The organism is Loktanella sp. SALINAS62 (assembly GCF_018263905.1).
Taxonomy (GTDB): Bacteria; Pseudomonadota; Alphaproteobacteria; order Rhodobacterales; family Rhodobacteraceae; genus Loktanella.
On sequence record NZ_JAAFZU010000001.1, the window covers coordinates 282,519 to 395,455 of the forward strand.

Below are 112,937 nucleotides of genomic sequence, written 5' to 3' on the forward strand. Positions count from 1 at the left end.
TTTGACGGGGTTAGCCCCGACAAGATTATGGCGGGACGGCGCAAAAAGTATCTTGATCTGGGCAAAAAGGGTCTTGCGGCCTGATCACGTGGCCCGTTGCAGCGTGACGTAGCGCGCCCCATCCGGCGCGTCGCGCAGGCAATCCCACAATGCCCGGTGGTCGTCATCGACCTCACACGTGGCGCTGGTCCAGCCGCTGGCGGCCGCACGCCGCAAAACTGCGCCAAGGATCGCCGGAACCTGCTGCGACCGGTAATCGGTGCTGTCCAGCCAGCCAAGTTCCTGCCCGGTTCGCAAACTGCCGAAACCAGCCAGCGCACCCTTGGCGTCAGTCACGAACAGCGACTCTTGCAAATCGTCGCCACCAAAGACCAGCGCGCGGCCCTGTGGGCCGGGATCGCGGGGCGGATTGCTGCGGTGCATGCGGGCATAGTGATCCCAATGCGCGGCATACCACCCCGGCCAATCGGCCCCATCGACCGGGCGCCGCCAGTGCGCGGACCATCCCGCCGGCAAGTCCGGCAGTGTTGCGGCAAAGCCAACGGGATCAAGCGCTACCAGCCGGGTCTGCCGCACTGGGCGGAAACCACAGGCGCTGAACGGGGATATGTCCATTCCCGCAGGCAGCACCACCCGCAGATGGTGGATGAACCCCGGCAAACGCAGTCCGGCCACGGCCAGCGTCAACGCCGCAGGATCGGACGCCGCCGCAATGCAATCGTCGTCCAGTGTCAGGGCGTGGGGGTGCAGCGCAGATTTCAGCCAGCGGATCGCCGTTACCACATCCGGTCCCGGGCCTGTGCGGGATAGGTCACATCATAGGTGTCGGCGTCGAAATCAGCCTCGACCTCTTGCAGCAGTTCACCGGCCGTGGGCAGATCCGCGCTATCGTCCCGGCCCGACCAAAGGTGCGACCGCATGATCGCTTTGGCGCACTGAAAATAGACCTCTGTCGCGGTGGTCACGATCACGCTGCGGGGCTGCTTGCCGGCCTGCGCGAACGCCGCACAGATGGCCGTATCGGCGGTCACAATGGCCCGCCCGTTGATCCGTACGACGTTATCGCTGCCGGGCACCATGAACAGCAGGCTGACGCGCGGGTCGCGGATGATGTTGTGCAGCGTATCCAGCCGGTTATTACCCATCCAGTCGGGCAACATCACGGTCCGGTCGTCCGCGATCCGCACCACCGGCCCTGCGTCGCCACGCGGCGAACTGTCCGTGCCTTCTGGCCCGACGGTCGAGACGATGACAAAGCGTGACGCATCGATCCAGCGACGATAGGCCGGGGTCAGATGCGGTTGCACCTTGGTCAGCGACCGGGGTGACGGCGCTGCGTAAAGCGCCTGCAACGCGGCAGGATCGGTGATCGGTTTCATACCGGCGGACCTTCGGATTTTGGCAGGGGGTTCGGGCGTTCGGGAATCATCAGCCCCGCTTCGCGCGCAAGCAGGTTGGAATGCAGTTCGATGTCGTATTCAATTTGCTGCATGAATTGCCGCAGCAGCAGGCCGGGCGGCAGGGCAGGCAGGAATTCAAAGACCGCCGTGCCGGGCTTGCGGTATATCCCGCGCTTGGGCCAGAACACACCGACATTTGTCGCCACAGGAACACACGGCTGGTTCAACTGGACATAAAGCGCTGCTGTGCCTTTTTTATAGGGCGCGACCGCATCCGGTGCGACACGCGTGCCTTGGGGATAAATGCACAGTTGGCCCGGTTCCTGATCGCCCGACTGGACACGCGCCAGCATATCCTTGATCGCCTGGCCCTTCTTGCCACGATCCACCGGGATGCAACCCGCGCGATAGGCAAACAGGCCCAGCACGGGCGCCCACAGCAACAGGCGTTTCATGATGAACCGCGGACGCGGCATGACCTGATAGATCGCCATCACATCCATAAAGCTTTGGTGTTTGGCCGCCACCATACAGCCAAAGGTCGGCGGCGTGCCGCGAAATTCGAACCGCAACCCGATCATCCATCCCGCCAGCCACATGACCGATCGCGCATACATCCGGCAGGTGTGACGCGCACCGTTCGGGTGAATCAATGCGTAGGGTAGAAACACAATCCCAAAGACCAGCATCATGACATACATGGTCATGCTGAACAGCAGGGACCGTATCCATTGGATCGTATACGTCATGCCTGTGACCTCAATGTACGCAGTGCTGCGGCCCGTGTGGCGAAAAAGGCGACCGCCGCAGCCAGTGGCGGGATCAACAGGGGCAGCAGCCAGCCTGTGCCGCTAAAACCAAGCCCGGTCAGAAAACCGCCCGTATCGCCATCGGGCATCAGTGCCACGGCCAGCAGACCCAGCGCCGTGCCGATCAGCGCGCCCGCGCCCGCACGCAGTGTAAACCGCCGCACAAAGGCACGCGCGATATAGGCATCCCGCGCACCGACCAGCCGCATCACGCGGATGACCTGCGCGTTGGCAGACAGGGCCGATTGCGCGGCCAGCGTGATCATTGCGGCAACCGCACCGCCGATCAGCAGCAGCGCGATCCATCCCAATGTGCGCAGCCGGGTCGCGGCATCGATCAGCGGCGCGCGCCAGCGTGTATGGTCATCCAGCACCGCCCCCGGCACTTCGGCTTGCAACCGCGCGCGCAGGCCGGACGCGTCATAGCCGTCACCTGTTTCCACGATCTCTATCAGTTGTGGCAGGCGCAGACTGTCAACCGGCAGATCGGGGCCGAACCACGGTTCCAGTAGCGCGCGCTCCTCTTCTTCGGTCAGTGACCGGGCAGACCCCACGCCCGGCGTCGTTTCCAGCACCCGCAGGGCAGCCGTGACCTGCGCGTCCACCTCTCCCACCGGGGCCGAAATGCGCAAGGTCGAAGTCTGCGCCAGTTCCGCCGCCCACCGATCAGCCAGTCGCCCCGTCGCCACCGACAAGGCCAGCGCAAACACCGCCAGAAACGCCATCGCGCCTGCGGTGAACACTGTCAGCCGCGCCGTGAAACCGGTCGGCGGCACGGCCCGGTCGGCGTGACGATCACCCTGCAACAGCGCCCAAAGCTGCACAAAACGGTCCTTCACAGCGTGACCCCCGTTTCCATACGGCCGCCCTTGATCCGCAGGACATTGGCAACGACCTGCGATTTGGCAAATCGGATCAGGTTCAGGTCATGGGTCGCAATCAGCACCGTCTTGCCCATGCGGTTCAGTTCGATCAACAAGGTCAGCAGGCGCTGCGACATTTCCCAATCCACGTTGCCGGTGGGTTCATCCGCGATGATGACATCCGGTGACGTGATCACAGCGCGCGCCAGCGCCGCCCGCTGGCGTTCGCCGCCTGACAGTTGCGGCGGCGTCTGGTCAGCCTGCCGCGACAGCCCGACCCAGGCCAGCAGATCCGTCAGGTTGCCTTCTGCCTCGTGGGTGCGACCGGACACCTGAAGCGGCAGTGCGACGTTTTCGGTCAACGGCAGGTGATCCAGAAACTGACAATCCTGATGCACGACACCGATCCGGCGACGGGTCATCGCGACATCGTCGCGCGTCAGGGTGGCCGCGTCCTTGCCGAACAGTGTGACGCTGCCGGATGTGGCCAGCAAATCGCCATAGCACAATTTCAGCAGCGTGGTTTTGCCAGCCCCGGACGGTCCGGTCAGGAACTGGAATGACCCCGGTTGCAACTGCAGCGACAGGTCCGCGAACAGGGAATCCCCGCCGTAGCTGTATGCAACGTTGTCCAGCTCGATCATGCGGACCTCCTGCCCCTGTTCGGTAGATTCGTTTTGCCCAAATTTGCAACAGGTTACAATGCAAAGGGGCATGACGGCCCGGTCCTCTTGGCTTTATCGCAGGTGACGTTAATTATTGCTTCAGAATATTGTGGCGCAAAGACGGCAATCCCGCGAAGGACACGTTATGGCAACGATCAGACTGATCTGCCCGAATTGCGGCGCCACCTACGAGGTGGATGCCGATGTGATCCCTCAGGACGGGCGCGACGTGCAGTGTTCCAATTGCGCTCACACGTGGTTTGAATCCCGCGAAACGCCATCTGCCACCGCCGAAGACCCGCACAGCACGTCCGACGTACCACCGCCGGTGGAACGTGAACCTGATGCGGCACCGATGGACGATCCATTTGCCACACAGGACGCGCAGGACGCAGGTGATGCGCAGGACGCAGATGACGACCCGGAATCCGACAACAGGCTGACAGAAGACGCGCCAGGCCCGCCGCCACCGGGACAGCGCCGCCCGCTGGAAGCGTCCATCGCTGAAATCCTGCGCGAAGAAGCCGCGCGCGAAGAAGCCGCGCGCAAGGCCGAGGCCGCCGACGATCCGTTTGTCGAACAGGGCGATCTGGGGCTGGACGATGTCCCCCGCGCAGATGCCGTGCCCCCGGCCCCGCGCCCCACGACCGACGAAGGCCAGAACAGGCTGGCCCGGCTCAAGGGGGCGGCACGGGCGCAGATCCCACCCGCGCAACGCAGCGACCTTTTCCCCGATATCGAGGAAATCAATTCAACGCTGCGGTCCGATGCGGACCGTGACCCGCTGGACCCATTGCCGACCGAACAGGCCGCAAAGGACCGCAAAAGCGGCCGTACCGGGTTCGTCGGCATGATGGGTCTGATTTTGGTCGCGGTGCTGGTCTATGTGTTTGCCGATCCCATCGTTGCCGCCGTACCCGCGCTGGACGGGGTCATGGTCGAATATGTGGATACCGTGAACGACGGGCGGATCTGGCTGGACGCACAGGCGCAGGCCTTGGCCCGCGCCCTGAACAGTTCGTCCTAAAACCTGTCCAGAAGACGGTTCAGGTAATCGCGTTCGACCAGGGGCCGGTCCTGTTCCCCCGACCGGCGGCGTAGTTCCTGCAGCAATTCTTCGGCACGCCGGTTGGTATCTTCGCCCTGCAACATGTTTTCGTCCGTGCCGTATTGCCCCGAATTTCCCAACTGGCGGCCCAGCGGATCACGGCGAGACGGCTGCACGCGATCGGTATTTTCACCTTGCGCCTGCCCCTGTCCGGGTTCGTTCTGTTCGTTCTGGGCCAGCGCTTCACCCAAGGCCTGCATCCCGCCACGCAGGGCGTCCAGCGCCTCTGCCTGCTGGTCGATGGCCTGTCCCAGATCACCCTCGCGCAGCGCCTGTTCGGCCCCGTCCATCGCACCTTCGGCACGGTCAAGCTGGCGCGCCGCCTGTTCGCCTGCCTCGCCCGGCAGACCCGGCAGTTGGCCCCGCTGACGGTTCAATTCGTCCCGCAAGCCTTGTTGACGCTGGGCAAGGCTTTCGCCGCCCTGACCGCCTTCACCCTGCGGGTTCTGGCCTTGCGGGTTCTGGCCCTGCTGGTTTTGGGCCTGCCCCTGTCCTTCGCCGGGCTGCTGGCCCTCGCCGGGTTGCTGTCCGGATTGCTGACCTTGCCCCTGTTGACCTTGTTGTCCCTGCTGGCCCGGCTGGTTCTGATCCTGCATGTCGCGGAATGCGTCGTCCGATAATTCCTGCTGTTCGCGCAGCGTATCGGCCAGATCCTGCATGGATTGTTGGCCCGGCGTGCGCGGCCCGTCCCCCTGCCCGTCACCTTGGGTGATCCGCATGTTTTCCAGCATCTGGTTCAGCTGTTCCATCAGCGCCTGCGCTTCGGCCATCCGGCCTTCCTGCATCAGCTCTTCGATGCGGTCCATCATCGCCTGCAGCTGATCCTGCGACATCTCTTGGGTATTTTCGGCCATATCGGGCTGGTCGGTGCCATCGTCGCCCGGCTCCATCTGATCGGCCAGCATCTGCATGTAGTCGCGGGTCGCTTCGCGTAGCTCGTTCATCAGTTCCGCGATTTCTTCATCGCTGGCCCCATTGCGCATCGCCTCTTCCAGCCGTTCCTGCGCGCGACGCAGCCGTTCGCGGGCATCGGCCAGCGTGCCATCCTCCAGTTGGACGGCCAGTTCCCACAACGCGGTCGCCAGTTCGGCCTCGTTCTCTTCGGTCAGGCCAAAGGTATTAAAGGTTTCCAACCGCCGGATGATCTGCCGCAGCCGCAAATAGGTTGTCTGGTTGGTAAACAGATCTTCGGGGGTATAGCTGATCGACCGCAGCACACGGGCCACGCGTGGACCATTGGCGTTGGCCCACATCAGATCCCGGCGCTGTTCGATGACGGCCCGTGCGACCGGCTGAAAGAACCGCCGCCCGGGCAAAGTCAGGGATTCAGCGTCACTGGTGCCATCCTGTCCTGCGGCATCGGTCACGGTCAGCGTCACCGTCACGGGCAGGTTCGCCAGCGGATGTTCGGACAGATTTTCGATCAGCAACTCTTCGAAATCGGCACGGTCACCGCCAAACGGCATCGGCAGGTCGATCACCAGCGGATCGACAGGATCGGGCGCAGTCGCCAGACCATAGCGGCGGTCGACCGCATCGATGTCCAGCGCAATGGTCGCAAAGCCGGTTTCCACACCGTAATCGTCAGCCGCCGCAAAGGGCTGCTGCAATTCGCCCATCGCGTCGGAATCGATTTCGCCGTCAAACCGAACCGACGGCGGATCATCGGCCTGCGCCGTGATCGCCCATTCCGCGCCACGCTCGCCGCTGATCGCCAGCCGCCCTGATTGCGCGACGTCGAAACTTTGTTCGGTATCGGACGCCGGTGCGATATCCTGCGTGCGGGCGGACACGGTTTCATCGACGGTCAAGGCGCCGACTTCACCGTACAGCCGCAGCGCTATTTCGGACCCGACTGGCACTGTCAGCGGCCCCGGCGGGATATCATTAAGATACAGCGTCGGTTTCCCGGTATAGGCGGGGGGGGTGACCCAGCCTTCCCAGACGGGACCGGTGGCCAGCGTCTGATTACCGCCTTGGGCGATGTCCGTCACAGACCCGACCCGCAGGACCGACCCGAACAACAGCGCGCAGACAAAAAACAGCAGCGCAATGAACCGCAGACCGTACGGATCGCGGTCGCTGACCCGCAGGTCGGGCTGTACCGCGCGGGCATTTTCGGACGCGCGTCGCATCCGCGCCACATGGGCCGTCCAGACCGCTTCGGACGCGGGATCGCCGGTGCCGATGGCCTGCTTATCCTGCACTGCGGCGATTGGTCGCCCCGGCAGACTGGCATCCAGACGGTCAACGGCCTCTGATCGGGTGGGCCAGCGGAACAGCCGAAGCCCCCAGACCAGCGCCACAGCCAACGCCAGCAGCGCCAGTGCCGACAGCCCCCAAAACGCTTCCAGTGTCAGGCTGTCGTGCCAGCCAAACATCAACGGCGCAAGAATGACGAAAGCCACGCTCCACAAGGGCCAGAAGGCGCGTGTCGCGCGTTCGGCCAGAAGCCCCGCGCGCGTCAGCGCAACAGGTCGGTTCAGATGCGGCAGGTCGTCATGTGAACGGCTCAGCAGCCTTCTCCTTCGGACGTGTCAGGTCGCGCACGTCACAACCATGCTGGGACTGTATCGCGCGCAATCATTTCATCAAAGGTAGGACGCGGCCGAATAACCGCAAATTGATCGCGCTGCACCAGCACCTCTGGAATCATCGGGCGAGAGTTATATTCGCTGCTCATCACCGCGCCATAGGCACCAGCAGACCGGAATGCGACCAGATCGCCGGGACCGACCTGTGCCATCTGCCGCCCCTTGGCAAAGGTGTCGCCGCTTTCGCAGATCGGACCGACCACGTCGTATGTCGCGCGGTCCGCGCCCGTGGGCTGTTCGATCACCGGCACGATATCGTGGTGGGCGTCATACATGGCCGGGCGGATCAGATCATTCATCCCCGCATCAATGATCAGGAACTGCCGGTCGGCCCCTTGTTTGACATAGATCACTTCACTGACCAGCAGGCCCGCGTTGCCGGAAATCAGCCGACCCGGTTCGATCTCGATCTCGCACCCCAGATGGCCGACCGTGTCACGGATCAACTGGCCGTAGTCGCTGGGCAAAGGCGGATTTGCATTGCCAAGGCTATAGGGAATGCCCAGTCCGCCGCCCAGATCCAGCCGCCGGATATCGTGACCGTCCGCGCGCAGTTGCACGGTCAGGTCCGCCACCTTGGCGTAGGCGGCACGGAACGGTTCCAGATCCGTAAGCTGGCTACCGATGTGCACGTCGATCCCGATCACATCCACCCCGGATAACGTCGCCGCATGGGCATAGACCGCACGCGCCCGGTCAATGGGAATGCCGAACTTGTTTTCAGATTTGCCGGTGGCGATCTTGGCATGGGTCTTTGCGTCGACGTCGGGGTTCACGCGAATCGTGATCGGCGCGCGCAGGCCAAGCCCCGCCGCAACCTCTGACAGGGCATCCATTTCGGGTTCGGATTCGACGTTGAACTGCCGGATGCCGCCTTCTAGCGCGACCCGCATTTCGTGCCGGGTCTTGCCGACACCGGAAAACACGATGCGGTCGCCCGGCACCCCTGCCGCACGGGCACGGCGGTATTCGCCTTCGGACACCACATCCATACCTGCGCCCGCATCGCCCAGCAGCTGGATCACCGCCTGATTGGACAGCGATTTCATCGCGAAACAGACCAGATGATCCATCCCCGACAATGCATCGTTGAACAGGTTGAAATGCCGCAACAGGGTGGCGCTGGAATAGACATAGAACGGCGTGCCCACGCAGTCCGCGATGGCCTGTATTGTCACGTCTTCGGCGTGCAACACGCCATCTTTATATGTGAAATGGTCCAAATCAGCCCCCGACCAGCAATGCGCCGTCCTCATACCATGGCAGGCGCGTGGTGCAATGGGACGGCGGGCGGGGCGCCTTGGTCCGGCACGGACCAAGGCGCCGCACGACGTCAGCGGATCGGTTTCGCGCGCAAAAACAGATAAAGCGGCAGACCGCAGCTCACCCCGATGCAGAATGTCGCAGGGATTGCCAGCAGCGCGACCCAGTTCCGGCGCACTGCGACCTCTGCCACGATCCAGACGGTCAGGGTGATCGCGGCAATGGTCAGATCCCATGTCAGTCCCGTGGTTGCCGCGTTGACATACCACGCGTCGATCATCCGGCCCAGCGACCAGCCTTCGGTCCGGAACCATGTCACGAACCAATACATCGGATGGATCGCACCCCAGAGAGCCAAGGCCGCCCAGACCCAACGTAACGGAGTCATATCCTTCATGCCGCTCACCCCTTTATTGTCCCAACGTCCCGGGAATACCCGCAGCCCCCAGACGCAGCCCGCCCGGACCCAGCGTGACACTGCCCGCACCCCCCGGTAGCACGACAGGCGGCGCGTCCACAGGTGCCACGGGGTCGCGCGCGGCCACGTCGCCCACGTTTGCCACAGGGTCGCCCTGCACCCCACACCCTGCCAGCACCGCCAACGCGGCGATTATCCCAAGTGTTCTTGCCACAGCGCAATCGCCTCTCTGACGCGGACGGGGGCCGTGCCGCCGAAACTGGTCCGCGACGCGACCGAATTGTCGACACCCAGCACATCGAAAACATCGGCCCGGATACCGTCATGGACCGACTGCATCTGTGCAAGGCTCAGGTCGGGCAGGTCGCAGCCCTGTTTCTCTGCCATGGCGACCAATGATCCCGTGATGTGGTGTGCATCGCGGAACGGCAGGCCCAGTTCGCGCACCAGCCAGTCCGCCAGATCGGTTGCGGTGGAAAATCCCGTCGCCGCGGCGGCACGCAGCGCGTCGCGGTTGGCCGACATATCCGCCACCATGCCAGCCATCGCGGCCAGCGCCAGCATCAGGTTGTCGGCGGCGTCGAACACCTGTTCCTTATCCTCTTGCATGTCCTTGGAATAGGTCAGCGGCAGTCCCTTCATCACCGTCATCAACGCGACATTCGCGCCAAAGATGCGGCCGATCTTGGCGCGGATCAGCTCTGCTGCGTCGGGGTTCCGCTTCTGCGGCATGATGCTGCTGCCGGTGGACCACTTGTCCGACATCCGCACGAACCGGAACTGTGCGGATGACCAGATCACCAGCTCTTCGGCCAGACGCGACAGGTGCAGCGCGCAGATGCTGGCGGCGGCCAGATATTCCAGTGCGAAATCACGGTCGGACACGGCATCAAGGCTGTTGGTCATCGGCCCGTCGAAACCCAGCGCCTGCGCCGTCATGTGCCGGTCAATGGGGAACGATGTGCCCGCCAACGCAGCCGCACCCAAGGGCGAGACATTCATCCGGCGGCGCGCATCGGCAAAACGGGACCGGTCGCGGCCCAGCATTTCCACATAGGCCAGCATGTGATGCCCCCATGTCACGGGTTGCGCCACCTGAAGATGCGTAAACCCCGGCATGACCCAGTCGGCCCCCGCCTCTGCCTGTCCCAGCAGTGACTTTTGCACGGCGGCCAGCGCCGAATCGGCAGCATCGCATTGGTCACGCACCCACAGCCGGAAATCGACGGCGACCTGATCGTTGCGCGACCGTGCCGTGTGCAGACGACCGGCGGCAGGGCCAACGACCTCTTTCAGCCGTGCCTCGACGTTCATGTGAATGTCTTCCAGCGCTGCCGAAAACGGAAAATCGCCACCTTCGATTTCTGACAAGACCGTCAGCAGCCCTTCACGGATTGCGTCGGCATCGCTATTTGTGATGATGCCGGTTGCGGCCAGCATCGCTGCGTGGGCGCGGCTGCCCGCAATGTCCTGTTGCGCCAAACGGCGGTCAAAGCCTATCGAGGCGTTGATTGCCTCCATGATCGCATCTGGTCCGGCAGCAAAACGGCCGCCCCACATGGTGTTCGCGTGATCGGTCATAACGAAAAGGACCCGCCCCTTGGCTTTCAAAACTACAACGGTGATCTATACGGGGGCTGCCTGCCTTGCAATCGCAGTGCTGGCATTGGTGGGTGGCGCCCTGCCAACCGCGTCCGAACCCAACCCGGTCGATACCAGCGCGCTTCAAGAGCTGGTCGCAGGCGACATGCGCAAACTGACGTGGTCAGGCCCCCACCCGACACCCGATGCGACATTCCAGTCAGCGGATGGCACGACCGTCAGCCTAGCCGATTATGCGGGCAAGCCCGTGGTCATCAATTTCTGGGCGACATGGTGCGCACCCTGCCGGGTGGAAATGCCACATCTGTCCAGCCTGCAAACAGCGCTTGGCGATGATGCGACCGTGCTGACCATCGCCACGGGACGCAACGATCCCGCCGCCATAGACCGCTTTTTTGACGAAATCGGCGTTGATAACCTGCCAAAGGCCACGGATGCCAATCAGTTCATGGCGCGCGCATTTGGCGTTCTGGGTCTGCCCGCCACCATTATCGTGGATGCACAGGGGCAGGAAATCGCCCGCTTGCTGGGCGAAGCCGACTGGTCGTCAGACAGCGCCCAGGCCATTGTCCGGGCGCTGGCGGCACCCTGACCGTCAGGCGTGCCCGCCCGCTGCCGACAACAGCAGCGGGTCGATTCCGATGGCACGCAATGCCCCGGTCCATTTCAGCTCGTTCGCGCGGCTGAACAACAGGTGGGGGGTGGCATCCCCGACTAACCAACCATTCTGCGCGATCTCGTTTTCCAGCTGGCCGGGCGACCAGCCTGCATAGCCCAGCGCCATCAGGCACGATTCCGGGCCGCGACCTTTTGCCAGTGCTTCCAGCACGTCGCGCGTGGCCGTCATGTGAAGCCCGTCCGCCACCGCGACGGTGTTGCCATCGGATTGATAATCTTCACCGTGCAACACGAAACCACGTTGTTTTTCGACAGGCCCACCGTAGTGAACCCGCATATCGCGGGTCGCGTCGCCCGTTTCGATCTTCATCTGAACCAGCAGGGCCGACAGCCGTAAATCGGGGATCGGCTTGTTCACGATCAGCCCCATGGCGCCGTCTTCGGAATGGTCGCACAAATAGATGATAGCCCCCGCAAAACGGGGGTCGCCCATGTCGGGCATGGCAATCAACAATTTGCCGCACAGGTTATCGAATACATCCATGACGCGATGATGCGCCTGCACATCGCCGGGTGCAAGTCGGTCACGGTTGAGAGAGAAGCGATTTCACGCCTTTCCCGCGCGGTCATATCCGGGGCATTCAGGACGCATGAGAATTTTATCCGCGCTTGTCTTTTCACTGGCCCTGCTTGGCCCAGCCGCCACCGCTCAGGCGATTGACGTGCAGGTGTCCGTCCTGCCGGGTCATGCAACACCGCAGGGCACGCGCATGGCGGCACTGCGGCTGACCTTGCCCGCCGGGTGGAAAACGTATTGGCGCGCGCCGGGTGATGCGGGCATTCCACCGCTTATCGTTCTGAACGATGCCCCGGGCGCGCAACTGCATTGGCCGACGCCCGACGTGTTTGACCAGAATGGCATGCGGTCGGTTGGCTATCACGACAGCGTGGTCCTGCCGATCGAGGTGCCGGGCGATCTGGAACGGCTGGCAGGATCGTTGGACATCGGCGTCTGTCTGGATATCTGCGTCCCGGTCAGTCTGACATTCGATACAGCACTGCCGCCCGCACAAACGGCACAGGAACCGGCCGTTTTGGCGGCCCTGCTTGATCAGCCGCAACCCGGCGGCCATGCGGTCTGCCATTTGCAAGCGGCTGATGACGGTCTGATCCTGCACGCGACACTGACCCTGCCGCCCACCGGCACGACAGAAGAACTGGTGATCGAAACGGCCGATCCTGCGATCTGGGTGTCGGAACCTGTCATCGAACGGCGCGGTGATACGCTGCTTGCAACCGCACGGCTGGTGCGCGGCGGTCAGGCCTTCGGGCTGGATCGCGGCGGTCTACGGTTCACCGTGCTGGGATCGGACCGCGCCATCGACCTGCATGGCTGCAGCGCACCCTAGGTCGCGCGCCGCCGCAGACCGAACGTCGCAAGTCCGATCACGTAGATCAGCAGACAGACCAACGCCAACGCCACCAGATACGCGCCCAGCGCAGCACCGATGCTGTCGCCCAGGATTGGCATAACGTCCATCACGGCAGCCCAGCCGGTCCCGAACAGCAGGACCGGCAGGACCAGCCCCGAAAACAGCGCCACGGCGGCAACCGCGCCCAGCCCCGCCGGAAGCCACATCGCACGCCTGCGCCCGCGCAGTGCCCGGCGCGCTGCCGTCACCTGACGCGCAAAATCGGCCTGCATCGCGATCAGCGACGGCACCACCAGCAGGACAAGCACCATCCCAAAGCCCAGACCGTAGACCAGCGTCACCACGGTCGGTTTCAGAAACTCTGCCTGAATGGACCCTTCGTACAAGAGCGGCGACAGGCCCAGCACGGTGGTCAGCGTCGTCAGCAGCACCGGTCGCAGGCGGTTCGTCGCGCCGTCGATGATCGCCGGGACCAGTCCCCGGTCCTGTGCGTATTCGTCGATGGTCGTCACTAGCACGATGGAATCGTTGATGATGATCCCCACCATGCCGATCATGCCGACCACCGTGAACAGGCTCATCGGGATGCCCCATGCGTTGTGGCCATAGATCGTGCCGACCAGACCAAAGGGGATGATCGCCATGACAACCATAGGACGGGTCCAGCTGCCGAAAATCCAGGCAAGGCTTAGGTAAATGCCCGCCAGCACAAGGATCAGCGCGGTGCGGGCATCGTTCAGGAAATCCGCCTCTTGTTGCGACAGACCAGACAGTTGCGTCTGAATGCCAAAACGTTCCTGAATGTCAGGCAGGATCGTGTCGTTGATGATCTGGTTGATCTGTGCGGCGCGGTCAGGGTCGTCGTCGGCCAGATCACCGATCACCGACAACAGCGGAATTCCGTTTTCACGCTGCACCGTCGAAAATCCGGTGCGACTGGTCACGCTGACCACATCGGCCAACGGGACATAGACGCCTGTATCGGTGCGCACCTGCATGCGTTCCAGAAAATCGGCCTCCAACTCTCCATCCGGCAGTTCGACACGGACGGTCGCGGACCGTACGCCATCCGGAAAACTGGCCGCTTCGATCCCGCCCAGACGGTCCCGCAGGGTCCGGCCAAGGGTGTCGATATTCAGCCCCAGCGCCTGCCCCTGCGGCGTCAGTTCCAGCGACAGTTCTTCCTTGTCATAGGGCAGCGTGTCTTCCAGTCCGCTGATTTCGGGGAATTGCGCCAGTTCGGATTTCAATGCCTCTGCCGCGTTTTTCAGGGTGATGGCGTCGGCCCCGAACATCTGCACGTCCAGACTGTCGCCGCCCGGCCCGCCGCCCCAGCGCCGGAAACTGACAGTTTCGGCGCGTGGATGCTGCACCACCGTTTCCTGCAACCGTTCGACAAAATCGGACGAGCTGAAGGGCCGGCTGTCGGCATCGGTCAGGCTGATGCTGACCGCGCCCAACTGATCGGGCTCTTTCTGATCCGCGCCGGAAATGCCGCGCCCCGCGTTGCCGCCGATTTCCGACACCACATAGGTCACCGGATCGGCCCCGGTTTCGTCTTCAAACGATTGGGCGGTCGCCGCGACGGCGCGCTGCATTTCGCGCATCATTTCCACGGTATCGGCACGGGACGCACCGGGCAGCATGGCAAAGTTACCCGTCACCTCGCCCTGTTCGGGGGACGAAAAGAACTGCCAGCGCACGTCGCCCCGAATGAACAGCGTCACTTGGGTCGCAAGGATCAGCACAACGGCGGCAATCACCGGATAGCGCGCGCGGATCACCAGCGCCATAAACGGGCGAAAGACGCGCAGGCTGAACCACGCAAAGCCACGGTTCACGAACCGGGACGGCGCATCGTACCATGCCTGCCCCTGATCTGCGCCGATTGAATGGCTCAGGTGATGCGGCAGGATCAGAAAACATTCCATCAGTGACGCCAGCAGCACGACGATCACGGTGAATGGAATATCCGCGATCAGGTCGCCAAACCGCCCCCCCACGGCGACCAGCCCGAAAAAGGCGATGACGGTCGTCAATGTCGCGGAAAACACCGGGCTGAACATGCGCTTGGCGGCATTTTCCGCTGCAACCTTGGGCGGTTCACCCAACACGCGGGCGCGATAGTCGGCATGTTCGCCAACGACGATGGCATCGTCCACCACGATCCCCAAGGTCAGGATCAACGCGAACAGGCTGATCATGTTGATCGTCACACCTGTCACATACATCAGCGCAATCGCGGCAAACATCGCTGCCGGAATCCCCATGGCCACCCAAAAGGCTGTCCGCGCGTTCAGGAACAAGAACAGCAGGATCACAACCAGACCCAACCCCATCAGCCCGTTTTCAAACAGCAGGTCCAGCCGTCCGGTGATTTGTTCGGCACGCGCATTCACAAGGTCGATGGTCGTTCCCGCAGGCAGGGTTGCGGCCAGTTCGGCCGCGACCAGTTCCACGCTTTCCTGCAAACCGATGGCGTCGCCCGTGGCGGACCGCACGACGCTGATCTGCACCGCCGGATTGTCGCCCACGAAATAGGCGCGACCGCGATCAGCGCCTTCAACACGCACGTTCGCCACGTCACCTATGGTCAGTGTGGACCCGTCCGGATTCGACCGCAGGGTGATCGCGGCAATTTCTTCGGCGGACCGTTTGGCGATCCCGGTCCGCACCCGCGCCGCGCCGGAAACGTCACCTGCGGGGCTGCCTGTCGCTTCTTCGCGGATGCGGGCGGCAATGTCTGACAGGCCAATATCATGTTCGATCAGGCTGATCTGCGGCACTTCGATGATGGTCGATGGCGCAGCGATGCCGCGCACGGTGGCCTGTGTCACGCCTTCTTCGAACAGGCGGATCACCATTTCGTCCGCAAACCGGCCAAGCTGGTCGACGCTGACCGGGCCGGTGATGACCACATCCGTCACACGGTCCGACCAGCCACCGCGTCGTAATTCAGGTTCATCTGCGTTGTCGGGCAAGTTCGACGCGGCATCGACCGCCGCCTGCACATTTTCCGCCGCACGGTCGATGTCCGTGCCGGGGGCGAATTCCAGTTCTATTCGGGCGCGGCCTTCGGTGGAACGCGATTCGGACCCGGTCACGCCTTCGACGGCCAACAGCGTCGGTTCCAGCACCTGCACGATGCCTTGGTCCACCGCTTCGGCCCCGGCACCGTCCCAGACGACGGTCACATCGATGCCGTCGACCACGACGTCAGGGAAATACTGGGCGCGCATGTTGGGCCATGCGAACAGACCGGCCCCGATCATCAGGAACAACAACAGGTTGGCGATGGTCCGGTGCCGGACGAAATACGACAGGATGCCGCCCGCGCCCGCCATCAGCCTGTCGCCCCCGCTGGCCATCAGCTTCCCATCCGGCGTTCCAGATTTGCGACCGTTTCGGCAGGCACCTCTGGCTGGTCCAACTGGGCAAGGATGCGGGTCTTGACCGCATCGGACATCTGGCTGGTTTGCACAAAATCGCGCAGCCGGGCACGGCGGTCATCGTCCAGCGCCAACGACGGGTTCGGATCACCCACAGCACCATCGGGCGACAACGGTCGCACACCGATCCCTGCCCCTAGCAATGGCGAGCGTTCGGTCACGATGCGCGCACCGTCCAGCATCTCCGCCGCAATGATCACATCGTCGCCCTGACGGCGCAGAATCTCTGTCTGGACGCTTTCCAGGCGATCGTCTGCCGTGACACGCAACACGGTGCCGTCGGCGGCAACGGCGGTGGCGGGCACCTGTGCCACATCATCCATCGGCGGTTCTTCGACGGCCACGGTCACGAAATCGCCGGGACGGAAAGCACGCCCGGCATCCAGTGTCGCAAACAACAGACGTCCGGTCTGGCCTTCACCCACAGCGCCGCCAACCCGGTCGATCCGGCCCGTCGCCGTCGCGGCGGCCCCATCACCGGCATCCAGCGTGACCCGCACCGGCAGTCCCGTCACCTGACCGTTTTCACCCAGCAGGCGCGCGAATTGGTTGGTGGAGACGCGAAACGACACGTCCAGCAGATCAGGGTCCAGCAGTGTGGCAACCTGTTCGTTGGCGGTCACACGCGCCCCCGGCGTCACCGTGACATCCGCCAGCACCCCGGCAAAAGGTGCGGTGACGGTCGTGTCTTCCAGCGTGCGGTCGGCTTCTGCCAAATCGATACGGACACGGTCCAGCGCGGTTCCGGCGGCGTCGATCCGTGCCTCTGCACTGGCCAGCGCCTGCCTGCGGGTCAGGACCGCGCCTTCTGCGCTGGACAGTGACAATTCGGCTTCTTCCAATGCCTGTTGCGTGCCGATCCCGCGGTCGGCCAGATCACGGGCCCGGTCCAGCGCGGTCTGACGCAATGCGACCTGCCGTTCGGCGGCCACCAGTTCGTCCTGTGCCAGCGTCAGGCCACGGTCGGCATCACGAACCTCTGCCTGTGCATCGCGTAATTGTGCGGCGACACGGTTGCGTGCGGCTTCTGCCGTAACCGGGTCGATCCGCAGCAACACGTCGCCCTGCGCCACCCGTCCGCCATCGATCAATGCGTCGGACACGTCCAGCACGATCCCCCCGGCAGCGGGCCGCACCTGCAATGTCCGGCGGCTGCGCAATTCACCAAACGTCCGCAGGACAGGCGTAACGGTTCCCGCATCGACCGGGGTGACATTCACCGCAAAAATGCGTTCACGCTGTGGAAAGCTGCGCGGTTCTTCGTTCATGCGGGCCACGACGGCACCGCGCACGGAATTGACCGCGACCGCCAGCAAGGCAAATGTCACGGCCAGCAGGAACAGGCCCGTCAGGCTCCGCCGAAGAAAACGCATAGAATGGTCCTTGTCAGCCTGCACCCGAACCTAAAGCGGATCAGGGTTTTTACCAGCGGCACGAGGTCACAGCAGCGTGCACGTCATTTGCGACGTTGATGTTCGTCCAAGCGCGGCATGATTTCCACAAAATTGCAGGGCCGGTGCCGATAATCGAGCTGTTTGCCCAATATTTCATCCCAAGCGTCGCGGCACGCCCCCGGAGACCCCGGCAGCGCGAACAAATAAGTGCCATTCGCCACACCGCCCGTCGCGCGCGACTGCACGGCACTGGTGCCAATCTTGGCCATGCTGACATGGGTAAACACGGTGCCAAAGGCGTCGATTTCCTTTTCATAGACATCGCGGTGCGCCTCGACGGTGACATCGCGTCCGGTCAATCCGGTCCCGCCCGTCGAAATGATCACGTCGATATCCGGATCGGCGCACCAATCGCGCAGTTGCGTGGCGATCACGTCGCGGTCGTCACGCAGGATCGTGCGCGCTGCAAGGCTGTGTCCCGCGTCGGTCAGTCGTGCAACCAGTGTGTCGCCCGACCGGTCGTCGTCCGTGCCGCGTGTGTCGCTGACGGTCAGGACGGCGATGCGGACGGGAATGAAATCGCGGGTGTCGTCGATACGGCTCATGCAGTGTCCTTCAGCTTGGATTTCAGCGCCAGCAGGTCTGCCCATGCTTCGCGCTTTGCAGCGGTATTGCGTAACAGATAGGCAGGATGGAACATCGGCAAAGCCGGACGGCCCAGCACCTGCGCCCATTGCCCCCGCAGGCGGGTGATCCCCTGACGGTCCAGCAGCGCACCGCAGGGTGTATTGCCCATCAGAACCAGAATATCGGGGTTCGCCAGCGCGATATGGCGGTTCAGAAACGGCACCATCATCGCCACGTCCGCAGGCGCAGGCGTTCCATTGCCGGGCGGCCGCCACGGCATGACATTGGTGATATAGACAGCCTGCGCCGCGTCGGCAGCATGGCGGTCCAGCCCGATCGCGGCCAGCATCCGGTCCAGCAGACGCCCCGCTTCACCGACGAACGGCCTGCCTTCCAGATCCTCTGTCCGCCCGGGTGCTTCGCCCACGATCATGACCCGCGCGCCCGGCATGCCATCGGCAAAGACAAAATTGCGCGCGCCTTTCTTCAGCTCGCACAGATCGAACGCGGATTGCGCGGCGGCGAGCGCATCCAGATCGGCGGCCCCTTCGGCCGCGTGCCAGGCCGTTGCTACGGCATCGATGTCGTCCGGCGTGACCGGGGGCGGCGGTGCCTTTGGCTGTGCGGCAGGCGCTGGCGTGGGCTTCACCGGATCCAGCGCATAACGGTCGACCGGCATGTCGCCCACCGCATCGACAGCGCCCAAGGAAACCTGCCAGTCAAGCAGCGCCAGATCGGACCAATAGGTGTCAGACGATTCCATGCCCCACAGATACCCCCCCGCGTGGCAAAAGGGCAGTCCCCCACCGCAGGCTTGTGAAAAAACCCGCAGCACGGGCCGGGGGCTGGCCCCCCTGCACCGCCGACCCTATAATCAACGCAGGCAACAGGAGCCCGCCCATGACCTTTCGCGCCCGCCATCTGCTTGGCATCGAACACCTGCACCCGACCGAAATCACGACCCTGCTGGATCTGGCCGACACCTACGCCGAGGCGAACCGCACCGGCACAGCGCCGCGCGACCGGCTGGCGGGCATGACGCAGATCAACATGTTCTTTGAAAACTCCACCCGCACGCAGGCCAGTTTCGAGCTGGCAGGCAAAAAGCTGGGTGCCGACGTGATGAACATGGCGATGCAGACCTCCAGCGTGAAAAAGGGCGAAACGCTGATCGATACGGCGCTGACGCTGAATGCGATGCACCCCGACCTGCTGGTCGTGCGGCACCCGTCATCGGGGGCAGTCGATCTGCTGGCGCAAAAGGTCAACTGCGCAGTGCTTAACGCCGGCGACGGCCGGCACGAACATCCGACGCAGGCGCTGCTTGATGCGCTGACGATCCGCCGGGCCAAGGGGCGGTTGCACCGGCTGTCCATCGCGATCTGCGGCGATATCGCCCATAGCCGCGTCGCCCGGTCCAACATCCTGCTGCTAGGCAAGATGGAAAACCGCGTCCGCCTGATCGCGCCGCCAACCCTGATGCCCACGGGAATCGCTGATTTCGGGGCAGAGGTGTTCCACGACATGCGTGAAGGTCTGGCAGGCGTCGATGTCGTCATGATGCTACGCCTGCAAAAAGAACGGATGGACGGCGGTTTCATCCCGTCAGAGCGGGAATATTTTCACCGCTACGGGCTGGATGCGGAAAAGCTGGCCTGCGCCAAGCCGGACGCCATCGTTATGCACCCCGGCCCGATGAACCGTGGTGTGGAAATCGACGGCACCATCGCCGACGATATCAATCGGTCCGTAATCCAGACACAGGTGGAAATGGGTGTCGCTGTCCGCATGGCCGCGATGGACCTGCTGGCCCAGAACCTGCGCGCCGCGCGCGCCGCCGCTGCGGCGTGACCGCCCGACACGGAACCAGACAATCGCAATAGCGTTTGTTAACAGAAGATTAGAAAAAGGCTGCCATGACCCTGACAATCCCCGCCGACGACTACGGCCAGATCCGCATCTTTTCCGTGCCACCCCCCGCAAGCGAGGCGCTGTTGAATTCCGATCCTGACGCCGTCGCGCAGGCATTGGGGACGGACGCGCTGAACCTTGATTTTGTCGATGTGGTCGATACCGAAAATCTGGCCGGTCTGTCGTTGCTGGATTATCTGCATCAGGGATACGACGTGCCAGCCGATCTGGCCGATGATGCAGCACTGCGCGATTTGCGCGGCCCGGTCATTCTGGTGATGTCGCGCGCCACATCGGGTGCCGCCGTCACGCTGCACCCCGCAGCAGGCGTGCGCCATGTCACCACAATCGGCCAGCCGGCACGGTTGCAGGCGCCGCTGTCGCCATTGCCCGGCGCGGGCGCTGCGGGCATCGTGACGGGCAAGGCGCCGCCGTCAAACGCCGCCATGTCCGGTCGTGTCGCCACGATTGCCCTGTTGGTGTTGTTCGTGCTGGTCGCCCTGATGATCTGGGTCGCCAGCTGATCCGTCATTCGTATTGCCACACCGGCAGGTTCGCGATGTCTGACGTGTCGGCCATCACCATCACGCTTTCATCGAACGTCAACGCCGTCAGGGGCACGACCCGTTCCGTATCGCCATCCGCGACCATGTCTTGCGCAAAGTCGATGGCAAAGGCTTCTGGCGATGCGGCGTCCGGTCCGATGACCTGACGCACCGTTCCCACCTGATTGCCGCTATCATCGACCACGTCCAAACCCTCTGCCAGTTCCGCATCAAAGGGGAAGCCCGGCAAAATCATATCGTTCTGCACGTTCACAAACAGATCCTGTGCAAGCACCGGGGCTGCTGCAAGGCAAAGCATGATTGCAGTCGTTCGTAGCATAAATCACCTGTGTCGTTTCGGGTCAGAATTGGTCTTGGCTGCGAAGCAAACGCAGGATCGCAAGCCGATGTTCCCGCCTGGATTGCGCAGCACACCGACCGCGCATGATTGACCCTGTCCGTGGACCTGCCTAAACCTCGGGCACCTTTGACGGACGCCCCAGATGACATTGATCCATTTCACCAACGCCCGCCTGATCGACCCCGTGGCACTGACCGACGCGCAGGGGACGCTGACTGTGCGCGATGGGGTGATCGTGGCGGTCGATGGACCGACCCCGCCTGACGCACAGGTGATCGATTGCGGCGGTCACTGTCTTGCGCCCGGAATCATCGACATCGGGGTCAAGGTGTCCGAACCCGGCGAACGGCATAAGGAATCGTTCCGATCCGCCGGACGCGCCGCTGCGGCAGGCGGTGTCACCACGATCGTCACCCGTCCCGATACGCTGCCCGCCATCGACACCCCCGAAACGCTGGAATTTGTCGCCCGCCGCGCGGCTGCGGATGCCGCTGTCCACGTCCTGCCCATGGCCGCCCTGACCAAGGGCCGCAACGGACATGAAATGACGGAAATCGGCCTGTTGCAGGATGGCGGGGCGGTTGCCTTTTCCGACTGCGACCGCGTGGTCACCAACACAAAAGTTTATGCCCGCGCACTGACCTACGCCCATAGCCTAGATGCGCTTGTCATCGGCCATGTGCAGGACCCGATCCTGTCGGACGGGGCCGCCGTGACATCTGGTAAATTCGCGTCCCTGCGCGGCCTGCCCGGCGTGTCCCCAATGGCCGAACGCATGGCGCTGGACCGCGATATATCCCTATTGGAAATGACCGGCGCGAAATATCACGCAGACCAGATCACCACCGCCCGCGCCCTGCCCACACTTGAACGCGCGAAACGCAACGGGCTGGACATCACCGCAGGCGTCAGCATCCACCACCTGACCCTGAACGAGCTGGACGTCGCGGATTACCGCACCTTTTTCAAGCTGAAGCCGCCGTTGCGATCAGAGGATGATCGCCGCGCCGTCATCGCGGCCTTGGCCGAAGGGCTGATCGACATCATCAGTTCCATGCATACCCCACAGGACGAGGAATCGAAGCGCCTGCCATTCGAAGACGCGGCATCAGGCGCCGTCGGTCTGGAAACCCTGCTGCCCGCCGCCCTGCGCCTGGTCTACGAAGACCATCTGTCGTTACCGCGCCTGTTCCGCGCCCTGGCGCTGAACCCCGCCCGTCGTCTGGGGTTGCAGGCCGGTCGCCTGCGCGATGGCGCGCCCGCCGACCTGATCCTGTTCGACCCTGATGCGCCGTTCGTGCTGAACCGCGAAACCCTGCGGTCAAAATCAAAGAATACGCCGTTTGACGGTGCCCGCCTGCAAGGCCGCGTGCTGGGCACATGGGTCGATGGTCGGCGCATATTTGGAGACACCGATGCCTGAATTCACCAGTCCTGCGGGCGTTCTGCTGTTGTGGGCCATCTTGGGCTATCTGTTGGGATCGATCCCCACCGGCGTCGTGACCGCCCGCGCCATGGGTCTGGGCAACCTGCGCGAAATCGGGTCTGGCAATACAGGCGCCACTAACGTGCTGCGGACCGGCAACAAGACGGCGGCGCTGATCACCCTTTTGGGCGACGCGATCAAAGGGATCGCCGCCGTGATGCTGGCCCAGCGGTTCGCGGGCCCGGATGCGGCACAAGTCGCCGCCTTTGCCGCATTCATCGGACATTGCTACCCGGTCTGGCTGCGTTTTATCGGCGGTAAGGGGGTTGCGACATTTTTGGGTCTGGCGCTGGTTCTGGCGCCGCTGTCGGGGCTGATCGCCTGTGTGATCTGGGCAGGCACCGCGAAGCTGTCGAAAATTTCGTCACTGTCGGCGCTTGTGGCCGCGGCCCTGACGCCCTTTACGATGCTGCTGACCGGATCATACGACACTGTGGCCTTGGCGATTGTGTTGGCCATTCTAATTTTCTGGCGGCACCGCGCCAACATCATACGACTGTGGGCAGGCACCGAACCGAAACTGGGGCGCAGCCCCTAACGCACGAAAACAAAGCGCAGCAACCAAACCGGCCAGCCCAGTACCGCCCGCAACGGCAGCACACCCAATACAATCGCCACTGGCATAACTAGCGCTACGCCAACCAGCGCGCCTGCGGCGACAGCCACGCCGCTGCCCATGGGCAAGCCCAGAAACATCGGTCCGGCAAAAAGTAGCGGCAACAGCCCGCGTCTGATCAAGAGTCCCATCCGAACAGGAATCCCGAACATTGCGGCAAAGATGTGGCAGCCCCCCGGCGCCACAAATCAATATTGGAATTCGTTGTAGACCGGGTCCAGCGTTTCGCCCCACGCCCCATGATACCGCGCCAGCAACTCGTCCGCGGGCACCTGCCCGGTTTCGATGCTGTCCTTGAGCGCGTTCAGGAAATGCGTCTCGTCCGGGATCAACCCCCCGGTGCCGGGGCGCGCGCGCGCCTTCAGACCGGCTTCTGCGATGGCGACGCAGTCGCGCGCAAGCGCATGCATGTCGATGCCGTCCACCTTGGCCTGCAGCCCATCGACCGATGCCGCCACGCGCAGCGCCTCGCGCTGTTCGGCGGTCCAGTCCTTGCACAGGTCCCATGCCGCATCCAGCGCGGTCTGGTCATACATCATGCCGACCCAGAACGCGGGCAGCGCGCACAGCCGCCGCCACGGGCCGCCATCGGCGCCGCGCATTTCCATGAACTGTTTGATCCGTGCTTCCGGAAATACGGTCGTCAGGTGGTCAGCCCAGTCCGACAACAGCGGCTTTTCCCCCGGCAGGGCGGGCAATTCGCCTTTCAGGAAATCGCGGAACGACTGGCCCAGCGCGTCGATGTACTTGCCATCGCGATAGACGAAATACATCGGCACATCCAAAACCCACTGGACCCATGCCTCGAACCCAAAGCCGTCTTCGAATACGAACGGCAGCGTGCCGGTGCGGCTGTCGTCCAGCCCGCGCCAAACCCGGCTGCGCCAGCTTTTGTGACCGTTGGGCGCGCCTTCGAAGAACGGAGAGTTTGCAAACAGCGCAGTCGCCACCGGCTGCAATGCAATCGCCGTGCGCAGCTTTTGCACCATGTCGGCCTCTGACCCGAAATCAAGGTTGACCTGTACCGTACAGGTCCGTCGCATCATCTGTTTGCCATGGGTGCCCACGGTATCCATATAGGCATCCATCAGCTTGTATCGCCCCTTGGGCATCAGCGGCATCTGGTCGTGCGTCCATTCGGGCGCAGCCCCCAGCCCGATAAAACCCGCACCGATCTCGTCCGCGATTTCCTTGACCTGTGCAAGATGTTCGTTCACCTCGTCGCAGGTCTGGTGGATCGTTTCCAGCGGGGCGCCGGACAATTCCAGCTGCCCACCGGGTTCCAGCGACACGTTGGCACCGTCCTTGGTCAGGCCGATGATATGGCCACCTTCCTCGACCCGGTCCCAGCCGAACCGGCCCTCCAGCCCTTCCAGCATCGCCTTGATCCCGCAATCGCCCTCATAGGGCAGCGGCAGGTGGGTCTTGACGTCATAGCCGAATTTCTCGTGTTCGGTGCCGATGCGCCATTGATCCTTGGGCTTGCAGCCCTGTTCCAGCAGTTCGGCCAACTGGTCGTGATGTTCGATGGGCCCGCCACCGGATTGAGGAATAGACATGTCGGGCGCCTTCGCTTGAGATGTTTGACTGATCAGTAACTGGCGTGACCGGAGGTCCGCGTCAATGCAAGAGAGGCTTGGTCTTTTGCCACACCGTCACCCGCGCACCCGGTGTGCGTTCCAGCACATCCAGCACGGCGCGGGTGCGGATACCCGGCAGGCTTGCGAAAACATCGAACAACTGGTCAGCGCCTTCTGCATTGACCGGAATTTCCAGCTGCTGACCGCCCGCCCCCGACAGCACCCAATGCGGCGCTGGCAGCGCCATCGGTTCCAGTTCCAGCGCGATCAAATCATCGACATCCATCGCCCCGCCCGTCAGCGGTCCCATGTAAACCAGACGCCGTTCATCCAGTGCCACGATTCCCGGACCCTGCCCGTCCTGCCGGAACCGGGCCCGCTGGACCCCCGCCACAGCCAGCCCCGCGCCGATCACCATGAACGTCCAGCCCAGCCAGCGCACCACGCCAAAACTTTGCGCCAACCACAGGCCCAGCAGCACAAGACCGCCCGCCAGCAGGACTTCGCGCCAGCGCCACAGCGCGGCCCGCGCCTGCGGTCGTATCAATCGCGGCATCTGCCCCTCCCGGTGGCGGGCAACCCGCCGCATAACATTGTCACCCACGGTCGGACCGCGACGCGTCGGGTCGCCCGAAAGACGCACACGGCAGCGCGGCTGGTCACGGCCAGCGTCGCCACGGCCTGCGCCAGATGCAGCACCGCGCCGCGCGGCGCGTCCGGCGATAGGGCCAGCGGACCACAATCGTGCGGCATCACAGTCAGACAAACCCGCATCAACGGGGCGTGGCCCGCAGCACCATTCACACCGCCACTGTTCGTAATCTTCGCAAATGTCGCCCGATGCACGCAATCATGCAAACGCACCGGCGGATCCTGCATTTTCATCAACCGCATCGCGATGGTCCCCTGCTTCTTCTTGCCAAAAATATCCCGGGGAGGTGCGCAGCACCGGGGGCAGCGCCCCAAACCGATTTTTCGCAGAGAAATCGTGGCATCCTCATCGCCAGTCGCCCAGCGACGCTTGCCACAACGTCAGGGCCGCAACAGCGGCGGTATCGGCGCGCAGAATGCGTGGTCCCAGACTGATCGCGTGGGCCTGCGGCATTGCGTGCAGCCGCGCCCGCTCGGCAGGGGAAAAACCACCTTCGGGTCCGATCAACACGGCCCATGGCCCGACCGGCAATGCCGACAGGTCCAGCGGTGCGCCGGTCAGACCCTCATCGCAAAACAGGATATGACGATCCGCGGGCCAGTGGTCCAACAGGACATCCAGCTTTTGCAGATCATCCACGGGCGGCACATACAGCCCGCCGCATTGCTCTGCCGCCTCGATCGCGTGGGCCTGCAGCTTGTCCTTGCGCATCCGTTCGTTGGTAAACGCGGTCTGCACCGGCACCAGCCGCGCCGCGCCCAGTTCCACCGCCTTTTCCACGATGAAATCGGTGCGCGCCTTTTTGATCGGGGCAAACACCAGCCACAGATCCGGCGGATGTCGCATCGCTGCGGTCTGCGACAGGCAACGCATCAATCCACCGCGCTTGTTGCCAGCTTCGACACAGGCATCCCATTCACCGTCACGTCCATTGATCAGACATACCACGTCCCCCGGTTCCAGCCGCATCACCGCAAAGAGGTAATTCGCCTGCGCCCGGTCAAGCGGGAGTGTTTGCCCTTCGGACAGCGGGTGATCTACATAGAGCCGAACCTTGGATACCATGAAGCGATACATATGACCCCTTCCCCCCGGACACCAGACGCCGCCGTCGCGGATTCCGCAGGCAACTGGGTCGACACCCGCGCGCCCGAATTCCTGCGCCCCTATCTGCGGCTGTCGCGGTTTGATCGTCCGATCGGCACGTGGCTGTTGCTGTTGCCCTGCTGGTGGGCGATCCTGTTGGCCAGTCTTTATACCGGCAGCTTCACCGCCTTTGACGTCTGGCTGTTTGTCGGGTCCGGCGTCGGGGCGGCATTGATGCGCGGTGCGGGCTGCACATGGAACGACATCACGGACCGCCATATCGACGGCAGCGTGGCGCGGACCCGTTCGCGCCCGATCCCGTCGGGGCAGGTCAGAATCCGTCAGGCCTTGGCCTGGATGATCGCGCAAGCGCTGGTGTCGTTCCTGATCCTGCTGACCTTTCCGCCTGTGGCCATCATTGTCGGGATTGCGGCGCTTTTTCCGGTGGCGATCTATCCTTTTGCAAAACGCTTTACGTGGTGGCCGCAAGTGTTTCTGGGGCTCGCGTTCAACTGGGGCGCGCTTTTGCTGTGGACCGCGCATACCGGCGCGCTGCACTGGCCCGCCTTTGTGCTCTACGGCGCGGGTATCGCATGGACGTTGTTTTACGACACGATCTATGCCCATCAGGATGCAGAGGATGACGCCCTGATCGGCGTCAAATCCACCGCCCGCCTGTTCGGTGACCGCACGCCAAAATGGCTGCTGGGGTTTCTGGTCGCTACGGTCGTGGGCGTTTTGTTCGCAACCTTGGGTGCTGTGGCGGACCGCTCTTTCCTGTCACTGGTCATCGCAATCGGCGGGCCGTGGGCGCTGGGATGGCATTTATCGTGGCAATTGGCCCAGTTCGATTCAAAGGATGACGCAGGTTTGCTGCGGCTGTTCCGGTCCAATCGCAACGCAGGGTTGCTGGCTTTGCCGTTTTTCGCCGTTGCACTGCTGCTATGATTGCACCCTGCGACAGGTCGGCCTACACCCTGCGGCACGATAACTGACAGGATTCCGGCCCATGCGCCTATCCCACCTTTTCCTGCGCGCCGGCGCGTTTGTCCTTGCCGCCGGGGTCAGCGTGCTTGCCGCACGCACCACCGTCGCCATGGTCGAAGACATTTCTGTCATGTCGGTGCAGGAAAATCTGGTCGATGCCGACATGCCGTGGACATCGGTGATCGGCGACGGGCTTCAGGTCATCCTCGAAGGGTCCGCCCCGTCAGAAGCTGCGCGCTTTCGCGCCATGTCGTCCGCCGGACGGGTGGTGGATGCCAGCCGGGTCATCGACAACATGACCGTGGTGGATACCGACGGGATCGCAGCGCCGGAATTCGCGGTCGAAATCTTGCGCAACGACAGCGGCGTGTCGCTGATCGGATTGATCCCCGCCGACACCAACCGCGAGGCGCTGAACGCCCGCATCGCCCGTATCGCCGGCGGGGCAGAGGTCACGGATTTTCTCGAAGCTGCCGATTACCCGGTGCCGCCAAATTGGCGCGCCGCGATGGATTACGCTTTGCGTGCGCTCGACCTTTTGCCGCGCTCAAAGATTTCGGTCAGCGCCGAACGGGTCGAAATCACGGCCATCGCGGACAGTGCGCTGGAAAAGTCGCAGCTTGAGACCTCGTTGGCCCGCACGGCACCCACGGGTGTGCAGCGCGCCATCACGATCACAGCGCCGCGCCCGGTGATTTCGCCCTATACCGTCCGCTTTACAGTCGATCCCGACGGCGCGCGATTTGCCGCGTGCGCCGCCAACAGCCCCGAATCTGAACGGACAATCATTTCGGCCGCCAGCGCGCTGGGGTTCAGCGGAAAATCGTCCTGCGTGCAGGCACTGGGCGCGCCGACGTCCGAATGGGGCGACGCCGTGGCCACAGCCATCCGCGCGCTGTCCGATCTGGACGGCGGCACGGTCACCGTTGCCGATACGACCGTCACGTTGCAGGGGCTGGAAACCACCGATCAGGCCGCGTTTGAACAGGCGGCAGGCACGCTGGGCAATACGTTGCCGGACCTGTTCGAACTGGTGACGGAACTGCCACGCCCGGCGGACCCCACCGCCGAAGGTCCGCCGACATTTACCGCCACGCGCAGCCCCGAAGGTCAGGTTCAACTGCGCGGCCGGATCGAAACCGATCTGTCCAATCTGACGGCGGAAAATTATGCGGCGGCAAAATTCGGCGCGGTGAACGTCACGATGGGCACCAACGTGGCCGAAGGCCTGCCCGCCGACTGGTCGGTCCGTGTGTTGGCCGCGCTCGAAGCACTGGCCCAACTAAGCAGCGGCAACGTTTCCGTCACACCCGAAACCGTGTCTGTTGCAGGTCAAACCGGCAACGCGAATGCGGATGCGCAGATCACCGCCCTGTTGATCGACAAGCTGGGTGCCACAGCGAATGCCGAACTGGACATCACCTATGTAGAAGCACTGGACCCCGTCGCCGGATTGCCGACGCCGGATGAATGCATTGCACAGATCGGCGTGGTCACATCGGAACGCAAGATCCTGTTCGATCCCGGCTCTGCCTCTTTGACCAGCGCATCGCAGGACATCATGGATGACATCGCGGACATCCTGCGCCGATGCCCCGACATTGCACTGCAGATTGCCGGATATACCGACAGTCAGGGCGGCGAAGACATGAACCAGCAACTGTCCCAGCAGCGCGCAGAGGCCGTGCTGGACGCCTTGCGCGTGCGCCGTATCCCCATTTCAACATTCGCGGCTGACGGACTTGGCGAAGTTGACCCGATCGCGGATAACGACACCGCAGAAGGCCGCGAAGCAAACCGCCGGATCGAATTTTCACTGATCCAGGCTGAAACGGCTGACGACGACGCAACAACGACCGACGCGGATAACGACACCGCCGAGGACCAATAATGCAGGACCGCAGCACTTGAACCGCACTGAATTTATCGTCGCCACCGCCATCATCCTTTTTATTGCCTTTTCGCTGGGATGGTTCGCCAACTGGCTGGTCACCCGCGCCACGCGCGTCACCAAGGCAGAGATCGGGGAATTGGACCGCATGGCGCAAGCGCTGCACGAAGCCGAAGAAACCCGCGATCAGGCCATCACCTACCTGCAGCAGCGCGAGGCGGAAATCACCAACCAGCTGTCCCAGACAGAAGCCGAATTGCGCGCCGCCATGGAAGGCCTGCGCGACGCCCGGCGCGAGGCCGAAGAATTGCGCAGTCAGTTGCGCGACTGACGTACCGGGGTGGCGTTGACGCCACGTGATATGGCGCCTCAGGGAACTTCATCCCGTCCGACGCATTGAATGTATGACCGCCGCAGATTTTGTCTGCGGCGTTGTGCATTTCGATAAAAGGATACAGCGATGAAAATTTTGATGGTTCTGACCTCGCACGATCAATTGGGCGACACCGGCAAGAAAACCGGTTTCTGGCTCGAAGAATTCGCAGCGCCCTATTATGTGTTCAAGGACGCGGGTGCCGAAATCACACTGGCCTCACCCAAAGGCGGGCAGCCCCCGCTTGATCCGTCTTCCGACACCGACGACGCGCAGACCCCCGCGACCGGCCGGTTCAAGAAAGACGACGATGCGCAAAAGGCGCTGGCCAATACCGACGTATTGTCCACTGTGGATGCCAGCGGTTTTGACGCGGTCTTTTATCCCGGCGGACACGGCCCGCTGTGGGATCTGAGCCAGGACGCCGATAGCATCAAGCTGATCGAAACCGTCGTTGCATCCGACCGCCCGCTGGGTGCCGTCTGCCACGCACCCGCCATTTTCCAGAACACAAAGGGCACGGACGGCAAATCACTGGTCGCTGGCCGTAAGGTCACGGGATTTACCAACACCGAAGAAGAAGCCGTCGGCCTCACGGACGTTGTGCCGTTCCTTGTCGAAGACATGCTGAAAGCCAACGGTGGCATATACCACAAAGGCGACGACTGGGCGTCATACGTTGTGATGGACGGCAAACTGGTCACCGGCCAGAACCCCGCTTCATCTGAAGAAGCCGCTGAAAAACTGCTTACATTGATCTGACAAACTCAGGCGGGGGGGCCGAACATGGCCCCCCACCACACGATTGCAAAAGCAAATAACCCGCCGAGACTAAGGCAGCGCCGTTCGATCAGCGCGGCGCGGCCGCCCTGCGCAGCCGGTCGTTGATCGCGCGGCCCAGCCCGCGATCAGGAACGGGTGCCACCGCAATGGCGGGTGCGTCCATCGCATCCAGCCGGTGCAGGCAATCGAACAGCCGCGCCGCCGCTTCTTGCAGATCGCCTGCAGCAGACAGGGTCAGCGTACCACTGACCGGACCGAACCCCAGCAGCACCTCATCGTTTTGCGCGGTTGTGGCATTCAGTCGCACACGCCCGCGCGGGGCATAATGACTGGCAAGCTGGCCGGGTGAGATCGGCGCGGATGGATCGTCGCCCGGATGCCGCAGGGCGACGCCCAACGCCTGTTCCAATGCCTCTGCAGGAACACCACCGGCGCGCAACAGCGCCGGTGCACCGACAACACTGATGATGGTGGATTCCAGCCCGACGCCGCAGGCACCACCATCCAGCACTGCGTCAATTCGGCCATCCAATCCGGCCAGCACATGCGCCGCCGTCGTCGGTGAAACCCGCCCCGATGGATTGGCCGACGGGGCCGCAACTGGCCTGCCGAATGCCGCCAAAAGCCGTTGCGCCAATGGATGATCAGGCACCCGCACCGCCAGCGTATCAAGCCCCGCCGTCACCAATGACGCGATCCCAGCGCCGGGTTTCAATCGACCGACCAGCGTCAGCGCACCGGGCCAGAACGCCTGCGCCAGCAGATCACCACGGTTGTCCAGATCGATCAACGCGCGCGCCGCTTCGACGGTGGCAACATGCACGATCAGCGGGTTGAAACTGGGCCGCCCCTTGGCCGCAAAGATGCCCGCCACGGCATCGGCATTGCAGGCATCCGCACCCAAGCCGTAGACCGTTTCAGTCGGGAACGCGACCAGCCCGCCACTGGTCAGCAGTGCCGCGGCCCGCGCCACACCTGCGGCATCGGGGCCCAGCCGTTCTGACGTGGCGTTTGCGTTGCGCGATTGCATGACACGGCTACCCTTGGCACAGTTGGGGCCGACATAGCGATCACGCGTGCCGGTGCCAAGCGCCCCGGACCCATAACTTAAAGGCTGAGCACATGCCATATCACGCACCCGCCACCGATATCCGGTTCATACTTGATCACGTCGCCGGGTTTGCCGATGTCACCGCAACGGATCGTTTCGCCGAAGCGACGCCCGATGTCACCGGCGCGATCCTGACCGAAGCGGCCAAGATGTGCGACGAGGTGCTGGCCCCACTGCAACGCAATGGTGACACCCACCCCGCGCGACTGGAAAACGGCGTGGTGCGGACCTCTCCGGGGTTTGGCGACGGCTATCGCGCCATTGCGGACGGCGGATGGATCGGCATGTGTGCCAGTGAAAACTACGGCGGCATGGGCCTGCCATTCAGCCTGTCGGTCGCGGTCAACGACATGATGTCGGGCGCCTGCCTTGCGCTGCAACTGAAACCGTTGATGGCACAGGGCCAGATCGAAGCGCTGGAACACCACGCCTCCGACGCGATCAAGGATCTGTATATGCCGAAACTGGTGTCCGGCGAATGGTCCGGCACCATGAACCTGACCGAACCGCAAGCCGGGTCCGACGTCGGCGCGCTGGCGTCAAAGGCGGAACCGAACGGCGACGGCACCTACAGCATTTCGGGCCAGAAAATCTATATCAGTTGGGCCGACAACGATTTCACCGAAAACGTCTGCCATCTCGTGCTGGCGCGCTTGCCCGACGGTGTGCCGGGGACAAAGGGGATCAGCCTGTTTCTGGTGCCGAAATACATCCCCGACGCGGATGGCAACCCCGGCAAGCAGAACGACCTGCGCGTCGTGTCGCTGGAACACAAGATGGGCCTGCACGGATCACCCACCGCAGTGATGCAGTACGACGGTGCGACCGGTTGGATGGTCGGACCGGAACACGGCGGCATGGCTGCAATGTTCACCATGATGAACAACGCCCGCGTCGGTGTCAGCACCCAAGGCATCGGCGCCGCCGAAGGCGCCTATCAACACGCGCTGGCCTATGCGCTGGACCGCAAGCAAGGCCGCGCAGGCGGCAGCGGCTCTATCGTGGAACACGCCGACGTGCGCCGGATGCTGGCTGAAATGAAGGCCGAAATCTTTGCCGCACGCGCGATTTCCACCATGTGCGCCGTGTCGCTGGATATGACGACAGCAACCGGTGACGCGACACACCGCGCCCGCGCCGCCCTGCTGACGCCGATCGCCAAATCCTTTGGCTCTGACACAGGGATCAAGGTCGCGTCGCTGGGAATTCAGGTTCACGGCGGCATGGGCGTGATCGAAGAAACCGGCGCCGCGCAATACGTCCGCGACGTGCGCGTGACCGCCATCTACGAAGGCACCAATGGCATTCAGGCTATGGACCTGGTCGGTCGCAAGATGATGGACGGCGGCGAAGCGGCACAGGCGCTGCTGGACGAAGTCCAGTCCGGTGCCGACGCAGCCAAAGGTCAGTTTCCCGAACTGGCAGAAGCGGTCTGGAACGCCTCTGTCGAACTGTCCGAAGCGACCGACTGGCTTGTCGCGCGCACCGATATGCAGGACCGGTTCGCGGGTGCCGTGCCCTATCAATCCGCCTTTGCCCGCGTGCTGGGCGGCCATGCCCACCTAAAGGCCGCGTTGCACGGCGATGAAACCCGCCAGCGGCTGGCGCGGTTTTACATCACGCGCCTGTTGCCAGAGGTGTCGGGCCTGCTGGCCCAAGTGCGCGCCGGTGGCGTGGACCTGCTGGCGATCTCGCCGGACGATCTGGCGGTCGCATGATCACTGCCACGATGGCACGACAGGCGGGGCGCAGTTGCGTCCTGCCTGCATCTGCGTCACCAGACGCGCTATGAAAATCAACACACCCTTCCCCGATCCGCCCGCGCCGGGCACGGCGATCACCGTTGCCGACGGCATCCTGTGGATCCGCCTGCCGCTGCCCATGGCGCTGGACCATGTCAACGTCTATGCGCTGGACGACGGCGATGGGTGGACCATCGTGGACACCGGGTTCGACACCCGCAAGACCCGCGCGATTTGGCAAGACCTGATCGACGGCCCGCTGGCGGGCAAGCCGATCAAGCGCGTGCTGGTCACCCACCACCACCCCGACCACGTCGGCCTTGCAGGCTGGTTCATGGCGCAGGGGGCGACGCTGCTGACCACGCGGACAGCTTATTTGCAGGCCCGCATGCTGGTGCTGGATGAACAGACAACCGCGCAATCCGAACAGATCGCGTTCTGGACCCGTGCCGGCATGGATGCCGACATCCTGACCCAGCGCCGTAATGAACGGCCTTTCAACTTTGCCGATTGCGTGCATCCGCTGCCGCTGGGCTTTACCCGGTTGATCGACGGCGGCACCCTGACCGCCGGGGGCCGCACGTGGGATATCCGCATGGGTGACGGTCACGCGCCCGAACATGCGACCCTGTGGTCACGCGACGATGCTGTCGTGCTGGGCGGCGACCAGTTGCTGTTGTCGATCAGCCCCAATCTGGGCGTCTATCCCACCGAACCGGACGCCGACCCCGTGGCCGACTGGATCGCATCTTGCGAAAGATTTCAGCCCCACGCGCGCGCCGAACAATTGATTCTTGGCGGGCACAAGCTGCCTTATACCGGACTGCCCCTGCGCCTGCGCCAGATGATAGAGAATCACCATCACGCGCTGGACCGTCTGCTGGCACATCTGGGGGAGCCGCGCAGCGCCGCGCAATGCTTTGCCCCGCTGTTCAAACGACAGATCGACGCGGGCACCTATGGCTTGGCGCTGGCGGAATCGGTCGCACACCTGAATCACCTGCACCAGACAGGGCGGGTTGCCCGGCATATGGGGCAGGACGGCGCGTGGTATTTCACGGCCAATGACAATCTTGAAATCAGCCCGCAGGATGCCGCCAGCGGGGCGTGACAGCCACCTGCGAATGGTCTATTTCACCCCAAACGCTTACCAAAGGACAGTCTCATGTCAGATCACAAACACGGCGAAATGGACATCAAAACACAGGAAAAGACGTTCGACGGTTTCATGTGGTTCGTGTCACGCGGGACCATTCTGATCATCGCGTTCCTGATCTTCCTCGCGCTCGTCAACGGCTGATGCTGACCCGCCGTGCTGCCCTGCTGGGCGGGGCCGCGGCATTGGCCAGCTGTGCCGCACCGCAGACGTCTTCGACCCCTGAACTGATTGCGCAGCGTCAATTCGCGGGTCCCGGCCCGCGCGTTCTGACGCTGTATACCATGCGCGGCATCCGCACCGGCAATGGTGCGCATACTGCCGTGTTGATCGACGCCCCCAGCCAGCGGATCATGTTCGATCCCGCCGGATCGTTCCGCCACAGTTTCATTGCGGAACGCAATGATGTGCTGTTCGGCATGACCCCACAGGTCGAAGCCTATTACGTCTCTTATCATGCCCGCGAAACATACTATGTGCTGGCCCAAACGGTTCGGGTCACTGATAGCGTGGCCGAACAGGCGGCGCGGTTGTCCCTGACCAACGGTGCGGTATCGCAGGCATTTTGCGCACAAGCGACATCTGGCCTGCTGCGTCAATTGCCCGGTTTCGATGGATTGCCGCGCACGTTTTCACCAAACCGGCTGGCCAATGCTTTTGGCAAGCTGCCCGGCGTCACGCAACGCGAATGGCGTGAAAACGACCCCGACAACAAATCACTGGCGCTGGCCGAAATCGAAATGCAGATGCGCTAGAACGCGCCCGTCAGCCACAGCCCCAGATACAGAGTGGCAAAACCGGTGATCACCGCCGGAAGCACACTGCGCGTCCATAATCCCACCGCCATCGCAACCGCTGCCGCGCACAGCCGCGCGGGGTCGGGCGTCCCCCCTGTGGCCGCGGGCCACAGCACCAGTGGCGCCACAAGACCCGGCAGAACCGCGACCGGCGTGTAGCGCAGCAGACGCAGCAACAGCGGCGGCATCGGACGCGTGCCGATCAGCCCCAGAAACGAAAACCGGATCACGAATGTGCCGATCCCCAACAAAAGGATCACTGTCCAGATGGTGGTGTCGCTCATGCCGTGCGCTCCTCGACGATAACGCCTGCAGCCATGGCACAGGCTGCCGCAATCAGCAGGCCGGTGCCCGACGGCAACCCGATCAGCGCCAACGCGACGACCACCGACACCAGTGCCGCCACGACATGCGCCAGCGTTCGCAGCATCGGGGCAACCATGGCGATGAATGTGATGGGCAACGCGAAATCCAGTGCCGCCGCCTCTGGTATCCGCGCGCCCAGCAGCGCCCCCAGCAGCGTCGCCACCACCCAGACCGGTGCGATCGGCGTGGCCACCCCAACGAAAAACGCCATCCGGTCGCGCACCGTCATCTGCGGTGCCGCCTCGAACCGGGCCACCCCCGCGACATAGGTCTGGTCGAACAGCAGATAGGACACGCAGGCGCGTTTCCACAGCGGCGCATCACCCAAATAGGGCACCAGCGATGCGCTATACATCGCCATCCGCAAATTCACCGCCAGTGCGGCCAGCAGAGTCAGTGCGACGCCCGCATGATCAACGATCATCTGCAGCGCCGCGAATTGCGACGCCCCCGCGATGACCAGAACGCTGAATCCCATCGCCTGCCCGATGGTCAGTCCCGCCTCGATCGCCGACACACCGAACAAGGCCGCAAACGGTATCGCCACCAGCAGAAATGGCATGCCGTCCCGCACGCCTTGCAAATAAACCGATTTCGCTGTGGCAGAGGCCATGGTTTCCCCCTAGGTTTCACAACGACCCGGTTACGCCTGACAAACAGGAACTTCAATTGGCCACCGCCCAGAACGCAAGCTACCTGATCGGCCCCGCACCGGACGATCCGCGCCTGACCCGCATCGTCACCGGCACCGACCAGTCAGGTGCTGCGGTCAGCCTGAACGTGGTCGAAGAACGCCCCCTGACGATCTACCTGAACGCACGCGAAATCGTCACGGCCATGACCATCGGTGACCATCCCACGTATCTCGCTTTGGGCTTCCTGCTCAATCAGGGCATGCTCAAACGCAGCGATCAGGTCACCGGCGTCGACTATGACGCAGAAATCGAAACCGTCGTCGTGCGCACCCGCGTCCAGACCGACCACGAAGACAAGCTGGCGCGCAAGACCCGGACATCGGGCTGCGCCGTCGGCACGGTCTTTGGCGACATGATGGCCGGACTCGATGGCGTGACCCTTCCCGATACCTCTGTCCGGACCTCCGATCTTTATAACCTCAGCCACACCATCAACCGCACGCCCAGCCTTTATCTGGCCGCCGGCGCGATCCACGGCACAGTGCTGTGCAAGGCCGACCAGCCACTGATCTACATGGAAGACGTCGGGCGCCACAACGCGGTGGACAAGGTCGCGGGCTGGATGTTTTCCGAACAGCAAGACGCCGGCGACAAGGTGCTTTACACCACGGGCCGCCTGACGTCTGAAATGGTGATCAAAACCGCGCTGATGGGAATTCCGACACTGGTGTCGCGCTCTGGCTTCACGGCTTGGGGCGTCGAAATCGCCCAACAGGTCGGCCTGACCCTGATCGGACGGATGAAAGGGCAGCGATTCGTCTGCCTGTCGGGCGAACACCGTCTGATCCGTGACGCCGACCCCGCAGCACAACCGCCAGAGCCACAAAAAGCCGGGCGCAAGGCCGCCACATGACCTTCTTCTTGCCAAAAATATCCCGGGGTCCGGGGCAGCGCCCCGGCTGTGCGCCATCCCCGACGGGCTACCGCATATGAACGCCCCGCTGGGTGTCATTCTTGCGGGCGGGCAGGCCACGCGGATGGGCGGCGGCGACAAGGGGCTGTTGCTGCTGGGCCAGACCCGCATCATCGACCACGTCATCGCGCGTCTCGCGCCGCAGTGTGACGGTCTGGTGCTGAACGCCAACGGCGATCCCGCACGCTTTGCCGCCCTTGGTCTGCCCGTGGCGCCCGACGGCATGGCGGATTTCCCGGGCCCGCTTGCCGGTGTGCTGGCGGGGCTCGATCACGCGGCGACCACGGGCCACAGTCATATCGTCACTGCCGCCGCCGATACGCCGTTCCTGCCCTGCGATCTGGTGCCGCAACTGCAACTGGCCGGTGGCGACGCAGGTCTGGCGCTGGCCGCCAGCCCCGGCGGGCGGCAACCGACCTTTGGCCTTTGGCCGGTGGCCCTGCGCGGCCCGCTGCGACAGGCGCTGACCGACGGCATCCGCAAGGTCGTGCAGTTCACCCGCGCCCATGACGCGGGCACCGCCACATTCCCTGACGATGCCGCGTTCTTTAACGTCAATACGCCGGATGATCTGGCCACAGCGCGGGCCATGACATGAACCTTTATGGCGTTACCGGATGGAAAAACGCAGGTAAAACCGGCCTGATGGAACGTCTGGTGATGGAATTGGTGCGCCGCGGCCTGACCGTGTCCACCATCAAACACGCCCATCACAGCGTTGACGTGGACCAGCCGGGCAAGGATTCGCATCGACACCGACAGGCGGGTGCGGATCAGGTGTTGCTTGCCTCGGCCAACCGCTGGGCGTTGATGACCGAACTGCGCGGTGCGCCCGAACCGCCCCTGTCAGACCTGCTGGCGCGACTGGACCCCGTCGATCTGGTGCTGGTCGAAGGTTACAAGCGCGACACCCACCCCAAGGTCGAAGCCTTTCGCGCCGCCACCGGCAACCCGCTGATCGCCGCGGACGACCCGACCATCCGCCTGATCGCATCCGACACACCGCTCCAAACCGACCGCCCTGTCGTCGATCTGGACGACACGACAGCCATCGTCGATTTCATCCTGACCGATCTGGGGATGGCATGACCCACGATGCCGCATTTGACACGGTTCTTGCCGTCGACTGGTCCAGCGGCCACGATCGGGGTGCGGCCCCCAAACAAGATGCGATCTGGACCTGTCTTGCCCGCAGCGGTCAGCCCACTGACCCGGTCTATCATCGCAATCGGCAGGTCGCAGAAGCCAGCATCGCTGATACCATCGCACAGGAACACGCAGCGGGCCGCCGTGTCCTGGTCATTTTCGATTTGTGCTTTGCCTATCCTGCGGGGTTTGCGCAGGCCCTGACCGGCACATCCGATCCGCTTGCCGTCTGGGACTGGTTCGAAGAACGGGTCAAGGACAGCAAGCACGCCAACAACCGCTTTGATCTTGCGGGACAGATCAACGCGATGTTCCCCGGCATCGGCCCCTTCTGGGGCAACGGCAGACCGCACCACGATGTCGATCATCTGCCTCGGACACAGAAAACATCCGGCTACGGCGGCCACGGCCTGCCCGAATTCCGCGACACCGACACGGCAGCAAAAGGGGCGCAATCGCCGTTCAAACTGTCGGGGGTCGGCGTTGTCGGCAGTCAGGTCATCATGGGATTGCCGATGCTGTCACGATTGCGCCGCGGCTTTGGCGCGGACCTGTCTGTCTGGCCCTTCCAGCCCGCCACAACCCCGATCGTGCTGGCCGAAAGCTATTTTTCGCTCTTGCCCGACGGGCTGGACAGGGACCTGCACCCGATCAAGGATGCCGCCCAAACCACCCTTTACGCCACGGCCTTCTCTGCGCTGTCGCAAACGGATATGGCCCAGTGTCTTGATGTGCCAGCATCACAAGAAGGCTGGGTTCTGGGCCTTGGTAGCCAGCACCTGCTGCGTGCGGCGATGCCAGATCCCGTCGCACCGACAAGCGACAGTGCAAGCGGCACCAAACTGACCCCGCCACCCCTGCGCAACGATTGTTTCGCCATGCCGCAGGGCGCACACTGGACGCCGGTCGATGCCGCCCTCGATCATCTGCAAAAGCACTTGTCGCCGGTGACGGGTCAGGACATCATCCACGTGACGGGTGCCGCCGGGCGAATCCTTGCCCGCCCGGTCATCGCCGCGCGCAGCCACCCGCCGCACCCCAATGCGGCCGTCGACGGTTACGCCTTTGCCGGACCACTGCCACCGGGCACACATGACCTGCCGCTGCACCCCGGCCGGTCTGCCGCCGGTGCGCCATTTGCCGGGACCGTGCCGCAGGGACACGCGCTGCGAATCCTGACCGGTGCGAATATCCCCTCCGGCACCGATACCGTCGTCCTGCAAGAGGACGTGACCGCCAGCGACACCCGCATCGCCCTGCACGGCCCCCTGAAACAAGGCGCCAATGCCCGCCGCGCCGGAGAGGACATGACCAAAGGCGACATCGTCCTGCCCGCGGGCCGGCGCCTGACGCCCGCCGACCTTGCGACCCTTGCCGCCTGCGGCACCGGTGACATCACCGTGCGGCAGCGGCTGCGCGTCGGCGTGCTGTCCACCGGTGACGAATTGCGCGACCCCGGCAGCGTCGTCGACGATGGCCAGATTTTCGACGCCAACCGCGCCATGCTGCTGGCCGACGTGGCAGGCTGGGGCCATGCGCCCGTCGATCTGGGCCGCGCGCCCGATGACCGCGACCGCCTGCGCCACATCCTGACGCAGGCCGCCACCCGTTGCGACGCGATCCTGACCTCTGGCGGCGCATCTGCCGGGGACGAAGACCACGTCTCCGCCCTGCTGGCGACCACCGGCAGCTTTGCCCTGTGGCGTATCGCGGTAAAGCCGGGCCGCCCACTGGCACTGGGGCTGTGGGATGGCGTGCCGGTCTTCGGCCTGCCGGGCAATCCGGTCGCCGCACAGGTCTGCGCGCTGATCTTTGCCTATCCTGCGCTGGCGGTGCTGGCGGGGGCTGACTGGCAGCCGCCGCAATCGTTCACCGTGCCCGCCGGGTTCAGCAAATCCAAAAAACCCGGCCGCCGCGAATACCTGCGCGCACGCATCAACGACGGCGCCGCGCAGGTATTCCCCTCCGAAGGGTCGGGCCGCGTTTCTGGGCTAAGCTGGGCAACCGGGCTGGTTGCATTGCCCGACGACGGCATCGACGTTCGCCCCGGCACCCCGGTCACATTCCTGCCGTTCACCGGATTTTCATGATCATCAGCCGTGGCGTGCCCACAGCCGACAGATCAGCGGCAGCCCGACTTTACTGGCAGGCCTTCGGCGGCAAGCTGGGCCGTGTCATGGGCCCAGACGCCCGCGCCCTAGCCTATATCGGGCGGGCCATGCGCAGCGATCACGCGTTGACAGCCCATGATGCAACCGGACGCCTGATCGGCATCGTTGGTTTCAAAACCCCCGACGGCGCCTTTGTCGAAGGCGGTCTTGCAGACATGCGCGCGGCCTATGGCACCATCGGCGCGCTCTGGCGGGCCGTGCCACTGGCCCTGCTGGACCGCGATATCGACAATGCACGCTTTTTGATGGACGGTATCTGCGTTCACCCCGATGCACGCGGCCAAGGCGTCGGCACCGCCCTGCTGGACGCGATCTGCGGCGAAGCACGCCAGCGCGGTTATTCCCATGTGCGCCTTGACGTCATAGATCGCAACACCCGCGCCCGCGCGCTTTACCAACGCCTTGGCTTCGTGCCCGTCGCGACCCAGACGATGGGCCCGCTGCGCCATATCTTCGGCTTTGCCAGCAGCACCACGATGGTCAAAACGCTCTGACCGCGATGATCCGCTGTTTTCAAAATATCCCGGGGGGGTGCGCAGCACCGGGGGCAGCGCCCCCTGCCACACCATCCACCCTTTCCCTTTGCCGCTAATCAGCGTAACAGCCCTTCGTCATTCAAGGAGCAGACCATGGGTTACAGAATCGCCGTCGTCGGGGCCACGGGCAACGTGGGCCACGAAATGCTGAACATCCTCGCGGAACGGATGTTCCCCGTGGACGAGATCGTCGCGCTCGCCAGCCGCAAATCGCTGGGCACCGAAGTCAGCTTTGGCGACAAGACCTTGAAGACCAAGGATCTTGATACCTTTGATTTTACCGGCTGGGACATGGCGCTGTTCGCCGTGGGGTCAGAGGCCACGAAAAAATATGCCCCCATCGCCGCCAAGGCAGGCTGCGTCGTGATCGATAACTCGTCGCTTTACCGCTACGACAGCCAAATCCCGTTGATCGTGCCAGAGGTAAACCCCGAAGCGATCCACGATTACAAGAACAAGATGATCATCGCCAATCCGAACTGTTCGACGGCCCAGATGGTCGTGGCGCTGAAACCCCTGCATGATCGCGCCCGGATCAAACGCGTGGTGGTCAGCACCTATCAATCCGTGTCCGGTGCGGGCAAGGAAGGCATTGACGCGCTGTGGGATCAGACAAAGTCGATCTACAATCCCACCGACAATCCACCGATGGACCAGTTCACCAAACAGATTGCGTTCAACGTGATTCCACACATCGACGTCTTCATGGAAGACGGATCGACCAAGGAAGAATGGAAGATGATGGTCGAGACGAAAAAGATCATCGACCCGTCCATCAAGGTCACGGCGACCTGCGTGCGCGTGCCCGTATTCGTCGGCCATTCCGAAGCGATCAACATCGAATTCGAGGACCATCTCGACGAAGACGAAGCGCGCGACATCCTGCGCGAAGCGCCGGGCGTCATGGTGATCGACAAGCGTGAAGACGGCGGCTACGTGACCCCGATCGAATGTGTGGGCGACTTTGCCACCTTTATCAGCCGTATCCGGCAGGACAGCACGCTGGATAACGGCCTGAACCTTTGGTGCGTGTCCGACAACCTGCGCAAGGGTGCCGCGCTGAACGCGGTGCAAATCGCCGAACTGCTGGGCCGTGAGTGCCTAAAAAAAGGCTGACCGCCGCAACAGGCGCGGTTGTCTGATATCTTTGGGCGGGCCTTCGGGTCCGCCCTTTGCACGTTCCGGACCGTGTTTGCGTCAGGCTGTATACAGCAGCGATACCGCGCGGGGGCTGTCACCCGCCATGCGCCAGCAGTCGCGGCCTGCGCGTTTCGCATCATAAAGCGCGCTATCGGCACGGGTCATCAATCCGGCACGGTCAAACGGCGCACCTGCCGGTGTCACGGTCAATCCCAGACTGATGGTGACCACCCCGACCCCATCCATCCGACCGGGGTGCGGGTCGGCCCGCGCACGGATATCACCGACGATCCGCGTCGCCAGCGCCTTGGCACGCGCAACCGACATCGACCTTGCGACAATGGCGAATTCTTCACCGCCGATGCGGGCGACGCGCACGCCGGCGCCATCAGCGGCAGCCAACAGGACGGACGCGACCCGTTGCAGGCAGGCATCCCCCGCAGGATGTCCCAGGGAATCGTTGTAAAGCTTGAAATGATCGATATCGATCATCATCAGCGCGACAGATGTATCGTCAGCGACCCAGGACTGCATCATCCGGTCAAAACTGCGGCGGTTGGCGATCCCGGTCAGCGGATCGGTCAACGACAGGGCGGTCATGCGCGCATTTGACGATTCCGCGGAATCGGCACGATGCGATGCGCGGTGCGCCAGCATGAAATCACGGCATCGCTGCACTTCACGGTGATGGTTTGCGAACAGGCAGAACACGCAAGCCGTCAATATCTGGATCGTGAACGCGAATTGCTGATGCACGGTCAGATCGGCCTTTGTCATCAGGGCGATCAGCGTGCTGCACAAGACGAACGCGGTATATAAAATGGCGTGTCGGAACCGCAGCGCCACCAGCACCGTGGCAAAGACAATCACCAGCGTCAGTTCGTTGAAAGACAGCAATGCCGACGGCACGCGGGACCACCAGAACAACCCCAGCGGCGGAAGATAGGCGTTCATCAGCCCCAGCAACAGCAGACGTTCCCGCCAGACAGGGCCCACGCGACAGATGATCACGATCAACACCAGCGAACACGGCGTCACGATCCCGACCCGCAAAATGACAGATACGACGAAAATGTCCGTCAGCAACACTTGGGCGGTCAGGTTATAGACATTGTACAACACCAGTCCGAACAGGATCATGCGCGCGATATGCTGTCTGCGGTCTTGGCCCTGTTCGGTTTCATATTTGGCATCGACGGCGGGCGCAAAACGCAACAGCCGATCATACCCGGTGCCTGCCGGAAAGGTTTCAACACGGGATAGCGGCCATGACATCATGCCATGCAGTGTGCGGATAAAACCTTAATCAAACATTTCCACCGCCGTGCACCGTACCCAACGTCGTGGGCAAGGGATAATTCCTGCGGCGGGCGTGAAACCCTTTTGCGCTAACCTGCGTAACTGCTGCTGCGTGGGGGCGCAAAACAGGACCAACCGCCGTGACAATTGCAATCGAATTTCTGCGTCGTGCGATCAAACCAACGCAGCGCCACCAAACGCAACAACCGTCCCGCGATGTCGTGACGCAAGAAGAAATGCTGGACCTGTTCGGTGATCTGTTGCGTCGCTAAGATGCCGTTCAGATCGGATGAAACGCCTGACTGGCTGGATCATAGGCTTCCAGCGATCCATCCCCGATATGATTCCAAAGGCCATGCAGCGTCAAGTCACCCGATTCGACCACCGCGGCCACAAAGGGAAAGGTCATCAGATTTTCCAGGCTGATCAGCACCGCCTCTTTTTCCAATGCCCGTTTGCGGGTTGCATCGTCACCTGCGGGCAGGCGGTCGTAGCCGGGGCGCAGAATATCCATCCACCGCCCCACGAAACTGGTCTTTTCATCCAGCGCGGGGGCATGACCTTCGCACATGTCATAACAGCCTTCGACGCCGCCACATCCAGAATGGCCCATGACCACCAGATGCGCCACCTTCAGGGATGAAACGGCATATTCAACCGCGGCAGAGGTGCCATGGTGTTCGCCATCCGCGTTAAAGGTCGGCACAAGGTTCGCAATGTTGCGGTGAATGAAAAATTCGCCCTGATCCGCCCCAAACAGCGACGTGACATGCACCCGGCTGTCACAGCATGAAATGATCATCGCGCGGGGCCGCTGACCTTCGTCCGCAAGCCTTTTGTACCAGGTTTTGTTTTCGGAATAGGTCGTCGCTTTCCAACCATGAAAGCGTTTGATCAGATATTCCGGAAGGGGTCTGGCTAGATCCACGGTTGTGATCTCCCTGTAATTTAGACAGCGTTTATCGCCATTTTGATTGGAATTCGAGAGACTAAAGCCGATTTGCGCAACGAATTGGGAACCTTGTGGCCCGCATATGTTGGCAGCCCCACAGTAAAGAAGTCCACCATGACCTGCGTTACCGTTCTTCAATGCCATCATCGGTCCGATATCGATCCCGGCCCACTGTCCGATTTGTATGACACGCTTGGCGCTGCAGGCGCCGATCAGGCGATTTGCACCATGCTGGAAGATCTTGCGCAACGCTTGAATATTATCCACGTCACGCGGATCAGCAGCGGTTTTGACGACCTGACCGACCGCGCCGAACGGATGGCCGTCATCGCCGCCGACATCGGCCTGACAGAGGTGGCGACCGCAGCACACCATCTTTCAGACAGTGCCCGGCAACGCGACGGCATCGCCGTCGAAGCAACGCTGGCCCGTCTGGAACGCGGGTTCGATATGGCGATCGGCCAGATCTGGTCAATGCGCAAAGGGTGATGCCTTGTCGTCGGCGACCAGTGGGATAGGCTGGTGTGAACCCCAAGACGCAAGGCACCTTATGTCCGCGACATTCGCACCGCACGATACATCATCCATCCCGCTTTACGTGATTGAGTCCGACGACACCGACGCCATCCCCGAACAGGCCCGCGCATGGGCGGCGGCGGTCGGGTTCACCGGCACGGCAGGCGCCGTTCTTTGTGTGCCCGGCCCTGATGGCAATGTGGCGTTGGCGTTGGTCGGCGCCGGATCGCCCGCATCACGCAAACGCAGCCGGTTCGATGTCGGCAGCGCGGCGCGTAAACTGCCAGAAGGCACCTATGTAATCGTATCGGACCTGCCCCCAAGCGCGCTGGAAGAAGCCGCGTTGGGCTGGTTGCTGGAATCCTATGATTTTGACCGCTACCGCAAACCCAACCGTACCCCCGCACGCCTGATCGCGCCCAAAGGCATCGATGCAGACCGGATCGCCGCCATCGCCACCGGCGAATACCTGACCCGCGACCTGATCAACACGCCCGCGTCCGACATGGGCCCGGCAGAACTGGAGGCCGCAGCGCGCACCCTTGCAGATCAGCACGGTGCGCAGATCGATGTGACCACTGGCGACGATCTGCTGGACGCGAATTTTCCGATGATCCACGCCGTCGGCCGCGCCAGCGACCGCGCGCCGCGCCTGATTGATCTGCGTTGGGGCGACAGCGGCCCGACCCTGACGCTGGTGGGCAAAGGCGTCTGTTTCGACACCGGCGGGCTGAACATCAAACCCGGCAGTTCCATGGGCCTGATGAAAAAGGACATGGGCGGGGCCGCCACGGCGCTGGGTCTTGCGCATATGATCATGGCGCTGGGGCTGGATCTGCGCCTACGTCTGTTGGTGCCCGCCGTCGAAAACAGCATCGCGGGCAACGCGTTCCGCCCGCAGGACATTCTGACCAGCCGCAAGGGGCTGACGGTCGAAATCAACAACACCGACGCCGAAGGCCGGCTTGTGCTGGCCGATGCGCTGGCACTCGCATCCGAAGAAAACCCCGATCTGATCGTGTCGCTGGCGACCCTGACCGGGGCTGCGCGTGTCGCCGTGGGGCCTGACCTGTCGCCGTTCTTTACCGATGACGACGCACATGCCGATGCCCTGACCGTTTCAGGGCGTGCCGTGGCCGATCCGGTCTGGCGACTGCCGTTTCACGATCCTTACGAATCCATGATCGAACCCGGCGTCGCGGATCTGGATAATGCGCCAGCGGGCGGCATGGCGGGGGCCACGACCGCCGCCTTGTTCCTGCGCCGCTTCGTCGATGCGCCCTACATCCATTTCGATATCTATGGCTGGAACCCCAGCGCCAAGCCGGGCCGCCCCAAGGGCGGTGTCGGCATGGGCGCGCGGGCACTGCTTGATGCCTTGCCGCATCTGTTGCCCCGATGACCGACCACAGGCTTTGGCCCGCCAATGACCGGGTTGCCCTGCAGTCATTGGGCCTGCCCGACCGCATTGCGGTTGATGGCACCCCCGCACGACTGACCCGCCCGGTGACGGACTTGTGCCGCGCGCCGGACGGTCCACGCGAACGCCAGCTGTTGCTGGGCGACACTGTGACCGTGCTGGAAACCCGTGACGGCTGGGCATTCGTGCAGACCGATAACGGCTATTGCGGCTATGTGCCCGCCGACCGGCTGGACAACACCGTTTGGCCCACACACCGGGTCGGCACATTTGCAACCCACGCCTATGCCGAAGAATCGATGAAATCACAGGCCGTCATGGCGCTGCCCTTTGGCGCGCGACTACGTGTTCTGGACGAACGGGCGAAATTTTTTGAAACACCGCAGGGGTTCGTGCCGAAAAAACATTTGCGCCCGCTGGACCGTCCCTTTGCCGATCCCGTCACCGTGGCGCAACTGCATTTCAACGTGCCCTACCTGTGGGGTGGCAATTCCACGCGCGGGCTGGATTGTTCCGGCCTGATCCACGCCGCATTGACGGCCTGCGACATCCCCTGCCCCGGCGATGCTGACCTGCAGGAAAACGCCGTTGGTGAACCACTGTCTGCGGACGCGCCCTTGCAACGTGGTGACCTGTTGTTCTGGGTTGGTCATGTCGGCCTGATGGTCGATGCGCAGGTGATGATCCACGCCAACGGTCACGCGATGGCCTGCACCTACGAACCCGTCAATGCAGCGATCCTGCGCATCCAAGCCCAAGACGGAGGAGAGGTGACGCAGCGCCGCAGACTGACCGCGCTATCCGGTTAAGTAATTGTTAAATATAACATAATATGTTTCGCATGCGAAACATGTCGAAACGTTGATATAGTTTTCAATCGACAGTGCGGATCAGCTTGCGTTCCAGAACCCGCAATACCTGTTGCAGGTCGTTGCCGCGCTTCAGGATCTGGCCATCCATGCCGACGACGGCGTATTGCCCTTGCTTCATGCGCAACTTTGGTCGCTTTTCAATCCGGTAGATCGGGTTTTCCGCCGTGCGCCGAAACACCGAAAACACCGCCACATCACGCAACGCGCTGATCCCATAGTCGCGCCATTCGCCCGCCGCCACGAACCGTCCGTAAACCGCCAGAATGGGCGACATCTCTGTCCGGTGGAACGACACGCGGTCATCGCGGAACGCCGCGAACGGAATGGGGGTCTGATCAGTCATCCATTCAAGATCAACGCAAGCGGACGATAAATCAACCCTGCCGCGCGCTGTCGTGTAATGGTCCGACCTAGGCCATGATCATGCCATGGTTCAAAGCCATGTTCATCGACAGAAGAGCTGCCCCGGCACCGTATTATTAAGCCCCCACCCAGTATGCGGTGCCGGTGGTGGTCTTCGCACCGATGGTTCAGCCGCAGGTGATCTGCGTGATTGTCCCGGCCTGCCCCACGATAAAATTGATCCTGTCAGGCTGATAATCCTGCGCCGTGACCATGCCCGGTCGAATGACCTGCACCGGACCCAGGATCAGCACGGTTTCCAGCACGGTCGCATCCTTGCCAACCAGACTGCCGTAACGTCGCCCACCGCAGCTGTTATCGGTCCCCTTTGGCACAGGGTTTTCTGCCACGGCATCGGCACCCGGCGTCATCCCGCGCGGCGATCCACACGCCACGAGCGCCAGCAACGGAAACATCAGGATCAGCCGCATGTGATGGCCGTGATGACACCGAAACTGTCGGTCTCGAAATTGATCCGGCTTTCGATGTAATCCATCGTCACCATGTCGTTCGGCCCGATCACACGGGCATTGAGGTCGGCCGGCAGTGTCACCGCCGCGATGTTCTGACCCATCAGGCCGCTATAGGATGCGGCGCCACAGCCGTCTTCGGACGGCACGGGCGCCGGGCCGATGGTGCAGGCCGCCAGAAGCGGCAGGATAAACAATGCTCTCATAACCAACATCTTGCCAAGCAATCGCGCCAATTGGCAAGCCCGCGCGGCTTGAAATCCCCGGTCAATTCGCGGACCATCGCGGCAAAGCAACAAAGGATTTGTGAAATGCGCACCCGTGCAGCCGTCGCCCTGAAAGCAGGGCAACCTCTCGAAATCATGGAGGTCAACCTTGAAGGCCCGAAAGCCGGAGAGGTGCTTGTTGAAATCAAAGCCACCGGTCTATGCCATACCGACGAGTTCACCCGGTCCGGTGACGACCCCGAAGGCGCGTTTCCCGCCATTTTGGGCCACGAAGGCGCAGGTATCGTGGTCGAGGTCGGTCCCGGTGTCACCACGCTGGAAGTCGGCGATCACGTCATTCCGCTGTATACGCCGGAATGTCGCGAATGCGATTACTGCCTGAACCCGAAAACCAACCTGTGCCAGTCGATCCGCAGCACCCAGGGTCAGGGGCTGATGCCCGATGGCACCTCGCGCTTTTCAATGCTGGATGGCACGCCGATCCTGCATTACATGGGCTGTTCGACCTTTGCCAATCACACGGTGCTGCCTGAAATCGCGCTGGCCAAGGTCCGCAAGGATGCGCCGTTCGACAAGATCTGCTACATCGGCTGCGGCGTCACCACGGGGATTGGTGCCGTCATCAACACCGCCAAGGTCGAAATCGGATCGACCGCGATCGTCTTTGGTCTGGGCGGCATCGGCCTGAACGTCATTCAGGGGCTGCGGCTGGCGGGTGCCAGCCAGATCGTCGGCGTCGACCTGAACGACGACAAAAAGAAGATGGCCGAACATTTCGGCATGACCCATTTCGTCAATCCCAAGCAGGTCAGCGGCGATATCGTCGGGCATCTGGTCGAACTGACCGGCGGCGGCGCGGATTATACCTTTGACGCGACGGGCAATGTCACCGTGATGCGGCAGGCGCTGGAATCGGCGCACAAGGGCTGGGGCGAAAGCATCATCATCGGTGTGGCCCCCGCCGGCGCCGAAATCAGCACCCGCCCGTTCCAACTGGTCACCGGGCGGACGTGGAAAGGCACCGCATTCGGCGGCGCGCGCGGCCGGACGGATGTGCCCAAGATCGTGGATTGGTACATGGACGGCAAGATCGAGATCGACCCGATGATCACCCACACGATGCCGCTGGACGACATCAACAAGGGGTTCGACCTGATGCACAAGGGCGAAAGCATCCGCGGCGTCGTGATCTACTGACGACAGGTTTGCGTAAGGGACGTGTGAAAGGCCCGGTCGATGCGACCGGGCTTTTTTGGGGGGATGGTCTGGGTGGCGGCGGTACGCTGCAGTGCGTGCAAACCTCATCTGAGAACGGAGCAGCCAATCTCCATGGTCGCCTAGACGCCAATAGAACTCGTACACTGCAGCGCAATAGGATACACTTTGGTGACAAAGCTATAAAAATAGGTGCCCTTATGGTTTCAGCGGAGGAAGTCTCGGGAAGTCCCCAAAAAATTCTGTTTACTTTTTTGGATGCGAGAATTCGAAGCTGCGAAAGTAAGCGTCGACTTAATTCGTTCTTCATGAACTCCCTCAAATTGTTACGCGTGGTATCTGGTGTGCTAGCAGTGCTCTTCGTAGCATTACTCGCCGCCGATGGCTTTGATCGAGAGATTAAATTTGGGCTCAATATTGCAGCTATTGTGAGCACTTCGTTGGCTGCACTTGGGTCCGATATTTCGACCGCCTTTGGGTTTGAGACTCGTTTTAAACAGAATGTGCAGGCTTCTGGAAAACTTCGAACGCTAAAGTCAAGGCTTGAACTCGACATCAGCATGTTAAAGTCTGGAGAGACTTTAGACTACGCTCAATGGCATAATACTATCATTGAGGTCCTAGACGGACAATCGGTTAGTTTTGACGCTTCGTTTGAAAGGGCCCACAAGGCAAAATGATTTCCAAAATAATATCACTAAACAGGCCAACGATGCTAGGAAAGATTTCTCCCTTGGACCAAAGCTTAGGGGCACAGACATCGCAAGGATCTCGTGAGTATTTTGATATTGGATTCCCTATGTTTGAACCAATTTCTCCTGTTGGAACTATAGCGATTATCTTGGAACGTAGCTTTCTTTACCGAAATTTAGAATTATTTTTATGGGCATCTATTCCGGATAACGGTGGAGTAAGATATGGATTTTTACCCTACCTCTCAAAGGAATCATATAAGTCTATACGAATCGACTATCTCCATTTTTTGGAAATCTTGGAAAAGATCGATACGCTATCCAAAAAATGCATCAGAGACGTTCTATCCAAGAGGGAATCGAAAAGCTTTTGCGCAGCCATTCAAGGCTTGGTCTCTGACCGAGTTATTGACGGCATGTTGAAGCAGCCTATGCAGGCTGCCCGACGTATTGAATTTTGCCTCGAAGGGGCGTTGGAAGTCCAAAATTCAGACGTAAGATCTGTCCTCATTCCAAACACTTATAAGCACGCTCTACGTCGAAGTGCCGCTAAAGTTGAGGCCTCAAAGATAGTTTACTATAATCCTAGAAAAACAGTAATAGAGTGTTTGAAGCAGCATGAACTTGGTTGTAGTTGGCGCATTTGAATGCGCGGGAAAAGCACCTTATCCCAGCCATGTGCCCCCAATCCTTGCAGAGCAAACCTCTCGGGGTTTTCGAAGGGTATTTTACAATCACTTATTAAACCCCATTAACTTGCACGACGAAGGCCGATGGGAAATGAATCCGAAAGATATTTTGAAGCATAGTTCAGTAATTTGGATTTGTCCAATGCCGTATTCGCCGCTGGATCAGATTATATATATTGGCGACAACAATTTGATCGTAGAGTCCAAAAAATTTAAAATCATTTTTTGGTTGATCCCGCATATATTTTCAAGTCGGATAGTTAATACACTGCGAACAGTTATAAATGTTTTCTGGTGAGCTACATCTGACTACTTAGCCACGACTTTTGCGACTGATAGCTTCAGCCACTCTGGACGCTTTCCCAACTTTCACAGCGCAGCGCATCAATATCCACTATGGTCCGTTCCCTTATTCTCGCTCCACTCCCCCTTCCGCCCCCCGCGCGCCTGCGTTAGGGCTGGGGGAACCGGAAAGGATACCTTTTTATGCCCGACAAACGCCCGCTGCTGGCTGTGCTGATTGATGCCGACAACACCAGCCCGAAACATGCCGCCGCGATTTTTGAAGAAGTGGCGAGCTTTGGCGAAGCTTCGGTGCGGCGGATCTATGGCGATTTTGCCAGCAACCAGCTCGCGGGATGGAACCGTGTGTTGTTGGAACACGGGCTGAACCCACAACAGTCGCCCGCCTATACCACCGGCAAGAATTCGAGCGACATTGCGCTGGTGATCGACGCAATGGATCTTTTGCACACCGACCGCTTTCAGGGCTTTGTGCTGGTCAGTTCGGACAGCGACTTTACCTCTTTGGCGGCGCGCATCCGTGAACAGGGCGTCGATGTCTACGGGATCGGACAGAAAAAGACTCCGGACGCGTTCCGGCGGGCGTGCAAGCGGTTCATCTTTGTTGAAAATCTGGGCGATGCCACCGACCCCGCGCCGGTCCCCAGCACGAATGGCGTGCCTGCCGCGAAACCCGACAGCAACGCCAAGGATGCGCCGCATAACGTCATACCGCTGGTGCTGGCGGCGATGCGGTCGATTGATCCGGATGCGGATTGGTACACGCTGGGGCAGTTGGGGCAATATCTGGTCAGCGCCAATCCCGAATTCGATCCGCGCACCTACGGCAGCCCGAAACTGTCGGATTTGCTGAAGAAAGCTGGCCGGTTCGAGGTCGCACAACGGCAGGGCAACCATCTGGAGGTCCGCCGTCTGGACTAACGGGCTTGCGTTGATGGCAAAATGGCATAGTTTAGAACCATTCTAAACTAGGAGGCCGCCGTGATCCCCGGTTTCAATCATCGTCGCCGGTTCCGCGACCTGTCCGAACAAGAGGTGCTGGCGCTTGCCATCTCGTCCGAAGAGGACGACGCCCGCATCTACCGCACCTATGCCGAGATGTTGCGCGACGATTACGCCGCCAGTGCCGCCCTGTTCGACGGGATGGCCGCCGAAGAAGACACCCACCGCAAGCGCCTGATCGACCTGCACCGCGATCGGTTTGGCGACGTGATCCCGCTGATCCGGCGCGAACACGTCGCAGGTTTCTACGCCCGGCGGCCCGTCTGGCTGACCGCAAACCTGCCACTGGATCGCATCCGCGCAGAGGCGGGCCAGATGGAACGGGATGCCGAACGGTTCTACGCGCGGGCCGCACAGGTGACATCCGACGCGGGAACGCGCCGTCTGCTGGGCGATCTGGCCGCAGCCGAAGGCGGGCATGTCGACACCGCAAGATCACTGGCGCACGACACCCTGGACGCGGGTGCAGCACAGGACGAAGACGCCGCAGCACACCGCCAATTCGTGTTGACATGGGTGCAACCGGGGTTGGCCGGACTGATGGACGGGTCGGTCAGCACGCTGGCACCGATCTTTGCCACCGCATTTGCGACGCAGGACACGCATACGACGTTTCTGGTGGGACTGGCCGCCAGTATCGGGGCCGGAATCTCTATGGGATTTACAGAGGCGGCGTCGGACGACGGCCAGATTTCCGGCCGGGGATCACCGATCAAGCGCGGGATCGCGGCGGGTGTCATGACGACCGTGGGCGGGTTGGGCCATGCGCTGCCCTATCTGATCCCCGATTTCTGGACCGCGACGATCATCGCGATGATCGTGGTCTTTGTCGAACTGTGGGCCATCGCGTGGATCCAGAACCGTTACATGCAGACGCCGTTCCTGCGGGCGGCATTTCAGGTCGTGCTGGGCGGCGCGCTGGTGTTCGGTGCGGGCGCATTGATCGGGGCGGGCTAGCCGATTTTGCGCAGAACATCGGCGGGGCTTTCCCTTTGACCGCGGGCGGTTCACAGTCCGCCCATGGACCTGACAGCCGATCATCTGCGATCCCCGGCGCACCGCAATCTGTGTACCGACTGCGGCGTCAGTCGCATGGCGGACCCGTCGGCCTGCGGCACCGCCTGCCAGTTCATCGCGCCGGATTATCCCGCACAGGAACAGCAGGTGCATGGCCGCGTGGCAGGCACGGACGGGGACGAAGCATTCTTTGGCGTCACGCAGGCGATGTATCGCGCCGCCATGGTGCAACCGCGCGACGGCGCGCAATGGACGGGGATCACGACGTCACTGGCCGCGTCTCTGCTGCGTGCGGGCACCGTTGACGCGGTACTGGCCTGCGTGCCCGATGCAGCCGACCGCTGGGCACCGGTGCCCGCCATCCTGACCGACCCTGACGATCTGGTGCGCGCGCGCGGGATGCGGATGGGCTATGCCCCGCTGCTGGCCGCACTGGAACCCGCCGTCGCTGCAGGACATCGCCGCATTGCGGTGGTCGGCATTCCCTGTCAGGTCTTTGCCCTGCGCGCGCTGGAAAAACGGCTGGGGCTTGATCTGTACGTGATCGGCACGCCCTGTTCGGACAATACCACCACGGCGCATTTCCATGATTTTCTGGGCCGCCTGACCGATCGGCCCGGTGATGTGACCTATCTGGAATTCCGCGCTGATTTTCATGTGGAACTGCGGTTTGCCGATGGCACAAAACGGCTGATTCCGTTTCTGAAACTGCCAATTTCGGACCTGCCGGATGATTTCTTTCCCCTGACCTGCAGGACCTGCGTCGATTACACCAACCGTCTGGCCGATATCACCGTAGGCTACATGGCAGGCGAAGGTGACCAATGGCTGATCGTGCGCAATGCACGCGGCGCGCAGATGCTGGCGGGGCTGGGCGATGCAGTCCGGCTGGCCGCACCCGGTGACAAGGGCAAGCGGCAGGGGTCGGTCACAGGATTTATCGCCAACACCCGGCGCGCGGCGGGGGGCATGCCACTGCGGCGGATGCCCGACTGGCTGCGCCCGGTCATGGGTTGGCTGATGCCCCGCATCGGCCCCAAGGGTCTGGAATTCGCCCGCGCCCGGGTCGAGATGAAAGCCGCAGAAACGATCCTGCACCTGCGTCGCCACGCCCCCGCCCGGATGAAAACGATGATACCCGATCACGTATGGCGTCTCGCCGCACCCTATGATCTGCCCCCCGCACCGGGGGAACAAAAGACACCAACCGACGATTGACCCCAGACCCAAATCACAGGAGACCGGCATGTCATCGAAATCGCGGGACGACATCTGGAACGAATGGCGCGAGTTGGTGAACATCGCGCCGAAAGAGTTGGAAGACTGGCTGGAGACAGACGAATCAAAGCGCGTCGGTGACAGCGACAGCGGTGAATCGACCGGCCACCAGTCAGGCCGCCGGATCGTCGACATCCAGCGGACCAACAAGCCCGATCTGACCGATGACCAGTGGGATCACATGGCCAAGGTCGTAGGCTACATCAACCGACATCTGGCACAGGGCGGACCCGATGACGACGTCGAACATTCAGACTGGCGCTACAGCCTGATGAACTGGGGCCACGACCCGCTGCGTGATTGATGGGCACTGCAACGCTTGATCAAACCGCCGCTTTGCGGCTTTCGTCCAGATAGATTTCGCGCAGACGCGTGGCCACCGGACCGGGGGTGCCCTGTCCGACCGCCGCCCCGTCGATTTCGACGACAGGCATGACAAAGGTACTGGCAGAGGTGATGAACGCCTCGTCCGCGCTTTGCGCTTCAACGATGGTAAAGGGGCGTTCCTCGACCTTCATCTGCGCTTCACGGGCGAACCGCAGCACGGCGGCACGAGTGATACCGTGCAGGATCTCATTTCCCAGATGACGGGTGACGATGGTGTTGCCCTTGACGATATAGGCGTTGTTGGATGTGCCTTCGGTGACGTGACCGTCTTCGACCATCCAGGCGTCGTCGGCGCCAGCGGCCTTGGCCATCATCTTGCCCATCGACGGATACAGCAGTTGCACCGTCTTGATGTCGCGGCGCCCCCAGCGCTGGTCTTCGATGCTGATGATCTTCATGCCCGTTTTTGCCATCGGGCTGTCGGCCATGCCGGGCTTGGCCTGCGTGAACAGCACGACCGTGGGCACCGTGTCTTCGGGCGGATAAGCAAAATCGCGGTCACCGGGGTTGCCGCGCGTAACCTGCAGATAGATCATCCCGTCCGTGATGTCGTTGCGGCGCACCAGTTCGCGGTGCACTTCTAGCAGATCATCCTTGGATGACGGGTGTTTCATGTCCAGCGCATCCAGCGACCGTTGCAGGCGGACCGCATGGCCGTCGAAATCGATCAGCTTGCCGCCCAGCACCGACGTCACTTCATAGATGCCGTCGGACATCAGGAAACCCCGGTCAAAGATCGAAACCTTGGCCTGATCTTCGGGCAGGTATTCGCCATTCAGGTAAACGGTGCGCATGTCTTTAACCCCAAAGTTCGGGCCGGGGCGGGTGCACACCGGCGGCGTCGTATTGCAACGGATAATCCCGGTCTTCGGCCAGAAGAAGCGGGCCGTCAAGATCGACAAAGGCCGCATCCTGCGCCAGCAGTGTCGCAGGGGCCATCGCCAGCGACGATCCGACCATGCAGCCAACCATGACGGCAAAGCCCTGCGCCTGTGCGTCGGCTTTCAGCGCCAGCGCCTCGGTCAAACCGCCGGTCTTGTCCAGCTTGATGTTCACCATGTCGTATTTGCCGCGCAGGGCTGCCAGCGACGCCCGGTCATGGCAGCTTTCATCGGCGCAAACGGGCAATGGCCGCGCGATGTCGCCCAGCATGTCATCGGCCCCGGCGGGCAGCGGCTGTTCGACCATCGCCACGCCAAGCCGCAGCAGATGCGGCGCCAGATCGCTGTAAACATCTGCCGTCCAGCCTTCGTTGGCATCGACGATGATGGTGGCATCGGGCGCGCCACGGCGGACCGCTTCCAGCCGGGCCATGTCGTCGGGCGTGCCCAGCTTGATCTTCAGCAGCGGCCGGTGCGCGTTCTTTGCGGCCTGCACCTGCATGGCATCCGGCGTATCCAGCGACAGGGTATAGGCGGTGATTGCAGGACCGGGCGGGGGGACGCCGATCAGGTCCCAGACCCGGACCCCCGCCTGTTTCGCCGCCGCGTCCCACAACGCGCAATCCACCGCGTTGCGCGCGGCACCCGCCGGCAACGCATCCTGCACGTCGGCACGGCTGATCCCCGCAGGCAATGTTGCGATCTGATCCGACACGCTGTCCATCGTTTCGCCGTAGCGCGCATACGGCACGCATTCGCCCCACCCCGCCCCCGCGCGCACGGTCAAAACCTGTGCCTGGGTCCGCGACCCGCGCGATATGGTGAATACCTGCGCCAGCCGAAAGGTATCGCGGCTTATCTCAAGCATCATCTTGCCCCAAATACTCCCGCCGGAGGCATGGGGTTCGCGCAGCAAACCCCGTCATAGGTTTTCCAGCGCATCGACCAGCCGCGCCGCGCCCTGCCGGAACGGGTCCACCGTCGGCAGGCCCATCCGCTGTTCCACCGTCGCCAGATGATCGGCAAAGGCGTCATCGTCCAGACCAGATGTATTGATGGAAATGCCTGCGACCTGACAGGCGGGATTGGCAACGCGCGCCAGCATCAGGGCGGTGTCGCGCACCTGTTCCAGTGACGGCAGATCATAGTCGGGCAGGCCGCGCATGTGCGTCCGTGTGGGTTCGTGGCACAGCACCAGCGCGTCGGGCTGGCCGCCATGCACCAACGCCATCGTCACCCCCGAATAGCTGACGTGGAACAGGCTGCCCTGCCCCTCGATATGGTCCCAGTGGTCGGGATCGTTATCGGGTGTCAGCCATTCCACGGCACCGGCCATAAAATCCGCGACGACCGCATCCAGCGGCACGCCTTCGCCGGTGATCAGGATGCCGGTCTGTCCGGTGGCCCTGAATGACGATTTCAGGCCGCGCCGTTTCATTTCGGCGTCCATGGCAAGACCGGTATACATCTTGCCGACCGAACAATCGGTGCCCACGGCCAGACAGCGTTTGCCGGTCCGTTTCAGACCGTTGGCGATGGGATAATTCACCGTCGGCACCCGCACATCATACAGCGCGCGCCCGTGGGCATGGGCAGCGGCGACCAGATCGGGATCGTCACGCAGCAGGTTGTGCAGGCCGGATGCCAGATCGTAGCCCTGCGCCAGCGCGTCCAGCAGCACCGATTTCCACATTGGGGAAATCACGCCACCGCGGTTGGCCACGCCAATCACCAGCGTGCGCGCGCCAGCGGCCAGACCGTCAGCCAAGGTCATGTCGGGGATCTTCATATCGGCCCGGCAGCCGTTCAGCCGCAGCTGGCCCAGTGCGTATTGCGGGCGCCAGTCCTTGATCCCCTGCGCCACCTTGGCGGCCAGCGGATCGGGCGCATCGCCCAGAAACAAAAGATACGGGGTCTGTAGCATCATAGTCACCTGTCAGTCATCGACCGGACCCTTGCACGTCAGGCGCCGGGACAAAAGAAAAACCCGGGCGCGGCATGGCCGCGCCCGGATCAAGCAGAAAGGCCGGAGGGGAGGATCAGCCTTTCGCAAACTCTGGATAGGCTTCCATGCCCAGTTCCGAAACATCGAGACCGTTGATCTCTGCTTCTTCGCTGACACGGATGCCCATGGTGGCTTTCAGGATCAGCCAGACGACCAGCGATACGACAAAGGTAAAGATACCGATCGCGGCAAAGCCGATGAACTGGGTGACAAAGCTGGTATCCGCAGAGTTGAACGGAACAACCATCGTGCCCCAGAAACCGGCGGCGAGGTGCACGGGAATTGCGCCCACGACATCGTCGATCTTCAGCTTGTCCAGCAGCGGCACCACGACGACCACGATGACACCACCCACGGCACCGATCAGCAGGGCACCGAACAGCGACGGGTCAAGCGGACCTGCGGTGATCGACACCAGACCGGCCAGCGCACCGTTCAGCACCATCGTCAGGTCGGGCTTTTTGTACATCACCTGCGTCAGGATCAGGGCTGCAACTGCACCGGCGGATGCCGCCATGTTGGTGTTGGCAAAGATCCGGCCGACGTCGGTGATGTCGCCCACGGTGCCGGCTGCCAACTGCGAACCGCCGTTGAAGCCGAACCAACCCAGCCACAGGATGAACGTCCCCAGCGTGGCCAGTGCAAGATTGGAACCGGGCATCGGGATGACGCGACCGTCCTTGTACTTGCCGATCCGGCTACCCAGCACGATGGCACCGGCGAGTGCTGCAAAACCACCTGCGGCGTGCACCAGTGTGGACCCTGCAAAGTCATAAAAGCCCATTTCCGACAACCAGCCGCCGCCCCACTGCCAGGATGCTTCGATCGGGTAGATGAAGCCGGTCAGCACGACAACGAAGATCAGAAATGGCCACAGCTTGATGCGTTCGGCCAGCGTGCCGGACACGATCGATGCGGTGGTGGCACAGAACATCAGCTGAAAGAAAAAGTCCGATGCAACGGATGCGTAATCCAGCGTGGCACTGGCAGCGTCCAGACCGACCGGTTCAAGCGAAGTGATGTTGAAGAATCCGCCGACCCAGCCAGCGATGATCCAGCCGTCGCCCGGATACATCAGGTTAAAGCCGACCAGCCAGTACATGATACCGGCGATGCTGAACAAGGCGATGTTCTTTGTCAGCTGGGTGGTGACGTTCTTGGACCGCACGAGGCCTGCCTCGAGCATGGCAAAGCCTGCGGCCATCCACATGACCAGAAAACCGCCGATCAGGAACAGCAGCGTGGTCATGATGTAGGGACCGATTTCGTCGAACGACGGCGCGGCGACGGCGGCTTCTTCCGCGACCTCCTGTGCGAAGGCCAGACCGGGTAGCAGCGCAAGTGCGGCCCCGGCCCAAAGTGTTTTCTTAAAATTCATTTTCATCTCTCCTTGATCGCCTTTACAGCGCGTCGTCGTTCAGCTCGCCGGTCCGAACGCGCAAAGCGCTTTCGACGTCGAGGGTGAAAATCTTGCCGTCGCCGATCTTGTCGGTCTTGGCGGTGCTGGCGATGGTGCTGACGACCTGTTCGGCCATGCTGTCTGGCACCACGATTTCCAGTTTGACCTTTGGCACGAAGTTCACGGCGTATTCGGCACCGCGATAAATTTCCGTATGCCCGGACTGTGAGCCGAAGCCCTTGATCTCTGAGACCATCATTCCGCGCACGCCGATGGTGGTCAGTGCCTCACGGACCTCCTCCAGCTTGAACGGTTTGATCGTTGCGATGATGAGTTTCACTAATACGCCCTCATATTCTGGGCGGACCCCGAAACGGCCCGCGGTTTGGATGCCCGATCAAGGACGCGTGAAACCGGGAAGGCCAAGTTTTCAAGGGGTGGAAAAACTTGCTAAATGGCACAACAGCCATAACTTTTGCACAAAAATGCATCTATGCTCATTTTTTGGGCAGATGAAAAATGTGTTAAGCTGGCGGGACAAGCGTTGTCCGGGCAGGTATGGTGCGCAAAAGCAAGAAATCGAAGATCGCGGGCATATGAGCAAGAATCGCAAAACCTCTCGGCCCTTGGTGGCGGAACGCAGGCAAACCCGAAAGCAGGCATCGACCCCCAAAAGGGGCCGCGCAACGCGCAGCCGCGCCAAAACCAGACGCCCACGCGGGCTGGTTGGCTGGTTGCTGTTCCCGTTTGTCTGGGTGTTCCGGCTGATCCTGCGCCTGATGATCGTCATCGGGATCGCCGGGGCGGTCACACTGGGCGTGGTCGTCTGGTATTTCGCGCAACAGATGCCGCCCGTCGCAGACATGGTGGACGGGCGCACGCGTGGATCGGTCACGTTGCTGGATCGCAACGGCGATGTCTTTGCCTGGCGGGGCGATCAATATGGCGGGATGGTCACCGCACAAGAGGTGTCCGGCTACCTGCACGATGCGATCGTGGCGACCGAAGACCGCAGGTTCTATAGCCATTTCGGGATTAGTCCGCGCGGCGTGGCCAGCGCCATCCGGATCAACCTGCGCGAAGGCCGCGGGCCACTGTCGGGCAACGGCGGATCGACGATCACGCAGCAAACGGCAAAACTGTTGTGTCTGGGCGTCCCCTATGACCCCGACACATGGAAAAACGAACGCGAATACGAAGCCGACTGCCGCCGCACGACGATCCAGCGCAAGATCAGGGAAGCGATCTATGCCATGGGCATGGAAGCCGCCTATTCCAAAGAAGAAATCCTGTCGATCTACATCAACCGCGCTTATCTGGGCGAAGGCGCGCGCGGGTTCGAAGCCGCCGCACAGCGGTATTTCGGCAAATCTGCCCGTGCTGTCGATCCGGCAGAAGCCGCCATGCTGGCGGGCCTGCTGAAAGCGCCGTCGTCCTATGCGCCGACCAGCAACATGGGGCGCGCCGTGGACCGGGCGGCAGTGGTCATAAGCCTGATGGAAGAACAGGGCTACATCACCCCCGAACAGGCGCGCGATGCGCTGGAAAATCCCGCGACGCTGTCACAGGCGGCACAGGCGCGGGCGGGCGGATATTTCGCGGACTGGGTCATGAGCCAGGGTCCGGATTTCTTTACCCGCAACACGACAGAAGATGTCGTGATCCGCACCACGTTGGATCAGGGCATCCAGACGGCGGCGGAAACGGCGTTGTTGTCGGTGTTTGACAGCAAGCTGTCAGAGGGGTCCAACGTCGAAGCCGCCGTTCTGGTGATGAGCGCGGACGGTGCCGTGCGCGCCATGGTCGGCGGACGCGACGTGCGGGCGCAAAGCGCGTTCAACCGCGCAACGCAGGCCCAGCGGCAGACCGGGTCGGCGTTCAAGCCGTTCATCTATGCCACCGCACTGGATCTGGGATTTTCGCCCAATGACCTGATCGACGATGCACCGTTGACGATTACCGTGCCGGGATCAGGCCCGTGGCGGCCCGACAACTATGACAGGGAATTCAAGGGGCCGGTGACACTGACGCAGGCGCTGTACGAAAGCCGCAACATCCCGGCCGTCGTCCTGTCCGAAGAAGTGGGCCGCGAACTGGTAAGCACCGTGGCATCCGGTTTCGGCATCGACAGCGAGCTTGCTGCAGGACCGGCGCTGGCGCTGGGTGTGTCCGAAAGCACGCTGGTCGAAATGAGCGGCGCCTACGCAGGCATTCTGAACGGCGGGTCGGCGGTGGAACCTTACGGCCTTGTAGATCTGCGGTTGCAGGGTGACGACGCGCCGCTGATGGATAATGTCGGCACCGGGATGCAGGAACGCGTCATTCAGGAACGCGCCGCACGGCAGCTGACCTATATGATGAATCAGGTCGTGGTGCGCGGCACCGGCACACGGGCACAGATCGACGGCTGGGAACTGGCGGGCAAATCAGGCACGACAAACAGCCAACGCGATGCATGGTTCATCGGTTTCAACGCCGATTACGTGATCGGCGTCTGGATGGGTTACGACGACAACAGCCCGATGAAGGGCGTCACCGGCGGCGGTCTGCCCGCCGACATCTGGCGCGAAACCATGCGCCGCGTCGTGGCAGGGCAACAGCCAAAACCGCTGCCGATGGATATTCCCGGACCGGCGCGCAACGACACGCTGTCCAGCACGGGGATCGTGGCGGATAGCCAGATCCTGAACGTGCTGGACAACATCTTGGGCGGTTTGGGCGGAAATTAACCCAAAGGCTGCAAGTGGCCTTCCAGCGCGGAACGCAGGTGTTCGTGCTGGCTGGGCAGTTTCAGCGCCTCGCCCAGATGCGCGGTATCTTCGTCCCGGTCGAACCCCGGTTCGTTGGTCGCGATTTCGAACAGCACGCCGCCGGGGGTGCGGAAATAGATCGCCCAGAAATAATCGCGGTCGATCACCGGTGTGACGGCATGGCCTGTGTCGGTCAGCGCGCGCCGCACCGCAAGCTGGGCGGCGCGGTCTTCGACGGCAAATGCGATGTGGTGGACCGAACCCGCACCTTGCTGTGCTTCGCGGACACCTGACGCCTGCGCAAGATCAATGGTGTCGGCGGGATTGCCGCCTTCGATCACGTAGCGGGTCACACCGTCGCGGGTGTCGGATTTCTGATACCCCATGAACGTCAGCAGTTCCGCCATGGCGCCCGTATCGGCCAGCCGCATCGTGGCACCCCGAAAACCGCGGATCGCATGATCGGCGCCGACACCGTTCCCGGTCCAGGGATCACGGTTGTCGTCCGCACTTTCGGACAGCGCAAACGCTTCGCCATCATCGCTGCGGAAACTTAGGCGGCTTTCACCGAAATGATCGACGCGGGCCAGATCCTCTGCCCGGTCAGCCAGACGGTCGGCCCAGAAATCAAGCGACCCCTGCGGCACGGCAAACACCGTTTCACCGACTTCGCCCGTGCCGGGCCTGCCGCGTGCCGCGCGGGCAAATGGAAAGTGGGTCATCACGGTGCCGGGCGTGCCCTGTTCGTCACCGTAATACAGGTGATAAACGTCCGGAGAGTCGAAATTGACGGTTTTTTTCACGCGGCGCAGACCCAGCGCATCTGTAAAGAACGCGTTGTTGCGGACGGCGTCCGAGGCGATGGACGTCACGTGATGTAGGCCTTTGATCTGCGTGAGCATGTTTTATGTCCTGTCTGATACGGTCAGACACACCTACACATCTTTCGTCCGAAATCATCCCTGCCCCGGCTGTCAGATTTTGTGCGTAAATGCACAACACGCTAGGTCAGGGCGGCGCGTTCCGTCGAAATGCGGGCCATCGTATCAAGATAGGTCTGCGTCCAATGTGCGACATCGTTGCGAAATACGCCACGGGCAAGCGCTTCGTGTCGGTCCTGTCGTTCGTGCAGCGGCATCGCCAGCGCCTGTTTCAGCGCCTGTGCCATTTCCCCGATGTCATAAGGGTTCACGATCAGCGCAGAGGCCATCTGTTCCACCGCGCCCGCGAATTGCGACAGGATCAGCACACCGGGATCGGCAGGATCCTGTGCGGCGACGAATTCCTTGGCGACAAGGTTCATGCCATCGCAGAACGGTGTCACGAACCCGACATCCGCCGCACGGTAAAGCGCGGCCAGCGTGTCGCGCGGCACCGCGTGATGGATGTAGCGGATCGGTGTCCAGCCAAGGTCGGAATGTTCACCGTTCACCTTGCCTGCGGTGCCTTCCAGCGCGTCGCGGATCTGCTGGTAGGCATCGACGTCTTCACGCGTCGGCGGCGCGATTTGCAGCAGCGATGCGCGGGGTTCGTCCACGATCCGATTTTCAAGAAAGCGGCCAAACGCGCGAAACCTGTTGTCCAGCCCCTTTGAATAATCAAGCCGGTCCACACCGATGACAAGCCGTTCATCGGGTGCAAAATTCAGCAGGGACCGGCCATCGGTGCTTTGTGCCTCTTTCACAAAAGCATCGGCGTCGATCCCGATCGGAAAACTGCGGATTTCAAACCGGCGGTCATTCAGCGAAATCGACCCGTCACGCAGTTGTTCGGCACCGTTCAGACCACGGAACATTTCAAGCGCGGCTGCCACGTCGCGCTGAGTCTGAAGCCCGAACAGATCAAAACTGGCCATCCAGCCCGCAAACAGATCACGCTGCGGCAAGGCCATCAGGTCATGGGTCGCGGGAAACGGAATGTGGTGAAAATAGCCGATGGTCGCGGTGACACCTTCGGCGCGCAGACAGGCCGCGAGTGGTAGAAAATGGTAGTCGTGAATCCAGATATGGTCGTCCGGACGCAATTCTGGCGCCATCATCCGTGCAAGCCTGCGATTAACGCTGTCATAGACGTCGTAGTCGCCGGCATTCAGCGCCATCAGATCGGCGCGGCGGTGACACAGCGGCCAGAGCACAGAATTGGCGTAGCCAAGATAATATCCCTGCTGTTCCGCCGGGCTAAGATCAAAGGTGCGCATCTTATAGCCGTCGCCCGAAAGCTCTGCAAAGCTGTCTTCGGGGTCTTCGACAATATCCCCCGATGTGCCGAACCACACGCCGCCGTTGTGTTTCAGGCAGTCATGCAACGCGACGACAAGGCCGCCAGACGGCGGGCCATCGGACGGCACCCTGTTGGATACAACGATCAGTCGTCCCATCATACATCACCTGCAGACCAGATCCGCAGCAGCGCATGCAGTTCCGATGGCCCATCCAGACGATGCTGCGCGCTGGTATCGCCCGTGCCGATCTTGATGCAGACGCCGTTCATCTGGTGCGCCACGGCCATTGCTTCTTCGTCAGTGACATCGTCACCGATGACGACAGGACGGATCGTGTCGGGCTGGCCTTGCATCAGGTGCTGCACCGCTGCAGCTTTCGTCGCGTCTGCAGGGCGCATTTCCCAGGCCATTTTGGACGCATGCAGCACCAAATCGCCATGATCGTCGACAATATCTTGCAAAGCTGCTTTCACCTGATCGCCTTTCTGTGGCGTTGCCCTGTAGTGAACAACGGCCCCGGTGTCTTTGAGTTCCAGCAGAAGATCAGGATCGCTGTCGGTCAGCGACCGGGCACGGGCCTGCGCATCCGCGACAATATCGCTGCCAACAAGCCGGTGACGGCGCAGCGCACCGTCGATCCGCGCCTCTGCCCCGTGGGCACCAAAGATGTCACCGGGGAAATCGGGCAGGAACCGTTCGATCTGCGACACCTCTCGGCCGGATACGATGGCCAGTCGCCCATTCAGGCGCTGGTGCAGATCGGCCAAGACCCCGTTCAGTTCATCAGGCACGACAATGCTGTCGGGTGTATCCGCCAAGCTGACAAGCGTGCCGTCGAAATCCAAAAACACATAAAGAGATCGCGGCAGAAGATTTGAAAGTTCAGTCATAACATTTGATATCCAGCTAAAGCACTTTTGGAACAATGCACCCAATTCAAGCGATCTACTAGGCAATGATAAAGCAAAACACATGGCATTGCTTGGCTTGATGCTGACAACGCCGCGTCAGGAAACTTATGTTAAATGATACATCAGTTTAAACTAGTTTATATTCGGGTTTTTATAAGACGCCTAAAACAGAATCAAGATACCCATCGACCATAACGCGGTGCTAACACTTGCGGACCTGTTTGAAGAGCGAAAGACGATGAAAAAAACCAACCAAAGCGCATTCATGATGCGCATGTCGAAAATAACGGATCTGTCCGATTCGGATCATAGCGCACTGGCCTCGCTTGAAGACAATCCAAAGTCGTTGGGCAAGAGATCCGACATTTTCTGTCCAGAACACCCCGAAGACCGGATTGCGATTGTGCGGTCGGGTCTGGCCATCACCCGTATCACGTCGGGTTCCCAGACGACGATTGCCCAATTATTCATGGCGGGCGACGTCGTCGGCCTGTCAGAACTGGGATTTTCGCGCTCTCCATACTGCACGTCGATGCAGACCGATGGATCAGTCAGCCTGATTTCGCGGCGCAAGCTTGGCGAATTGGCGAAAACCAATCCGCAGGTCTTTGCATTACTGCTGTCTATGGCCAGCCTGGATTCAGTCGCTTTGCTGGACAGGCTACATGCCGTTACGCGGTATTCCGCCGAAGACCGTCTGATGCACTTCCTTTTGACCGTCAAAAGCAAGACTGATCAGGTCAGTGAACAGGGGTCGGATCGTTTCCCGATGCCTTTATCGCAAAAGGAAATTGGCGACGTTCTGGGATTGACGGATATCTACGTCAATCGGTTGCTGCGCGGGTTGCAGAAAAGGGGTGTTCTGGAAATCTCACGCCCATATTTCCGTATTATTGACAAACCTCAGTGGATTTCACAGCTCAACTATAAAGACAGGTACGAATGTATCGATTTCAGCTGGGCTGTCTGAAATCTACACCAAAAAAGGGCGCCGCGGATATCCGCGGCGCCCTTTTTCATGTCTGAAATTCAGTTCAGTTTTTCGCGGCTTTTGTGGTTTTGGACTTTACGTCGGACGCAGACGTCTTGGCCTGCTCTTCGACTTTATGAGCAGCGTCCTTGGCCGCGTCGCTCGCATCATCCACGGCGGTTTTCGCGGCTTTTGCAGCGGTGTCTGTCACGTCCTTGACCGCGGTCTGCGCTTCGGATGTGGCCGTATTCATTGCGGCGCGGGCGCGCTGCGTTTCTTCATGAAAGATGCGTTCCGCTTCTTCCATCAGGGAATCGCGGTGCGATCCGAAGTACGTGTTTTCGGTCCGCGTTCTGGGCAACAGGGCGGCGACGGCGGCACCGACGGCAAAGGCAAGCGCGCCGATGATCAGCGGCTGGCGATCAAACAGATCGGACGCGGCATCGCTGCCGCCCGACATCGCCTTGCGGGCGCTGCGCTGTGCCTCGACCGCACGCTGGCGCGCGTCGATCACGCGGGCACGCGCGGATTCCGACAGATGTTCGGTGCCTTCGGACAGGCGGTGCCGCAGATCTTCAAGCCGGGACTTTGACTGCTGTGACTGGCTGTCGGTGCCGCCAAACGCGGGTTGACCCGGCACCATTGCGGGGGTTGGGCGTGAATCGGTCATGTTGTGGTCCTTTCTGCGCTGCCTAAGGATCGGCGCGTCGTCAGTTCATCATCATCATCGCGCGCCCATGTGGGGCGCGGATCGTATGTCGGGGTCCGCTGCGCGTGCGCGGCGCCGCTGTCACGCGCCCACCGGTCGGCGTCCCGTTCCAGTTCGACCGCCGCCATGTCAGCAGGCGACGAATCGTAATCAGAGACTCCGCGCACGGGTCGCGCGGGTTGTGTCGGGGCATATCCCACACGGCGCACCGGTTTGGGTTTCATCACGCTGTAGGCCAGCCAAGCCAAACCCAGCCCCGTCAGCGCGATTGGCCACGGATTGTCGCGCGTCGTGCGGGACAAAGTGGTGCCCGCGCGCGATAGCTGGTCACGCACTTCGGCGCCGACAACACCTGTGACTTCGAACACCTGTCCGCGCAATTGACGCTGGACATCGGTAATCTGTGACCGGACCTGAAGCCGGACTTCGTCCATTAGGCCATCAATCGTCAGACGATCCTGAAGCACGTCCAGATCGCGGGTCAGGCGTTCGCGTTCGGCCTCTATCTCTTTTTCGATCTGGGCCGGGGTGCGGTGATTAGCGGTCATTGTAGGCCTCCTTCATCACGGCGGCGTCGCGTTTGACGTTGCGGGCCGCACGGCTGGGGGCAAGGCTGGACAGCTTAAGCCGTTTGACACCGATGACGGCCAGAATGACCGCAAGGATCAGTGTCACGACACCGACGATCAGGGTCGCCATGATTTCAGCGACACCCGCCAGCACCAATGCGCTGATTGCAGTCGTCACAAGCACGGACATCGCAATAAAGAACAGCACAAGCGCCACGACCAGAAGCCCCAGCGCACGCGTTGCGCGCTTGAGGTTTTCATCAACCTCGGCGCGGGCCAGATCGACCTCTTGCCGCAGTAGCGTGCCAATGCTGCCGAGAACGTCCGACAGCAACGACCCGGTGCTGCGTGGATCCTTGGTAGTCTGCATACCTACCCCCGACCGACGATATCGTCGGGATCGGTGTCGCGGCCATAGGCCGTGCCGTATTCACCGTCGTTTTCCGACGATTTTACGAACCGGCTTAACGCGAACCCGGCCAGTGCGGCACCGGCAAGAAAGGTCAGCGGGTGGCGCCGGGCAAAGCTGCTGGCGTCATTGACGACCGTGCCCAGATCCTTGTTGCCGATGGTTTCGGACACGTCCGCCAGCGAATTGGCGATTTGGCCGAATGTGCGTTCCTGCGCGCTGCCATCGCGGCTTTCTTCGGCGGCGCGACGCAGAGCGGCGGCCACGTTGTTGACCTCTCCGGCGGCAGCGCTGCGTGCAGCACCGGCGCGGGCGTCAACTTCGGATTTGACGGTCTCGCGTGCATCGCTTGCAACGGACTTCGCCTTTTCCCGCACCTCGTCCACCACGCTTTTGGCATGGGACTTTGCGTCCTCGACGGCGTCGTTGATGTTTTCCTTGGCGTCGGCCATGTTCTTATCCTTCTTCAGTCGCGGGGATGTTCGGCATGAGCGGAGACATCATCACGAAACTTTCATCGCTGGCCTAATGCCTGACACGCGAATTAGTTCCGGCGGTCTGCGACGGATTGTCCGAATCAAACGACGCGCGGGATTGGATCAGTCGCCGTAGCCGTCGGGATTGCCGCGCTGCCACGCCCAGGCGCTGGCGGCCATGTCATCAAGCGAATGCGTGGCCTGCCACCCCAGTTCGTTGCGCGCACGGGTCGAATCCGCCTGCATGCGGGCAATGTCGCCCGCGCGGCGCGGCGCGATTGCCAATGGAATCGGGTGGCCGGACGCGGCACGGAATGCTGTCACCATCTGCAGCACGCTGTAGGACTGCCCGGTGCCGATGTTGAACACCCGCGCGCCGCTGATGGCGGCGGCATGATCCAGCGCCGCGACATGGGCGCGGGCCAGATCCACGACGTGGATGTAATCACGCTCTCCGGTGCCGTCGTCTGTGTCGTAATCGTCCCCGAACACCTGAAGCTGCGCACGTTTTCCGACGGCGACCTGCGCGATGAAGGGCATCAGATTGTTGGGGTAATCTGCCGGATCTTCGCCCATCCGCGCAGAGGCGTGGGCCCCGACCGGGTTGAAATAGCGCAAAAGCACGGCACTGGCACCGGGGGTCGCGGCCGCCCAGTCGGTCAGGACATGTTCGGCCATCAGCTTGGTCCGGCCATAAACCGACAAGGGGTTCGTGGGGTGCGCTTCGTCGTATGGCAGGTATTCGGGTTCACCGTACACCGTGGCAGAGCTGGAAAAGATGATCCGCTTGCAGCCGTGGCGATCCATCGCGCGCAGCAGTGCCAATGTGCCGCTGACGTTGACATCGTAGTAATCGACCGGCTGGCGGCTGCTTTCACCGACAGCCTTGAGCCCGGCAAAATGGATCACGGCATCGGGCGCGAAATCGGACATCGTATCGTCCAGCACCGATCCGTCACGCACATCACCAGTGACAAGGCTGATCTTGCCGTTGGTCAGGCTGCGGACGCGGTCAAGCACGACGGGTTTGGCGTTGGCGAAACTGTCCAGCACGCAAACCTCATGCGCCTGTCCCAACAGTTCAACCAGGGTATGGCTGCCGATATACCCCGCACCACCCGTAACCAGAACGCGCATAGATGACCCTTTCGTGATTTCAGGGGCGGTTTATGCGGTTGTCCGGGTCAGATCAATCGCGCGGTGCGGGATGATCGACAGGACCGCCAGCCGCCGTCCAGCCACCGAAGCCGTCTGTCAGATGCTCTGCCTGAAATCCCATGTCCTGCAAGGCTGCCACCGTCAGCGCCGACCGCCAGCCGGACGCGCAGTAGAAAACGAACCTTGTATCGGGCCGGGCAAAGATATCCTTGTGGTAGGGGCTGGCCGGATCCACCCAGAATTCGGCCATGCCGCGCGGACAGTGAAAGCTGTCGGGCACAAAACCCGCCTTGCGTTCGCGTACGTCGCGCAGATCGACAAACACCACGTCGGGCCGATCCAGCAACGCAATCGCATCGCTAGACGGGGTTTGCGTGATGCGCGCGCGGGCCGCCGCGACAAGTTCGGAGACAGGTGTGATCGACATGGCCAACCTTTATACAATGATACGACGGCGGCGCGCATAGACGGCACAGCCCAGCAACACCAGCGCCACAGCCAGCGTGAACAACAGTGTGACCAACCGCTGCACCCCCATCACGGCGAACAGCCCGACGGCGGCATTGCCCGCGAACATCGCCGCGAACCCGACAACGGACAGCGCCAGCACCGGCACGCAGGCCGGTTTGCGCATCAGCACAAGAATGCAACCCACAGTGCCGCCCAATACGCCAAGCGCGAAACACGCGTCGATCCAGCCCGGATAGCTTGCCATCGCTTCGGCCTGACGGGCAGGCATACCCTGTGCAATGTAATCGTCGATCGTGCGGCCAACGCCGCCAATGAACTGGATCACGCCAAAGACGTTCCACAAAAGCCCCAGCATGATCGTCACGCTGAACCATGTCGGTGCGGGTCTATCCTGTGCCATTCCATCACTCCCATTGGTCGTTCTTGCCACTGTAGAACCCGTGCAAGGCGGCATGGCAATGTGCGATTTGCCCTCTTGCGCGCTGACGTGGTTGCGCTAACAGCAATATTGACCCGCAAGACAGGAGACAGCCATGACCCAGCGCGAATGGTGGCGTGACGCCGTGATCTATCAGATTTACCCCCGGTCCTTTCAGGATACGACCGGCGATGGCGTGGGCGATCTGCCCGGTATTACACGGCGGCTGCCGCATGTGGCCAATCTGGGGGTGGATTGCATCTGGCTGTCGCCGATCTTTACCTCTCCGATGGACGACATGGGTTACGACGTGTCGGATTACACCGACATCGACCCGCTGTTCGGCACATTGGCCGATTTTGACGAGATGCTGAAAACGGCCCATGATCTGGGGCTGAAGGTGATCGTGGATCAGGTGCTGTCGCATACGTCCGACAAGCACCCTTGGTTCATCGAATCGCGCATGGATCAGGAAAACCCCAAGGCGGACTGGTTTGTCTGGGCCGATCCGCTGGAGGACGGTAGCCCGCCCACCAACTGGCACAGCCATTTCGGTGGCCCCGCATGGGAATACGACGCGACGCGGCGGCAGTATTACCAGCACAACTTTCTGACCAGCCAGCCGGACCTGAATTTCAACAACCCCGATGTGCAGGACGCCATACTGGACACCTGCAAATTCTGGCTGGATCGCGGGCTGGACGGGTTCCGTCTGGATACCGTGAACTACTACGTGCACGATGCCAAACTGCGGTCGAACCCGCCTGCCCCGCGCCCCGAAGGCATGATCGTCATGGCGTCGGATCTGTTCGGGATGCAGGACAATATCTACAACAAGAACCGGCCTGAAAACGTCGCGTTTCTGGAACGCCTGCGCACCCTGACCGACCGCTACGACGACATCATGATGGTCGGAGAGGTCGGTGACCACGGCCAGCGCAGCATCGACATCATGGCCGAATACACCAAAGGCAACGGGCGCCTGCATATGGCCTACAGCTTTGCCATGCTGTCGGATGAATTCACGCCCGCGCATTTTCGCAACTGCATCGAAAGCTTTCAGCAGGGCGCGCCGGACGGCCACCCCGAATGGTCCTTTTCCAACCACGACGTGGTGCGGCATGTGTCGCGCTGGACCGACCACGCCGTATCAGAGGACGCGATGGCCCGCCTGTCAGCGGCGATGCTGTTCAGCTTTGAAGGCACCATCGGCATCTATCAGGGCGAAGAGCTGGGACAGCTTGAAACCGTGATGGAATACCACGAACTGACCGACGCGCAGGCGATCCGTTACTGGCCGGGGATCAAGGGGCGTGACGGGTGCCGCACGCCAATGGTCTGGGACACCGACAGCGAGAATGCGGGATTCACCGACGGTACGCCCTGGTTACCGATCAAGGCGCCGCAGCGCGCGCATGCGGTCAGCCTGCAGGACAAGGCCAACGACAGTGTGCTGCAATTCTATCGCGGTCTGATTGCCTTCCGTAAGGATCATCCCTGCATGACGCGCGGGCGCGCCACGTTCCTTGACCTGCCCGATCCGATTCTGGGGCAGCGGCGCAGCGTGGACGACCGGAACCTGACTTGCCTGTTCAACATGGGCCGGGATGCGATGACGCTGACGTTGGACAAGACCGCCACAATCACCGGGCCGCACCACGCGGACCTGACGGGTCAGACGCTGACGTTGCCGGGCAATGGATTTGTCTACCTAGACCACAGCGACACCCTGACGGTCAGCGCCTGACGGGACGGCGGGCGAGGCGCCTTTCGCGTCAGCGAAACAGCGCAGGCCCGCTGTTAGTCAGCCGTCAGCCCGCCGCCGTGCGGATCGCCCGCATGTTCGCGCCGTAGATTTCTGGGCTGTCAACCGAACCGCCCTTGAACACCGCCGATCCCGCGACCAGCACGTCGGCGCCGGCCGCACGCACCAGCGGGGCGGTCGTTGGATCGACACCGCCGTCAATCTCGATATGGATCGGGCGGTCCCCGATCATGTCGCGCAGCTTGCGAATCTTGGCGGTCATGTCGATGAACTTTTGCCCGCCGAAACCGGGGTTCACGGTCATCACGCAGACCAGATCGGCCATGTCCAGCAGGTGGGCGATGGCATCCGCCGGGGTGCCGGGGTTCAGCGCGACGCCTGCCTTCATCCCGGCAGCACGGATCGCCTGCAAGGTGCGGTGGATATGCGGTCCCGCCTCGATATGCGCGGTCAGGATGTCGGCACCCGCATCGGCATAGGCGTCGATATAGGCGTCGACCGGGGAAATCATCAGATGCACGTCCATCACCGTCTTGACGTGGGGCCGGAACGCTTTGACCGCGGGCGGGCCAAAGGTCAGGTTCGGCACGAAATGACCGTCCATCACGTCGACATGCACCCAATCGGCACCCTGCATTTCGATTGCGCGGATTTCCGCGCCAAAATTTGCGAAATCGGCGGACAGGATCGACGGGGCGATTTTCAGGCTGCGGTCAAAGGTCATGGGTGTCTCCGGCACGGGTTCGCGTCGGTCTTTAGCGCCAAACGCGGTCCGGGTCACGCCCCTGACGCAGCGTCGGACATAATTGACCATTCGGTCAAACCTTGCGCGGCACACGCGGTCATGCGACGCTTCGCCCACGCCCGAAGGAGTGCCGCCCGTGAGCCCGACAAAAACCGAAGATCCGCACCTGCCCCGCAATCCCGGGCGACCGCTGGACATGGACTGGGTGATGCGGACGCAGGCCAATACATCCGCCATCGAACGCCGGGCCGCGACCCTGCCCGGCCGGCGCAGCGTCAAAAAGGATTATCAGGCCGCATGGCTGTGCAAGGCGATCAGCCTGATCGACCTGACCACGCTGGCCGGTGACGACACCGACGCCCGCGTCCGGCGCCTGTGCGCCAAAGCGCGCCAGCCCGTGTCGGCCGCACTGCTTGATACGCTGGGCATGCAGGGGCTGACCACCGGTGCTGTCTGCGTCTATCACGACATGGTGCCGACCGCCGTCGCTGCACTGGCAGGATCGGGCATTCCCGTGGCGGCCGTATCCACCGGGTTTCCTGCGGGCCTGTCGCCATTCCACCTGCGGCTGGCCGAAATCGGGGAAAGCGTCGCTGCGGGCGCGCAGGAAATCGACATCGTTATCAGCCGACGCCATGTGCTGTCGGGGAACTGGCAGGCGCTATATGATGAAATGTCACAGATGCGCGCCGCCTGCGGGCAGGCCCATGTCAAGGCGATCCTGGCAACCGGAGAGCTGGGCACCCTGCGCAACGTCGCCATGGCGTCATTGGTCTGCATGATGGCAGGCGCGGATTTCATCAAAACCTCGACCGGCAAGGAAAGCGTCAACGCGACCCTGCCCGTGTCGCTGACAATGATCCGTGCGATCCGCGATTATCATGCGGCCACCGGTATCCACGTCGGGTATAAACCTGCAGGCGGCATTTCCAAAGCCAAGGACGCGCTGGTCTATCTGTCCCTGATCAAGGACGAACTGGGCCACCGCTGGCTGCAACCCGACCTGTTCCGTTTCGGGGCGTCCAGCCTGCTGGGCGATATCGAACGGCAACTGGAACACCACGTCAGCGGCAGCTATTCCGCCGGCTGGCGTCACGCGATGTCATAGGCGTCGTGTTTTGAGTATTTTTGGCAAGATGATGAGAGGGGTTCAGCGATGACCGTCAAGGAGATCTTTGAGACCATGGATTATGGCCCCGCCCCCGAAAGTGCGAAAGAAGCCTTTGCCTGGTTGGCCGAAAAAGGTGATTTTGGACATTTCATCAACGGGGCATGGACTGCCCCAGGTGATCTGTTCGCCACCGTGAACCCTGCGACCGGCGATACGCTGGCGCAGGTCACGCAGGCGACTCAAGCCGACGTAGACGCCGCCGTGAAGGCCGCGCGCAAGGCGCAGTCCGGATGGGCCAAGGACGGCAGCGCCCGGGCGCGGGTACTGTATGCGCTGGCGCGGCTGTTGCAGAAACATGCGCGCCTGTTCGCCGTGCTTGAAACGCTGGACAATGGCAAGCCGATCCGGGAATCGCGCGATATAGACGTGCCGCTGGCACAACGTCATTTCTATCATCACGCAGGCTACGCCCAGCTGATGGCGTCCGAACTGCCGGACCGCGCGCCGCTGGGTGTCTGCGGGCAAGTCATCCCGTGGAACTTTCCCCTGCTGATGCTGGCATGGAAAATTGCGTCTGCGTTGGCGATGGGCAATACCGTTGTGCTGAAGCCCGCCGAGTGGACCCCGCTGACCGCCCTGCTGTTCGCGGACATCTGTGGTCAGGCCGGTGTGCCACCAGGCGTCGTGAACATCGTGACCGGCGACGGTGCCGTGGGCGAAATGATCGTTGCCGCAGAGGTCGACAAAATCGCCTTTACCGGATCCACCGCCGTCGGGCGCCGCATCCGGGCCGTGACCGCTGGTACGGGCAAGGCGTTGAGCCTCGAACTGGGTGGCAAGGGCGCCTACATCGTGTTCGAGGACGCCGACATCGACAGCGCGGTCGAAGGTCTGGTTGACGCGATCTGGTTCAACCAAGGGCAGGTCTGCTGCGCGGGATCGCGGCTTTTGGTGCAAGAAGGCATCGCAGACGACTTTCACGCCCGGCTACGCCGCCGCATGGACGGGCTGCGTGTGGGCGATCCGCTGGATAAATGCATCGACGTGGGCGCAATGGTGCATCCCGAACAACTGGATCGTGTCCGCGCCCTTGTCGACGCGAATACCGATGGCGACATGCATCAGGTGCCGGTGCCTGACGGCTGCTACTACCCGCCGACGCTGATCACAGGCCTGTCACCGGCATCGCCGTTGATGGGTCAGGAAATATTCGGCCCGGTTCTGGTCTCTACCACCTTTCGGACCCCGGCAGAGGCGGTCGAGATCGCCAACAACACGGCGTATGGGCTGGCCACCTCTGTCTGGTCGGAAAACGTCAACGTCGCACTGGACATCGCGCCGCGGCTCGTGGCCGGGATCGTCTGGGTGAATGGCACCAACATGATGGACGCCGCTGCCCCGTTCGGCGGCGTCCGTGAAAGCGGGTTCGGCCGTGAAGGCGGTTGGGAAGGTCTGACGGGCTACACCCGTCCCGCCGTGGCGATGACATCGCCCGCAGCGGTCGCGGCCCACGGTGGCGACGCCACAGGGGACGGGATCGACCGCACGGCAAAGCTTTACATCGGCGGCAAACAGGCACGACCCGATGGCGGCTATTCCCGCGCGGTCCATGGCCCCAAGGGCAAGCTTTTGGGCCACGCCAGTCTTGCCAACCGCAAGGATCTGCGCAACGCGGTCGAGGCGATGAATGGCGCGTCCGGCTGGGGACGCACATCAGGCCACCAGCGCGCGCAGATCATCTATTACATTGCCGAAAACCTGTCGGCGCGGGCGGATGAATTTGCAAACCGCTTACAGGACTTGACCGGCAAGGATGGCAAGGCAGAGGTCGCGGCATCCATCGACCGCCTGTTCAGCGCCGCAGCATGGGCTGACAAATACGACGGTCAGACCAAGGGCGTGCCGCTGCGCGGCGTTGCCTTGGCGATGAAGGAACCGGTCGGCAAGATCGGCATCCTGTGTCCCGACGCACAGCCGCTGCTGGGACTGGTCGGGCTGATGGCCCCCGCTATCGCCATGGGCAACAGGGTCGTCATCGCCGCTTCAGAGGCGTTTCCACTGGCTGCAACCGATTTCTACCAAGTGCTGGACACCTCTGACCTGCCCGCCGGCGTGGTCAATATCCTGACCGGCATGCACGCCGATCTGGCCGAACCGTTGGCCCGGCATCTTGATCTGGATGCGGTCTGGGGGCTGGCGGGTCACGCCCAGATGATCGAAGCCGCCAGCGCCGGCAATCTGAAACGCACATGGACCGGACCATTCGATCCCAGTGCCGACATGACCCGGGACATTCTGGGACACGCGACAGAGGTCAAGACGATCTGGGTGCCCTACGGCGCGTAGGGTCCCGTTTCTTCTTGCCAGAAATATCCCGGGGTCCGGGGCAGCGCCCCGGTCCTGACCTATCTGCGATCCTTTGATGTCCAGTTATCGAGCCAGCGGCGAAACCCGCTGCGTCGTTTCGCCAGATCGGCGCGGGCGATATCCATCCGGTCGCCCGCCGCATCCAGCGAGGGGTCGATCATGCGTTCACGAAACTGCCGCCACATGCCCCGGATGACGAAAAACGCGGCGAACAGGAACACGAAAAACCCGATGTTGAACCACGGCACGATGCCCGGTCGCGGCCCATCGACGGGCGATATCGCCACGGCATTGGGATAGATCGATGCCCAGCGGATGCGCCAACCGTAATGCGTGATGGAATACCAGCCTTCCGTCCGGGCGGCGGCGGCGGATTCAGCCTGAAGATCGGCACTGTCGAACTTGAAATAGGGGGGCCAGATCCAGCCAGTGTCTTCGTTGCGGTACACCATGACCTCTGTCCGGTCGCGCGGGATGAACCCCAGCAGATAGGTGCGTATCTTGGACGTGTTGATCAGTCGCAGGTCGCGGGTCGGCTGTTCGACGGCACCGCTGTCAGGCTGTGCGTAAAAAATCCGGTTATATGAACTGAAATCCGTGCGGATCACCTCGGTCGAGGTGATTTGCACTGTGTCGTGCTGCGGCAAGACGTAATGCAGGAAAAGCGCCACCAACAGGATCGGCAGCAGGCGAAAGAAAAATCCCAAGGTGCGCATGTTGTCCCCTTATCCTGAATTCACGACATAGATGATCGTCGAAACCACGACAATCGGCACGATATAGACCGACAGCAACAGCTTGGGGCGTAATCCCGCGCGATAGGCGGCCATGCCATCCGCGACATACGCTTCGCGGGTCTGGCCAGGATGCGGTGATTTATCATAATCGTCTTCCAGACGTTCGCGCCGCAGCGATGCGGAATACAGCGACAGCGACCAGTAAACGACGGTCAAGCCAATCAGTCCGAAACCCAAGAGTTTGATAAACGCCATATCGTCCTTTCTTTTACCCCAAGGTCTGCGCCGGGCGGGCCGTGGCAGGGATCCTGACCGCGGTCCGCTATGTCCCCGCGCACCACCGCCGTGCCACCACGGTAGTCGCGTTCGTGCATGTGCGCCACGCAGAACGCGCCAATCAGCCAAAGACGCTGTCGGGCCGAAAAGCGATGCGCAAGCGGTCCGTGGCCAGCCGCCTACCAGACCGCATTGACCCATGTGCGCGGCAAACCCGCCAGCGACAGCAGCATGAACGGCGCCCAGATCAACGAGGTCGACAACGCCAGACGGCCAAAGAATACCACGTTTCCGACAATCCCCAGATCAAGGATCCGGTTCAGCGGAATTCCCCCTTGGAGATAGAGGAAAACGAAATAAACCCCCGTCAATATGCACAGGATCAGCGCCGACAGCACACCATTGACGATCAGCGGTTTGATGCCTTCGGGCAGGATCATCGACAAAAGCTTTGGCACAAGCCACGCGATCAGGGCCAGCGCCATCGCGGGTATCAGCAGTGCGGCGGTCATGGCGTTTTCCATGCGGCAAGGCAGCGGAACGCTGCAACCAGACGCAGCGGATCGCGCAGGGCGCTGTCGATGGCTGCCGCGTCGGATATGTCGGCACGGCGGACTGCGATTTCAGTGTCGCGGTTGATTATCTGCATGACGTTCGGGCCTGATCGGATGTCGCGGTACTGCGATCAACGCAAACTTTGTGTCCTTGTCATGGAACAGAAGCAGAAACAGGCCGGATTTGTCCATCCCGTCGTCGGGCGGATTTCCATTTATGGCGTGAACCTAACCCGCGCCCCTGCCGCTTTTGGCGCGGGGTCGCCGGGTAGAACGTGGGGCCACCTGCTTTGTCAGCGGGCCGCGACCGAATGGCCGCAATCAGAAATTGCTGGCCAGTTGGTCGCGTTGCGGTTCACGATCGGCCGACACCGCCGCCGGGCCAAGCAATTCGTCAGCGCTGATGATGGTCGGCGGCTGTTCGACGCCACGGTTAAAATATTCAGGATCGACGCGCAGTGATTCCGCCTCGGACCGGATGTTGATAGTCATCGGCGTGGTGACATTGTTGTACAGGTGAATGATGTCCTGATTGAACATGCGGATACAGCCGGCAGAGCCGGAATTGCCGATGCTGGCCAGATCGTTGGTCCCGTGCACGCGATAGTAGGTATCGCGCCCGTTGCGGTAGATATACAGCGCCCGCGCACCCAATGGACTGCGCAGACCGCCGGGGATGCCACCGCGGAAATCGCTGTAAACCTCTGGTTCGGTGCGGATCATGTTGGCGGTTGGCGTCCAGCCGGGCCATGCCTTTTTCAGCTGGATCGTCGCCAGACCAGACAATGTGCGACCTTGACGGCCAACGCCGACGGGATAGCGGGTGGCCGTGCCATCCATCTTCACGTGATACAGAAACTTGGCATAGGGATCGACGTCGATGGACCCGCGCGGCGCTTCGCCGGTATAAACGCCTTCCATCCGGCGATTGATGCCTTGGGTGTATTCCAGCGGGATCGGCGGCAGATCGTAGCCCGCATCCTGAAGGGGTGGGTATTCCGGCAAGAATGCGGGCATTTCGACCACAATTCCGGTGTCCGGGACACGCGGGGCACATGCCGCCGCGCCAGAAGCCAAAAGCATGGACCCAAAGGCCCGGCGGGACATGGACGACGTGACTGTCATTTCTATTTTCACCGATCTTTATTTCAATCCTCTTTATCATTCCGGAATGATTTGGCAAATCGTCAGCGCCCCCGCGTTGCAATCGCTCACGATGGGTTGACCGGATTGCTTGCCTTGCGCGGGGCTGAACGGCAAGATTGCAGAATGAAACAGTTGAATTGCCGGATCGTGACCGGGCCCATCGCGCGAATCGCCCGACCTTTTGCCACCGCAGGGGCGAGGGCGTTGGCTTACTTTCACCACGCTATCGACGCGGTGGACGTCGATGGGGGACGGTGCACGTGAAAATGACAGGCCTGTTCAATCGCCTGCTGCGCTATATTGCCCAGCGCGGCCTGCGCGATGCCGCGCGGTTGATCCCATCGGAAAGCAACCGGCTGGAACAGCCATCCCGCGCCAAGCCCGCGCCTGACGGGCAGATGCGGTTGCACCTCTTCGGGGCGAATTTCGAACACGAAGCGGACGCCATCGGGTTTTGCACCCAGCCACCGGGCACCGATCTGCCCAGCCCCCTGACCGTGCAACTGGACGGTGCCTTTGTCGATCACGCAGAGGTCGAGGTGGTGCACGGCGCGATCAAACAACGGCTGGACACGTTTCTGGAAGACGAAGACACCGATGATGTGTTGCTGCGGCTAGCCGGTGACAACACACTGATCATCCTGACAGAACGTGCTTTTTGTGGCATGCCTTTCAGCTTGGATGACACGCAGGATCTGACGTATCTAGGCGATATCATGGTGCGGGTCTGACGGATGCGGAATCTGCTGACGGATGTGGCCGGGCTGCTGGTCGGTCACGCACATGACACCCGGCTGAAATCGGGCGTCACCGTCGTCACAGCGGACACCCCTTTCGTCTGCGGCGTGCACGTCATGGGCGGGGCACCGGGCACGCGCGAAACCGATCTGCTGGCCCCCGACAAACTGGTTGAACGGGTCGATGCACTGGTGTTGTCGGGCGGGTCGGCGCTGGGTCTGGATGCGGCGTCCGGTGTGGCCAACGCGCTGCGCAGTCAGGGGCGCGGTTTCGATGTGGGTGGCCAGCGGGTGCCCATCGTGCCTGCCGCCATCCTGTTTGATCTGCTGAACGGCGGTGACAAGGACTGGACTGAAAACCCTTATGCCGCGCTGGGCGCTGCGGCGCTGCTGGCCGCCGATGATGCGCCCGGTCTGGGCAGCGTGGGCGCGGGCTGCGGGGCCACGACGGCAACGTTCAAGGGCGGGATCGGACAGGCGTCCACCATGCTGGAAGATGGCACCATGGTCGCGGCACTAGTGGCCGTGAACGCGCTAGGGTCTGCCGTGGTCGGTGACGGCCCGCAATTCTGGGCCGCACCGTGGGAAAACGGCGACGAATACGGCGGCCACGGTCCCGCGCTGCGTTATCCGGCAGGGCGCCCCGCGATGAAAGGCGACGGACGCCACACGACCCTTGGGATCGTCGCAACCGACGCGGCCCTGACGCAGGCGCAGGCCACCCGGCTTGCCATCAGTGCGCACGACGGGTTTGCTCGTGCGCTGGTGCCCAGCCACACCCCGATGGACGGCGATCTGGTGTTTGCGCTGTCCCATGGCCGCCGCCCCATGACGGACGCCGCTGGGATGGGTCATGCCGCCGCGACCGTTACGGCCCGCGCCATCGCCCGTGCCATCTGGCATGCGACAGCGGCACCCGGCGATCTGGTTCCAACCTACGCGGCACGACACGGCCCGCCACGGAACGCATCGGCAGACTAGCGGTTTTCCCCCGTCACCAACCAAACTATATCCGACGCAACGCAACCGGATTCCGAAAGGATCAGCCATGCTCGATCAGACAACCGACCTTGCCGCGCAACTCAAGCGCCCCGATCTTTTGTGCCAAAAGGCCTATGTCGCGGGGGAATGGGTGGACGCCGCATCCGGCAAGACCATCGACGTGGTCAACCCGGCCCGTGGCGACGTGATCGCCACCGTCCCCGACCTGACGCGCGAAGAAGTGGCGCGCGCCATCGCCGCCGCCGACAAGGCGCGCCATTCATGGGCCAAGCGCACCGGCAAGGACCGCGCGTCGGTGATGCGTAAATGGTACGATCTGATGATGGCCAACCAAGAAGACCTTGCCGTCATCATGACCGCAGAACAGGGCAAACCGCTGACGGAATCGCGCGGCGAGGTCGCTTACGGTGCGGGTTTCGTCGAATGGTTCGGTGAAGAAGCCAAGCGCATCTACGGCGAAACGATCCCCGCACATCTGGAAAACGCCCGCATTACGGTGATAAAGCAGCCGATCGGTGTTGCCGCCGCGATCACGCCGTGGAATTTCCCCAACGCGATGATCGCGCGCAAGGTGGCACCCGCCTTGGCGGCCGGTTGCGGTTTCGTGGTGCGCCCCGCATCGCTGACCCCGCTGTCGGCGCTGGCGATGGGCAAGCTGGCCGAAGAAGCAGGCATCCCCAATGGATTGTTCAGCGTCGTCACGTCCGACGACAGTTCCGGCATTGGCAAGGAGTTTTGCGAAAACCACGCCGTGCGCAAGCTGACCTTTACCGGATCGACCGAAGTGGGGCGCATCCTGCTGCGACAGGCTGCCGATCAGGTGATGAAATGTTCGATGGAACTGGGCGGCAACGCGCCGTTCATCGTGTTCGACGACGCCGACATTGACGCCGCCGTGCAGGGCGCCATCGCCTGCAAATTCCGCAACAACGGCCAGACCTGCGTCTGTGCCAACCGGATCTATGTGCAAAAAGGCGTCTATGACGCATTCGCGCAAAAGCTGAAGGCCGCCGTGGAAAAGCTGACCGTGGGTGACGGACTGAAGGACGGTACCGATCTGGGACCGCTGATCGAACCCAAGGCCAAGGAAAAGGTCAAGGAACACATGGCCGACGCCGTATCCAAGGGCGGCACCGTCATTCTGGGCGGCGAAGAACACGCGCTGGGCGGTCAATTCTTTCAGCCAACCATCGTGACGGGCGCGACGCAGGACATGCTGGTGGCGACCGACGAAACATTCGGTCCCTTTGCGCCGCTGTTCGCCTTCGAGGACGAGGACGAGGTGATCGCCATGGCGAACGACACGATCTTTGGTCTTGCCAGCTATTTCTACGCCAAGGACATGTCCCGCGTGATCAAGGTGCAAGAGGCGCTGGAATACGGCATCGTCGGCGTGAACACCGGGATCATCAGCACCGAAGTCGCGCCCTTTGGCGGCGTGAAACAATCGGGTCTGGGCCGCGAAGGCAGCCACCACGGCATCGACGATTACCTTGAGATGAAATACATCTGCACGGCTATCTGAATACCCGGATCGCCCGCACCGAAAGCGGTATTTTGCCGCTTTCGGTCATCCGATTGCGCACATCTTTTTCTTTTTGTACATCTCACATGGCAGGACCGTCCTGCGTTTTAATTAAGGATCGGTCCATGCGCGCAGCGTTGCCCCCGAACGAGGATGAACGGCTGGAGGCGTTGTCAGCCTATGATTTCAAAAGCACGCCGCATGAATCCGATTTCGACGATATCGTCGATCTGGCGTCCAAGATTTGTGAAACACCCGTGTCGCTGATGTCGCTGCTGGACAAGGACCGCCAATGGTTCAAATCCAGCGTGGGCGTGAAAGTCGATGATACGCCCCGCGACAACGCGATCTGCGCCCATGCCCTGCTGCAAGACGATCTGCTGGAAATCGAAGACATGCAGGTTGACCCGCGCACCGCCGATAACGGGTTGATTGTGCGGGACAACGGGCTGCGATTTTACGCCGGTGTTCAGCTACGCACGCCGCAGGGATTGGCGATCGGAACGCTGTGCGTGCTGGACAACAAACCGCGCAAACTGACGGACCTGCAACGCCAGACGCTGCGCACGCTTGCAAATCAGGTCATGACCCAGCTTGAACTGCGCCGCACGCTGCACAATCAGGAAATCCTGCGCCAGGAAATGGACCACCGGGTCAAGAATTCGTTGCAGACCGTGCAATCGCTGATCCGGCTTTACGGAAGCAAGGTGACGGACCCCGTCGCAACCGAAGCGTTCGCCGCCGTGGACCGTCGCCTGACCGCCGTTGTGGCGCTGCACCGCGAGTTGCATCAATCCAGCGCGGTGGCACGGGTACGGATGCAGCCGTTCATGGCGGGGATCCTGTCTCATCTGCGCCAGACCTGTCCGGACAGCATCACGATCAAATCGCAGGTCGCCGACTTTGAACTGGCATCTGCCGAAGCGACGGCGGTGGCCGTGGTGGTGTCGGAATGTGTGGCGAATGCGGTGAAACACGCCTTTCCGGACCAGCGCGACGGGGTGATCGACGTGACCTTGCAATATTGTCCCGATGGCAGAGTGGAAATGCGCTGCGCCGACAACGGCATCGGGTCCGACACCGCCAACAGTCCCATCGAAATGCTGACCAGTCTGGGCCAGCGGATCATGGAAGCCTCTGCCCAGCAGATCGCGGCAAAGCTGGACCGCAAAAGCGGGCCGGATGGTTATGTCGTCACAATGACATTCAAACCGGTGCTGGTGCCCTAGACACCATCGGGCAGTTCCGACGTCTTGATGATCGGAAAGAACGCGCCGCCCGACCGCACACCGAACCAATCGTCGCCATCGTGGTTTTCAGTCTCTCCCAGATCCACAAGACGGTAAAAACTTTTGCGGTCGATCAACGCTTCAAGGTTGCGACGGATCAGCACATATGGCGACGGTTCGCCCGTTTCGGGGTCGCGCGTCACCCGGATCGGCGCGTCGGGGCCTGCGGTGACATGATCGCCCACGTTGGTTTCGAACACCAGATCATCGCCCGTGCGCCGGAAATCGATGGCAACGAACGGCGCGTCTTCGACTGTGATGCCGACCTTTTCCACTGGCGTGACAAGGAAATAATCATCCCCCTCCCGTTTCAGGATGGTCGAAAACAGCCGCACCAGCCGGGTCCGGCCAATCGGTGTGCCCTGATAGAACCACGTCCCGTCCCGCGCGATCCGCATGTCGATGTCACCGCAGAAATCGGGGTTCCACAGATGCACCGGCGGCAGCCCACCTGCCTTTTGCGCCTTGTTTGCCGCATCCGCGAGGCTTTCGGCAGTAGGTGTCACGTTCTTTTGTGGACCGGGTCGCTTTGTCATTGGGGTCATCCGCGATAAGTGCTGTTATAACGGGACATAGCGGCGAAGGATGGATTGTCATGGCGAATACCGACGACCTTGTAGCGCAGATCGAAGCATTGGGCGAAAAGCTCGCACTTGCCCGCGCCTCGATCGCGGCGCGATTTCTGGGGCAGGATCGGGTCGTCGATCTGACGCTGACCGCGCTGATCTGCGGCGGGCATGCAGTGCTGATCGGCCTGCCCGGTCTGGGCAAGACCCGGCTGGTCGATACACTGTCGACGGTCATGGGGCTGGACGGCAACCGTATTCAGTTCACCCCCGACCTGATGCCAGCCGACATTCTGGGGTCCGAAGTGCTGGAAACCGGCGAAGGCGGCGCCCGCGCGTTCCGCTTTATCGAGGGTCCGATCTTCTGCCAGCTTCTGATGGCAGACGAAATCAACCGGGCCAGCCCACGCACGCAGTCCGCGCTGCTGCAGGCAATGCAGGAAAAAGAAGTCACGATCGCAGGCCAGCACCGCAAACTGGGCGTTCCGTTTCACGTACTTGCCACCCAGAACCCGATCGAACAAGAAGGCACCTATCCCCTACCAGAGGCGCAGTTGGACCGTTTCCTTGTGCAGATCGACGTGCCCTATCCCGACCGCCAGACCGAACGTGACATCCTGATTGCGACCACGGGTGCGGTCGATGCGCAATCCACCGCCGTCTTTACCGCCGCCGAACTGCTGGCCGCACAGGATTTGCTGCGCCGGATGCCAGTGGGTGACGGGATCGTGGAAATGATCCTTGATCTGGTGCGCGCCTGCCGTCCGGGCGCGGATGCCACACGCGACGTGAACGACAGCGTCAGCTGGGGTCCCGGCCCCCGTGCATCGCAGGCGCTGATGCTGTGTGTGCGGGCGCAGGCACTGCTGTCAGGCCGACTTGCCCCCACGCCAGAGGATGTGCGCGCGATGGCCACACCCGTGCTGAAACACCGGATGGCGCTGTCCTTTGCAGCGCGCGCGCGCGGCGTCGATCTGGACGCGCTGATCGACAGCGTGGCCGCCGACATCACCCGGACCGCCGCCGCCGCATGACCGACCCCACCGCCCTGCGCACCCGCGCCGAACGGACCGCCAGCGCGCTGCCGCCCCTGTTGGCGACCGCGGAACATCTGGCCAGCACCGTGATCCTGGGCGATCACGGTCGCCGTCGCGCCGGAACCGGCGATACATTCTGGCAATACCGCCCCGCACAAAGCCACGACACCGCCCGCAGTATCGACTGGCGACGCTCTGCGCGGTCCGACAGCGCATTCGTGCAGGACAGGGAATGGCAGATCGCGCAGTCGGTCGTATTCTGGGTCGATCAGGGCGCGTCGATGCGGTTCAGCTCTGACTCCGGCGTGCCGGACAAGGCAACGGTCGCACGCACGCTGGCGCTGGCCTGCGCAATCTTGCTGAACCGGGGGGGTGAACGCATCGGATTGACCGGGTCCGCCTTGCCGCCCCGTCGTGGCACCGCACAGATCACGCAAATGGCCGCCTTGCTGTCGCAGGACGACCCCGCCGACTACGCCCTGCCCGAAGCACGCGGCATGGTGCCCCACAGCCGGGCGGTGTTCGTTTCGGATTTCCTGTCGGACCTCGCCCCGATTGAATCAGCACTGACCCGTGCCGCCGATCAGGGCGTGCATGGCGCGCTGGTCCAGATCCTTGATCCGCAGGAAGAAGCGTTCCCCTTTGACGGGCGCACCGTATTTGAGTCGATGACCGGTGGCCTGCGTCACGAAACGCTCAAGGCCGGAGATCTGCGCAACCGCTATCTGGACCGGCTGGCCGAACGCAAGGACCGGCTCAGCGGTCTGGGCCGCACGACGGGCTGGCAGTTCACGACACAGCACACCGATGCCCCCGCCACGCAGGCCCTGCTGTGGCTTTATTCCGCGTTGGAGCAATCGGCATGATCCTTCTTCTTGCCATAAATATCCCGGGGGTCCGGGGGCAGCGCCCCCGGGACTTGCATCATGACTAGCCTTGGACCGATCGCCTTTACCGCGCCGTGGTTGCTGCTGGGGCTGATCGCATTGCCGATCCTGTGGATCTGGCTGCGCGCGGTGCCGCCCGCCCCGGTGCGCCGCCGATTTCCGGGGGTGGCGCTGCTGCTGGGGCTGACCGACCGGGAAACCCAATCCGACCGCACGCCGTGGTGGCTGCTGTTGTTGCGGCTACTGGCTGTCGCCGCGATCATCATCGGGTTTGCTGGACCTGTGTTGAACCCACAGGACCCCCGCGACGGGTCCGGACCGTTGCTGGTGGTGCTGGATGGCACATGGGCCGACGCACGTGACTGGGCGCAACGGATGGAACGCACCCGACTTGCGCTGGATGACGCGGCGCGCACCGGTCGGCCAGCGGCGGTCATCACCCTGACCGATCCCCCGGACGCAATGCCCGATTTCCAGCCCGCACAGTCCGTCGCCCAGACCCTGCCAAACCTGCAACCCGCGCCGTGGTCACCGGACCCAACGGCGATGGCCACCTTGGCCGACACGCTGTCCGGTGCATTCGATACGCTGTGGCTGTCCGACGGGCTGGCCCGCGACGGGCGCGACACGATGCTGTCCGCGTTCGAGGATCACGGCATCCTGCGCGTCGTCCAGACCCCGCGCAGCACCGTGGCCCTGCGGCCCGCCGTTTTCGACAGCGGCAATATTGCGCTGTCTGCCGCACGCACACCGATCGGTCTGCCGCTAAGCGTGCCGGTGCAGGCCATCGGTCTGGACCCTGCGGGCACGGAACGGGTGCTGGCATCCATCGACATCGATTTTGCCGCCGGTGACGGCGTAGGCGAAACACTGCTGTCCTTACCACCGGAGCTGCGCAACCGCGTCACCCGCTTTGCGCTGGCCGGGGTACGATCCGCAGGTGCCGTGACGCTGACCGATGACGCCCTGCGCCGCCGCGAAGTGGCGTTGATCGCCGGTGGCGGTGCCGCCGAAGGGCTGGATCTTTTGTCGCCGCTTTACTACCTGCGCGAAGCGCTTGAACCGACCGCCGATCTGATCGACGGCACGCTGGAAGACGTCCTGCTGGCCAATCCGGATGTGATCGTGCTGGCCGATGTGGCCAACCTGTCGGGTGCCGAATCCGATGGCCTGATCGCTTGGGTCGAAAATGGTGGCCTGCTGCTGCGTTTTGCCGGTCCGCGGCTGGCGGCATCCGACGTGGGCCGCACCACCGAAGACCCGCTGCTGCCCGTGCGCCTGCGTGCCGGTGGCCGCAGTGTCGGTGGCGCGATGAGCTGGGGCGAACCCAAAAGTCTGGCAGCCTTTCCGGATGATTCACCTTTTCGTGGCCTGTCGGTGCCGGGCGACGTGACCGTGACAGCGCAGGTCGTGGCCCAGCCCGATCCCACGCTGGCGGACCGCGTGATCGCGGGGCTGGCGGACGGCACGCCATTGGTGACGCGCAAGGCGCTGGGTCAGGGACAGGTCGTGCTGATGCATGTGACCGCCAACGCTGAATGGTCGTCGCTTCCATTGTCGGGACTGTTTGTGCAGATGCTGGAACGGCTGGCGGTGTCCACGCGCCCCGCATCCCCCGACCTTGATGACCTTGCAGGTACGGTCTGGTTGCCGCAGGCGCGGTTGAACGCCTTTGGCGCATTGATCGACGCCACGGCCCAGGCGGGGGTGCCCGGCGAAACACTGGCAGGGGCTGTGCCCGGACCGAACCTGCCGCCGGGGGTTTATGCATTCGAGGATGCCCGTGTGGCGGTAAACGTGGCGGACGCAGATACGACGCTTGCCACCGCGCAATGGCCCGCGCGCATCCCGGTCGAAGGTTTGGACATCGCACGCGAACGCCCGCTGAAAGGCTGGCTGCTGGCCGCAGCACTAGTGCTGCTGGCGGTCGATGTGATCGCGTCGCTGGCGGTGGGCGGGCGGTTGCGCGGCCCGCGTGCCGATGTGGCCGCGGCCCTGCTGGCTGTGCTGCTGATCCCCGCCCTGCCGCAGGGCGCCAGCGCGCAGGCGCCCGACGACAGTTTTGCCATCGACGCCACGCAAGCGGTGTCGCTGGCCTATGTCCAGACCGGTGACCCGCAGATCGACGAGGTGTCGGAAGCGGGATTGCGCGGCTTGTCCGACGTCCTGTTCCACCGCACCTCTATCGAGCCATCGGCGCCGATGGCGATTGATCTGGAATCCGACGAACTGGCGTTCTTTCCGTTCATCTACTGGCCGCTGACGGCGAACCAGCCACTGCCGTCACGCGACGCCTATGCCAAGCTGAACCGCTATCTGCGGTCGGGCGGGATGATCCTGTTCGACACCCGTGATGCGGATACCGCGCGGTTCGGATCGTCCAGCCCCGAAGGTCGGCAGTTGCAGGCCATTGCCACGTCGCTGGACATTCCTGCGTTGGAACCGATCCCCGATGACCACGTGCTGACGCGGACATTCTACCTGATACAGGATTTTCCGGGCCGCACCGCCAGCCGCGACGTCTGGGTCGAAGCTGCCCCCCCCGACGCCGAACAATCCGAAGGGATGCCGTTCCGCAACCTCAACGACGGTGTGACACCGGTTGTGATCGGCGGCAACGACTGGGCGCGGGCCTGGGCGGTGGACCAATATGGCGACCCGATGTTCCCCGTCGGGCGCGGCAGCGCAGGCGAAACGCAGCGCGAATACGCTTACCGGTTCGGGGTCAATTTGATCATGCATGTGCTGACGGGCAACTATAAATCAGATCAGGTCCACGTGCCGAACCTATTGGAAAGGTTGGGCCAATGATCGGATGGTGCGCGCGTTGTGAGTGCGGGATGCCTCCGGCGGGGATATTTTTGGCAAGAAGAAGCAGGGGTTGCTGATGCAAACGGTGGTTCTGGACCCGCTGCTGCCGCTGGTGGCGATCTATGGCGTGGGCGCGCTGGTGCTGTTGGCCGTGGTGCTGGCGGTCTGGCGGCGGCTGTCCGGCTGGTGGCTGCGCGGGCTGGCTGGCCTTGCACTGATGGCGGCATTGCTGAACCCGGCATTGAGCCGCGAAGACCGCGAGCCGCTGTCCGATATTGTCATGCTGGTGGTCGATGAAAGCGCCAGCCAGCAGATCAGCGACCGACCCGACCAGACCGCCGCCGCGATTGCCAATGTCGAGGCAGAGGTCGCGCGGCTGGACAATACAGAATTGCGCGTGGTGACCGTCAGGGACGGCGCGGGCGATGGCGGGACGCAGGCGATGACGGCACTGGCCGAAGCATTGGCCGAAGAACCGCAGGGCCGGATCGCTGGTATCCTGATGATCACCGACGGACGTATCCACGATCTGGACCGCGCGCCGCCCCTGCCCGCACCGCTGCACGCGTTGGTGACGGGACAGCCCGACGACTGGGACCGCAGGCTGGTGGTGTCCAATGCACCTGCATTCGCCATTCTGGGCGAACCTGTCTTGCTGACCCTGCGGGTCGAGGATCAGGGGGCGGTGCCCGCCGGGTCAGAGGTCGCATCACTGCAGATCAGCATCGATGGCGGGCCACCGCTGCCGTTCGAGGTGCCGGTGGGGCGCGACATCGAATTGCCGGTAGACCTGCCGCACGGCGGGATGAACGTCCTGCAATTCGAGACACCCGAAATCGCGGGGGAATTGACCGCGCGCAACAATGCTGCCGTCGTGCAGATCAACGGCGTGCGCGACCGCCTGCGGGTACTGCTGGTGTCGGGCGAGCCGCATGCGGGCGAACGCACATGGCGCAACCTGCTCAAGGCGGACGCGGCGGTGGATCTGGTGCATTTCACCATCCTGCGCCCGCCTGAAAAGCAGGACGGTGTCCCCGTGGACGAGCTGTCGCTGATTGCGTTTCCGACCCGCGAGCTGTTCATGGAAAAGATTGAGGATTTCGATCTGATCATCTTTGACCGCTACCGCAGGCGGGGTATCCTGCCGTCGCTTTATCTGGAAAACATCGCAAATTACGTGATGAACGGCGGTGCTGTGCTGGTATCTTCGGGGCCGGAATACGGCAGTGCGGACAGCATCTTTCGTTCGCCGTTGCAGACAATTCTGCCCGGTGCGCCGTCCGCGCAGGTGTTCGAGGATGGCTATATCCCGCAAGTGACCGATCTGGGCGACCGTCATCCGGTGACGGCGGGATTGGAAGCGATGTCGCCTGCGACTGACGATGAGGGTCCGGGATGGGGCCGCTGGTTCCGGCTGGTGGATGTCACCGTGACCGAGAGCGCGAAGGTGTTGATGACCGCGCTGGACGATCGCCCGTTGCTTATGCTTGATCGTGTGGGCGAAGGCCGCGTTGCACTGATCGCCAGCGACCAGAGCTGGCTGTGGGATCGCGGTTTCGAAGGTGGGGGACCACAGGCGGAACTGCTGCGCCGTCTGGCACACTGGATGATGGAAGAACCCGAGCTGGAAGAAGAGGCGCTGTGGGTCGAACCGACGGGCCAGACAATGCGGATCATCCGGCGCACGCTCGATGACTCGCCGGGTGAGGTTGTCGTGACCACACCTGATGGTGACACCGTCACACTGTCGTTGGAAGAGGTCAGCCCCGGTCGGTTCGAGACGCTATGGGACGCGCCGGAAACGGGTCTGTATCGCCTGACCGACGGCACGCTGGATGCGGTCATCGCGCTTGGACCGGCAGCACCGCGCGAGTTCGAACAGACCATCGCAACCGAAGACACGCTGGCGGGGCCGATCGCTACTACGAACGGCGGCAGCGTCCGGGTGTCCGACGGTGCTGTCGATCTGCGCACGGTCCGTGAAGGCCGTCCAGCCGCGGGGCGCGGGTGGCTGGGGATCACACCGCGCGGGGCGTATCGCACGGCCGACATCACGATCGCGCCAATCCTGCCCGCCTGGGCGTTTTTGCTGATTGCGGCGCTGCTGGTAATCGGTGCCTGGCTGCTGGAAGGGCGCGGGCGTCGCCGCCAGCCCTGACCAAAGTGCCGCGGCTGCCCGCGGTGGCATCGCTTGTCACACCGGCGTCGGCACCGTAGGCTTTGGCGCAGGAGGAACGCAGATGCATATGCCAGCCCCGGACGCGCGGATCATGGACCTGAAATCGCAGCTTGCGGCGCGGTTGCGTCAGGTCATGGCCGCCGATGCCGTCATCGATGCCGAAGCCGAAACCCGCGCCTATGAATGCGACGGATTGAGCGCCTATAAATGCCCGCCGCTGCTGGCGGTCCTGCCGTCCTCGACCCGCGAAGTGGCTGACGTGCTACGGATCTGCCATGACATGGGTGTGCCCGTGGTGCCGCGGGGGGCCGGGACGTCGCTTGCAGGGGGGGCGATGCCGACGGCGGATTGTGTGATACTGGGTGTGGCACGGCTGAACGCGGTACTGGAAATCGACACAGCCGACCGTCTGATCCGGGTGCAGACAGGACGGACGAACCTGAGCGTCACAGGCGCTGTGGAAGCGGACGGTTTTTTCTATGCGCCCGATCCGTCAAGCCAGCTGGCCTGCGCGATCGCGGGCAATATCGCGATGAATTCCGGCGGGGCGCATTGCCTGAAATACGGCGTGACCACCAACAATCTGCTGGGCGTCACGATGGTGCTGATGGACGGCACCGTGGTGGAACTGGGCGGTGGGCATCTGGATGCCGCCGGGCTAGACCTGCTGGGTGTGGTCTGCGGGTCAGAGGGTCAGTTGGGGGTCGTCACGGAAGCCACATTGCGGATTCTGGCCAAACCAGAAGGCGCACGCCCTGTGCTGATCGGGTTTGACAGCAACGCCGTGGCGGGCGCCTGCGTCAGCGATATCATCAAGGCGGGTGTCTTGCCGGTCGCCATCGAATTCATGGATCGTCCCTGCATCGAGGCCTGCGAAGCATTCGCCAAAGCGGGCTATCCCGACTGCGAAGCGCTGCTGATCGTGGAAGTTGAAGGGTCCGACGCCGAAATCGATCACCAGTTGGGGCTGATCAGCCAGATTGCGCGGAGGCACAATCCGGTGGAAATCCGAGAAGCGCAGGATGCCGATCAGGCCGCGCGGATCTGGCTGGGGCGCAAATCGGCGTTCGGCGCGATGGGTCAGATCAACGATTACATGTGTCTGGACGGGACGATCCCGGTGTCGGAACTGCCCCGCGTGCTGGACCACATCCGCGCATTGTCGCAGGAATACGGGCTGGACGTGGCCAATGTGTTTCATGCAGGCGACGGGAACATGCACCCGCTGATCCTGTACAACGCCAATATGCCCGGCCAGCTGGAAACCTGCGAGGCGATGGGCGCCGCGATCCTGAAACTATGTGTCGAAGTCGGCGGTTGCCTGACCGGGGAGCATGGTGTCGGTATCGAGAAACGCGATTTGATGCACGTGCAGTTCGACCCCGTCGATCTGACGGCACAGATGGCGGTCAAGGATGTGTTCGATCCAAGGTGGCTCTTGAACCCCGCAAAGGTGTTTCCATTGGATGCATCGGCGCAACACCGGGCGGCCTGAGGCCGCCTTGGAGGCGCTGCCTCCAAACCTCCGGGATATTTTTGGCAAGAAGAAGATGATGACCCCGCAAACCGAAGACGATGTGGCGCAGATGGTACGCGACGCACAAGGACCGTTACGGGTGCGTGGCGGTGATACGCGCGGCGTGATGTCCGAGGGGGACACGCTGAGCACGGCCGGTCTGTCGGGAATGACGCTATACGAACCCGGCGCGTTAACCCTGGTCGTGCGGGCCGGGACGCCGATGACGGATGTGGAGGCCGCACTGGCAGCTGAAAACCAGCGTCTGGCGTTCGAGCCGCTGGATCACCGGGTCTTGTTGGGCACGACGGGCACGCCCACGATCGGGGGGGCCGTGGCAGTCAATGCAGCCGGACCGCGCCGGATTCAAGTCGGCGCCTGCCGCGATCACCTGCTGGGCGTGCGGTTTGTGGATGGTGGCGGGCAGATCATCAAGAACGGGGGCCGCGTGATGAAGAACGTGACCGGCTATGATCTGGTAAAGCTGCTGGCGGGCAGTCACGGCACGCTTGGCGTGCTGACCGAGGTATCGTTGAAGGTGCTGCCGCAGCCGGAACGCACCGCCACCCTGACCGCCCATGTGGCCGACGCAGGTGCTGCCGTCGCGCTGATGTCGCAGGCACTGGGATCGGCTTTTGACGTGACGGGGGCTGCGGCACTGCAAGAGGACGGCGGTTTCCGCGTTTTTGTCCGGCTGGAAGGATTTGACGCCAGCGTCAGGTATCGTGCGGGCCGACTGCGTGATGCGTTGCGGCTGGACGATGGCGATGACCCGTGGGCAGAGCTGCGCGATGTGGCCGTGTTGCGCCACCATGCAGGCGTTGTGCGCGTATCGGTCAGGCCATCGCAGGCGCCGCAGGTGCTGGCGCGGCTGGATGATGATGTCGCGGTGCAAATGGACTGGGGCGGCGGACTGATCTGGCTGGGGGGCGACGACGCTACGGCACTGCTGCGTGCGGCACAGGCTGTTTGCGCCGATCTGGGCGGGCATGCGACCGGGATCAAGGGCGATTTCGCCAGCCCGCGTTTCCAGCCGGAACCGGCAGCGGTGGCTGCGATCAGCGCAGGCCTGCGTGCGAAATTCGACCCCCGCGGTATCCTGAACCCCGGAGTGATGGGCTGATGCAAACCACATTTACCCCGGCCCAACTGGACGATCCGGCGACTGCACGGTCGAACCAGATCCTGCGGGCCTGCGTGCATTGCGGGTTCTGCACCGCCACCTGCCCAACCTATCAGGTGCTTGGCGACGAATTGGATAGCCCGCGCGGGCGCATCTACCTGATCAAGGACATGCTGGAAAACGACCGCGATCCGGACCCCACGACGGTCAAGCATATCGACCGCTGCCTGTCCTGTCTGGCCTGCATGACGACTTGTCCGTCCGGTGTGCATTACATGCACCTTGTGGATCACGCGCGCGCCTATATCGAGGCGCGTTATACCCGCCCATGGCCCGAACGGGCGCTGCGCTGGGTATTGGCGCAGGTGCTGCCCTATCCGCGGCGGTTCCGGCTGGCATTGGCAGGGGCAAAACTGGCGCGCCCGCTGGCGCGGTTCATGCCCGACCCGCGCCTGCGTGCGATGTTGCACATGGCGCCAAAAGTGATCCCGCCGGTATCGCGTAACGATGATCCGCAAACATTTGCCGTGCCGGACGCCAAAATGCGGGTGGCCCTGATGACGGGATGCGCCCAGCGCGCGTTGAACACCGATATCAACGATGCCACGATACGACTGTTGACCCGGCTGGGAGCAGAGGTCGTGATTGCAGACGGTCAGGGCTGCTGCGGCGCGCTGACCCATCACATGGGCAAGGAAGACGCATCGCACGCCAGCGCCGCCGCCAATATCCGCGCGTGGATGCAGGCGGGGGATCTGGACGCGATCGTCATCAACACGTCCGGCTGCGGCACGACGGTCAAGGATTATGGCCATATGTTCCGCAACGATCCGCTGGCTGCCGACGCCGCACGCGTGTCTGCGCTGGCGCGCGATATCAGCGAGATGCTGCTGGATCTGATGCCCGCCGATTGCCCGCAACTGGATCTGAACGTCGCCAAAGGCGGCATTGCGGGAACCGATGCCCAACGTTTGCCGTCACAGGCGGCGGGCGCAGGTGAGGGCTTGCGCGTCGCCTATCATGCGGCCTGTTCGTTGCAGCATGGCCAGCAGGTGAAAGCCGCGCCAAAGATGCTGTTGCAGCGGGCGGGGTTCACCGTGCTGGAACCGGCCGACAGTCACCTGTGCTGCGGATCGGCGGGCACCTATAACCTGATGCAGCCCGTCATTGCGGGCCAGCTCAAGGACCGCAAGGTTGCGACACTGGCCGCACTGACGCCTGACATCGTGGCGGCAGGCAATATCGGTTGCATGATGCAGATCGGGGATGCGGCGGGCGCGCCCATCGTCCATACGGTGGAATTGCTGGACTGGGCGACCGGGGGGCCACAGCCGCCTGCGTTATCCCGCGCATCGGCGCATCGGGCCGTTCCACGGTTGCGCTGATCGGTCATAGTGTTGCCATCTGCGTCTGCCACAGCATGGCCTTGACCAAAGGAACACCTGACCTTGCGACCGATCCTTTTTCTGTTCCTGACCTTGTTCGGCACGACACTGTCCGCGCAGGACACATCGTTGATGGCGCTGCAAACGTCTGACACCGGGCGCGGTTGGGAAGCCGTCGGGCGGTTGGACGTGGATCGCGGGGGGTTTTGCACCGCATCATTGATCGAAGAAAAATTGATCCTGACGGCAGCGCATTGTCTGTTCGATGCGGACGGCACGCGGATCGCGGCAGACCGGTTCACATTTCTGGCAGGTCTGCGCGATGGCAGGGCCGAAGCGACGCGTGGTGTGCTGCGCGTGACCGCGCATCCCGGTTACGTTCACCGGTCCGACCGTCCGCAAAATGATGCGGTTGCCATGGATATCGCCGTGCTGGAACTGGATCGCCCGATCCGGCAGGGAAGGATCGTGCCGTTCACGCTGGCGTCGGAACCCGTGACCGGCGCGCAGGTGGGCGTCGTGTCCTATGCCAGCGGCCGCGCCAATATTCCGAGCCTGCAAGAAGTATGCGAGGTGTTGGATCGCCAAACCGGAATGTTGGTGCTGACCTGTTCGGCGGATTTCGGGGCCAGCGGGTCGCCTGTCTTTTGGATGAACGGGGGTGTTCCGCGCATCGTTTCGGTCATTTCGGCCAAAGGGCGTTCCGGCGACCGTGACGTATCATTAGGCACGTCGCTGGCGGCACCACTGGCGACGCTGTTGCAGGCCCACGCGCAGGGCACGGGCGCCCTGCCACCACCTGTCGCGCGCACCATCGGGGTGGGATCACGCGACGGCACCGGGGCCAAATTCGTCCGCCCGTAACGGGTCTTTGTTTCGCGCGCAGCACCTCTTGAACGGGGGATTTAGGGTGCCCAGATATACGGCGTCGCGATGCCGTTGAGGGTCGCGGCATCAACCGGGGCCGGGCCCGTTCGGGGCGGCCTTACCGTGTTATCGCTTGAACCAAAGGATGACCTGACATGCGAAATCTAGACCTGACACCGCTTTACCGTGCCACAGTCGGCTTTGACCAGATCGCCGATCTGATGGACCGTGCACTTGCCTCTGATGTGGGCAGCCAGACCTATCCGCCTTACAATATCGAAAAGACCGAAGACGACGGGTGGCGCATTTCCATCGCCGTTGCCGGATTTTCCGACGCCGACCTGTCGATCGAAGTGAACAACCGCAACCTGATCGTGACCGGGCGCAAGACCGATGACGACAAGGGACGCAAGTTCCTGCACCGTGGCATCGCAACCCGTGCGTTTGAACGCCGGTTCCATCTGGCCGACCACGTCCATGTGACGGGCGCCAGCCATGTGGACGGGATGCTGCATATCGACCTGATCCGCGAAGTGCCCGAAGCGTTGAAACCGCGCCGCATCGCGATTGAAAAGCAGGCCCCGACCGACGCCGATGTCGTCGACGCCAAAGCTGTCAACTGATCCACCCAGACACACGAAAGGCGGGCCATCGCGGCCCGCCTTTTTAATTTTGAAGCCGGACGCTCAAAACGTCAGGTCGGCCTGGTAGCCCTGATCGGGTTCAGAGTCGGTCGCGTTCGCCTTGGCGATTTCGTAAAAGAAACGCACCGCACTGGTCGTCGAGAACCAGCAAGCAGCCGTTGTCGGTTCAAAGCACAGCAGGCGCACGTCGGGGTCCTGCTTGTCATCCTCGAACCAGGCGGATGCGACGAAATTCCAGATCTCGTCCAGCACCTTTTTATCGTCGTGCAGTTTCAGCGTGCCGTCGATATTTGCGTAAAGCCCCGATTTGCCGTCCGCGATGACGAAACGGGCGTCTTGCGGCGCACCAGTCGTGTTTTCGACCAGTGTTTCACCGGCAGCAGCGATAAACCATATCTTGCCATCGCGTTCCTTGCGCAGTGTAGGCGACATCGGCACCAGCTTGTCGTTCTTTCCCAGTCCCAGCATACCGGCTTGCACATCGTCCACACGGTCCCAGAAATCTTGTTTGGCGTCGCTCATCGCGGCCTCCTGTTAATTGATCTGGGTTGAAACGCGCGGCTGTGCCGCGCGGTTCCGGTCGATGTCATGCGGTCAGGGCGTGGCCGGACATATCCTTGACGTCCTCGTTCTGGTCTTTCCACGTGGCACGTTCATCATCGGTCGCTTTGGGTGAAAACAGCCCGGTCAGCGCGTAGAAAACGCCGATCACAGGTGCAGTCCAGCAAGCGAACGCCAGCGGGATATACAGCAGGTTTTCAAGGTTGCCGTCCATGATGCCCAGACCCAGTGCCGTGATGACAAATGCCCCACCCGCGTTCCAAGGGATAAGTGGCGACATCAGCGTCCCGCCTTCTTCGACCGCGCGCGACAGGTTCAGCGTCGAATAGCCGATGCCGCGATACAGCGGCGCATACATCCGCCCCGGCAACGCGATCGAGATATAGGGATCGCCCGCCACGACATTGGTCGCAAAACTGGTCGCGATGGCAGAGCTTTGGACCGCACCAAAGCTGCTGACCCGTTTGATGATTGCGTTAATGATGGCTTCCAGACAGCCGGTGCGTTCCAGCGCACCACCAAAACCAAGTGCGATCAGCATCAGTGAAATCGTCCACATCATCGACTGGATGCCACCCGCGTTCAGCAGGCTGTCGATATCCGACACACCGGTTTCGATGGCGAAACCCGATTGCGCATAGGTAAACACGTCATGCAAACCTTCGCCCTGCCAGAAGATTGCAACAAATCCGCCGGCCAGAACGCCCGAAAACAGCGATGGCAGGGGCGGTTGTTTCGTGACGGCCAGCCCCACAACCACAAGTGCTGGCAGCAGTGGCACCAGACCGATGACGAATTGATCCTGCAAGCCGCTGGTAATCGCATTGATCGCGTCGAACGATGTCTCGCCCTCGCCCATCAGCATGAAGCCCGCACCGATATAAATGGTCAGCGCGATCAGCATGGCCGGCACCGTGGTCGGCAGCATGTTCTGGATGTGGTCAAAAACCGTGACACCGGTGACGGCAGGCGCAAGGTTCGTCGTGTCCGACAGGGGTGAAATCTTGTCACCAAAAAATGCGCCCGATACGACCGCGCCCGCTGTCCAATAGACGGGCACGTCAAACCCCGCGCCGATCCCCATCAGCGCCAGACCGATGGTGCCGACCGTGCCCCAACTGGTCCCCAGCGAAAGCGATACCACCGCACACAGGATCATGGCGGCGGCCAGAAAGATTGACGGGTTCAGCAGCGTCAGCCCGTAATAAATCAGCGTCGGCACCGTGCCGGACGCGATCCAGACACCGATGATCATGCCGACGATGATCAGTACCGCCAGCGATGGCATCGACACATGGATGACGTGAAACACGCCTTCGCGGATGTCGGGCCAGACCTGGCCGCGCATCCGGCCCAGCAGTGCGGTGATCGCAAGACCGATGATCAGCGGGATATGCGGTGTGAAGTCGCCATAGTAGAAAAGTTGTAACGCCAGCAGGCCCAGTGTCAGCACAACAGGTAAAAGTGCGAGCCATAAGCTTGGCAGGTTCTTGTCTTCACTGGCTATGGCGTTCACGGCGGCCTCCGGTTTTTTGTGATGACAAAAAACCTAGGGCTTCAAAAAATTAATCCAGTTAATGTGCCGCTGCCCAAGTCAAACCCTTGCCGCCATCCACGGACAGTTGCACGTCAAGATGGACCGCAGGGGCGGCTGCACCTTCCATGACGGTGCGTGCCGTGTCGATCAATGCGTCGGCGGCATCGGCGTCCACCTCGAACAACAATTCGTCGTGGACTTGCAGCAGCATGCGGGCGGGCTGTCCCTGAATGGCGTCGGGCATCCGGATCATGGCACGGCGGATCACATCGGCGGCGGTGCCTTGGATCGGTGCGTTGATGGCGGCCCGTTTGGCGAACCCGGCGTGCGGTCCCTTTGCATTGATTTCAGGCGTATTGATCCGGCGACCGAACAACGTCTGGACGTAGCCGTGGTCTTTGGCAAATGCGACGGTGTCGTCCATATAGGCGCGGATACCGGGGAAACGTTCGAAATAGCGGTCGATGAACCCCTGCGCCTGATCGCGCGGAATCCGCAGATTGCGCGCAAGGCCAAAGCCGCTGATACCGTAGATGACGCCAAAGTTGATCGCCTTGGCCTGACGCCGCACCTCTGGCGTCATCTGATCCAGCGGCACGTTGAACATTTCCGACGCGGTCAGGGCATGAATGTCCACGCCGTCGCGGAACGCCTGTTTCAATTCTTCGATCCCGGCGACATGGGCGAGGATGCGCAATTCGATCTGACTGTAATCCAGACTGACCAGCAGCTTACCGTCCTCTGCCACGAATGCTTCGCGGATGCGGCGACCTTCTTCGGACCGGACGGGGATGTTTTGCAGGTTTGGATCGGTTGATGCCAGCCGCCCCGTGATCGCGCCCGCGATGGAATAGCACGTGTGCACGCGGCCCGTGTCGGGGTGGATGTGGTCCTGCAAGGCGTCGGTGTAGGTCGATTTCAGCTTTGACAACTGCCGCCAGTCCAGCACACGACCGGGCAATTCGTGTTCGGTGGCAAGGTCTTCCAGAATGTCGGCGCCGGTCGAATAGGCCCCCGTCTTGCCTTTTTTCCCACCGGGCAGGGACAGGTCATCAAACAGGATTTCGCCCAGTTGTTTGGGCGATCCGACGTTGAATTTGCGCCCGGCCAGCGTCTGGATTTCGTCTTCGAGTGCTGCCATTTTCTGGGAAAACGCGTTCGACATGCGCGACAGCGTATCGCGGTCCACCTTGATCCCGGTGCGTTCCATCTGCGCCAGCACAGGAATCAGCGGGCGTTCCAGCGTTTCGTAAACTGTCGTGACCTTGTTGACGTGCAGTTGTGGTTTCAGATGTTGCCACAGGCGCAGGGTGATGTCCGCGTCCTCTGCCGCGTATTTTACCGCGTCTTCGATTGGCACACGGTCAAAGGTGATCGCCTTTTTACCCGTGCCCAACAGCGGTTTGATCGGGATCGGGATATGCCCCAGATAGCGTTCAGACAGCACATCCATGCCGTGGTTATGCAGCCCCGCATGCATCGCATAAGACAGCAGCATCGTGTCGTCGATGGGCGCAATGGCGATGCCGTAACCCGCAAATATCTTGGCATCGTATTTCATGTTCTGCCCGATCTTGAGGATACTGTCGTCCTCCAGCACGGGTTTCAGGGCCGCAAGACAGGTGTCGAAATCCATCTGTCCGTTTGCCAGCGCCACGGTGCCGAACAGATCGTCGGCACCCGCGTCCTTGTGCGCCAGCGGGATATAACACGCCTGCCCCGCCGTGACGCACAGGCTGATGCCGACCAGATCGGCGCGCATTTCGTTCAGGCTGGTGGTTTCTGTGTCGATGGCAACATAGCCGTGTTCGTAAATCCGGTCGATCCAGACTTGCAGCGCGTCCAGATCGCGCACGCAGTCATAGGCGTCAACATCGAACGGTTTTTCTGCGGGCTGGGCCACATCTTGCGAGGCTTCGACCTCGATTGCCGGTGCTTCTGCCCCAAGGCTGGCGGCGATGCGTTTGCTGACGGTGCGAAATTCCATCTTTGCCAGAAAACCCAGCAGGGTGTCGGGGTCAGGGTCGCGGATTTCCAGATCGTCCAGCGTGAAATCCAGCGTCATGCCGCAATCAAGTTGCACCAACTGTTTCGACAATTCGATCTGCGCGCGATGGTCGATCAGGGTCTGGCGCCGCTTGGGTTGTTTGATTTCCGACGCGCGGTCCAACAGGTCTTCGAGCGTGCCGAATTCGTTGATCAGTAACGCCGCCGTCTTGATCCCGATACCGGGTGCGCCGGGCACGTTATCGACGGAATCGCCTGCCAGCGCCTGCACATCGACCACACGTTCGGGGCCGACGCCGAATTTTTCGATCACGCCGTCGCGGTCGATACGCTTGTTTTTCATCGGGTCCAGCATTTCGACGCCGTCACCGACCAGTTGCATCAGATCCTTGTCCGACGACAGGATCGTGACGCGCCCGCCCGCGTCGCGCGCGACGCACGACAAGGTGGCGATGATGTCGTCGGCTTCAAACCCCTGCATTTCTTCGCAGGCGATGTTGAAAGCACGGGTGGCGTCACGCGTCAGTGGAATCTGCGGGCGCAGGTCTTCGGGCATTTCATCGCGGTTCGCCTTGTACTGGTCGTACATGTCGTTGCGGAACGTGTGGCTGCCCTTGTCGAAAATCACCGCCACGTGCGTTGCCGCATCGGGGCCAGAATTCCCTTCGATGTAGCGTTGCAGCATGTTCACGAATCCCGACACGGCACCGACGGGCAAGCCGTCGGATTTGCGCGTCAGTGGCGGCAGCGCGTGATAGGCCCGAAAAATAAAGGCAGAGCCGTCGATCAGGTGCAGATGGCACCCCTTACCAAAGGCCATCAAACCTTGTCCTTGAAATCCTCGTGGATAAAGCGCGCATCGCAATACCCACATTCCACAAAGCCCTTGTCATGTGGGATGGCCAGCCAGACGCGCGGATGGCCAAGGCCGGGGCCGCTGCCATCACAGGCGATGCGCCATTGGTCGACGATCTTGGTTTCCGGTGCGGGACGTGTCATGGGATGGCCTTGCGTTGCTGCGGGCCATGCCCGCCGATGTTCGACCCACAGCCTAGCCCAGCCCAGCGAGGGGTGAAAGACCCATGACCGACAATGCCATCGAAATCACCGGTCTGAAAAAGACCTATGCCGCCACAGGCCGCAGTCCGGCCAAGGAGGCGCTGAAAGGCATCGACCTGACGATTCCACGCGGGTCGATCTTTGGTCTGCTGGGACCGAACGGTGCTGGCAAATCGACGCTGATCAATATTCTGGCGGGTCTGGTCATCAAAACCGAAGGCGCGGTCAAGATTTGGGGATTCGATCAGGATGTGAACGCGCGCCAGTCGCGGGCTGCAATCGGAATCATGCCGCAGGAACCGAACCTTGATCCGTTTTTCACCCCGCGCGGGTCGCTGGATGTGCAGGCAGGGCTGTACGGTGTGCCGCGCAAACAGCGCCGCACCGATGAGATCCTTGAACTGATCGGTCTGGCCGACAAGGCCGACGCCTATGCCCGGTCGCTGTCGGGCGGGATGCGGCGGCGGTTGCTTTTGGGCAAGGCGCTGGTGCATTCACCGCAGATCCTAGTGTTGGATGAACCCACCGCAGGCGTCGATATCGAACTGCGCAATCTGCTGTGGCAGAACGTGCGGCAGTTGAACCAACAGGGCATGACGATCATCCTGACCACCCACTACCTCGAAGAAGCAGAGGCGATGTGTGACGAGATTGCCATCATCAACCACGGCGAAATGATTGTCCGTGATACCACGGCGAACTTGCTGGGGACGCTTGATCAAAAGACGCTGGTCATCACGCCGGATGCCGACCATCCCGACCTGCCCCAGATGCCCGGCGGCGTTACCGGCGAAAAACGGGCGAACGGCACGCTGGCATTCACCTATCAATCCAGCAAAACGCCAGCCGGGCAGATCATCGAAATGGTCCGCAATTCAGGTATCACGATCCGCGACGTGACATCGGAACAGCCCGACCTTGAAGACGTGTTCCTGTCGCTGACGTCTACGCGCTAGGATGGTGGGACGGCGGGCGGGGCGCCTTTGCGGCGGCGGCCGCGAACAGCGCCGGGCGGCGTTACTTTGGCAGCATCCGGCCCAGTTGCGTCCCGCCAAGGATGTGAAGATGAAAGTGCGGCACGTCCTGCACGCCATGCGTCCGGGTATTGGCGATGGCCCGGAATCCGTCCGTCACGCCGGTGATCCGGCACACTTCGGCAACGGCTTGCATGAACCCGACCTGTTCGTCCGCACTGGCCGCATCCGCGAAGTGGTCGAACGACATATACGGCCCTTTGGGCACGATCAGCACATGCACGGGCGCTTGCGGTTCGATATCGTGAAACGCCAAGGCGTGATCGTTTTCAAAAACGGTCTTGTTGGGGATTTCACCGCGCAGGATGCGGGCAAAGATGTTCTGGTCATCGTATTCAAAGTTCATGTCGGTCCTCAGTCCACGAAAAGATAGGGTGTTTCGGCAAGTGTCTTGGCCACGTCTTCCGACACACTGAGGAAACTGGCAAGGGCCGGCGCGTTTTCGATGGGCGTTGCGCGCTCTTTGATCCGGTACATATGCGGAAAATTTGCTTCCCTGATCCGGTCGCTTTCAAAGGTCACGTCCTGTTTGATTGTCGGCAAAAGCTGCTGCAGCGCCTCTGTCGGGGTCTGTTCACCGGCCAGCCCAACCCGTTTTGCATGCCCGATCAGGTAGTCTTCGGTAAAGTCACATTCGATTTCCAGCACCCGTGTGGTGGACCGGTCCGATACAAAATCGTGCATCAACTCGATATTGGATGTGTCCAGACAGATAAGCATGCGGTCGCTTTCGTAGTAATCGAACAGCATCCGCATCAGCGCCCGCCGATGCCGCGTGCGTTTGCCCAAAGACGCCTGAATCCCACCCAGATCAGGCATTTCGGTGTCTTCCTCGTTGAACAGATAGGCGATGGCCGGAATGTTGGTGTTGTGTTTGATCGCCCCCAGCAATCGCTTGGCCACGTGCCATTTCTTGCAGGCGATAATCAAAAGCTCGCGTTCGCGGCCCAACGTGCTTTCGGTTTCCCAGAACCGGTCGGCAAAGCGGCGCCCGATCCGGCCCCGCCCCGTCAGGAACTTGAACAGGTTGCGCCCCTCGTTCGAGATCTGGAAATCGGTGCGTTCAGATGCATAAAGCCGCCCCAGACGTGTCTTGAGATCCGCCGCCTCCGGGCTGATCTTGCGGGCGAACAGGGCATCCTGATTCAGCAATAGATCGAAGTGATCGTTGAAGAACGTCACAGGCATGCCGTAGTCGGTGAACATCAAAAATGTCAGCGTGCGGGTTTCGATTTCCTTGCCGGGCACCAGATGGCGCACGAGTGTCTGGAAAAAGGTTTCGTCCGGAATCCATGTCGTGCGGAAAAACCGCATCACGTCACGCCGCGCCCTTGTGAAATCAAGGATCATTTCAATGGTCTGACGACGCAGGCACCACCACTGGCTTCCGATCATCACCTGAATATCCTGAGGGACATTGCGGGTCAGGCCCAGCTTGCGCTGTGTCCAGAAACTCCAGTAAAAACGGCGTTTCTGCGTACGTTCGTTGAACCAGTGGCGATAAATCAGCCGTTCTTGCTTGAACCCTGTCTTGATCCAGTCGCTTTCAAGGAAATCGAAACTTTCGATATAATCGCGGTCGTTGCGGTCCAGAAACTCGTGGGCATAGCGCGCCGATTTGATCGCAAGGCAGTCCCCCGAGACCATGTAGAAATGCGTGGCCCGCGGAAAGGCGTCAACTGCGGCCTCGACCGCGGACAAGGTGGCACCGACAAGGCTCCATTCGCCCCAGCCACATTTCACCCGTCGCTTGGCAAAGGTGACATTGGGGTTATTGACCAGGGCGGCCCGGATCCGTTCGTAGGATTCGCGTGGTGCACGGGCATCAAAATGAATGGAAATACAGTCGCCAACCGCAGTCAATTGCCGCGCCTGCTGGATGATGGCATCGGGGTCCTTGTGGCACAAAAGGATAAAAGCGATCGTGGCCATGTGTCAGCGCGGGTCCGGTTCAAGACTGTTGTACCGTGTCCTCATATCAACAACAGGTTGCAAATAGACAGGCTTTCTTTGCCAATCACGCTTTACTTAGCCATGATGAAGTTTGAAATCGGGTATATTCCCAAACCGACGAGGTAGCGACCCATGGGGTTTCCCGGCACATGGATGACGACAAGCGAAAGCATGGTCTATCGCGTGGTGCCAAAATGCGCCTGTTCGACCATTGGCCAGATCATGTTCTATTCGGATCATGGCAGCTTTTTCGATGGTGACATTCACGACGCGCAGGACGGGCTGCACAAATGGGCATTGGATAGCAGTCAGCCGCTGATCGCGGACAACGTCAAGGCGCACAAATCCTATGCGTTCACCTGTGTGCGCAATCCCTATACCCGGATTCTGTCGTCATTTTTTGACAAGATCTGCGGTATCCAGCGCAACGGCAAACGCTATCGCGGCAACCTTGTACCGCTGCTGATCCAGAAATACGGTATCGAGGTCGGCGACCCGGAAACCGGGTTCGAATTCGACCAGATCAAATCGTTCCGGCGCTTTTTGCTGTTCGCGCGTGACACGATCCGTTGGCGACGCCCGATGGAACCCGATATCCACTGGTCCGCGATGTCGGGCCATATCAGCACGTTCATCCACAACGGCGGCACTTACGACAGCATTTTTTGGACCGAACAGTTCAACGACGGCATGGCCGATGTTCTGGCGGCCGTTGAAACGCCGCATCCCGTCGATCTGGACGCGATCCCGCGTTTTAACGAAAGCGAAGGCCACGGGCCAAAGCGGTTGCATAAGGTGTCAGAGTATTTCGACGACCTGTCGATGCACCTGATGTGGGAAATCTACAAAAAGGATTTCCAGCTTTTCCGTTATGATTTTGACAATCCAGACAACAAGATGCCAACCGGTGATCTGGACCTGCGCGAAATTCACGCAAAGCTGGGGGATTAAGGGGCATATGTCCCCAGGGGCTTTGCCCCCGCGCCGCAAGCGGCGCTCCCCCAGGATATTTTCAGCAAGAAGAAAGTGGACCCAGCCACCATGACACGCGTGTTGATCCTGGGGTCTGGCCCCGACGTTGCAGAGGTCACCGATTGGTCCCGCGCGCCATTCGATGTGATAGTCGCGATCAACAACGCTTGGCGGATCCGCGATGATTGGGATGTTCTGATCCATCCGTCAGATTTCCCCGATGATCGCAAGCCCGTGCATCTGCTGCCGGGACAGCGGATCGTTCAGGCGGCTGATTACGTGCCGATACAGAACACCTATGGCGGGTTTGTCTATGCTGGCGGCACGATGGCGTTTACTGCCGGGTACTGGGCGCTGGGGGCGCTACGGCCCCGTGTCATGGCGTTTGCGGGGTGCAACATGGTGTACCCCACCGCTGGCCCAACGCATTTTTATGGCACCGGCACCGCCGACCCGTTGCGCCCCGATGTCACCCTCCGATCGCTTCCGGCGAAATCCGCGCGTCTGCGCATTCACGCCGCGCGCCAAGGGTGTGCCTGTGTAATCGTCACTGGAGAAGATAGCGTTCTGGCGTTTCCGCGCGCGACACCCGACGCCTTGCCAGATGGCCCATCGTTATACGACGTGTCGGTCGCAGATTTGGCCGACGCCGAAGAAGCGAAGCTGGATTACCGTGTCCCCAGCGGGAAATACTGGAAAGAGGAAACCCGCTTTGACCCCGCCAAGATCGACGCACTCGATCAGATGTGGCTGCGCGCGGGCGGCTAAAGCACCTTGTCGTCGAACAGGCACAGATCGCGGATCAGGCAGGCCGCGCACTTCGGTTTGCGGGCGACACAGGTGTAGCGTCCGTGCAAGATCAGCCAATGGTGTGCATGTTGCTGATAATCGGCTGGGACGTGGTCTTCGATTCGGCGTTCGACCTGATCCACGTCTTTGCCCGGCGCGATCCCGGTACGGTTGCCGACACGAAAGATATGCGTATCGACGGCCTGCGCCGGATACTGCCACCACATGTTCAGCACCACGTTCGCCGTTTTGCGGCCGACCCCCGGTAACGATTGCAGGGCAGCGCGGGAATTCGGCACCTCTCCGCCGTAGTCATCCACAAGGATCTGGCTGAGCTTGATAACGTTCTTTGCCTTTTGGCGGAACAAACCGATGGTTTTGATATGTGCGGTCACACCGTCGAGACCAAGATCCAGCATCTTTTGCGGGGTATCGGCAATCGCAAACAGATCGCGCGTCGCCTTGTTCACGCCTTTGTCGGTGGCCTGCGCCGACAGGGCAACCGCGACGACAAGCGTATAGGCGTTGACGTGATCCAGCTCTCCCTTGGGTTCGGGCTGGACCGCGTGAAACCGGCGAAAGATTTCACGGATTGTCAAATAATCAAGTTGCTTGGCCATGCCACTTGATGCCCCGACGCGGCAGCATGCGCAAGTTCCGCAGGATTCGGGTCGCGCCGTTGGATACCGAAACTTATGCTAGTGAAATGAAACATGACCACAGCTATCATTATGCCGTCATGGCCCGTGCAATTGCCGCCATCGATGCGCGGCAGGGGGAACCCGCCAGCCTGACACAGATCGCAAGTGCATTGGACATGAGCCCCGCGCATTTCCAGCGGCTTTTTTCGGCATGGGTTGGCGTATCACCCAAACGCTACCACCAGTATCTGACGCTGGATCACGCGCGGCACATGCTGCGTGACCGGTTCACGACGCTAGAAACCGCAGATGCCGTAGGGCTTTCGGGCACAAGCCGCCTGCACGATCTGTTTGTGCGCTGGGAGGCCATGACGCCCGGTGCATTTGCCAAGGCGGGGGCAGGGCTGACGATCCGGTGGGGATGGTTTGACAGCCCGTTTGGTCCGGCTCTGGCGATGGCGACCGCACGTGGCCTGTGCGGACTGGCCTTTTCAGCCGAAACCGGGCCGGATGCCGCGATGTCCGATCTGACGGCACGCTGGCCCGATGCGAATTTCGTCGAAGACCCGACCGCCGTCGCAAGCTGGGCCCATGCCGCCCTGCACGGCATGGGCGAGGCGCGGCTGCATATGATCGGCGCACCGTTCCAGATCAAGGTCTGGGAGGCGCTGATGCGTATTCCGTCGGGCCATGTCAGCACCTATTCGGAAATTGCCGCCAGCATCGGCAGCCCCAGTGCGGTGCGCGCTGTCGGCACGGCGGTTGGCCGCAATCCGGTCAGCCTGCTTATTCCGTGCCACCGTGCCTTGCGGAAATCCGGTGCGCTGGGTGGCTATCACTGGGGGCTGCCGATCAAGCGTGCCCTGCTGGCCCATGAAGGCGCGCGCGCCGACGCCCGCGCACCTTGATATGCTCTGTGGTGACCGCGCTATTTGATAGCAGCGGCAGTTGCGCCATATAGTCACATATCACGAATGCCCGGATGACCGGGGTTCTCACCAAGGGAAAACAGACATGACAATCACGCGTCTTAATATGACGGTCGCAGCTGCCGCATTGTTGCTGACCACTGCCTGCGCCGGAACCGGCGGTCCGAACGACAACCAGAATGCTGCCAGCGGCGCCTTGATCGGTGCAGGCCTTGGGGCCATCGCCGGTGTCGCTGCAGGGGACGACGATCAGGAACGTCGCCGCAATGCGCTGATCGGGGGCGCGCTGGGGGCTGCCGCTGGTGCAGGCGTCGGCAACGTGCTCGACCGTCAGGAACAGGAATTGCGCAACGCATTGGGCAACAATGTCGGCATCGTCAACAACGGCAACAACCTGATCGTGACACTGCCACAGGACATTCTGTTCGCAACCAATTCGACTGCCGTATCCGCGTCGGCACAGGGCGACCTGAACACATTGGCCCGCAGCATCCAAGCCTATCCGAATTCGACGGTGAACGTCATCGGACACACCGACGATGTGGGGGCTGCTGCGTTCAACCAGGATCTGTCGCAACGCCGTGCACAGGCTGTCAGCAACGTCCTGATCAATGCGGGTGTGTCCCCGGCACGCATTCGGTCCATTGGCCGCGGCGAGGACCAGCCCATTGCGACGAACCTGACACCCGCCGGGCGTCAGCAAAACCGCCGGGTCGAAATCGTCATCACTCCGAACTGATCGACAATCGGACCCGCAGGGTCGCCCCGCCAGTTTTGCGACAGGCGGGGCGATCCTGTGGCCAACAAAAAAGCCCGGTGCAGACTGCACCGGGCTTTTGTCGTGAAACGGGAAAGCGGTCGATCAGTGCATCTTGGCTTTGACCGTTTCAATCGATTCGTCGATCAGGGCATTGGTCCGTGCCGCGTCCATGTTTTTGGCGACAACATCACGTGCTGCCGCGACCGCAACGGTGATCGCCTGATCACGCACATCGCGGATGGCGTCGGCACGGGCGGCGGCAAGCTGGTCTTCGGCACCGGCCAACCGGCGGTCGATGTTTGCCGCAATCTCGTCCTTTGCCATCTGGGCAGAGCGTTCTGCTTCCTGACGGGCATTGGCGACGATGCGGTCAGCCTGTTCCTGCATTTCCTTTTGCTTGCGCTCGTACGACGCCAGCAAGGTCTGCGCTTCTTCACGCAGCGCGCGGGCTTCGTCCAGATCGGACTGGATGCCTTGCGCCCGCTTGTCGAGCATGCCCGAAATCTTGCCGGGCACTTTGTAATACAACAGGACGGCGACAAACAGGATGAATGCCAGCAACACCACGAAATCCGTGTTGGCCAACGAAACAAATGTCTCGCCTGCAGCCAATACGGGACTGGCTGTTAGGGCCAGGATTGCAATCAGGATGTGACGCATGGTTTATCCTTTCATCCGGTCATTGACAGCTGCGTTCACGCTGTCAGCAGACGCATCGACGCCAAAGGCAGCAACCAGAGCCTGTGCAACATCGCGTGCGACCTCGCCGACGTTTTCGCTCGCGTTGGATCGAATATCGGCAATCGCGGCTTCGGCTTCGGCAGTTTGGGCTGCGATCTTGGTGTCCGCTTCGGTCAGTGCCGCGTCCAGATCGCGCTGCGCTTCGGCGCGGGCTTCATCAGCGATACGGTTGCTTTCGGCACGGGCGTCAGCCAGTGCCTTTTCATAGGATTTTTCTGCTTCGGACGCTTTGTTTTTCAGGTCTTCGGCCGCCGCCAGATCATTCGAGATCGTACCCGAACGTTCTGCCAGAATCGCAGAGATCCGCGGCAAGGCGATCCGCGACAATATAAGATAGATCGCGACCAGGGCGATCAGCAGCCAGAAAATCTGGTTCGGGAATGTCTCGAAGTTCAGCTGCGGCATGCCCGCTTCTGTGACATTCTCGGCCATTGCCTCGGTTTGAATAGCCATCGGTTCCCTCGGAATGCTGGTTACGGACACGACCGAGGCACAGTGTGCCCCGGTCAGCCGTAAGGATAATTTACCTCTCTGACGGTGTCAGAGTTAGGTGAACATCAGCAGCAGAGCGATGAGGAACGAGAAGATCCCCAGGGCTTCTGCAAACGCAAGGCCGATGAACAGGGTCGCTGTCTGCGACGCGGCGGCAGAGGGGTTGCGCAGTGCGCCTGCCAGATAGTTGCCAGCTACGTTGCCGACACCAAGAGCTGCCAGACCGGTACCGATGCCGGCAAGGCCGGCGCCCAGAGTTGCGATATCGCCTTCCATGATCTTTTCTCCTTACAGATGGAATTTGAGGGTCGTGATTTGTCGGACCTTAGTGTGCGGGGTGCAGCGCATCCTTTAGATACACACAGGTCAGAATTGCGAAAACATATGCCTGAATTCCGGCAACCAGCACTTCCAGACCGTAGATCAGGGCGATGGCCACGACGGACACCGGGCTAAGCACCGCGATGGCGGCAAAGCCTGCGAACACCTTGATCACGGCATGGCCGGCGGTGATGTTGCCTGCCAGACGGACAGAGTGGCTGACCGGCCGGACGAAGTAGGAAATCACTTCGATCACGGCAATGATCGGACGCAGGAACAGCGGCGCTTCGGACATCCAGAACAGTTTCAGGAACGCAGGTCCATTCAGGATGAAACCCAGAATGGTCACGCCAAAGAACACACCAAAACCCAACACCGCCGTCACGGCGATATGGCTGGTTGTCGAGAACGACATCGGGATCAGGCCAAGGAAGTTGGCAAACAGAATGAACACAAACAGTGTCATGATGTAGGGGAAGTACCGCAAACCTTCTTTGCCGGCGACGTCTTCGACCATCTTGTGCGTGAAGCCGTACAGCAATTCAGCGATGGATTGCGACCGCGACGGGATCGTGGACCGGTTCCGCGTTGCGAAAATGAACAGGGCTGCGACGCACAGCACGGCGATTGCCAGCCAAAGCGTTACGTTCGTCGGGGTGTACCAGCTGATCGGGCCGTCGCCGAACAGCGGGCGCACGATGAACTGGTCCAGCGGGTGGAACACCAGACCGCCTTCTTCTGCGGGATATGCACCACCTTCGACCAGATGTTCGGTCGTCGCACCTTCGGTGACGCTTTCAGCGACAGACGGAACTTCGGTCACGATATCGTTTTCACCCGCCACGTGTCTCATCCTCGTTTTCGGCGGGATCACCCGCCATTTGTTTCGCCTGCATTTCCTTGGCCGACCGCATCATGGTGTTCACACCAGCCGCGAGGCCCAAGAAGATGAACAGCACCAAAAAAATCGGCATCGTTCCAAAGAACAGATCCAGACTATATCCAATGCCGAAACCGATCCCAAGACCGGCCACCAGTTCGATCACCATTCGCCAAGCATGTTGCGCCTGAGAATAATGATTTTCACCATGAGCCTTCACCGGTTCTTGTGCCTTGCGCCGCGCGGCCAGCTTTTCTTCCAGCGCCTTCAGGCGCGCTGTCGGATCGGTCTGGTCCGGGTTCGGTGACACGTCGGTTGGACCCCGTCATTTCGTTGCCGAGGGTCTATGTTGCGCGCCAGTCAGAGTCAACAAGTGCTTAATCACGTCAAACCATTGAAAATACAGAACTTCGTCGCTTTTACGACGTAGACCGCCGCCGTGCACCACGCGATAGACATTCAACCGTTCGGTTGACGGTTTGCACGTTACAGGACTAACGCTGTGCATGGCTTCCAATCTTGACACCACTTTTGCAGCACTGGCCGATCCGACGCGGCGCGCGATCCTGTCGATGCTGCTGGAAGACGACATGGCCGTCACCGACGTGGCAGAACCGTTTCAGATGTCGCTGGCCGCGATTTCCAAGCATCTGGGCGTGCTGACGGCCGCCGGTCTGATCTCTCAGGAAAAGCGGGGGCGCGTCAAATGGTGCAAACTAGAACCTGACGCGCTGCATGCCGCCGCAGTCTGGATGCAGGCGTTCGGCATGATGGGGCCGCTGGATCTGGACGCGTTCGAAGGGTTCTTGCAACGCGAACTGGACATGAAAACGCCGCCAACTGCGGATGCAGCCGACGGCGATTGAATTGCAGCCTAGGCTTTGATCAAAGCACGAATTGGATGATCGCAAGCACAATAACGACAAGCCCGACGATGTAGATAATGTTTCGCATTTCCGTTCACCTTTTCTTGAGTTCACAGGCTAACTGCCCCCGACCACGTTTGGTTCCGTGGCTGTTCGTCCACTGACCGCACTATCGTCGCGCAACAGTAGGAATAACGCCAGAACAGTCAAACCTATACCAATCAGGATCAACGCGGGCGGTGCCTGTTCACCCAGCGCCAACTGCCAACAGATCACCCATGACGGCGTCAGATAGGTATAGGCCATGACCTTTGCACTTGGCAGGCGGACCGCCGCGAATTGCAGCAGGGCAAAGGTCGATGCCGATGCCGCCACGGAAATATAGGCCAGTGTGATCCAAACAATGGCAGGCAGGTCGGCCCAAGGCGTCGCCACGATGTCGGCCCATGCATAGACGGTCAACAGCAGCGCCCCCGCCAACAGCGTGCCACAGGCAAAGATCAGCGTGCCTTCGCCGCGCTTTACCAGCGGGACCATCGGCGTATAAAGCGCATGCCCAATGCAGCCGATAAAGAAAATCGCCTCGCCTTTACCCACATCAAGAGCGCGCACCGCTCCCCAATCCGCGCGAAAGATCACCCAAAGCGCCCCAACCCCACCGATCGACAACGCCAGTGCCATGCGCCCCGTCAGACGTTGCCGCAACAACAGCCAGCCAAAGCCTGCCGCCATGATCGGCGTCAGCGTGAAC

Annotated in this window: 120 protein-coding genes (2 of these 120 cut by a window edge); 57 read left to right on the forward strand and 63 right to left on the reverse strand. The window is 61.9% G+C overall.

The window, feature by feature from the left end:
- Positions 1-84: the 3' portion of an acetyl-CoA carboxylase carboxyltransferase subunit alpha gene (locus GZH79_RS01350; protein ID WP_211641338.1), read on the forward strand. It extends 879 nt beyond the left edge of the window; the window shows 84 of its 963 coding nt (coding positions 880-963); its start codon lies off the left edge, out of view; it ends in the stop codon at positions 82-84.
- Here GZH79_RS01350 and GZH79_RS01355 read toward each other — a convergent pair whose 3' ends face one another.
- Genes GZH79_RS01355 through GZH79_RS01375 form a run of 5 tightly spaced genes read right to left on the reverse strand, consistent with a single transcriptional unit; the run spans position 85 to position 3,716 of the window.
- Entirely contained in the window at positions 85-783 is a 699-nt protein-coding gene (locus GZH79_RS01355) for a hypothetical protein (RefSeq protein WP_211641339.1), read from the reverse strand.
- A complete protein-coding gene (locus tag GZH79_RS01360) occupies positions 777-1,379 on the reverse strand; it encodes a pyridoxamine 5'-phosphate oxidase family protein (RefSeq protein ID WP_211641340.1) in 603 nt (200 codons plus the stop codon). Before GZH79_RS01360 ends, GZH79_RS01355 begins: the two co-directional genes overlap by 7 nt.
- A complete protein-coding gene (locus GZH79_RS01365) occupies positions 1,376-2,149 on the reverse strand; it encodes a lysophospholipid acyltransferase family protein (RefSeq protein WP_211641341.1) in 774 nt (257 codons plus the stop codon). Before GZH79_RS01365 ends, GZH79_RS01360 begins: the two co-directional genes overlap by 4 nt.
- Positions 2,146-3,048, reverse strand: a complete 903-nt coding sequence (locus GZH79_RS01370) for an FtsX-like permease family protein (protein ID WP_211641342.1) — start codon at positions 3,046-3,048, stop codon at positions 2,146-2,148. Before GZH79_RS01370 ends, GZH79_RS01365 begins: the two co-directional genes overlap by 4 nt.
- Positions 3,045-3,716: an ATP-binding cassette domain-containing protein gene (locus GZH79_RS01375; RefSeq protein ID WP_211641343.1), complete on the reverse strand. Its 672-nt coding sequence runs from the start codon at positions 3,714-3,716 to the stop codon at positions 3,045-3,047. The genes GZH79_RS01370 and GZH79_RS01375 overlap by 4 nt, the downstream gene beginning before the upstream one ends.
- A 166-nt stretch (positions 3,717-3,882) precedes the next feature.
- On the opposite strand from GZH79_RS01375, the gene GZH79_RS01380 reads away from it, so the two are divergent.
- Positions 3,883-4,764 carry a zinc-ribbon domain-containing protein gene (locus GZH79_RS01380; protein ID WP_211641344.1) on the forward strand — a complete coding sequence of 294 codons (882 nt, stop codon included), beginning with the start codon at positions 3,883-3,885 and terminating at the stop codon, positions 4,762-4,764.
- Here the strand turns inward: GZH79_RS01380 and GZH79_RS01385 are convergent.
- The 5 genes from GZH79_RS01385 to argH all read right to left on the reverse strand — a co-directional run bounded on the left by GZH79_RS01385 (position 4,761) and on the right by argH (position 10,701).
- The gene (locus GZH79_RS01385; protein WP_211641569.1) at positions 4,761-7,340 is read right to left on the reverse strand and encodes a TIGR02302 family protein; all 2,580 of its coding nucleotides are present in this window, start codon (positions 7,338-7,340) and stop codon (positions 4,761-4,763) included. The two genes, GZH79_RS01380 and GZH79_RS01385, sit on opposite strands and share 4 nt — an antisense overlap.
- A 56-nt stretch (positions 7,341-7,396) precedes the next feature.
- Positions 7,397-8,662 carry a diaminopimelate decarboxylase gene (gene lysA, locus GZH79_RS01390; RefSeq protein WP_211641345.1) on the reverse strand — a complete coding sequence of 422 codons (1,266 nt, stop codon included), beginning with the start codon at positions 8,660-8,662 and terminating at the stop codon, positions 7,397-7,399.
- 110 nt (positions 8,663-8,772) lie between these two features.
- Positions 8,773-9,090: a DUF2834 domain-containing protein gene (locus tag GZH79_RS01395; protein ID WP_211641570.1), complete on the reverse strand. Its 318-nt coding sequence runs from the start codon at positions 9,088-9,090 to the stop codon at positions 8,773-8,775.
- A gap of 22 nt (positions 9,091-9,112) precedes the next feature.
- The gene (locus GZH79_RS01400; RefSeq protein WP_211641346.1) at positions 9,113-9,334 is read right to left on the reverse strand and encodes a hypothetical protein; all 222 of its coding nucleotides are present in this window, start codon (positions 9,332-9,334) and stop codon (positions 9,113-9,115) included.
- Entirely contained in the window at positions 9,313-10,701 is a 1,389-nt protein-coding gene (gene argH, locus GZH79_RS01405) for an argininosuccinate lyase (protein ID WP_211641347.1), read from the reverse strand. Before argH ends, GZH79_RS01400 begins: the two co-directional genes overlap by 22 nt.
- 19 nt (positions 10,702-10,720) lie before the next feature.
- On the opposite strand from argH, the gene GZH79_RS01410 reads away from it, so the two are divergent.
- A complete protein-coding gene (locus GZH79_RS01410; protein WP_249218910.1) occupies positions 10,721-11,314 on the forward strand; it encodes a TlpA disulfide reductase family protein in 594 nt (197 codons plus the stop codon).
- Positions 11,315-11,317: 3 nt separating this feature from the next.
- Here the strand turns inward: GZH79_RS01410 and GZH79_RS01415 are convergent, their stop codons facing one another.
- Positions 11,318-11,884, reverse strand: a complete 567-nt coding sequence (locus GZH79_RS01415) for a YqgE/AlgH family protein (RefSeq protein ID WP_211641348.1) — start codon at positions 11,882-11,884, stop codon at positions 11,318-11,320.
- A 106-nt stretch (positions 11,885-11,990) separates the two neighbouring features.
- On the opposite strand from GZH79_RS01415, the gene GZH79_RS01420 reads away from it, so the two are divergent.
- Positions 11,991-12,749: a protein-disulfide reductase DsbD domain-containing protein gene (locus tag GZH79_RS01420; RefSeq protein ID WP_211641349.1), complete on the forward strand. Its 759-nt coding sequence runs from the start codon at positions 11,991-11,993 to the stop codon at positions 12,747-12,749.
- Here GZH79_RS01420 and GZH79_RS01425 read toward each other — a convergent pair.
- The 4 genes from GZH79_RS01425 to GZH79_RS01440 form a co-directional block, all read right to left on the reverse strand.
- A complete protein-coding gene (locus GZH79_RS01425; protein WP_211641350.1) occupies positions 12,746-16,141 on the reverse strand; it encodes an efflux RND transporter permease subunit in 3,396 nt (1,131 codons plus the stop codon). The genes GZH79_RS01420 and GZH79_RS01425 overlap by 4 nt on opposite strands.
- Entirely contained in the window at positions 16,141-17,595 is a 1,455-nt protein-coding gene (locus GZH79_RS01430) for an efflux RND transporter periplasmic adaptor subunit (RefSeq protein ID WP_211641351.1), read from the reverse strand. Before GZH79_RS01430 ends, GZH79_RS01425 begins: the two co-directional genes overlap by 1 nt.
- Positions 17,596-17,678: 83 nt before the next feature.
- Positions 17,679-18,221: a molybdenum cofactor biosynthesis protein B gene (moaB, locus tag GZH79_RS01435; RefSeq protein WP_211641352.1), complete on the reverse strand. Its 543-nt coding sequence runs from the start codon at positions 18,219-18,221 to the stop codon at positions 17,679-17,681.
- Entirely contained in the window at positions 18,218-19,006 is a 789-nt protein-coding gene (locus tag GZH79_RS01440; protein ID WP_211641353.1) for a uracil-DNA glycosylase, read from the reverse strand. The genes moaB and GZH79_RS01440 overlap by 4 nt, the downstream gene beginning before the upstream one ends.
- Positions 19,007-19,143: 137 nt before the next feature.
- On the opposite strand from GZH79_RS01440, the gene GZH79_RS01445 reads away from it, so the two are divergent.
- On the forward strand, positions 19,144-20,094 hold the full coding sequence (locus tag GZH79_RS01445; protein ID WP_211641354.1) for an aspartate carbamoyltransferase catalytic subunit: 951 nt from the start codon (positions 19,144-19,146) through the stop codon (positions 20,092-20,094).
- Positions 20,095-20,159: 65 nt separating this feature from the next.
- On the forward strand, positions 20,160-20,678 hold the full coding sequence (locus GZH79_RS01450) for a hypothetical protein (RefSeq protein ID WP_211641355.1): 519 nt from the start codon (positions 20,160-20,162) through the stop codon (positions 20,676-20,678).
- Positions 20,679-20,682: 4 nt separating this feature from the next.
- Here the strand turns inward: GZH79_RS01450 and GZH79_RS01455 are convergent, their stop codons facing one another.
- A complete protein-coding gene (locus GZH79_RS01455) occupies positions 20,683-21,039 on the reverse strand; it encodes a hypothetical protein (protein ID WP_211641356.1) in 357 nt (118 codons plus the stop codon).
- A 163-nt stretch (positions 21,040-21,202) separates the two neighbouring features.
- Between GZH79_RS01455 and pyrC the strand changes: the two genes are divergently transcribed.
- Both pyrC and plsY read left to right on the forward strand, forming a co-directional pair.
- Positions 21,203-22,483 carry a dihydroorotase gene (pyrC, locus tag GZH79_RS01460; RefSeq protein ID WP_211641357.1) on the forward strand — a complete coding sequence of 427 codons (1,281 nt, stop codon included), beginning with the start codon at positions 21,203-21,205 and terminating at the stop codon, positions 22,481-22,483.
- Positions 22,476-23,084: a glycerol-3-phosphate 1-O-acyltransferase PlsY gene (plsY, locus tag GZH79_RS01465; RefSeq protein WP_211641358.1), complete on the forward strand. Its 609-nt coding sequence runs from the start codon at positions 22,476-22,478 to the stop codon at positions 23,082-23,084. Before pyrC ends, plsY begins: the two co-directional genes overlap by 8 nt.
- Here the strand turns inward: plsY and GZH79_RS01470 are convergent.
- The 4 genes from GZH79_RS01470 to GZH79_RS01485 form a co-directional block, all read right to left on the reverse strand.
- Entirely contained in the window at positions 23,081-23,266 is a 186-nt protein-coding gene (locus GZH79_RS01470) for a hypothetical protein (RefSeq protein WP_211641359.1), read from the reverse strand. The genes plsY and GZH79_RS01470 overlap by 4 nt on opposite strands.
- Before the next feature lie 84 nt (positions 23,267-23,350).
- The gene (locus tag GZH79_RS01475; RefSeq protein WP_211641360.1) at positions 23,351-24,721 is read right to left on the reverse strand and encodes a glutamate--cysteine ligase; all 1,371 of its coding nucleotides are present in this window, start codon (positions 24,719-24,721) and stop codon (positions 23,351-23,353) included.
- Positions 24,722-24,782: 61 nt separating this feature from the next.
- Positions 24,783-25,298 (reverse strand): hypothetical protein, encoded by a 516-nt coding sequence (locus GZH79_RS01480; protein ID WP_211641361.1) that lies wholly within the window; start codon positions 25,296-25,298, stop codon positions 24,783-24,785.
- Between the two features lie 441 nt (positions 25,299-25,739).
- A complete protein-coding gene (locus GZH79_RS01485) occupies positions 25,740-26,471 on the reverse strand; it encodes a 16S rRNA (uracil(1498)-N(3))-methyltransferase (protein ID WP_249218911.1) in 732 nt (243 codons plus the stop codon).
- On the opposite strand from GZH79_RS01485, the gene ubiA reads away from it, so the two are divergent.
- From ubiA to GZH79_RS01505, 4 genes are all read left to right on the forward strand, one after another.
- On the forward strand, positions 26,472-27,428 hold the full coding sequence (ubiA, locus tag GZH79_RS01490) for a 4-hydroxybenzoate octaprenyltransferase (protein WP_211641362.1): 957 nt from the start codon (positions 26,472-26,474) through the stop codon (positions 27,426-27,428).
- A 61-nt stretch (positions 27,429-27,489) separates the two neighbouring features.
- On the forward strand, positions 27,490-29,358 hold the full coding sequence (locus GZH79_RS01495; protein ID WP_211641363.1) for an OmpA family protein: 1,869 nt from the start codon (positions 27,490-27,492) through the stop codon (positions 29,356-29,358).
- A 16-nt stretch (positions 29,359-29,374) separates the two neighbouring features.
- Entirely contained in the window at positions 29,375-29,689 is a 315-nt protein-coding gene (locus GZH79_RS01500; RefSeq protein ID WP_211641364.1) for a hypothetical protein, read from the forward strand.
- A gap of 129 nt (positions 29,690-29,818) precedes the next feature.
- On the forward strand, positions 29,819-30,493 hold the full coding sequence (locus tag GZH79_RS01505) for a type 1 glutamine amidotransferase domain-containing protein (protein WP_211641365.1): 675 nt from the start codon (positions 29,819-29,821) through the stop codon (positions 30,491-30,493).
- An 88-nt stretch (positions 30,494-30,581) separates the two neighbouring features.
- Here the strand turns inward: GZH79_RS01505 and GZH79_RS01510 are convergent, their stop codons facing one another.
- On the reverse strand, positions 30,582-31,544 hold the full coding sequence (locus GZH79_RS01510) for an L-threonylcarbamoyladenylate synthase (RefSeq protein ID WP_211641573.1): 963 nt from the start codon (positions 31,542-31,544) through the stop codon (positions 30,582-30,584).
- 92 nt (positions 31,545-31,636) lie between these two features.
- On the opposite strand from GZH79_RS01510, the gene GZH79_RS01515 reads away from it, so the two are divergent.
- From GZH79_RS01515 to GZH79_RS01530, 4 genes are all read left to right on the forward strand, one after another.
- On the forward strand, positions 31,637-33,343 hold the full coding sequence (locus GZH79_RS01515; protein WP_211641366.1) for an acyl-CoA dehydrogenase: 1,707 nt from the start codon (positions 31,637-31,639) through the stop codon (positions 33,341-33,343).
- Positions 33,344-33,413: 70 nt separating this feature from the next.
- Positions 33,414-34,478 carry an MBL fold metallo-hydrolase gene (locus tag GZH79_RS01520; protein WP_211641367.1) on the forward strand — a complete coding sequence of 355 codons (1,065 nt, stop codon included), beginning with the start codon at positions 33,414-33,416 and terminating at the stop codon, positions 34,476-34,478.
- Between the two features lie 54 nt (positions 34,479-34,532).
- A complete protein-coding gene (locus tag GZH79_RS01525) occupies positions 34,533-34,667 on the forward strand; it encodes an aa3-type cytochrome c oxidase subunit IV (RefSeq protein ID WP_211641368.1) in 135 nt (44 codons plus the stop codon).
- Positions 34,667-35,278: a hypothetical protein gene (locus GZH79_RS01530; protein WP_249218912.1), complete on the forward strand. Its 612-nt coding sequence runs from the start codon at positions 34,667-34,669 to the stop codon at positions 35,276-35,278. Before GZH79_RS01525 ends, GZH79_RS01530 begins: the two co-directional genes overlap by 1 nt.
- Here the strand turns inward: GZH79_RS01530 and GZH79_RS01535 are convergent.
- Together GZH79_RS01535 and GZH79_RS01540 are read right to left on the reverse strand one after the other, a co-directional pair.
- Complete coding sequence (locus GZH79_RS01535) at positions 35,275-35,604, reverse strand: AzlD domain-containing protein (protein WP_211641369.1); 330 nt, start codon at positions 35,602-35,604, stop codon at positions 35,275-35,277. The genes GZH79_RS01530 and GZH79_RS01535 overlap by 4 nt on opposite strands.
- On the reverse strand, positions 35,601-36,299 hold the full coding sequence (locus tag GZH79_RS01540; protein ID WP_211641370.1) for an AzlC family ABC transporter permease: 699 nt from the start codon (positions 36,297-36,299) through the stop codon (positions 35,601-35,603). The genes GZH79_RS01535 and GZH79_RS01540 overlap by 4 nt, the downstream gene beginning before the upstream one ends.
- A gap of 56 nt (positions 36,300-36,355) precedes the next feature.
- On the opposite strand from GZH79_RS01540, the gene GZH79_RS01545 reads away from it, so the two are divergent.
- The 6 genes from GZH79_RS01545 (at position 36,356) to GZH79_RS01570 (ending at position 42,263) form a co-directional block, all read left to right on the forward strand.
- Complete coding sequence (locus GZH79_RS01545; protein WP_249218913.1) at positions 36,356-37,234, forward strand: formate dehydrogenase accessory sulfurtransferase FdhD; 879 nt, start codon at positions 36,356-36,358, stop codon at positions 37,232-37,234.
- Positions 37,235-37,310: 76 nt separating this feature from the next.
- Positions 37,311-37,892: a molybdenum cofactor guanylyltransferase MobA gene (gene mobA, locus GZH79_RS01550; protein WP_211641372.1), complete on the forward strand. Its 582-nt coding sequence runs from the start codon at positions 37,311-37,313 to the stop codon at positions 37,890-37,892.
- Positions 37,889-38,383: a molybdopterin-guanine dinucleotide biosynthesis protein B gene (gene mobB / locus GZH79_RS01555; protein ID WP_211641373.1), complete on the forward strand. Its 495-nt coding sequence runs from the start codon at positions 37,889-37,891 to the stop codon at positions 38,381-38,383. Before mobA ends, mobB begins: the two co-directional genes overlap by 4 nt.
- Complete coding sequence (glp, locus tag GZH79_RS01560; RefSeq protein WP_211641374.1) at positions 38,380-40,530, forward strand: gephyrin-like molybdotransferase Glp; 2,151 nt, start codon at positions 38,380-38,382, stop codon at positions 40,528-40,530. The genes mobB and glp overlap by 4 nt, the downstream gene beginning before the upstream one ends.
- Positions 40,527-41,105, forward strand: a complete 579-nt coding sequence (locus GZH79_RS01565; RefSeq protein ID WP_211641375.1) for a GNAT family N-acetyltransferase — start codon at positions 40,527-40,529, stop codon at positions 41,103-41,105. The genes glp and GZH79_RS01565 overlap by 4 nt, the downstream gene beginning before the upstream one ends.
- A 135-nt stretch (positions 41,106-41,240) precedes the next feature.
- Complete coding sequence (locus GZH79_RS01570; protein WP_211641376.1) at positions 41,241-42,263, forward strand: aspartate-semialdehyde dehydrogenase; 1,023 nt, start codon at positions 41,241-41,243, stop codon at positions 42,261-42,263.
- 81 nt (positions 42,264-42,344) lie between these two features.
- Here the strand turns inward: GZH79_RS01570 and GZH79_RS01575 are convergent, their stop codons facing one another.
- Positions 42,345-43,562, reverse strand: a complete 1,218-nt coding sequence (locus GZH79_RS01575; RefSeq protein WP_211641377.1) for a GGDEF domain-containing protein — start codon at positions 43,560-43,562, stop codon at positions 42,345-42,347.
- Between the two features lie 164 nt (positions 43,563-43,726).
- Between GZH79_RS01575 and GZH79_RS19180 the strand changes: the two genes are divergently transcribed.
- Positions 43,727-43,858 (forward strand): hypothetical protein, encoded by a 132-nt coding sequence (locus tag GZH79_RS19180; protein WP_283094773.1) that lies wholly within the window; start codon positions 43,727-43,729, stop codon positions 43,856-43,858.
- 8 nt (positions 43,859-43,866) lie between these two features.
- Here GZH79_RS19180 and GZH79_RS01580 read toward each other — a convergent pair whose 3' ends face one another.
- Positions 43,867-44,514, reverse strand: a complete 648-nt coding sequence (locus tag GZH79_RS01580; protein WP_211641378.1) for a carbonic anhydrase — start codon at positions 44,512-44,514, stop codon at positions 43,867-43,869.
- 138 nt (positions 44,515-44,652) lie between these two features.
- Between GZH79_RS01580 and GZH79_RS01585 the strand changes: the two genes are divergently transcribed.
- From GZH79_RS01585 to GZH79_RS01595, 3 genes are all read left to right on the forward strand, one after another.
- Positions 44,653-45,027: a hypothetical protein gene (locus tag GZH79_RS01585; RefSeq protein ID WP_211641379.1), complete on the forward strand. Its 375-nt coding sequence runs from the start codon at positions 44,653-44,655 to the stop codon at positions 45,025-45,027.
- Positions 45,028-45,088: 61 nt separating this feature from the next.
- Positions 45,089-46,456 (forward strand): leucyl aminopeptidase family protein, encoded by a 1,368-nt coding sequence (locus GZH79_RS01590; RefSeq protein ID WP_211641380.1) that lies wholly within the window; start codon positions 45,089-45,091, stop codon positions 46,454-46,456.
- The gene (locus GZH79_RS01595) at positions 46,453-47,283 is read left to right on the forward strand and encodes an NlpC/P60 family protein (protein WP_211641381.1); all 831 of its coding nucleotides are present in this window, start codon (positions 46,453-46,455) and stop codon (positions 47,281-47,283) included. Before GZH79_RS01590 ends, GZH79_RS01595 begins: the two co-directional genes overlap by 4 nt.
- Before the next feature lie 64 nt (positions 47,284-47,347).
- On the opposite strand, the gene GZH79_RS01600 is transcribed toward GZH79_RS01595, so the two are convergent.
- The 3 genes from GZH79_RS01600 to GZH79_RS01610 form a co-directional block, all read right to left on the reverse strand.
- Positions 47,348-47,689 carry a DUF2794 domain-containing protein gene (locus tag GZH79_RS01600; protein ID WP_211641382.1) on the reverse strand — a complete coding sequence of 114 codons (342 nt, stop codon included), beginning with the start codon at positions 47,687-47,689 and terminating at the stop codon, positions 47,348-47,350.
- Between the two features lie 187 nt (positions 47,690-47,876).
- Positions 47,877-48,179 carry an I78 family peptidase inhibitor gene (locus tag GZH79_RS01605; RefSeq protein WP_249218914.1) on the reverse strand — a complete coding sequence of 101 codons (303 nt, stop codon included), beginning with the start codon at positions 48,177-48,179 and terminating at the stop codon, positions 47,877-47,879.
- The gene (locus GZH79_RS01610; RefSeq protein ID WP_249218915.1) at positions 48,170-48,424 is read right to left on the reverse strand and encodes an I78 family peptidase inhibitor; all 255 of its coding nucleotides are present in this window, start codon (positions 48,422-48,424) and stop codon (positions 48,170-48,172) included. The genes GZH79_RS01605 and GZH79_RS01610 overlap by 10 nt, the downstream gene beginning before the upstream one ends.
- Positions 48,425-48,529: 105 nt before the next feature.
- Here GZH79_RS01610 and GZH79_RS01615 point away from each other — a divergent pair, with 105 nt between their 5' ends.
- The 7 genes from GZH79_RS01615 to GZH79_RS01645 all read left to right on the forward strand — a co-directional run bounded on the left by GZH79_RS01615 (position 48,530) and on the right by GZH79_RS01645 (position 54,945).
- Positions 48,530-49,642, forward strand: a complete 1,113-nt coding sequence (locus GZH79_RS01615; protein ID WP_211641384.1) for an S-(hydroxymethyl)glutathione dehydrogenase/class III alcohol dehydrogenase — start codon at positions 48,530-48,532, stop codon at positions 49,640-49,642.
- A 23-nt stretch (positions 49,643-49,665) separates the two neighbouring features.
- Positions 49,666-50,340 (forward strand): hypothetical protein, encoded by a 675-nt coding sequence (locus GZH79_RS01620; RefSeq protein WP_211641385.1) that lies wholly within the window; start codon positions 49,666-49,668, stop codon positions 50,338-50,340.
- A 32-nt stretch (positions 50,341-50,372) separates the two neighbouring features.
- Positions 50,373-50,999, forward strand: a complete 627-nt coding sequence (locus GZH79_RS01625) for a hypothetical protein (RefSeq protein WP_211641386.1) — start codon at positions 50,373-50,375, stop codon at positions 50,997-50,999.
- Positions 51,000-51,527: 528 nt separating this feature from the next.
- Positions 51,528-52,265 carry an NYN domain-containing protein gene (locus GZH79_RS01630; RefSeq protein WP_211641387.1) on the forward strand — a complete coding sequence of 246 codons (738 nt, stop codon included), beginning with the start codon at positions 51,528-51,530 and terminating at the stop codon, positions 52,263-52,265.
- Positions 52,266-52,325: 60 nt separating this feature from the next.
- The gene (mbfA, locus tag GZH79_RS01635; RefSeq protein ID WP_211641388.1) at positions 52,326-53,303 is read left to right on the forward strand and encodes an iron exporter MbfA; all 978 of its coding nucleotides are present in this window, start codon (positions 52,326-52,328) and stop codon (positions 53,301-53,303) included.
- 63 nt (positions 53,304-53,366) lie between these two features.
- A complete protein-coding gene (locus tag GZH79_RS01640) occupies positions 53,367-54,581 on the forward strand; it encodes a Coenzyme F420 hydrogenase/dehydrogenase, beta subunit C-terminal domain (protein WP_211641389.1) in 1,215 nt (404 codons plus the stop codon).
- 28 nt (positions 54,582-54,609) lie between these two features.
- Positions 54,610-54,945: a DUF3140 domain-containing protein gene (locus tag GZH79_RS01645; RefSeq protein WP_211641390.1), complete on the forward strand. Its 336-nt coding sequence runs from the start codon at positions 54,610-54,612 to the stop codon at positions 54,943-54,945.
- Between the two features lie 19 nt (positions 54,946-54,964).
- Here GZH79_RS01645 and GZH79_RS01650 read toward each other — a convergent pair whose 3' ends face one another.
- The 5 genes from GZH79_RS01650 to GZH79_RS01670 all read right to left on the reverse strand — a co-directional run bounded on the left by GZH79_RS01650 (position 54,965) and on the right by GZH79_RS01670 (position 59,653).
- Positions 54,965-55,822: a D-amino-acid transaminase gene (locus GZH79_RS01650; RefSeq protein WP_211641391.1), complete on the reverse strand. Its 858-nt coding sequence runs from the start codon at positions 55,820-55,822 to the stop codon at positions 54,965-54,967.
- Positions 55,823-55,826: 4 nt separating this feature from the next.
- Positions 55,827-56,777 (reverse strand): N-acetyl-D-Glu racemase DgcA, encoded by a 951-nt coding sequence (dgcA, locus tag GZH79_RS01655; RefSeq protein ID WP_211641576.1) that lies wholly within the window; start codon positions 56,775-56,777, stop codon positions 55,827-55,829.
- A 54-nt stretch (positions 56,778-56,831) separates the two neighbouring features.
- Complete coding sequence (gene dgcN, locus GZH79_RS01660) at positions 56,832-57,833, reverse strand: N-acetyltransferase DgcN (protein ID WP_211641392.1); 1,002 nt, start codon at positions 57,831-57,833, stop codon at positions 56,832-56,834.
- Between the two features lie 115 nt (positions 57,834-57,948).
- Positions 57,949-59,292, reverse strand: coding sequence for an ammonium transporter (locus tag GZH79_RS01665; RefSeq protein WP_211641393.1), 1,344 nt, complete (start codon positions 59,290-59,292; stop codon positions 57,949-57,951).
- A gap of 22 nt (positions 59,293-59,314) precedes the next feature.
- Positions 59,315-59,653 carry a P-II family nitrogen regulator gene (locus tag GZH79_RS01670; RefSeq protein WP_211641394.1) on the reverse strand — a complete coding sequence of 113 codons (339 nt, stop codon included), beginning with the start codon at positions 59,651-59,653 and terminating at the stop codon, positions 59,315-59,317.
- Between the two features lie 256 nt (positions 59,654-59,909).
- Here GZH79_RS01670 and GZH79_RS01675 point away from each other — a divergent pair, with 256 nt between their 5' ends.
- Positions 59,910-62,042 carry a PBP1A family penicillin-binding protein gene (locus GZH79_RS01675; RefSeq protein ID WP_211641395.1) on the forward strand — a complete coding sequence of 711 codons (2,133 nt, stop codon included), beginning with the start codon at positions 59,910-59,912 and terminating at the stop codon, positions 62,040-62,042.
- On the opposite strand, the gene GZH79_RS01680 is transcribed toward GZH79_RS01675, so the two are convergent.
- The 3 genes from GZH79_RS01680 to otsB form a co-directional block, all read right to left on the reverse strand.
- Entirely contained in the window at positions 62,039-62,965 is a 927-nt protein-coding gene (locus GZH79_RS01680; RefSeq protein WP_211641396.1) for a VOC family protein, read from the reverse strand. The two genes, GZH79_RS01675 and GZH79_RS01680, sit on opposite strands and share 4 nt — an antisense overlap.
- Before the next feature lie 101 nt (positions 62,966-63,066).
- On the reverse strand, positions 63,067-64,440 hold the full coding sequence (locus tag GZH79_RS01685; RefSeq protein ID WP_249218916.1) for a trehalose-6-phosphate synthase: 1,374 nt from the start codon (positions 64,438-64,440) through the stop codon (positions 63,067-63,069).
- Complete coding sequence (gene otsB, locus GZH79_RS01690) at positions 64,440-65,174, reverse strand: trehalose-phosphatase (protein ID WP_211641398.1); 735 nt, start codon at positions 65,172-65,174, stop codon at positions 64,440-64,442. Before otsB ends, GZH79_RS01685 begins: the two co-directional genes overlap by 1 nt.
- Before the next feature lie 259 nt (positions 65,175-65,433).
- Here otsB and GZH79_RS01695 point away from each other — a divergent pair, with 259 nt between their 5' ends.
- A complete protein-coding gene (locus GZH79_RS01695) occupies positions 65,434-66,165 on the forward strand; it encodes a Crp/Fnr family transcriptional regulator (protein WP_211641399.1) in 732 nt (243 codons plus the stop codon).
- Between the two features lie 64 nt (positions 66,166-66,229).
- On the opposite strand, the gene GZH79_RS01700 is transcribed toward GZH79_RS01695, so the two are convergent.
- The 7 genes from GZH79_RS01700 to GZH79_RS01730 form a co-directional block, all read right to left on the reverse strand.
- Positions 66,230-66,835: a hypothetical protein gene (locus GZH79_RS01700; RefSeq protein ID WP_211641400.1), complete on the reverse strand. Its 606-nt coding sequence runs from the start codon at positions 66,833-66,835 to the stop codon at positions 66,230-66,232.
- Complete coding sequence (locus GZH79_RS01705; RefSeq protein WP_211641401.1) at positions 66,832-67,422, reverse strand: DUF3618 domain-containing protein; 591 nt, start codon at positions 67,420-67,422, stop codon at positions 66,832-66,834. Before GZH79_RS01705 ends, GZH79_RS01700 begins: the two co-directional genes overlap by 4 nt.
- A complete protein-coding gene (locus tag GZH79_RS01710; protein WP_211641402.1) occupies positions 67,412-67,813 on the reverse strand; it encodes a phage holin family protein in 402 nt (133 codons plus the stop codon). Before GZH79_RS01710 ends, GZH79_RS01705 begins: the two co-directional genes overlap by 11 nt.
- Positions 67,814-67,815: 2 nt before the next feature.
- The gene (locus GZH79_RS01715) at positions 67,816-68,304 is read right to left on the reverse strand and encodes a hypothetical protein (RefSeq protein WP_211641403.1); all 489 of its coding nucleotides are present in this window, start codon (positions 68,302-68,304) and stop codon (positions 67,816-67,818) included.
- Positions 68,305-68,451: 147 nt separating this feature from the next.
- Positions 68,452-69,465: a UDP-glucose 4-epimerase GalE gene (galE, locus tag GZH79_RS01720; protein WP_211641404.1), complete on the reverse strand. Its 1,014-nt coding sequence runs from the start codon at positions 69,463-69,465 to the stop codon at positions 68,452-68,454.
- Positions 69,466-69,517: 52 nt separating this feature from the next.
- Positions 69,518-69,913, reverse strand: coding sequence for a rhodanese-like domain-containing protein (locus GZH79_RS01725; protein WP_211641405.1), 396 nt, complete (start codon positions 69,911-69,913; stop codon positions 69,518-69,520).
- A 9-nt stretch (positions 69,914-69,922) separates the two neighbouring features.
- Entirely contained in the window at positions 69,923-70,357 is a 435-nt protein-coding gene (locus tag GZH79_RS01730; RefSeq protein WP_211641406.1) for a hypothetical protein, read from the reverse strand.
- A 133-nt stretch (positions 70,358-70,490) separates the two neighbouring features.
- On the opposite strand from GZH79_RS01730, the gene GZH79_RS01735 reads away from it, so the two are divergent.
- On the forward strand, positions 70,491-72,122 hold the full coding sequence (locus GZH79_RS01735) for an alpha-amylase family glycosyl hydrolase (RefSeq protein ID WP_211641407.1): 1,632 nt from the start codon (positions 70,491-70,493) through the stop codon (positions 72,120-72,122).
- Between the two features lie 64 nt (positions 72,123-72,186).
- Here the strand turns inward: GZH79_RS01735 and rpe are convergent, their stop codons facing one another.
- The gene (gene rpe, locus GZH79_RS01740) at positions 72,187-72,864 is read right to left on the reverse strand and encodes a ribulose-phosphate 3-epimerase (RefSeq protein ID WP_211641408.1); all 678 of its coding nucleotides are present in this window, start codon (positions 72,862-72,864) and stop codon (positions 72,187-72,189) included.
- A gap of 217 nt (positions 72,865-73,081) precedes the next feature.
- Here rpe and deoC point away from each other — a divergent pair, with 217 nt between their 5' ends.
- The gene (gene deoC, locus GZH79_RS01745) at positions 73,082-73,993 is read left to right on the forward strand and encodes a deoxyribose-phosphate aldolase (protein ID WP_211641577.1); all 912 of its coding nucleotides are present in this window, start codon (positions 73,082-73,084) and stop codon (positions 73,991-73,993) included.
- A 48-nt stretch (positions 73,994-74,041) separates the two neighbouring features.
- Entirely contained in the window at positions 74,042-76,342 is a 2,301-nt protein-coding gene (locus GZH79_RS01750; protein WP_211641409.1) for an aldehyde dehydrogenase family protein, read from the forward strand.
- 59 nt (positions 76,343-76,401) lie between these two features.
- Here GZH79_RS01750 and GZH79_RS01755 read toward each other — a convergent pair whose 3' ends face one another.
- The 5 genes from GZH79_RS01755 to GZH79_RS01775 all read right to left on the reverse strand — a co-directional run bounded on the left by GZH79_RS01755 (position 76,402) and on the right by GZH79_RS01775 (position 79,013).
- Entirely contained in the window at positions 76,402-77,079 is a 678-nt protein-coding gene (locus tag GZH79_RS01755; RefSeq protein ID WP_211641410.1) for a DUF1523 family protein, read from the reverse strand.
- Between the two features lie 9 nt (positions 77,080-77,088).
- Positions 77,089-77,355 (reverse strand): hypothetical protein, encoded by a 267-nt coding sequence (locus GZH79_RS01760; protein WP_211641411.1) that lies wholly within the window; start codon positions 77,353-77,355, stop codon positions 77,089-77,091.
- Positions 77,356-77,555: 200 nt separating this feature from the next.
- A complete protein-coding gene (locus GZH79_RS01765; RefSeq protein WP_211641412.1) occupies positions 77,556-77,888 on the reverse strand; it encodes a hypothetical protein in 333 nt (110 codons plus the stop codon).
- A complete protein-coding gene (locus GZH79_RS01770) occupies positions 77,885-78,025 on the reverse strand; it encodes a hypothetical protein (protein ID WP_211641413.1) in 141 nt (46 codons plus the stop codon). The genes GZH79_RS01765 and GZH79_RS01770 overlap by 4 nt, the downstream gene beginning before the upstream one ends.
- Before the next feature lie 226 nt (positions 78,026-78,251).
- Positions 78,252-79,013 carry a L,D-transpeptidase gene (locus tag GZH79_RS01775; RefSeq protein WP_249218917.1) on the reverse strand — a complete coding sequence of 254 codons (762 nt, stop codon included), beginning with the start codon at positions 79,011-79,013 and terminating at the stop codon, positions 78,252-78,254.
- A gap of 323 nt (positions 79,014-79,336) precedes the next feature.
- Here GZH79_RS01775 and GZH79_RS01780 point away from each other — a divergent pair, with 323 nt between their 5' ends.
- The 4 genes from GZH79_RS01780 (at position 79,337) to GZH79_RS01795 (ending at position 83,569) form a co-directional block, all read left to right on the forward strand.
- Complete coding sequence (locus GZH79_RS01780; RefSeq protein WP_211641414.1) at positions 79,337-79,807, forward strand: hypothetical protein; 471 nt, start codon at positions 79,337-79,339, stop codon at positions 79,805-79,807.
- Between the two features lie 3 nt (positions 79,808-79,810).
- Positions 79,811-80,794, forward strand: coding sequence for a P1 family peptidase (locus tag GZH79_RS01785; RefSeq protein ID WP_211641415.1), 984 nt, complete (start codon positions 79,811-79,813; stop codon positions 80,792-80,794).
- Positions 80,795-80,861: 67 nt separating this feature from the next.
- Positions 80,862-82,340, forward strand: a complete 1,479-nt coding sequence (locus GZH79_RS01790) for an NAD-dependent succinate-semialdehyde dehydrogenase (protein ID WP_211641416.1) — start codon at positions 80,862-80,864, stop codon at positions 82,338-82,340.
- Between the two features lie 125 nt (positions 82,341-82,465).
- Positions 82,466-83,569, forward strand: coding sequence for a histidine kinase dimerization/phosphoacceptor domain -containing protein (locus GZH79_RS01795; protein WP_211641417.1), 1,104 nt, complete (start codon positions 82,466-82,468; stop codon positions 83,567-83,569).
- On the opposite strand, the gene GZH79_RS01800 is transcribed toward GZH79_RS01795, so the two are convergent.
- Positions 83,566-84,165, reverse strand: a complete 600-nt coding sequence (locus tag GZH79_RS01800) for a DUF1285 domain-containing protein (protein ID WP_211641418.1) — start codon at positions 84,163-84,165, stop codon at positions 83,566-83,568. The two genes, GZH79_RS01795 and GZH79_RS01800, sit on opposite strands and share 4 nt — an antisense overlap.
- A gap of 59 nt (positions 84,166-84,224) precedes the next feature.
- On the opposite strand from GZH79_RS01800, the gene GZH79_RS01805 reads away from it, so the two are divergent.
- From GZH79_RS01805 to GZH79_RS01845, 9 genes are all read left to right on the forward strand, one after another.
- Complete coding sequence (locus GZH79_RS01805) at positions 84,225-85,229, forward strand: MoxR family ATPase (RefSeq protein WP_211641419.1); 1,005 nt, start codon at positions 84,225-84,227, stop codon at positions 85,227-85,229.
- Entirely contained in the window at positions 85,226-86,098 is an 873-nt protein-coding gene (locus GZH79_RS01810; protein ID WP_211641420.1) for a DUF58 domain-containing protein, read from the forward strand. The genes GZH79_RS01805 and GZH79_RS01810 overlap by 4 nt, the downstream gene beginning before the upstream one ends.
- Positions 86,099-86,158: 60 nt before the next feature.
- A complete protein-coding gene (locus GZH79_RS01815) occupies positions 86,159-88,930 on the forward strand; it encodes a DUF4159 domain-containing protein (protein ID WP_211641421.1) in 2,772 nt (923 codons plus the stop codon).
- A gap of 76 nt (positions 88,931-89,006) precedes the next feature.
- A complete protein-coding gene (locus GZH79_RS01820) occupies positions 89,007-91,088 on the forward strand; it encodes a hypothetical protein (protein WP_211641422.1) in 2,082 nt (693 codons plus the stop codon).
- 82 nt (positions 91,089-91,170) lie between these two features.
- Positions 91,171-92,604 (forward strand): FAD-linked oxidase C-terminal domain-containing protein, encoded by a 1,434-nt coding sequence (locus tag GZH79_RS01825; RefSeq protein ID WP_211641423.1) that lies wholly within the window; start codon positions 91,171-91,173, stop codon positions 92,602-92,604.
- Positions 92,605-92,662: 58 nt separating this feature from the next.
- Positions 92,663-93,748: an FAD-binding protein gene (locus GZH79_RS01830; protein WP_211641424.1), complete on the forward strand. Its 1,086-nt coding sequence runs from the start codon at positions 92,663-92,665 to the stop codon at positions 93,746-93,748.
- The gene (gene glcF, locus GZH79_RS01835) at positions 93,748-95,133 is read left to right on the forward strand and encodes a glycolate oxidase subunit GlcF (RefSeq protein ID WP_211641425.1); all 1,386 of its coding nucleotides are present in this window, start codon (positions 93,748-93,750) and stop codon (positions 95,131-95,133) included. Before GZH79_RS01830 ends, glcF begins: the two co-directional genes overlap by 1 nt.
- 63 nt (positions 95,134-95,196) lie before the next feature.
- Positions 95,197-95,997, forward strand: a complete 801-nt coding sequence (locus GZH79_RS01840) for a trypsin-like serine protease (protein WP_249218918.1) — start codon at positions 95,197-95,199, stop codon at positions 95,995-95,997.
- A gap of 158 nt (positions 95,998-96,155) precedes the next feature.
- A complete protein-coding gene (locus GZH79_RS01845) occupies positions 96,156-96,623 on the forward strand; it encodes an Hsp20 family protein (RefSeq protein ID WP_211641426.1) in 468 nt (155 codons plus the stop codon).
- Positions 96,624-96,686: 63 nt separating this feature from the next.
- Here GZH79_RS01845 and GZH79_RS01850 read toward each other — a convergent pair whose 3' ends face one another.
- The 4 genes from GZH79_RS01850 to GZH79_RS01865 all read right to left on the reverse strand — a co-directional run bounded on the left by GZH79_RS01850 (position 96,687) and on the right by GZH79_RS01865 (position 101,748).
- Entirely contained in the window at positions 96,687-97,166 is a 480-nt protein-coding gene (locus GZH79_RS01850; protein WP_211641427.1) for a pyridoxamine 5'-phosphate oxidase family protein, read from the reverse strand.
- Between the two features lie 64 nt (positions 97,167-97,230).
- Entirely contained in the window at positions 97,231-98,712 is a 1,482-nt protein-coding gene (gene nhaC, locus GZH79_RS01855; protein ID WP_211641580.1) for a Na+/H+ antiporter NhaC, read from the reverse strand.
- A gap of 67 nt (positions 98,713-98,779) precedes the next feature.
- Positions 98,780-101,569: a DNA polymerase I gene (gene polA / locus GZH79_RS01860; protein WP_211641428.1), complete on the reverse strand. Its 2,790-nt coding sequence runs from the start codon at positions 101,567-101,569 to the stop codon at positions 98,780-98,782.
- Positions 101,569-101,748, reverse strand: a complete 180-nt coding sequence (locus GZH79_RS01865; RefSeq protein ID WP_211641429.1) for a zinc-finger domain-containing protein — start codon at positions 101,746-101,748, stop codon at positions 101,569-101,571. The genes polA and GZH79_RS01865 overlap by 1 nt, the downstream gene beginning before the upstream one ends.
- A gap of 83 nt (positions 101,749-101,831) precedes the next feature.
- Between GZH79_RS01865 and GZH79_RS01870 the strand changes: the two genes are divergently transcribed.
- Complete coding sequence (locus GZH79_RS01870; protein WP_211641430.1) at positions 101,832-102,764, forward strand: ABC transporter ATP-binding protein; 933 nt, start codon at positions 101,832-101,834, stop codon at positions 102,762-102,764.
- Positions 102,765-102,825: 61 nt separating this feature from the next.
- Here the strand turns inward: GZH79_RS01870 and GZH79_RS01875 are convergent, their stop codons facing one another.
- Both GZH79_RS01875 and GZH79_RS01880 read right to left on the reverse strand, forming a co-directional pair.
- Positions 102,826-103,188, reverse strand: a complete 363-nt coding sequence (locus GZH79_RS01875; RefSeq protein ID WP_211641431.1) for an HIT domain-containing protein — start codon at positions 103,186-103,188, stop codon at positions 102,826-102,828.
- 8 nt (positions 103,189-103,196) lie between these two features.
- Positions 103,197-104,774: a DUF5928 domain-containing protein gene (locus GZH79_RS01880; RefSeq protein WP_211641432.1), complete on the reverse strand. Its 1,578-nt coding sequence runs from the start codon at positions 104,772-104,774 to the stop codon at positions 103,197-103,199.
- 153 nt (positions 104,775-104,927) lie between these two features.
- Here GZH79_RS01880 and GZH79_RS01885 point away from each other — a divergent pair, with 153 nt between their 5' ends.
- Both GZH79_RS01885 and GZH79_RS01890 read left to right on the forward strand, forming a co-directional pair.
- A complete protein-coding gene (locus GZH79_RS01885) occupies positions 104,928-105,746 on the forward strand; it encodes a sulfotransferase family protein (protein ID WP_211641433.1) in 819 nt (272 codons plus the stop codon).
- 90 nt (positions 105,747-105,836) lie between these two features.
- Positions 105,837-106,535, forward strand: a complete 699-nt coding sequence (locus GZH79_RS01890; protein WP_211641434.1) for a hypothetical protein — start codon at positions 105,837-105,839, stop codon at positions 106,533-106,535.
- Here GZH79_RS01890 and nth read toward each other — a convergent pair.
- Complete coding sequence (gene nth / locus GZH79_RS01895) at positions 106,532-107,176, reverse strand: endonuclease III (protein ID WP_211641435.1); 645 nt, start codon at positions 107,174-107,176, stop codon at positions 106,532-106,534. The genes GZH79_RS01890 and nth overlap by 4 nt on opposite strands.
- An 86-nt stretch (positions 107,177-107,262) precedes the next feature.
- Here nth and GZH79_RS01900 point away from each other — a divergent pair, with 86 nt between their 5' ends.
- Both GZH79_RS01900 and GZH79_RS01905 read left to right on the forward strand, forming a co-directional pair.
- Complete coding sequence (locus tag GZH79_RS01900; protein ID WP_211641436.1) at positions 107,263-108,105, forward strand: bifunctional helix-turn-helix domain-containing protein/methylated-DNA--[protein]-cysteine S-methyltransferase; 843 nt, start codon at positions 107,263-107,265, stop codon at positions 108,103-108,105.
- 106 nt (positions 108,106-108,211) lie between these two features.
- Positions 108,212-108,865, forward strand: coding sequence for an OmpA family protein (locus GZH79_RS01905; RefSeq protein ID WP_211641437.1), 654 nt, complete (start codon positions 108,212-108,214; stop codon positions 108,863-108,865).
- 123 nt (positions 108,866-108,988) lie between these two features.
- Here GZH79_RS01905 and GZH79_RS01910 read toward each other — a convergent pair whose 3' ends face one another.
- The 5 genes from GZH79_RS01910 to GZH79_RS01930 all read right to left on the reverse strand — a co-directional run bounded on the left by GZH79_RS01910 (position 108,989) and on the right by GZH79_RS01930 (position 111,630).
- Positions 108,989-109,546, reverse strand: a complete 558-nt coding sequence (locus tag GZH79_RS01910; RefSeq protein ID WP_211641438.1) for a F0F1 ATP synthase subunit B — start codon at positions 109,544-109,546, stop codon at positions 108,989-108,991.
- A 3-nt stretch (positions 109,547-109,549) separates the two neighbouring features.
- On the reverse strand, positions 109,550-110,080 hold the full coding sequence (locus GZH79_RS01915; RefSeq protein ID WP_211641439.1) for a F0F1 ATP synthase subunit B': 531 nt from the start codon (positions 110,078-110,080) through the stop codon (positions 109,550-109,552).
- Positions 110,081-110,173: 93 nt separating this feature from the next.
- The gene (locus tag GZH79_RS01920) at positions 110,174-110,395 is read right to left on the reverse strand and encodes a F0F1 ATP synthase subunit C (protein WP_129762082.1); all 222 of its coding nucleotides are present in this window, start codon (positions 110,393-110,395) and stop codon (positions 110,174-110,176) included.
- 49 nt (positions 110,396-110,444) lie between these two features.
- Positions 110,445-111,206 (reverse strand): F0F1 ATP synthase subunit A, encoded by a 762-nt coding sequence (locus GZH79_RS01925; protein WP_249218940.1) that lies wholly within the window; start codon positions 111,204-111,206, stop codon positions 110,445-110,447.
- 67 nt (positions 111,207-111,273) lie between these two features.
- The gene (locus tag GZH79_RS01930; RefSeq protein WP_211641441.1) at positions 111,274-111,630 is read right to left on the reverse strand and encodes an AtpZ/AtpI family protein; all 357 of its coding nucleotides are present in this window, start codon (positions 111,628-111,630) and stop codon (positions 111,274-111,276) included.
- 196 nt (positions 111,631-111,826) lie between these two features.
- Between GZH79_RS01930 and GZH79_RS01935 the strand changes: the two genes are divergently transcribed.
- Positions 111,827-112,186: a metalloregulator ArsR/SmtB family transcription factor gene (locus tag GZH79_RS01935; RefSeq protein ID WP_211641442.1), complete on the forward strand. Its 360-nt coding sequence runs from the start codon at positions 111,827-111,829 to the stop codon at positions 112,184-112,186.
- A gap of 117 nt (positions 112,187-112,303) precedes the next feature.
- Here GZH79_RS01935 and GZH79_RS01940 read toward each other — a convergent pair whose 3' ends face one another.
- Positions 112,304-112,937: the 3' portion of a DMT family transporter gene (locus GZH79_RS01940; protein ID WP_349291147.1), read on the reverse strand. The gene runs 296 nt beyond the window's last position; only the last 634 of its 930 coding nucleotides appear in the window; its start codon lies off the right edge, out of view; it ends in the stop codon at positions 112,304-112,306.

Bases quoted from the DNA above. Each gene is read 5' to 3' on its own strand.
- dgcA (WP_211641576.1), bottom strand. From the start codon at position 56,777: ATGCTTGAGATAAGCCGCGATACCTTTCGGCTGGCGCAGGTATTCACC.
- GZH79_RS01805 (WP_211641419.1), top strand. From the start codon at position 84,225: ATGGCGAATACCGACGACCTTGTAGCGCAGATCGAAGCATTGGGCGAA.
- GZH79_RS01395 (WP_211641570.1), bottom strand. From the start codon at position 9,090: ATGACTCCGTTACGTTGGGTCTGGGCGGCCTTGGCTCTCTGGGGTGCG.
- GZH79_RS01595 (WP_211641381.1), top strand. From the start codon at position 46,453: ATGACCGACCACAGGCTTTGGCCCGCCAATGACCGGGTTGCCCTGCAG.
- GZH79_RS01475 (WP_211641360.1), bottom strand. From the start codon at position 24,721: ATGTCTATTCCTCAATCCGGTGGCGGGCCCATCGAACATCACGACCAG.
- pyrC (WP_211641357.1), top strand. From the start codon at position 21,203: ATGACATTGATCCATTTCACCAACGCCCGCCTGATCGACCCCGTGGCA.
- GZH79_RS01900 (WP_211641436.1), top strand. From the start codon at position 107,263: ATGAAACATGACCACAGCTATCATTATGCCGTCATGGCCCGTGCAATT.
- GZH79_RS01880 (WP_211641432.1), bottom strand. From the start codon at position 104,774: ATGGCCACGATCGCTTTTATCCTTTTGTGCCACAAGGACCCCGATGCC.
- GZH79_RS01380 (WP_211641344.1), top strand. From the start codon at position 3,883: ATGGCAACGATCAGACTGATCTGCCCGAATTGCGGCGCCACCTACGAG.
- GZH79_RS01845 (WP_211641426.1), top strand. From the start codon at position 96,156: ATGCGAAATCTAGACCTGACACCGCTTTACCGTGCCACAGTCGGCTTT.
- GZH79_RS01730 (WP_211641406.1), bottom strand. From the start codon at position 70,357: ATGGCACAGGATAGACCCGCACCGACATGGTTCAGCGTGACGATCATG.
- GZH79_RS01850 (WP_211641427.1), bottom strand. From the start codon at position 97,166: ATGAGCGACGCCAAACAAGATTTCTGGGACCGTGTGGACGATGTGCAA.
- GZH79_RS01920 (WP_129762082.1), bottom strand. From the start codon at position 110,395: ATGGAAGGCGATATCGCAACTCTGGGCGCCGGCCTTGCCGGCATCGGT.
- GZH79_RS01420 (WP_211641349.1), top strand. From the start codon at position 11,991: ATGAGAATTTTATCCGCGCTTGTCTTTTCACTGGCCCTGCTTGGCCCA.
- GZH79_RS01640 (WP_211641389.1), top strand. From the start codon at position 53,367: ATGGACCTGACAGCCGATCATCTGCGATCCCCGGCGCACCGCAATCTG.
- GZH79_RS01530 (WP_249218912.1), top strand. From the start codon at position 34,667: ATGCTGACCCGCCGTGCTGCCCTGCTGGGCGGGGCCGCGGCATTGGCC.
- plsY (WP_211641358.1), top strand. From the start codon at position 22,476: ATGCCTGAATTCACCAGTCCTGCGGGCGTTCTGCTGTTGTGGGCCATC.
- GZH79_RS01505 (WP_211641365.1), top strand. From the start codon at position 29,819: ATGAAAATTTTGATGGTTCTGACCTCGCACGATCAATTGGGCGACACC.
- GZH79_RS01625 (WP_211641386.1), top strand. From the start codon at position 50,373: ATGCTAGGAAAGATTTCTCCCTTGGACCAAAGCTTAGGGGCACAGACA.
- nth (WP_211641435.1), bottom strand. From the start codon at position 107,176: ATGGCCAAGCAACTTGATTATTTGACAATCCGTGAAATCTTTCGCCGG.
- mobA (WP_211641372.1), top strand. From the start codon at position 37,311: ATGAACGCCCCGCTGGGTGTCATTCTTGCGGGCGGGCAGGCCACGCGG.
- GZH79_RS01795 (WP_211641417.1), top strand. From the start codon at position 82,466: ATGCGCGCAGCGTTGCCCCCGAACGAGGATGAACGGCTGGAGGCGTTG.
- GZH79_RS01785 (WP_211641415.1), top strand. From the start codon at position 79,811: ATGCGGAATCTGCTGACGGATGTGGCCGGGCTGCTGGTCGGTCACGCA.
- GZH79_RS01765 (WP_211641412.1), bottom strand. From the start codon at position 77,888: ATGACCGCCGCACTGCTGATACCCGCGATGGCGCTGGCCCTGATCGCG.
- GZH79_RS01680 (WP_211641396.1), bottom strand. From the start codon at position 62,965: ATGCTCACGCAGATCAAAGGCCTACATCACGTGACGTCCATCGCCTCG.
- GZH79_RS01645 (WP_211641390.1), top strand. From the start codon at position 54,610: ATGTCATCGAAATCGCGGGACGACATCTGGAACGAATGGCGCGAGTTG.
- GZH79_RS01875 (WP_211641431.1), bottom strand. From the start codon at position 103,188: ATGAACTTTGAATACGATGACCAGAACATCTTTGCCCGCATCCTGCGC.
- GZH79_RS01375 (WP_211641343.1), bottom strand. From the start codon at position 3,716: ATGATCGAGCTGGACAACGTTGCATACAGCTACGGCGGGGATTCCCTG.
- glp (WP_211641374.1), top strand. From the start codon at position 38,380: ATGACCCACGATGCCGCATTTGACACGGTTCTTGCCGTCGACTGGTCC.
- GZH79_RS01910 (WP_211641438.1), bottom strand. From the start codon at position 109,546: ATGCGTCACATCCTGATTGCAATCCTGGCCCTAACAGCCAGTCCCGTA.
- GZH79_RS01615 (WP_211641384.1), top strand. From the start codon at position 48,530: ATGCGCACCCGTGCAGCCGTCGCCCTGAAAGCAGGGCAACCTCTCGAA.
- GZH79_RS01535 (WP_211641369.1), bottom strand. From the start codon at position 35,604: ATGAGCGACACCACCATCTGGACAGTGATCCTTTTGTTGGGGATCGGC.
- GZH79_RS01430 (WP_211641351.1), bottom strand. From the start codon at position 17,595: ATGCGTTTTCTTCGGCGGAGCCTGACGGGCCTGTTCCTGCTGGCCGTG.
- polA (WP_211641428.1), bottom strand. From the start codon at position 101,569: ATGGCCTTTGGTAAGGGGTGCCATCTGCACCTGATCGACGGCTCTGCC.
- GZH79_RS01820 (WP_211641422.1), top strand. From the start codon at position 89,007: ATGCAAACGGTGGTTCTGGACCCGCTGCTGCCGCTGGTGGCGATCTAT.
- GZH79_RS01495 (WP_211641363.1), top strand. From the start codon at position 27,490: ATGCGCCTATCCCACCTTTTCCTGCGCGCCGGCGCGTTTGTCCTTGCC.
- moaB (WP_211641352.1), bottom strand. From the start codon at position 18,221: ATGAGCCGTATCGACGACACCCGCGATTTCATTCCCGTCCGCATCGCC.
- GZH79_RS01905 (WP_211641437.1), top strand. From the start codon at position 108,212: ATGACAATCACGCGTCTTAATATGACGGTCGCAGCTGCCGCATTGTTG.
- GZH79_RS01725 (WP_211641405.1), bottom strand. From the start codon at position 69,913: ATGTCGATCACACCTGTCTCCGAACTTGTCGCGGCGGCCCGCGCGCGC.
- argH (WP_211641347.1), bottom strand. From the start codon at position 10,701: ATGACCGATCACGCGAACACCATGTGGGGCGGCCGTTTTGCTGCCGGA.
- glcF (WP_211641425.1), top strand. From the start codon at position 93,748: ATGCAAACCACATTTACCCCGGCCCAACTGGACGATCCGGCGACTGCA.
- mobB (WP_211641373.1), top strand. From the start codon at position 37,889: ATGAACCTTTATGGCGTTACCGGATGGAAAAACGCAGGTAAAACCGGC.
- GZH79_RS01935 (WP_211641442.1), top strand. From the start codon at position 111,827: ATGGCTTCCAATCTTGACACCACTTTTGCAGCACTGGCCGATCCGACG.
- GZH79_RS01870 (WP_211641430.1), top strand. From the start codon at position 101,832: ATGACCGACAATGCCATCGAAATCACCGGTCTGAAAAAGACCTATGCC.
- rpe (WP_211641408.1), bottom strand. From the start codon at position 72,864: ATGACCTTTGACCGCAGCCTGAAAATCGCCCCGTCGATCCTGTCCGCC.
- GZH79_RS01455 (WP_211641356.1), bottom strand. From the start codon at position 21,039: ATGCTACGAACGACTGCAATCATGCTTTGCCTTGCAGCAGCCCCGGTG.
- deoC (WP_211641577.1), top strand. From the start codon at position 73,082: ATGGACTGGGTGATGCGGACGCAGGCCAATACATCCGCCATCGAACGC.
- GZH79_RS01365 (WP_211641341.1), bottom strand. From the start codon at position 2,149: ATGACGTATACGATCCAATGGATACGGTCCCTGCTGTTCAGCATGACC.
- GZH79_RS01440 (WP_211641353.1), bottom strand. From the start codon at position 19,006: ATGGAATCGTCTGACACCTATTGGTCCGATCTGGCGCTGCTTGACTGG.
- GZH79_RS01825 (WP_211641423.1), top strand. From the start codon at position 91,171: ATGCATATGCCAGCCCCGGACGCGCGGATCATGGACCTGAAATCGCAG.
- GZH79_RS01755 (WP_211641410.1), bottom strand. From the start codon at position 77,079: ATGCGCACCTTGGGATTTTTCTTTCGCCTGCTGCCGATCCTGTTGGTG.
- GZH79_RS01890 (WP_211641434.1), top strand. From the start codon at position 105,837: ATGACACGCGTGTTGATCCTGGGGTCTGGCCCCGACGTTGCAGAGGTC.
- GZH79_RS01510 (WP_211641573.1), bottom strand. From the start codon at position 31,544: ATGCAATCGCGCAACGCAAACGCCACGTCAGAACGGCTGGGCCCCGAT.
- GZH79_RS01775 (WP_249218917.1), bottom strand. From the start codon at position 79,013: ATGCTTTTGGCTTCTGGCGCGGCGGCATGTGCCCCGCGTGTCCCGGAC.
- GZH79_RS01525 (WP_211641368.1), top strand. From the start codon at position 34,533: ATGTCAGATCACAAACACGGCGAAATGGACATCAAAACACAGGAAAAG.
- GZH79_RS01515 (WP_211641366.1), top strand. From the start codon at position 31,637: ATGCCATATCACGCACCCGCCACCGATATCCGGTTCATACTTGATCAC.
- GZH79_RS01415 (WP_211641348.1), bottom strand. From the start codon at position 11,884: ATGGATGTATTCGATAACCTGTGCGGCAAATTGTTGATTGCCATGCCC.
- GZH79_RS01735 (WP_211641407.1), top strand. From the start codon at position 70,491: ATGACCCAGCGCGAATGGTGGCGTGACGCCGTGATCTATCAGATTTAC.
- GZH79_RS01605 (WP_249218914.1), bottom strand. From the start codon at position 48,179: ATGCGGCTGATCCTGATGTTTCCGTTGCTGGCGCTCGTGGCGTGTGGA.
- GZH79_RS01450 (WP_211641355.1), top strand. From the start codon at position 20,160: ATGACCCTGACAATCCCCGCCGACGACTACGGCCAGATCCGCATCTTT.
- galE (WP_211641404.1), bottom strand. From the start codon at position 69,465: ATGCGCGTTCTGGTTACGGGTGGTGCGGGGTATATCGGCAGCCATACC.
- GZH79_RS01520 (WP_211641367.1), top strand. From the start codon at position 33,414: ATGAAAATCAACACACCCTTCCCCGATCCGCCCGCGCCGGGCACGGCG.
- GZH79_RS01700 (WP_211641400.1), bottom strand. From the start codon at position 66,835: ATGACCGATTCACGCCCAACCCCCGCAATGGTGCCGGGTCAACCCGCG.
- GZH79_RS01570 (WP_211641376.1), top strand. From the start codon at position 41,241: ATGGGTTACAGAATCGCCGTCGTCGGGGCCACGGGCAACGTGGGCCAC.
- GZH79_RS01865 (WP_211641429.1), bottom strand. From the start codon at position 101,748: ATGACACGTCCCGCACCGGAAACCAAGATCGTCGACCAATGGCGCATC.
- GZH79_RS01760 (WP_211641411.1), bottom strand. From the start codon at position 77,355: ATGGCGTTTATCAAACTCTTGGGTTTCGGACTGATTGGCTTGACCGTC.
- GZH79_RS01540 (WP_211641370.1), bottom strand. From the start codon at position 36,299: ATGGCCTCTGCCACAGCGAAATCGGTTTATTTGCAAGGCGTGCGGGAC.
- GZH79_RS01600 (WP_211641382.1), bottom strand. From the start codon at position 47,689: ATGACTGATCAGACCCCCATTCCGTTCGCGGCGTTCCGCGATGACCGC.
- GZH79_RS01710 (WP_211641402.1), bottom strand. From the start codon at position 67,813: ATGCAGACTACCAAGGATCCACGCAGCACCGGGTCGTTGCTGTCGGAC.
- GZH79_RS01585 (WP_211641379.1), top strand. From the start codon at position 44,653: ATGACCTGCGTTACCGTTCTTCAATGCCATCATCGGTCCGATATCGAT.
- GZH79_RS01425 (WP_211641350.1), bottom strand. From the start codon at position 16,141: ATGGCCAGCGGGGGCGACAGGCTGATGGCGGGCGCGGGCGGCATCCTG.
- GZH79_RS01705 (WP_211641401.1), bottom strand. From the start codon at position 67,422: ATGACCGCTAATCACCGCACCCCGGCCCAGATCGAAAAAGAGATAGAG.
- GZH79_RS01750 (WP_211641409.1), top strand. From the start codon at position 74,042: ATGACCGTCAAGGAGATCTTTGAGACCATGGATTATGGCCCCGCCCCC.
- GZH79_RS01650 (WP_211641391.1), bottom strand. From the start codon at position 55,822: ATGCGCACCGTTTACCTGAATGGCGAATACCTGCCCGAAGATCAGGCC.
- GZH79_RS01575 (WP_211641377.1), bottom strand. From the start codon at position 43,562: ATGTCATGGCCGCTATCCCGTGTTGAAACCTTTCCGGCAGGCACCGGG.
- GZH79_RS01485 (WP_249218911.1), bottom strand. From the start codon at position 26,471: ATGTATCGCTTCATGGTATCCAAGGTTCGGCTCTATGTAGATCACCCG.
- otsB (WP_211641398.1), bottom strand. From the start codon at position 65,174: ATGACTGAACTTTCAAATCTTCTGCCGCGATCTCTTTATGTGTTTTTG.
- GZH79_RS01480 (WP_211641361.1), bottom strand. From the start codon at position 25,298: ATGCCGCGATTGATACGACCGCAGGCGCGGGCCGCGCTGTGGCGCTGG.
- GZH79_RS01665 (WP_211641393.1), bottom strand. From the start codon at position 59,292: ATGAATTTTAAGAAAACACTTTGGGCCGGGGCCGCACTTGCGCTGCTA.
- GZH79_RS01830 (WP_211641424.1), top strand. From the start codon at position 92,663: ATGACCCCGCAAACCGAAGACGATGTGGCGCAGATGGTACGCGACGCA.
- ubiA (WP_211641362.1), top strand. From the start codon at position 26,472: ATGACCCCTTCCCCCCGGACACCAGACGCCGCCGTCGCGGATTCCGCA.
- GZH79_RS01790 (WP_211641416.1), top strand. From the start codon at position 80,862: ATGCTCGATCAGACAACCGACCTTGCCGCGCAACTCAAGCGCCCCGAT.
- GZH79_RS01630 (WP_211641387.1), top strand. From the start codon at position 51,528: ATGCCCGACAAACGCCCGCTGCTGGCTGTGCTGATTGATGCCGACAAC.
- GZH79_RS01915 (WP_211641439.1), bottom strand. From the start codon at position 110,080: ATGGCTATTCAAACCGAGGCAATGGCCGAGAATGTCACAGAAGCGGGC.
- GZH79_RS01810 (WP_211641420.1), top strand. From the start codon at position 85,226: ATGACCGACCCCACCGCCCTGCGCACCCGCGCCGAACGGACCGCCAGC.
- GZH79_RS01610 (WP_249218915.1), bottom strand. From the start codon at position 48,424: ATGAGAGCATTGTTTATCCTGCCGCTTCTGGCGGCCTGCACCATCGGC.
- GZH79_RS01885 (WP_211641433.1), top strand. From the start codon at position 104,928: ATGGGGTTTCCCGGCACATGGATGACGACAAGCGAAAGCATGGTCTAT.
- GZH79_RS01675 (WP_211641395.1), top strand. From the start codon at position 59,910: ATGAGCAAGAATCGCAAAACCTCTCGGCCCTTGGTGGCGGAACGCAGG.
- GZH79_RS01800 (WP_211641418.1), bottom strand. From the start codon at position 84,165: ATGACAAAGCGACCCGGTCCACAAAAGAACGTGACACCTACTGCCGAA.
- GZH79_RS01695 (WP_211641399.1), top strand. From the start codon at position 65,434: ATGAAAAAAACCAACCAAAGCGCATTCATGATGCGCATGTCGAAAATA.
- GZH79_RS01770 (WP_211641413.1), bottom strand. From the start codon at position 78,025: ATGCAGATAATCAACCGCGACACTGAAATCGCAGTCCGCCGTGCCGAC.
- GZH79_RS01715 (WP_211641403.1), bottom strand. From the start codon at position 68,304: ATGGCCGACGCCAAGGAAAACATCAACGACGCCGTCGAGGACGCAAAG.
- GZH79_RS01815 (WP_211641421.1), top strand. From the start codon at position 86,159: ATGACTAGCCTTGGACCGATCGCCTTTACCGCGCCGTGGTTGCTGCTG.
- GZH79_RS01445 (WP_211641354.1), top strand. From the start codon at position 19,144: ATGACCTTTCGCGCCCGCCATCTGCTTGGCATCGAACACCTGCACCCG.
- GZH79_RS01360 (WP_211641340.1), bottom strand. From the start codon at position 1,379: ATGAAACCGATCACCGATCCTGCCGCGTTGCAGGCGCTTTACGCAGCG.
- dgcN (WP_211641392.1), bottom strand. From the start codon at position 57,833: ATGCTACAGACCCCGTATCTTTTGTTTCTGGGCGATGCGCCCGATCCG.
- GZH79_RS01565 (WP_211641375.1), top strand. From the start codon at position 40,527: ATGATCATCAGCCGTGGCGTGCCCACAGCCGACAGATCAGCGGCAGCC.
- GZH79_RS01590 (WP_211641380.1), top strand. From the start codon at position 45,089: ATGTCCGCGACATTCGCACCGCACGATACATCATCCATCCCGCTTTAC.
- GZH79_RS01685 (WP_249218916.1), bottom strand. From the start codon at position 64,440: ATGGGACGACTGATCGTTGTATCCAACAGGGTGCCGTCCGATGGCCCG.